Annotated in this window: 82 protein-coding genes, 1 tRNA gene and 1 pseudogene; 36 read left to right on the top strand and 48 right to left on the bottom strand. The window is 72.4% G+C overall.

Translation table 11 applies throughout. The features are described 5' to 3' along the window. Positions 1-888: 888 nt before the first annotated feature. The 10 genes from HLB15_RS01505 to HLB15_RS01465 form a co-directional block, all read right to left on the bottom strand. Positions 889-1,461 (bottom strand): hypothetical protein, encoded by a 573-nt coding sequence (locus tag HLB15_RS01505; protein WP_171102969.1) that lies wholly within the window; start codon positions 1,459-1,461, stop codon positions 889-891. 449 nt (positions 1,462-1,910) lie between these two features. Next, positions 1,911-2,855, bottom strand: coding sequence for an IS3 family transposase (locus HLB15_RS01500; RefSeq protein WP_171102967.1), 945 nt, complete (start codon positions 2,853-2,855; stop codon positions 1,911-1,913). A gap of 48 nt (positions 2,856-2,903) precedes the next feature. Next, complete coding sequence (locus HLB15_RS23910; RefSeq protein ID WP_229784975.1) at positions 2,904-3,560, bottom strand: transposase; 657 nt, start codon at positions 3,558-3,560, stop codon at positions 2,904-2,906. 9 nt (positions 3,561-3,569) lie between these two features. Then, positions 3,570-3,986 (bottom strand): IS110 family transposase, encoded by a 417-nt coding sequence (locus tag HLB15_RS23905; protein ID WP_229784973.1) that lies wholly within the window; start codon positions 3,984-3,986, stop codon positions 3,570-3,572. A 193-nt stretch (positions 3,987-4,179) separates the two neighbouring features. After that, positions 4,180-4,485, bottom strand: coding sequence for a transposase (locus HLB15_RS01490; protein WP_171102965.1), 306 nt, complete (start codon positions 4,483-4,485; stop codon positions 4,180-4,182). 67 nt (positions 4,486-4,552) lie between these two features. Then, positions 4,553-5,830: a site-specific integrase gene (locus HLB15_RS01485; RefSeq protein ID WP_171102963.1), complete on the bottom strand. Its 1,278-nt coding sequence runs from the start codon at positions 5,828-5,830 to the stop codon at positions 4,553-4,555. A 245-nt stretch (positions 5,831-6,075) separates the two neighbouring features. Beyond that, entirely contained in the window at positions 6,076-7,161 is a 1,086-nt protein-coding gene (gene ychF, locus HLB15_RS01480; RefSeq protein WP_171102961.1) for a redox-regulated ATPase YchF, read from the bottom strand. A gap of 21 nt (positions 7,162-7,182) precedes the next feature. Beyond that, positions 7,183-7,962, bottom strand: a complete 780-nt coding sequence (locus HLB15_RS01475) for a DinB family protein (protein ID WP_171102958.1) — start codon at positions 7,960-7,962, stop codon at positions 7,183-7,185. Between the two features lie 48 nt (positions 7,963-8,010). Further along, positions 8,011-9,603: a hypothetical protein gene (locus HLB15_RS01470; RefSeq protein WP_171102957.1), complete on the bottom strand. Its 1,593-nt coding sequence runs from the start codon at positions 9,601-9,603 to the stop codon at positions 8,011-8,013. Further along, a complete protein-coding gene (locus tag HLB15_RS01465) occupies positions 9,585-10,412 on the bottom strand; it encodes an ABC transporter ATP-binding protein (protein ID WP_171102955.1) in 828 nt (275 codons plus the stop codon). The genes HLB15_RS01470 and HLB15_RS01465 overlap by 19 nt, the downstream gene beginning before the upstream one ends. A 189-nt stretch (positions 10,413-10,601) precedes the next feature. Between HLB15_RS01465 and rmuC the strand changes: the two genes are divergently transcribed. Beyond that, the gene (gene rmuC, locus HLB15_RS01460; protein WP_171102953.1) at positions 10,602-12,101 is read left to right on the top strand and encodes a DNA recombination protein RmuC; all 1,500 of its coding nucleotides are present in this window, start codon (positions 10,602-10,604) and stop codon (positions 12,099-12,101) included. A gap of 53 nt (positions 12,102-12,154) precedes the next feature. Here the strand turns inward: rmuC and HLB15_RS01455 are convergent, their stop codons facing one another. Further along, entirely contained in the window at positions 12,155-13,192 is a 1,038-nt protein-coding gene (locus tag HLB15_RS01455; RefSeq protein WP_171102951.1) for a 4-hydroxy-3-methylbut-2-enyl diphosphate reductase, read from the bottom strand. A 64-nt stretch (positions 13,193-13,256) separates the two neighbouring features. Here HLB15_RS01455 and xseA point away from each other — a divergent pair, with 64 nt between their 5' ends. Beyond that, positions 13,257-14,522 (top strand): exodeoxyribonuclease VII large subunit, encoded by a 1,266-nt coding sequence (xseA, locus tag HLB15_RS01450; RefSeq protein ID WP_171102949.1) that lies wholly within the window; start codon positions 13,257-13,259, stop codon positions 14,520-14,522. Positions 14,523-14,562: 40 nt separating this feature from the next. Further along, on the top strand, positions 14,563-15,705 hold the full coding sequence (locus HLB15_RS01445; RefSeq protein ID WP_171102947.1) for an epoxide hydrolase family protein: 1,143 nt from the start codon (positions 14,563-14,565) through the stop codon (positions 15,703-15,705). Positions 15,706-15,732: 27 nt separating this feature from the next. Here the strand turns inward: HLB15_RS01445 and HLB15_RS01440 are convergent, their stop codons facing one another. Then, complete coding sequence (locus HLB15_RS01440; protein WP_171102945.1) at positions 15,733-16,482, bottom strand: class I SAM-dependent methyltransferase; 750 nt, start codon at positions 16,480-16,482, stop codon at positions 15,733-15,735. Between the two features lie 75 nt (positions 16,483-16,557). Here HLB15_RS01440 and HLB15_RS01435 point away from each other — a divergent pair, with 75 nt between their 5' ends. Further along, on the top strand, positions 16,558-17,460 hold the full coding sequence (locus tag HLB15_RS01435) for an RNA polymerase sigma-70 factor (RefSeq protein ID WP_171102943.1): 903 nt from the start codon (positions 16,558-16,560) through the stop codon (positions 17,458-17,460). A gap of 32 nt (positions 17,461-17,492) precedes the next feature. After that, entirely contained in the window at positions 17,493-18,104 is a 612-nt protein-coding gene (locus HLB15_RS24680) for an HAD family hydrolase (RefSeq protein ID WP_171102941.1), read from the top strand. 3 nt (positions 18,105-18,107) lie between these two features. On the opposite strand, the gene HLB15_RS01425 is transcribed toward HLB15_RS24680, so the two are convergent. After that, complete coding sequence (locus HLB15_RS01425) at positions 18,108-19,727, bottom strand: ABC-F family ATP-binding cassette domain-containing protein (protein WP_171102940.1); 1,620 nt, start codon at positions 19,725-19,727, stop codon at positions 18,108-18,110. Positions 19,728-19,864: 137 nt separating this feature from the next. On the opposite strand from HLB15_RS01425, the gene HLB15_RS01420 reads away from it, so the two are divergent. From HLB15_RS01420 to HLB15_RS01405, 4 genes are all read left to right on the top strand, one after another. Beyond that, positions 19,865-20,122, top strand: a complete 258-nt coding sequence (locus tag HLB15_RS01420; protein ID WP_171102938.1) for an exodeoxyribonuclease VII small subunit — start codon at positions 19,865-19,867, stop codon at positions 20,120-20,122. Further along, positions 20,119-21,057, top strand: a complete 939-nt coding sequence (locus tag HLB15_RS01415; protein WP_171102935.1) for a carbohydrate kinase family protein — start codon at positions 20,119-20,121, stop codon at positions 21,055-21,057. Before HLB15_RS01420 ends, HLB15_RS01415 begins: the two co-directional genes overlap by 4 nt. Beyond that, entirely contained in the window at positions 21,054-21,743 is a 690-nt protein-coding gene (locus tag HLB15_RS01410) for a carbonic anhydrase (RefSeq protein ID WP_283243282.1), read from the top strand. The genes HLB15_RS01415 and HLB15_RS01410 overlap by 4 nt, the downstream gene beginning before the upstream one ends. Before the next feature lie 88 nt (positions 21,744-21,831). Continuing rightward, positions 21,832-23,274: a class II fumarate hydratase gene (locus HLB15_RS01405; protein WP_171102933.1), complete on the top strand. Its 1,443-nt coding sequence runs from the start codon at positions 21,832-21,834 to the stop codon at positions 23,272-23,274. Between the two features lie 80 nt (positions 23,275-23,354). Here HLB15_RS01405 and HLB15_RS01400 read toward each other — a convergent pair whose 3' ends face one another. After that, a complete protein-coding gene (locus HLB15_RS01400) occupies positions 23,355-24,116 on the bottom strand; it encodes a GOLPH3/VPS74 family protein (protein WP_171102931.1) in 762 nt (253 codons plus the stop codon). Positions 24,117-24,482: 366 nt separating this feature from the next. Next, complete coding sequence (phoH2, locus tag HLB15_RS01395) at positions 24,483-25,742, bottom strand: RNA 5'-3' helicase PhoH2 (RefSeq protein WP_229784982.1); 1,260 nt, start codon at positions 25,740-25,742, stop codon at positions 24,483-24,485. Positions 25,743-26,246: 504 nt separating this feature from the next. Between phoH2 and HLB15_RS01390 the strand changes: the two genes are divergently transcribed. Next, on the top strand, positions 26,247-26,825 hold the full coding sequence (locus HLB15_RS01390) for a DUF1697 domain-containing protein (RefSeq protein WP_171102928.1): 579 nt from the start codon (positions 26,247-26,249) through the stop codon (positions 26,823-26,825). A 119-nt stretch (positions 26,826-26,944) separates the two neighbouring features. Next, positions 26,945-28,222 (top strand): Na+/H+ antiporter NhaA, encoded by a 1,278-nt coding sequence (nhaA, locus tag HLB15_RS01385; RefSeq protein ID WP_171102926.1) that lies wholly within the window; start codon positions 26,945-26,947, stop codon positions 28,220-28,222. 147 nt (positions 28,223-28,369) lie between these two features. Here nhaA and HLB15_RS01380 read toward each other — a convergent pair whose 3' ends face one another. From HLB15_RS01380 to HLB15_RS01360, 5 genes are all read right to left on the bottom strand, one after another. Next, positions 28,370-29,542 carry an acetyl-CoA C-acyltransferase gene (locus HLB15_RS01380; RefSeq protein ID WP_171102989.1) on the bottom strand — a complete coding sequence of 391 codons (1,173 nt, stop codon included), beginning with the start codon at positions 29,540-29,542 and terminating at the stop codon, positions 28,370-28,372. A 138-nt stretch (positions 29,543-29,680) separates the two neighbouring features. Further along, on the bottom strand, positions 29,681-30,331 hold the full coding sequence (locus tag HLB15_RS01375; protein ID WP_171102924.1) for a CoA transferase subunit B: 651 nt from the start codon (positions 30,329-30,331) through the stop codon (positions 29,681-29,683). A gap of 3 nt (positions 30,332-30,334) precedes the next feature. Then, positions 30,335-31,141, bottom strand: a complete 807-nt coding sequence (locus HLB15_RS01370; protein ID WP_171102922.1) for a CoA transferase subunit A — start codon at positions 31,139-31,141, stop codon at positions 30,335-30,337. A gap of 67 nt (positions 31,142-31,208) precedes the next feature. Continuing rightward, on the bottom strand, positions 31,209-31,973 hold the full coding sequence (locus HLB15_RS01365; protein WP_171102920.1) for a 3-hydroxybutyrate dehydrogenase: 765 nt from the start codon (positions 31,971-31,973) through the stop codon (positions 31,209-31,211). After that, positions 31,970-33,331, bottom strand: coding sequence for an MFS transporter (locus HLB15_RS01360; protein WP_171102917.1), 1,362 nt, complete (start codon positions 33,329-33,331; stop codon positions 31,970-31,972). Before HLB15_RS01360 ends, HLB15_RS01365 begins: the two co-directional genes overlap by 4 nt. 155 nt (positions 33,332-33,486) lie before the next feature. Between HLB15_RS01360 and HLB15_RS01355 the strand changes: the two genes are divergently transcribed. Further along, positions 33,487-34,413 carry a LysR family transcriptional regulator gene (locus HLB15_RS01355; RefSeq protein ID WP_171102915.1) on the top strand — a complete coding sequence of 309 codons (927 nt, stop codon included), beginning with the start codon at positions 33,487-33,489 and terminating at the stop codon, positions 34,411-34,413. A 3-nt stretch (positions 34,414-34,416) separates the two neighbouring features. Here HLB15_RS01355 and HLB15_RS01350 read toward each other — a convergent pair whose 3' ends face one another. The 8 genes from HLB15_RS01350 to HLB15_RS01315 form a co-directional block, all read right to left on the bottom strand. Further along, complete coding sequence (locus HLB15_RS01350) at positions 34,417-35,355, bottom strand: alpha/beta hydrolase (protein WP_171102913.1); 939 nt, start codon at positions 35,353-35,355, stop codon at positions 34,417-34,419. Beyond that, positions 35,352-35,969, bottom strand: a complete 618-nt coding sequence (locus HLB15_RS01345; protein WP_171102987.1) for a TetR/AcrR family transcriptional regulator — start codon at positions 35,967-35,969, stop codon at positions 35,352-35,354. The genes HLB15_RS01350 and HLB15_RS01345 overlap by 4 nt, the downstream gene beginning before the upstream one ends. Before the next feature lie 86 nt (positions 35,970-36,055). Continuing rightward, positions 36,056-37,651, bottom strand: coding sequence for a class I adenylate-forming enzyme family protein (locus HLB15_RS01340; RefSeq protein ID WP_229784971.1), 1,596 nt, complete (start codon positions 37,649-37,651; stop codon positions 36,056-36,058). Continuing rightward, entirely contained in the window at positions 37,648-38,712 is a 1,065-nt protein-coding gene (locus tag HLB15_RS01335) for a branched-chain amino acid ABC transporter permease (protein WP_171102911.1), read from the bottom strand. Before HLB15_RS01335 ends, HLB15_RS01340 begins: the two co-directional genes overlap by 4 nt. Further along, positions 38,709-39,584, bottom strand: a complete 876-nt coding sequence (locus HLB15_RS01330) for a branched-chain amino acid ABC transporter permease (RefSeq protein WP_171102908.1) — start codon at positions 39,582-39,584, stop codon at positions 38,709-38,711. Before HLB15_RS01330 ends, HLB15_RS01335 begins: the two co-directional genes overlap by 4 nt. After that, complete coding sequence (locus HLB15_RS01325) at positions 39,581-40,339, bottom strand: ABC transporter ATP-binding protein (protein ID WP_171102906.1); 759 nt, start codon at positions 40,337-40,339, stop codon at positions 39,581-39,583. The genes HLB15_RS01330 and HLB15_RS01325 overlap by 4 nt, the downstream gene beginning before the upstream one ends. Then, positions 40,336-41,157, bottom strand: a complete 822-nt coding sequence (locus HLB15_RS01320; protein ID WP_171102904.1) for an ABC transporter ATP-binding protein — start codon at positions 41,155-41,157, stop codon at positions 40,336-40,338. Before HLB15_RS01320 ends, HLB15_RS01325 begins: the two co-directional genes overlap by 4 nt. Continuing rightward, on the bottom strand, positions 41,154-42,356 hold the full coding sequence (locus HLB15_RS01315) for a substrate-binding domain-containing protein (protein ID WP_171102902.1): 1,203 nt from the start codon (positions 42,354-42,356) through the stop codon (positions 41,154-41,156). The genes HLB15_RS01320 and HLB15_RS01315 overlap by 4 nt, the downstream gene beginning before the upstream one ends. Positions 42,357-42,584: 228 nt before the next feature. Between HLB15_RS01315 and HLB15_RS01310 the strand changes: the two genes are divergently transcribed. Both HLB15_RS01310 and HLB15_RS01305 read left to right on the top strand, forming a co-directional pair. Further along, positions 42,585-43,865 (top strand): extracellular catalytic domain type 1 short-chain-length polyhydroxyalkanoate depolymerase, encoded by a 1,281-nt coding sequence (locus HLB15_RS01310; RefSeq protein WP_171102900.1) that lies wholly within the window; start codon positions 42,585-42,587, stop codon positions 43,863-43,865. Positions 43,866-43,980: 115 nt separating this feature from the next. Further along, positions 43,981-45,282 carry a hypothetical protein gene (locus tag HLB15_RS01305; protein WP_171102898.1) on the top strand — a complete coding sequence of 434 codons (1,302 nt, stop codon included), beginning with the start codon at positions 43,981-43,983 and terminating at the stop codon, positions 45,280-45,282. A gap of 51 nt (positions 45,283-45,333) precedes the next feature. Here the strand turns inward: HLB15_RS01305 and relB are convergent, their stop codons facing one another. Beyond that, positions 45,334-46,881, bottom strand: a complete 1,548-nt coding sequence (relB, locus tag HLB15_RS01300) for a type II toxin-antitoxin system RelB family anti-toxin (protein ID WP_373291042.1) — start codon at positions 46,879-46,881, stop codon at positions 45,334-45,336. 141 nt (positions 46,882-47,022) lie between these two features. Between relB and aceA the strand changes: the two genes are divergently transcribed. The 3 genes from aceA to HLB15_RS01285 all read left to right on the top strand — a co-directional run bounded on the left by aceA (position 47,023) and on the right by HLB15_RS01285 (position 51,948). Then, positions 47,023-48,381 (top strand): isocitrate lyase, encoded by a 1,359-nt coding sequence (aceA, locus tag HLB15_RS01295; protein ID WP_212759361.1) that lies wholly within the window; start codon positions 47,023-47,025, stop codon positions 48,379-48,381. Then, positions 48,381-50,195, top strand: coding sequence for a malate synthase A (gene aceB, locus HLB15_RS01290; RefSeq protein WP_171102894.1), 1,815 nt, complete (start codon positions 48,381-48,383; stop codon positions 50,193-50,195). The genes aceA and aceB overlap by 1 nt, the downstream gene beginning before the upstream one ends. A gap of 268 nt (positions 50,196-50,463) precedes the next feature. Beyond that, positions 50,464-51,948: a M15 family metallopeptidase gene (locus HLB15_RS01285; protein WP_171102892.1), complete on the top strand. Its 1,485-nt coding sequence runs from the start codon at positions 50,464-50,466 to the stop codon at positions 51,946-51,948. A gap of 84 nt (positions 51,949-52,032) precedes the next feature. Here HLB15_RS01285 and HLB15_RS01280 read toward each other — a convergent pair whose 3' ends face one another. From HLB15_RS01280 to HLB15_RS01270, 3 genes are all read right to left on the bottom strand, one after another. Continuing rightward, positions 52,033-52,500, bottom strand: a complete 468-nt coding sequence (locus HLB15_RS01280) for a hypothetical protein (protein WP_171102889.1) — start codon at positions 52,498-52,500, stop codon at positions 52,033-52,035. Next, positions 52,497-54,581, bottom strand: coding sequence for an RHS repeat-associated core domain-containing protein (locus HLB15_RS01275; RefSeq protein WP_171102886.1), 2,085 nt, complete (start codon positions 54,579-54,581; stop codon positions 52,497-52,499). Before HLB15_RS01275 ends, HLB15_RS01280 begins: the two co-directional genes overlap by 4 nt. Positions 54,582-54,783: 202 nt before the next feature. Further along, positions 54,784-55,958, bottom strand: a protein-coding gene (locus HLB15_RS01270) for an IS3 family transposase (RefSeq protein ID WP_229784968.1) whose coding sequence is annotated in 2 segments (ribosomal slippage) — positions 54,784-55,685 and positions 55,685-55,958 — 1,176 coding nt in all. Because the reading frame shifts where the segments join, the coding sequence is not laid out codon by codon here. Positions 55,959-56,027: 69 nt separating this feature from the next. On the opposite strand from HLB15_RS01270, the pseudogene HLB15_RS01265 reads away from it, so the two are divergent. The 4 genes and pseudogenes from HLB15_RS01265 to HLB15_RS24945 all read left to right on the top strand — a co-directional run. Continuing rightward, positions 56,028-56,528, top strand: a pseudogene (locus HLB15_RS01265) (integrase core domain-containing protein); the annotation flags it as partial. A 664-nt stretch (positions 56,529-57,192) separates the two neighbouring features. Beyond that, complete coding sequence (locus tag HLB15_RS24955) at positions 57,193-57,597, top strand: transposase (RefSeq protein ID WP_373291041.1); 405 nt, start codon at positions 57,193-57,195, stop codon at positions 57,595-57,597. A 24-nt stretch (positions 57,598-57,621) separates the two neighbouring features. Further along, entirely contained in the window at positions 57,622-57,903 is a 282-nt protein-coding gene (locus HLB15_RS24950) for a transposase (protein ID WP_373291045.1), read from the top strand. Between the two features lie 19 nt (positions 57,904-57,922). After that, positions 57,923-58,096: a hypothetical protein gene (locus HLB15_RS24945; protein ID WP_376699397.1), complete on the top strand. Its 174-nt coding sequence runs from the start codon at positions 57,923-57,925 to the stop codon at positions 58,094-58,096. Here the strand turns inward: HLB15_RS24945 and HLB15_RS01255 are convergent. The 3 genes from HLB15_RS01255 to argS form a co-directional block, all read right to left on the bottom strand. Next, positions 58,093-58,356: a DUF2798 domain-containing protein gene (locus HLB15_RS01255; protein ID WP_212759360.1), complete on the bottom strand. Its 264-nt coding sequence runs from the start codon at positions 58,354-58,356 to the stop codon at positions 58,093-58,095. The genes HLB15_RS24945 and HLB15_RS01255 overlap by 4 nt on opposite strands. A gap of 181 nt (positions 58,357-58,537) precedes the next feature. After that, the gene (lysA, locus tag HLB15_RS01250) at positions 58,538-59,896 is read right to left on the bottom strand and encodes a diaminopimelate decarboxylase (RefSeq protein ID WP_171102874.1); all 1,359 of its coding nucleotides are present in this window, start codon (positions 59,894-59,896) and stop codon (positions 58,538-58,540) included. After that, the gene (gene argS / locus HLB15_RS01245; protein ID WP_171102873.1) at positions 59,893-61,554 is read right to left on the bottom strand and encodes an arginine--tRNA ligase; all 1,662 of its coding nucleotides are present in this window, start codon (positions 61,552-61,554) and stop codon (positions 59,893-59,895) included. Before argS ends, lysA begins: the two co-directional genes overlap by 4 nt. 316 nt (positions 61,555-61,870) lie before the next feature. Between argS and HLB15_RS01240 the strand changes: the two genes are divergently transcribed. From HLB15_RS01240 to HLB15_RS01225, 4 genes are all read left to right on the top strand, one after another. Next, positions 61,871-61,943, top strand: a tRNA-Arg gene (locus HLB15_RS01240). Between the two features lie 364 nt (positions 61,944-62,307). Next, positions 62,308-62,661, top strand: coding sequence for a cupin domain-containing protein (locus tag HLB15_RS01235; protein ID WP_171102871.1), 354 nt, complete (start codon positions 62,308-62,310; stop codon positions 62,659-62,661). Between the two features lie 26 nt (positions 62,662-62,687). Next, positions 62,688-63,248, top strand: coding sequence for an STM3941 family protein (locus HLB15_RS01230; RefSeq protein ID WP_171102869.1), 561 nt, complete (start codon positions 62,688-62,690; stop codon positions 63,246-63,248). Between the two features lie 58 nt (positions 63,249-63,306). After that, a complete protein-coding gene (locus tag HLB15_RS01225; RefSeq protein WP_171102867.1) occupies positions 63,307-63,969 on the top strand; it encodes a CYTH domain-containing protein in 663 nt (220 codons plus the stop codon). Positions 63,970-63,982: 13 nt separating this feature from the next. Here HLB15_RS01225 and HLB15_RS24675 read toward each other — a convergent pair whose 3' ends face one another. From HLB15_RS24675 to HLB15_RS01210, 3 genes are all read right to left on the bottom strand, one after another. Continuing rightward, positions 63,983-65,257, bottom strand: coding sequence for a M15 family metallopeptidase (locus HLB15_RS24675; protein WP_229784966.1), 1,275 nt, complete (start codon positions 65,255-65,257; stop codon positions 63,983-63,985). Positions 65,258-65,721: 464 nt separating this feature from the next. Continuing rightward, complete coding sequence (locus HLB15_RS01215; protein WP_171102865.1) at positions 65,722-66,771, bottom strand: hemolysin family protein; 1,050 nt, start codon at positions 66,769-66,771, stop codon at positions 65,722-65,724. Continuing rightward, positions 66,768-68,207: a hemolysin family protein gene (locus HLB15_RS01210; protein WP_171102864.1), complete on the bottom strand. Its 1,440-nt coding sequence runs from the start codon at positions 68,205-68,207 to the stop codon at positions 66,768-66,770. The genes HLB15_RS01215 and HLB15_RS01210 overlap by 4 nt, the downstream gene beginning before the upstream one ends. A 197-nt stretch (positions 68,208-68,404) precedes the next feature. Between HLB15_RS01210 and HLB15_RS01205 the strand changes: the two genes are divergently transcribed. The 4 genes from HLB15_RS01205 (at position 68,405) to HLB15_RS01190 (ending at position 75,401) form a co-directional block, all read left to right on the top strand. Beyond that, positions 68,405-69,178 (top strand): response regulator transcription factor, encoded by a 774-nt coding sequence (locus HLB15_RS01205; protein ID WP_212759359.1) that lies wholly within the window; start codon positions 68,405-68,407, stop codon positions 69,176-69,178. Between the two features lie 37 nt (positions 69,179-69,215). Continuing rightward, positions 69,216-70,361: a sensor histidine kinase gene (locus HLB15_RS01200; RefSeq protein ID WP_171102863.1), complete on the top strand. Its 1,146-nt coding sequence runs from the start codon at positions 69,216-69,218 to the stop codon at positions 70,359-70,361. Between the two features lie 425 nt (positions 70,362-70,786). Beyond that, a complete protein-coding gene (locus HLB15_RS01195) occupies positions 70,787-74,605 on the top strand; it encodes a multifunctional oxoglutarate decarboxylase/oxoglutarate dehydrogenase thiamine pyrophosphate-binding subunit/dihydrolipoyllysine-residue succinyltransferase subunit (RefSeq protein WP_417715059.1) in 3,819 nt (1,272 codons plus the stop codon). Between the two features lie 103 nt (positions 74,606-74,708). Next, complete coding sequence (locus HLB15_RS01190) at positions 74,709-75,401, top strand: VOC family protein (protein ID WP_171102861.1); 693 nt, start codon at positions 74,709-74,711, stop codon at positions 75,399-75,401. A 22-nt stretch (positions 75,402-75,423) separates the two neighbouring features. On the opposite strand, the gene HLB15_RS01185 is transcribed toward HLB15_RS01190, so the two are convergent. Continuing rightward, positions 75,424-76,419 carry an aldo/keto reductase gene (locus tag HLB15_RS01185; RefSeq protein ID WP_171102859.1) on the bottom strand — a complete coding sequence of 332 codons (996 nt, stop codon included), beginning with the start codon at positions 76,417-76,419 and terminating at the stop codon, positions 75,424-75,426. A 153-nt stretch (positions 76,420-76,572) separates the two neighbouring features. Here HLB15_RS01185 and HLB15_RS01180 point away from each other — a divergent pair, with 153 nt between their 5' ends. Both HLB15_RS01180 and HLB15_RS01175 read left to right on the top strand, forming a co-directional pair. Then, positions 76,573-77,517: an aldose 1-epimerase family protein gene (locus tag HLB15_RS01180; RefSeq protein ID WP_308424914.1), complete on the top strand. Its 945-nt coding sequence runs from the start codon at positions 76,573-76,575 to the stop codon at positions 77,515-77,517. Between the two features lie 122 nt (positions 77,518-77,639). Beyond that, the gene (locus HLB15_RS01175; RefSeq protein ID WP_212759357.1) at positions 77,640-78,248 is read left to right on the top strand and encodes a GDSL-type esterase/lipase family protein; all 609 of its coding nucleotides are present in this window, start codon (positions 77,640-77,642) and stop codon (positions 78,246-78,248) included. Between the two features lie 167 nt (positions 78,249-78,415). Here HLB15_RS01175 and HLB15_RS01170 read toward each other — a convergent pair whose 3' ends face one another. Genes HLB15_RS01170 through HLB15_RS01160 form a run of 3 tightly spaced genes read right to left on the bottom strand, consistent with a single transcriptional unit; the run spans position 78,416 to position 80,786 of the window. Further along, the gene (locus tag HLB15_RS01170) at positions 78,416-79,213 is read right to left on the bottom strand and encodes a DUF4097 family beta strand repeat-containing protein (protein ID WP_171102857.1); all 798 of its coding nucleotides are present in this window, start codon (positions 79,211-79,213) and stop codon (positions 78,416-78,418) included. Next, positions 79,210-79,920 (bottom strand): PadR family transcriptional regulator, encoded by a 711-nt coding sequence (locus HLB15_RS01165; protein ID WP_171102855.1) that lies wholly within the window; start codon positions 79,918-79,920, stop codon positions 79,210-79,212. Before HLB15_RS01165 ends, HLB15_RS01170 begins: the two co-directional genes overlap by 4 nt. Next, positions 79,920-80,786, bottom strand: coding sequence for a DUF4097 family beta strand repeat-containing protein (locus HLB15_RS01160; RefSeq protein ID WP_171102853.1), 867 nt, complete (start codon positions 80,784-80,786; stop codon positions 79,920-79,922). Before HLB15_RS01160 ends, HLB15_RS01165 begins: the two co-directional genes overlap by 1 nt. Positions 80,787-80,953: 167 nt before the next feature. Between HLB15_RS01160 and HLB15_RS24940 the strand changes: the two genes are divergently transcribed. Beyond that, complete coding sequence (locus HLB15_RS24940; RefSeq protein ID WP_156968370.1) at positions 80,954-81,028, top strand: 50S ribosomal protein bL37; 75 nt, start codon at positions 80,954-80,956, stop codon at positions 81,026-81,028. A gap of 103 nt (positions 81,029-81,131) precedes the next feature. Here the strand turns inward: HLB15_RS24940 and rsrA are convergent, their stop codons facing one another. Then, positions 81,132-81,407 (bottom strand): mycothiol system anti-sigma-R factor, encoded by a 276-nt coding sequence (gene rsrA, locus HLB15_RS01155; protein ID WP_171102851.1) that lies wholly within the window; start codon positions 81,405-81,407, stop codon positions 81,132-81,134. Then, a complete protein-coding gene (locus tag HLB15_RS01150) occupies positions 81,404-82,147 on the bottom strand; it encodes a sigma-70 family RNA polymerase sigma factor (RefSeq protein WP_283243283.1) in 744 nt (247 codons plus the stop codon). Before HLB15_RS01150 ends, rsrA begins: the two co-directional genes overlap by 4 nt. Before the next feature lie 317 nt (positions 82,148-82,464). Between HLB15_RS01150 and HLB15_RS01145 the strand changes: the two genes are divergently transcribed. From HLB15_RS01145 to rsgA, 3 genes are read left to right on the top strand one after another with little or no spacing between them, the layout of a single operon-like run. Next, positions 82,465-82,935, top strand: coding sequence for a DoxX family membrane protein (locus HLB15_RS01145; RefSeq protein ID WP_171102849.1), 471 nt, complete (start codon positions 82,465-82,467; stop codon positions 82,933-82,935). A gap of 20 nt (positions 82,936-82,955) precedes the next feature. Next, the gene (aroA, locus tag HLB15_RS01140) at positions 82,956-84,275 is read left to right on the top strand and encodes a 3-phosphoshikimate 1-carboxyvinyltransferase (RefSeq protein ID WP_171102847.1); all 1,320 of its coding nucleotides are present in this window, start codon (positions 82,956-82,958) and stop codon (positions 84,273-84,275) included. A 10-nt stretch (positions 84,276-84,285) separates the two neighbouring features. Next, positions 84,286-85,362: a ribosome small subunit-dependent GTPase A gene (gene rsgA / locus HLB15_RS01135; RefSeq protein ID WP_171102844.1), complete on the top strand. Its 1,077-nt coding sequence runs from the start codon at positions 84,286-84,288 to the stop codon at positions 85,360-85,362. A gap of 10 nt (positions 85,363-85,372) precedes the next feature. Here the strand turns inward: rsgA and HLB15_RS01130 are convergent, their stop codons facing one another. Then, positions 85,373-85,798 carry a VOC family protein gene (locus HLB15_RS01130; RefSeq protein ID WP_171102842.1) on the bottom strand — a complete coding sequence of 142 codons (426 nt, stop codon included), beginning with the start codon at positions 85,796-85,798 and terminating at the stop codon, positions 85,373-85,375. 68 nt (positions 85,799-85,866) lie between these two features. Beyond that, positions 85,867-86,502 (bottom strand): DUF6928 family protein, encoded by a 636-nt coding sequence (locus HLB15_RS01125; RefSeq protein ID WP_171102840.1) that lies wholly within the window; start codon positions 86,500-86,502, stop codon positions 85,867-85,869. A gap of 208 nt (positions 86,503-86,710) precedes the next feature. Here HLB15_RS01125 and HLB15_RS01120 point away from each other — a divergent pair, with 208 nt between their 5' ends. Beyond that, positions 86,711-87,268, top strand: a complete 558-nt coding sequence (locus tag HLB15_RS01120) for a DUF6912 family protein (RefSeq protein WP_171102838.1) — start codon at positions 86,711-86,713, stop codon at positions 87,266-87,268. A gap of 24 nt (positions 87,269-87,292) precedes the next feature. Here HLB15_RS01120 and hisN read toward each other — a convergent pair whose 3' ends face one another. Both hisN and HLB15_RS01110 read right to left on the bottom strand, forming a co-directional pair. After that, on the bottom strand, positions 87,293-88,090 hold the full coding sequence (gene hisN / locus HLB15_RS01115) for a histidinol-phosphatase (protein ID WP_171102970.1): 798 nt from the start codon (positions 88,088-88,090) through the stop codon (positions 87,293-87,295). A gap of 76 nt (positions 88,091-88,166) precedes the next feature. After that, on the bottom strand, positions 88,167-88,959 hold a 793-nt coding region (locus tag HLB15_RS01110), incomplete at its 5' end, for a CpaE/TadZ family protein (RefSeq protein WP_514128293.1).

Genomic DNA, 88,959 nt, shown 5'->3' with positions numbered 1-88,959 from the left:
AACACCGCTATCGCGATCCTGCGCCACGCCGGCTGGGACAACATCGCCCAAGCCCTACGTCATCACGCCAGAGACATCGACCGGCCCATCCACGCACTCCTACAGTCATGACTTTGCCGGGGCCCTGCCCCCACACCGACGCGATCACCACCGCCTGGCACCGCCTCGCGGCTCTACCCGCCGTGACCTGACCAGCCCGACGACTGTTCCCACGAACCGGAACGGAGGCCACCGCACAACCCCCGGCCGGAACCGGCGCACGCAGCGACACGCGCACGGCAACCATGCCCAAGACGCGCCAACCACCAAATCAGACGAACCGCTCAGGCCAGGCTACCCACCAAGTGAATGATCGAGGCTAGCGGTTATGTCGGCTCGAGCTGCGAACGAGTTCGTGCGCCGAAATGACTGATTGCAAGGCCCGCGCGGGTTTACGTTCGTCAGGCGACACCCGACGACCGGCAGCCCTGTGCGCGTTACACCTGTCCGGCCTGGCGCGGCATTTCGGCATATGGAAATCCCAATGTCCCGCTTCACGTGACGGTCCCTGCGGGCCGAGCCGCCGGTGCTGCCCCGCGTAGGACGATGGCAGCACCGGCGGCAGGTTTCTATCCGCAGTTCGACAATTACAGGTATGGGTGCGATCGGGTTTCTCGCACGCGAGTCATCTCGCTTCGTTCTCCAGCCCAGTCGACCGGTTTTGCTTAAACCGGAGAAGTGCAAACACGAAGGCCGCAATCGAGCCAAGGACTGGCACGAAGATGGCCACAGCCAAGAGCAGGAGTCGGCGCACAAGGGGAACATCACCCCAAGTGGCGTATGCAGCGGCCACGATTCCTGTGACCCACACGACAAGCAGAGCCCACTCCGCAGGCGTTATCGCGAACATCAGACGTTCCACCTCGTAACGATCGTCCCGTATCCGTTACAGAGTAGGCCCTGCGTACCGAACTTTGTGGCCTGTAGTGGCGTCGTGAGCGCCCAGTCCGTCTTGCACCACCCAGACGGAGCGTTCGCGCCGGTACGACCTGAGTAACTTGAACTGTCGATCGCCCGGAACGGAACGTAGTTCACGTGCGTGTTCCAGCAGTTTTGGATCGATGTCACCGACGCTCCACTGGTCGTGAACGTCATCCTGGTGTAGATGCGCGTGTAGGCGATGCCAAAGATCGTCCAGTCTTGAGAGACGTACTTGGTGCGCGTGGCGAGGGCCCCTAGGTCACCGGGCGCGGCGACTGGGTCGCCGCCTTCCTCGAATGAGACCTTGACCTCGGGATTTGCAGCAAGGTCGAAATCTGGCGTCAGGAAGTCTTCGTCATTCAGAATCTCAAGCGAACGTGCCTGCTGCTCAGTGCTGAGCCCGTTCCAGAGGGCCTCTTCCTCCGCCGGGAGCTCAAGCGTGACGTCGGAACTAGTAATGCCCAATGTGGTGACCGGCTCATCACCGGTCGCAGTATTCATCGGAGTCATGCTGGTCCCTGCGATTGCTAGGGGCAGCACTGCCTTAAGGATCATGAACTTCAGCAATGTGGGTTCCGTTCGCTGCTCACGTCGCGGCCGGCACCTCGTGTGACCGGCGCGAGCGAGCATACTCACGCATAACTGACATGTGCGACGAAAATCAGCCAGGTTGGTGAACTGGGAGCAGCTCAGAAGCCCGCGCTCGCGGTCACAGGTGCTCTGACCCGGTCCGACTAGCGCGCTGACGGTGCCGGTGAGGGTGGCGAACTGGGGCTCCGCTCGCCTCCTGTCGTTGCCTAGCAGTGCGCGCATCGTGGTGAATGCCGAGCTGTTGGCTGGCGGCAACCAGGTAGGTGACGCTTCGCTGCTGACCGGGAGCAGCCGCTGAGGGCTTGCGTTCGCCTACTTCGCCAACGTGGTGTCAAGCCCTGGGTTTGATGGAGAGTGGGTTAGTTGGTTTCCAGGCTTGCCATGACCGGGTCGGCCGCGGCGTGTGATGCTTCGTACTCGGCCGGTGGGACGTGTCCGAGCTCGCCGTGCAGGCGCCGGTTGTTGTACCAGTCGACGTACTCCACCGTCGCGATCTCGAGGTCGTCCAGACCACGCCAGGGCCCCTTGTTGCGCACGAGCTCGGCTTTGAACAGCGAGTTGAACGCCTCGGCCATCGCGTTGTCATACGAGTCGCCCTTGGACCCGACCGAGGCCACGGCGCCGGCCTCGGCGAGCCGCTGGGTGTAGCGAATCGCTCGATACTGCACTCCACGGTCGGAGTGGTGCGTCAGCCCGGCCAGATCGGCGCCCTCGTGCTGCCGACGCCAGATCGCCATCTGCAGCGCGTCGAGCGCCAGATCCGTATACAACGACGTAGCGACCTGCCACCCGACGATCATCCGGGAGTACACGTCCAGCACGAACGCGGCATACACCCATCCCTGCGAGGTACGGACATAGGTCAGGTCCGCGACCCACAGCTCGTTCGGCCGGCTCGCGGTGAAGTCGCGTTCGACCAGGTCACCGGGCCTGCCGGTCTCCGCCGCTGGGCGGGTCGTGCGCGGGGCCTTGTCGCGCAGCAGACCGCGCAGCCCGTTGGCGCGCATCAGTCGCTCGACCGTGCACCGCGCCACCCGCTCACTCTGCCCGCCCGACTGCCCGGCCAGCTGCCGGTTCAGCTCGTGCCAGACCTTCCGCACCCCGTAGACGCCGTAGTTCTTCTCGTGCACCTGCTCGATCTTCTCGGTCAGCACCCGATCCCGGGCGGCCCTGGCGGACTCGGGCCGCCTCTTGTGGGCGTAGTAGGTCGACGGCGCGATCTGCGCAGGCGTCCCCTGGAGGGCCTGCAGGACCGGCTGGACGCCGTGGGTGACCTTCTCCTGGTCGACGAACGCGACCTTCATCGTGATGGACGGTCCAGCTCCGCGGTGCTCCTATGTCAACTGAAGCCGTCAGGCGGCTACGTGGAGGCCGGTGACGTCGGTCGGGAACGTCGATGAGGCGGGCGTGGCGTCGGGGTCGGCTGCTGGTTCGTCGGCGCGCATGGCGGCGAAGACGCGGTCGGAGATGCGCCGGCGCAGCAGGCGCAGTGCCTCGGTGCGGGTCTTGCCAGTGGAGATGAGCTTGTCGTAGTAGGCGACGCCCTCGGCGCCGAGCCTGAGCTGAGTGACCGCGGCCATGTGTAGGGCGGTGTTGATGCGGCGATTGCCACCGCGTGAAAGGCGGACTCGGACCTTGTTCCCCGACCAGACCGGGATCGGAGCGGTGCCGTTGAAGCGGGCGAACGCGTCTTTGGACTTGAACCGCCGAGCACCAGCGGTCTCACCGATGATGGCGGCTGCGCCCAGGACCCCAAGCCCGGGCACCTGGAGCAGGCGCGGGTGATCGGCACGGACGAGCTTGGTCAGGCGGCCCTCGATCTCGTTGATCCGCCTGGTCAGCGACCGGATGTCCTCCAGCAGGTCGCGCGCGATCTCGGCCACCGCGCCCGCGTGGACCTCGAGCTGGGCAAGCAGCTCGTCCAGCAGCTTGTAGCGGCGCAGTGCCCGGGACGGGATACGCAGGTCAGGGTCGATCTCGTGCAGGAACCAGCGGACCTTGGACTGCATCGCGGTGCGTCACGCGACCAGGCTGCGCCGGTGGTCGGACAGCAGCTTGATCTCACGCGCGGGCCCAGGCAACTCGGCCGTGGGCAGGCCGTCCTCGCGCAGCGCGACGCGCGCGACAGCCTCGGCATCGATCGGGTCGGACTTGCCCGGCTCACGCCCCGAGCGACGCATACCCGCCATCAGCCGGGTATGGACCCGGACGACCTGGTGCCCTGCATCAAGCAGATCCGCCTCCAGACGACGGGTCAGGTGCCGGCAGTCCTCGACCGCGACACGCACGTGCTCGAACTGCTCGAGCCAGCTCATGATCTTCCGGTGCCCGGCAGCACGGGCCTCGACCGTGAGTACGTCGATCCTCTTGCCGACCTCGTCGACCGCGACGAGAGTGTGCCAGTTCTTGTGGGCGTCGATGCCGACGACCGTCATCCCAGACCTCCTGATCTCTTCAACCACAGGCCGGCACTGCTGGGGGAGGCCGGGCACGCCTCAGTTGGGCAGGACGAGCAAGCAGGCTCCTATCAGGCCACGGCCCCGAACAGCAGTGCAGCCCGGTGGAGCGGCACATCGGGGAAAGGCCACTGGGGCAGCGAAGAAACGAGCCAACTCCGCCGGACCAGGATCAGTCTGGTACTGACGCGAAGAAACTCGCTGCGGACTTCAAGATCTGGTTCGCCCTGCGTAGCTCACGGTTCTCCCGCTCCAGCTCCGCGACCCGGGACGCCTCGGCCGTCGTCGGCCCCGGACGCAGGCCCTCGTCCCGCTCCGCACGCGCCACCCAGGTCCGCAACGCCTCGGGATGCACACCGAGCTGGTCCGCGATCCGCTTCACCGCCCCGACACGCGCCGCAGGGTCCTGCCGCGCCTCCAGGGCCATCCTCGTGGCCCGCTCACGCAACTCGTCGGGGTACTTCCGTGGTGCAACCATGCTCCCAATCCTTCCGGGTCTTCGATGTCTCCATCAAACCCGGGGCGAGACACCCAGTGCGTGACACTCAGCCCGAAGCCTGTGTCCCGGTCTTGGTGTCGGCTTGCGGGGTCCGCAGCGCCCGACGTTCGGCCAGATCGTCCTTGAACGCGGCCCCGAGCTTCTCGGCGATCGTGTGCCGCCGTTCCTCGTCCCCGAGGTGCTGATAGTGCAGGACGGCGGTCGGGTTGCTGTGCCCAGCAATCGACATCAGCTCTGCCAGTGTCGCGCCGGACCGGGCGGCCCACGTCAGCGCGGTGTGCCGCAGGTCGTGGAAGTGCAGCTCGTCCAGCCCGACGGCCTTTCGGACGACGGACCACTTGCGCTGGATGATCTGGCGGTGCATCACTCCCCCACGCGCCGCCCGGAAGACGATCCCGTCCGATCCGGGTTCGGAGAACTTCTCCAGGTGCTCCCGCAGGATGGGGACCACGAAGGACGGGATCGCGATCTCTCGGTAGGACGCATCCGTCTTCGGCTCACCGATCTCCTTGAACTTGCCTCGCTCCCGATGATCGGCCGCCGTGCCCCGCACGGTGACCGTTGCACGCGACGGATCGTCAAGGTCCAGGTGTCTGCGCTTGAGCGCACGCAGCTCCCCGTTGCGCAGACCCGTGGTCACGGCCAGCGGCACGATGGCCCGGAGGTAGTCCGGCATCAGCTCCGTCATCCGCCACATCTGGTCGGTCGTGACAACGATCGGTTCGTGCACGGCCTTGTACCGCAGCGCGCCCTTGACCTTCGCCGGCGAGACATTCAGCAGCTCGTGGTCCACGGCGTCGTTCAGGATCGACGAGAGGACCTGGTAGGCGGAGAAGGCGGCGCCGCGCCCATCGGACTTCTCCTTGCCGTGCCACTTCCTGCCGCGGGCTTCCTCGGCCAGCACGACGCGCAGCTTCGTGTACCAGTTAGCCACGTCCAGGCGGGTGAGGTCCTTCAACGGGATGTCACCCAGCACGGGCAGGATCCGCTTCTCCAGCGCCGTCTTGTAGCGGTACAGGGTGCCCGGTCGCAGGGTCTTGCCCTCGATCGACCGGTACGCCCACTCGCGGAGCGTCACGGACCGCTGCTCAGCCAGGCGCGCCTCCAGCTCGCGCACCTTCGGGGGCTTCCACTCGCCTCGGTCGATCAGGATGCGCTCGGCGTTGAGCCACGATTCGGCGGCCATCTTGTCGCCGAACGTCTTGGGGTGCCGCTCCAGGTCCGGGCCGGTGTAGCGCGCTCGCCAGCCGGTCACCTTGCCGGTCGTGGCGCTCCTGCGCTTCTCCAGCTCTCCAAAGACTCGCTTGCCCAGTGTGGCTGCCATGGGTGGTCCTCTCCACCCGTCAGGTGTCCCACCCGCTCCCTGTGGGGGAACGGCACACCCGGCACACCCTCAGACGCGAGCACTCACCTGCGGAAACACCTCGGATCCCGTGGGGGAACCATGGGGGAATGGGCGGCCCCTGGAGGCCACTTCTGTCCACCACTGTCCCGAGGGCTCAGAAGCGTTACCGCAGGTCAACCGGCGTCCGGCCTGGTCAGGCGACCAGGCTGAAACCGGGGTGATGCTCAGACGTTGAACCGGAACTCCACCACGTCCCCGTCCTGCATGACGTAGTCCTTGCCCTCGATGCGCGCCTTGCCCGCGGCCTTGGCCGCCGCGACCGACCCCGCCTCGACCAGGTCGTCGTACGAGATGACCTCGGCCTTGATGAAGCCGCGCTCGAAGTCGGTGTGGATCACGCCGGCGGCCTGCGGCGCGGTCCAGCCCTTGCGGATCGTCCAGGCGCGGGCCTCCTTGGGCCCGGCGGTGAGGTAGGTCTGCAGGCCGAGGGTCTCGAAGCCGACCTTGGCGAGCTGGTCCAGGCCGGACTCCTCCTGGCCGGTCTCGGCCAGCATCTCCGCGGCCTCCTCGGGCTCGAGCTCCACGAGCTCGGACTCGAACTTGGCGTCGAGGAAGATCGCCTGCGCCGGGGCGACGACCTTGCGCAGCGCCTCCTGCGAGGCCGTGTCGGCCAGGCCGGCGTCGTCGGTGTTGAAGACGTAGATGAACGGCTTGGCCGTCATGAGCTGGAGGCTGGCGATCTCGGCGAGGTCCAGGCCGGCGTCGGCGGCGCCCTGGTAGAGGGTGACGCCCTCGTTGAGGATGTCCTGCGCCTTCTTCGCGGCCGCGTAGAGCACCGGGTCGCCGCGCTTGATCTTGACCTCCTTCTCCATCCTCGGGAGCGCCTTCTCGAGGGTCTGGAGGTCGGCCAGGATGAGCTCGGTCGAGATCGTCTCGATGTCACCCGGCGCGTCGAGCGAGCCGTCGACGCGCACGACGTCAGGGTCGTCGAAGGCACGGGTCACCTGGCAGATGGCGTCGGCCTCGCGGATGTTCGCGAGGAACTTGTTGCCCAGGCCCTCACCCTCGGACGCGCCCTTGACGATGCCCGCGATGTCGACGAACGACACCGTGGCAGGCAGGATCCGCTGGCTGCCGAAGATCTCGGCCAGCTTGTCCAGCCGCTCGTCGGGCAGCGAGACCACCCCGACGTTGGGCTCGATCGTCGCGAACGGGTAGTTCGCCGCGAGCACCTGGTTGCGGGTCAGGGCGTTGAAGAGGGTGGACTTGCCGACGTTGGGCAGGCCGACGATGCCGATAGTGAGTGCCACGTCGGGCAAGTTTACGGGGAGTCAGGCCGACGCCGCTGCGCCCGCCTCGATGAGGTCCAGGTCCCGCGTCGCGAACTGGTGGTGCTCCCACTCCTCGTCGAGCACCACCCAGACGCACTGCCCCACCGTGAACGGCTCCGACTGGTCCATCCACGGCGGCGGCTCGGCGGCACTTCCCGCCTCCTCGGGCGTCAGCCCGGCGAGGAAGTCACGCACCTCCCGTACGCGCTCGCGCCGCACCTCCAGCACCTCCGCGTACGACGGCGTCGCGTCCGGGTCGGTGCCGATCATCCCGGGCGCGTCCGCCGCGAACTGGCTGTGCGGCATCCCGGCCGGCCAGAACACGTCTCCGCGCCGCCCCTGCGCGCCCCACCGGAGCCACCCGTCGGTGCAGAGCACCAGGTGGCGCAGGGTCTGCGCGAACGACCACTCCTCGTCGACCGAGACGTCCACCGTGCCGGGCGGCATCGCGGCGACGCGCTCGTACGTCCGCTCCCACATCCGCTCGTAGGCGGCCTGGGCGGCGCGCAGCCCCGCCACCGTGCGGTCCTGGAGCAGCGCGCGCTCCGGGTGCCGCCGGTTCAGCTCCGCCTCCACGAGCGGCTGCACCTCGACGCCGTTGATGCGCAGGCCGGCGATGTATCCGTCGATGTCGGCGCCCGCGAGCTCGACGCCCCGCATGCGCACCCCGTTGAGGCGCGCCTCGCGGAACGACGCACCGCTCAGGTCGACCTGGCGGAGGTCGGCACCCGAGAGGTCCGCTCCGACGATCCTGTCGGCACCGCCGTCGATGTGATCCATGTCATGGACGGTACGCCGAGTCACTGACACTGCCGGGCCACGAGCCCGTCACGGGAACGACTGCACCTGCTGGAGCAGCTCGGGCAGCCGCCGGTCGTACGTCCGCGCGCCGACACGGATGCCGAGGTACAGCATCAGTGCGCCGTACAGGACGCCCGCCACGAGCGTGCCGATACCCCACAGCGGACCCCCGAGGACCACCGCGGCGATGCCGACCCCCAGCACCGGGAGCGACAGGCCCAGGGTGATGACGAAGCCGACGCCCTGCGCCACGATCGTCGCGACGGCCGCGCCCTGCGGGGACTTGAGCGGGCTCTCCCCGGGCTTGGCCACGGGGTAGACCAGACGCGCGGACACCGCGCTCGACACCGCCGTGCTGACCAGCAGGAGCCCGAGCGCCATGCCCAGCAGCGGGAGCAGCAGGTGCCACGAGTCGGCCACCCAGACCGTCCCCACCACGATCGCGGCGGCGACCAGCGGCCCCACCAGCAGCATGGGCAGCGCCCGACCCCAGCGGTCGGACGAGCCGCGCACGCCCGACGCCACGTGCAGGGCGAACGCGGTGTAGTCGTAGCCGATGTCGTTCGAGATGCTGAAGCCGAGGATCCACGCGACGAACGGGCCCGTGGCGAGCAGCATGAAGAAGCTGCCGGTGCTCTGCGAGGAGAAGTAGATGATGACCGGCAGCAGCGGCACGATCGCGATCGAGCCGGAGTAGCGCGGGTCGCGCAACCAGTAGGTCGCCGTGCGCGCGGCGACACCCCACGTCGGCGAGAACCGGACCAGCCCGAAGGCGCCGAGCCCCTTGGCGCGGCCACCCCCGGCGTTGCCGACGGGCGGCTGGACGAGGGCGCGCGCGAGCGCCCTGTCCCACACCAGCCACGCGACCGCGAGCGTCGCCAGGGCGACGACCAGCCGGCCGAGCAGGCCGAGCCAGTCGCCGGCGTACGCGGTGCTCCCGAGCGACCAGGCGGCGCCGAACGGCGTCCAGCCCAGGACGCCCGCGGCCCGCTCGGCGAGCGTCTGCAGCACGCCGCTGGTCGCGCCGGGGTCGATCCCCGTGGTCAGCCAGCTGATCATCGGGCCGATCCCCACCACGAGGACGAGCGCCACGATCATGACCACCTCGCGGTACCGCCGGGACTCCAGCACCGGCGCGAGCACCGTGGTGATCGCGCGGGAGCCGACGACGCAGGTCGCGACGCCGAGCACGGCACCGACCAGGGCGACCAGCAGCACGCCCGGCTGGAGCACCCACGCGAAGCTGGTCCCGAGGGCGAGGAGCACGGTGGCCAGGCCGGGCACCGAGATCAGCCCGGCGACCGCCAGCCCGGTGATCAGCGTGCGCCGCGGGATGGCGAACGTGGTGAACCGGTGCGGGTCGAGCGTGGCGTCGACGCCGAAGGCGAAGATCGGGATCAGCCACCAGCCGACCACGAGGAGCGTGCCCCCGAGCGTGACCGCGAGCCCGGCCCACGCCGGGTCCTGCAGGAACGCCAGGGCCAGCACGCCGCTGACGAGCAGGCCGACGGTGCCCAGGGCGTAGAGCACGGCCAGGATCAGCCCGATGGTCTGCCACACGCTCTTGCGGAACGTGTTGACCATGAGGGTCAGCTTGAGGCTCAGGAACCGCGCAACCACGAGAGCCCCTCCGAGTGCTGGCGCCCGCCGACCAGGTCGACGAAGCGGTCCTCCAGGCTCTGCTCCCCGCGCACCTCGTCCACGGTGCCCGCGGCGAGCACGTGCCCGCCCGCCATGACGGCGACGTGGTCGCACATGCGCTGCACGAGGTCCATGACGTGGCTGGACACGATGACGGTGCCGCCGCCTGCCACGTAGCCCTTGAGGATGTCGCGGATGTTGGCGGCGCTGACCGGGTCGACGGCCTCGAACGGCTCGTCGAGGACCAGCGTGCGCGGCGCGTGGATCATCGCGCAGCCCAGGGCGATCTTCTTGGTCATACCCGCCGAGTAGTCGACGACGAAGGTGTCGGCGTCCGCGGTGAGGTCAAAGGCCTGGAGCAGGTCCGCCGTGCGCTCGACGACCGTCGCCTTGTCCATGCCGCGCAGCATCCCCGCGTAGGTGAGGAGCTGGCGGCCCGTCAGCCGGTCGAACAGCCGCACGCCGTCGGGCAGGATGCCGAGCATCGCCTTGGCCTCGTCCGGGCGCGCCCACAGGTCGACCCCGCGCACGTGCGCCGAGCCGAAGTCCGGGCGCAGCAGCCCCGTCGCCATCGAGAGCATCGTCGTCTTGCCCGCGCCGTTCGGGCCCACAAGGCCGTAGAACGAGCCGGTCGGCACGTCGAGGTCGACTCCGGAGACGGCGATCTTCTGGCCGAACCGCTTCCAGAGGCCGCGCACGCTGAGCGCCGCCTGCGGGTCGTGCGGGGGCGACGGCCGGGCGCCGGGGCCCGCGTCACCACCGGGGGTCGGGTGGGCTGGGGTCGTCATGGCACCCAACCTAGCCGGGGCCGCCGACACGACGGATCCGACGCGGGGATGAGTCCGGGTGAGAACGGGGGTCCACCTGGGGAGGGAGACGCCGCCAGACCACGAGCCGCCCACCGCGAACCGCACGAATCGGACCGTGCGGGGTGTCGTCGCGCCGGTGTGTCAGTGGCGCATGGCAGCCTGTCGCCCATGGACATCGCCGCAACGATTCTGCTGGTCTTCGGCGCCCTCGTCGTGGGCGCGCTGCTGGGCTGGCTCGGTCACGCGCAGCGCATGGCACCCGCCCTGCGCGAGAACGACCTCGAGACGGCGCGCCTGCGCGCCCGGGCCGAGTCGGCCGCGCAGCAGATCGAGGCCGCTCAGGAGCGCGCCGCCGAGCAGGTCGCCGAGGCGCGGGAGCGCGCGGCGGAGCAGATCGCGGCGGCCCGTACCGAGCAGGAGAACGCGCGGCGGCAGTTCCAGGCGCTGGCCGGGGACGCGCTGGACGCCAACAGCAAGCGGTTCCTCGAGCTGGCGGAGGAGCGGCTCAAGCGGTCGGCGTCGGCGGGCGAGCAGGCCCTCGCCCAGCGCGAGGCGGCCGTGAAGTCGCTCGTGGACCCGCTGACCAAGGCCGTCGAGCTCGTGCGCGCCGAGGTCCTCCAGGCCGAGAAGGCCCGCATCGAGGGCCAGGGCGCCCTGGTCGAGCAGATGCGCAACGTCGCGGAGGTGTCGGCCGAGCTGCGCAACGGCACGGCCGACCTGGTCACCGCACTGCGCTCGTCGCAGACGCGCGGCGCGTGGGGCGAGCTGCAGCTCCGCAAGGTCGTCGAGTCGGCCGGGATGCTCCACCGCGTCGACTTCACCGAGCAGGAGCAGGTGAGCACCGAGGAGGGTGTCCTCCGCCCCGACATGGTGGTGCACCTCGCGGGCGGCAAGCGCGTCGTGGTCGACTCGAAGGTGGCGTTCCTCGGGTTCCTCGAGGCGCAGCAGTCGGACGACCCCGCCTACCGCGAGCAGCGGCTCGACGCGCACGTGCGCCACATGCGCAAGCACGTGGACGACCTGGCCGGCAAGAAGTACTGGAACCAGTTCGAGCCGGCGCCCGAGTTCGTCGTCATGTTCGTGCCGGCCGAGGCGTTCCTGTCCGCGGCGCTCGAGCGCGCGCCCGAGCTGCTGGAGTACGCGGCCCAGCGCAACGTCATCATCGCGACGCCCACCACGATGCTCGCCCTGCTGCGTACCGTCGCGTACGCCTGGCGGCAGGAGGCGCTGGCCGAGAACGCGCAGAAGGTGCTCAGCGTGGGCAAGGAGCTCTACGCGCGCCTGGTCACGATGACCGGCCACGTCACGCGCACCGGCCGCGCGCTGGAGACGGCGACGAAGAGCTACAACCAGATGATCGGGTCGCTCGAGCGCAACGTGCTCACATCGGCCCGGCGCATGGTGGAGCTGGACGTCGTCGACGAGCGGGACGCCGTCGACGAGCTCAAGGGCATCGAGGAGGTGCCGCGCCCCATCACGAAGCCCGAGCTGCTCGCGGCGGACGAGGGCGGCGTCGTCGCGATCGACCGGGCGCAGGAGGCCGAGGGCATCCTCGTCCAGGAGCTGGAGGTGACCGCGCTCGCGGTGACCGACAAGCGGGCGCTGGAGGCGGCGGAGAAGGCGGCGTCCGAGGGCGCGGCCTCCCCCGCCGTCGACCAGGCGGGCTGACCAGACGGGCTGACCAGGCGGCCGGACCGGACCGGACCAGCCGGACCTGGCCGTCAGGCCAGCGGGAGCTCCTTGCGGGCCTCGCGGCGCGGGCGCTTGGGCTCGTTGCCCGCCGCCTTGAGGCCGGCGCGCAGCTCGCGGGGCAGCGAGAACATGAGGTCCTCGGTCGCGGTGCGCACCTCCTCGACGGCGCCGAAACCGTGGCCGGCGAGGTGGGCGACGACGTCCTGCACCAGGATCTCCGGGACGGACGCGCCGGAGGTGACGCCGACCGTGGTCGCGCCCTCGAGCCACTCGTCCTTGATCTCGGCCTTGCGGTCCACGCGGTACGCCGAGCGGGCACCCGCCTGCAGAGCCACCTCGACGAGGCGCACCGAGTTGGACGAGTTCGCGGAGCCGACCACGATCACGACGTCGCACTCGGGCGCGAGCTTCTTCACGGCCACCTGACGGTTCTGGGTGGCGTAGCAGATGTCGTCGCTCGGCGGGTCCTGCAGCGACGGGAAGCGCTCGCGCAGGCGGCGCACGGTCTCCATCGTCTCGTCGACGGACAGCGTGGTCTGCGAGATCCACACGACCTTGGCCGGGTCGCGGACCACGACCTTGTCCACCTCGTCGGGCGAGTTGACGACCTGCACGTGCTCGGGCGCCTCGCCCGCCGTGCCCTCGACCTCCTCGTGGCCGTCGTGGCCGATGAGGAGGATGTCGTAGTCGTCGTTCGCGAACCGCACGGCCTCCTTGTGCACCTTGGTGACCAGGGGGCAGGTCGCGTCGATGGTCTCGAGGCTGCGCGCCTGCGCCGAGGCGCGCACAGCGGGCGAGACACCGTGCGCGGAGAACACCAGCCGCGCGCCCTCCGGCACCTCGTCGGTCTCGTTGACGAAGATCGCTCCGCGCTCGCGCAGCGTCTCCACCACGTGCTTGTTGTGGACGATCTCCTTGCGGACGTACACGGGGGTGCCGTAGGTCTCCAGGGCCTTCTCGACGGCAACCACCGCACGGTCCACGCCGGCGCAGTAGCCGCGGGGGGCGGCCAGCAGGACGCGCTTGGTTGTGGTCTCAGCAGGTCGCTCAGGGCTCGTGACGCTCACACCCGCAAGTCTAGGGGCGGTGTGCGGAGGCCTTGTGTCGGTGGTGGGTGGCAGGGTTGGACACGTGACGGAACCAACCCTTCGGCCCTCTCCCACCGAGCTGCCCGCCAAGGCGCTCGACACCACGCCCACCAGTCCCTGGCCCGTGCGCGTGCTCTCCGAGAAGATCCGGGGCTACATCGACCGGATGCCGCCGGTGTGGGTCGAGGGGCAGGTGGTCCAGTTCAACCACCGGCCGGGTTCCGGCATGCAGTGGCTCACGCTCCGGGACACCGACGCCGACGCGTCCCTGCCCGTCACGATCTTCTCGCGCGTGCTCGCGATGCTGCCCCAGGAGCCGTCCGAGGGCGACCACGTCGTCGTGCACGCCAAGCCGGTGTTCTGGACCAAGCGCGGCACGCTGCAGATGCAGGCGAACGAGATCCGGGCGGTCGGCGTCGGCGAGCTCCTCGCGCGCATCGAGGCGCTGAAGAAGGTGCTGGCGGCCGAGGGCGTGTTCGACGTGTCGCGCAAGCGCCCGCTGCCCTTTCTCCCCGCGGTCGTCGGCCTGGTCTGCGGGCGCGAGTCCAAGGCGGAGCACGACGTCGTGGTCAACGCCCGGGCCCGCTGGCCGCAGGTGCGGTTCGAGATCCGTGAGGTCGCCGTGCAAGGTGTGAACGCGGTGCGCGAGGTGTCCGCGGCGATCGCCGAGCTGGACCGCGACCCGTCGGTCGACGTCATCGTGGTGGCCCGCGGCGGCGGCTCGGTCGAGGACCTGCTGCCGTTCAGCAACGAGTCGCTCGTGCGCGCCGTCGCCCAGGCCCGCACGCCGCTGGTCAGCGCGATCGGCCACGAGACCGACGCGCCGCTGCTCGACCTCGTCGCCGACTACCGCGCGTCGACCCCGACCGACGCGGCCAAGCGGATCGTGCCCGACGTCTCGGAGGAGCGCCTCCGCCTGTCCCAGGCCCGCGCCCGGATGCGCGGGGCGGTGACGGCCCTGCTGGACCGCGAGCAGCGTGGCCTCGACGGCGTCCGGTCCCGGCCGGTGCTCGCCGCGCCGCACACGATGCTCGAGGCCCGCGAGCGCGACATCGGTCAGGCGCTGCGGCACAGCAGGCACGCGCTCACCGCGCTGCTGCTGCACGCGGGCGGCGAGATCGGCCGGCTCGAGGCCCAGGTCAGGGCGCTGTCGCCCGCGTCGACGCTCGAGCGGGGCTACGCCGTGGTGCAGCGCGCGGACGGCCAGGTGGTGCGCGCACCGGCCGACGTGGCCGCAGGTGACGACGTCCGCGTCCGCCTGGCGGAGGGTGGGCTCGACGCGACGGTCACCACGATCCGCCAGGGGTAGCGGACAGGACCTGACCTCTACCCGGAGGACAGTGGGTGTCATGACAGCGAACAGCGCCCTCGTCCCGTTCCGCATCGACGTCCCGCAGGCCGACCTCGACGACCTGCGCGACCGCCTCGCGCGCACTCGTCGTCCGCACCCGGTGCCGGGCCGGGACGACCGCACGGACTTCAGCCGCGGCATCCCGCAGCCCTACCTCGACGAGCTCGCCGCGTACTGGCGCGACGGGTTCGACTGGCGCGAGCAGGAGGCCCGCCTGAACGCGTACGAGCAGGTCACCACGGTTGTGGACGGTCAGACGTTCCACGTGGTGCACGTCCGCTCGGCCGACCCGGACGCCACGCCGCTGCTGCTCTGCCACGGCTGGCCCGGGTCGTTCGTCGAGTACCAGCGGCTGATCCCGCTGCTCACCGACGCCTTCCACCTCGTCATCCCGTCGCTGCCCGGGTTCGGCTTCTCGACGCCGCTGTCGGGCACGGGCTGGGAGGTCGGCCGGACCACCGCCGCGTACGCCGAGATCATGACGCGGCTGGGCTACGAGCGGTTCGCCGCGCACGGCACCGACATCGGCGCGGGCGTCGCCGGCCGGCTCGCGGCGCTGTACCCGGACCGGCTCGTCGGGAGCCACACCGGAGGCGACGGCGGGATGCTCGCCCTCGTCGGCGAGAAGTTCCCCGCCCCCGAGGGGCTGACGGAGGAGGAGCTGGCCCAGCTCGCCGAGGTCCGCGCAGAGCAGCAGGCGGACCGCGGCTACTTCGACGTGCAGAACCACCGGCCCGAGACGATCGGCGCCGCGCTCGTCGACTCCCCCGTCGCCCAGCTCGCCTGGATCGTCGAGAAGTTCCAGACCTGGACCAACCCGGCGCACGCGACGCCCGACGAGGCCGTGGACCGCGACCAGCTCCTGACGAACGTCAGCCTCTACTGGTTCACGCGCAGCGGCGCCTCGAGCGCCCAGTTCTACTGGGAGGCCGAGCACTCCGGGCTGGACTGGGTCGCGCCGTCGGGCGTGCCGGTGGGCTGGGTGCTGTTCGACACGCACCCGCTCGCACGCAAGGTGCTCGACCCGTCGGGCGCCATCGGCCACTGGACCGAGCACACCGAGGGCGGCCACTTCCCGGCCATGGAGGAGCCGGAGCTCCTCGCGGCGGACCTCCGCGACTTCTTCGGCCCGCTCACCTGACGGCCGCGCCGGCGGCGGTCCGGGCCCTCAGACCCGCCGGGCCACGAACACCCACTCCAGACCCGGCCGGTCGGGCGCGTCGAGCACGTCCTCGACCTCGAACCCTGCGGCCGCGAGCGACGCCTCGACCTCGTCCCGCTCGCGGAACCGCAGGGTCGAGGTCGAGGTGACCACGGCGCCGTCGGGCATGAGGCCGGGCGGGAACCGGTAGGTGCCCTGAAAGGTGACGTACGGCAGGTCGACCTCGAGCAGGTCGTTCCAGGTCTCCACCTCGCCGATGCCGGGGATCTCGCGGCGCAGCGTCTGGTTCTCGCGCGTCCAGCCGAGCCAGGCCTGCCGGGCCGGGACGCGCGTCTCGACGACGAGGCGGCCGCCCGGGCGGAGCGCCCCGTGGACCGCCGTGAGCGCATCCGCCCAGTCGTCGTCACCGAGGAAGACCTGGGCGACGTTGCCCGTCATCGTCGCGAGGTCGACCGCGAGCCCGAGCCCGCCCACGACGTCGGCGCCGCCCTCGACCCAGGTCACCGCCTCGGCGCCGGGCTTGCCGCGGGCCACCTCGAGCGAGGCGGGGGCCGGGTCGACGCCCGTCACGTCGAGCCCGCGGCCGGCGAGCTGCAGGGCCAGCACACCGGTGCCGCAGCCGACGTCGACCGCGCTGCGCGCGCCGAACCGCTCGGCGAGGCCGGTGTACAGGTCGAGGTCGCTGCGGTCGTCGTCGAAGGCGTCGTAGAGCCGGGCCAGGCGGGGGTCGACGAAGATCGGGTCGGGTGCCGTCATGACACCATGGTCACCTGTCGCCCGGCCGCGTCCCAGCGATTTCGCCACGCCGCGCCGGTCCTGAGGAGAAGCACGATGACTGGTGACGTGGCCACGCTCGACGACGCCGCGGAGGAGTTCGGCACCGCCCGCAGGCGGCTGTTCGGCATCGCGTACCGCATGCTCGGCTCGGCGGCCGAGGCGGAGGACGTCGTGCAGGAGACGTGGGTGCGCTGGCAGACGACCGACCGCACGGTGGTCCGCAACCCGCAGGCGTTCCTCACCACGACGGCGACCCGGCTCGCGATCAACGTGCTGCAGAGCGCGCGGTCCCGCCGGGAGGCGTATGTCGGGCCGTGGCTGCCGGAGCCGGTCGACACGAGCGCGGACCCGACGCTCGGCGCCGAGCGGGCCGAGGCCCTCGACGTCGCGGTGCTGGTGCTGCTGGAGCGGCTGACGCCCACCGAGCGGGCCGCCTACGTGCTGCGCGAGGCGTTCGACTACGGCTACGCGGAGATCGCCCGGATCGTCGGCACCACGCCGGCCGCGGCCCGGCAGCTCGTCAGCCGCGCCCGGAAGGACCTCGCGTCCGGCCGGCGCAACACCGTGCGCACCGCCGACCGCCGGGCCCTCCTGGAGGCGTTCCTCGCCGCGGCGCGGGCCGGCGACGTCGCGGCGCTGGAGCGGCTGTTCGCGGACGACGTCGTCTCCCGCTCCGACAGCGACGGGCGGGCCAAGCACGTCGCCCGGGTCGCCGTCCGGGGCCGCACGAAGGTCGCGCGGCTGCTCTCGGCGTTCGCGGACGAGTTCTGGGCGGGCGTCACCACGCGACCGGTCGTCGCCAACGGCACCGAGGCGGTCGGCATGGTGCGCGACGGCGAGCTGGTCGGCGTGCTCTCCGTCACGGCCTCCGACGACGGCGTGCACGAGCTGGCGTGGCAGCTCAACCCGGAGAAGCTGGCCGGGTACCGGCAGGCGCTGCAGGACCCGCCGGCGTGACCCGCCGCTGACGCACCGGCTACGGTGCCCGCGTGACCATCCGACACGTCCTCTTCGACGCCGACGGCGTGCTCCAGCAGGTCCGCGGCGGCTTCTTCACCTCGGCCGAGCCGCTCCTGGGCGAGCGCACCCGCGAGATCCTCACGGTCGCGTCCGAGCGCGAGCGGCCGCTGCTCACGGGCGACGGCGACTTCCTCGCCGTCCTCGGTGACGTGCTGCGCGACTACGGCGTCGGCGTGGCGCCCGCCGAGCTGTTCGCGGCCGTGTGGCAGAACCTCGACGCCTCGGAGGCCTCGCTGGACCTGGTGCGCGGGCTGCGTGCCGCCGGGTACGGGGTGCACCTGGGCACGAACCAGGCGCGGGAGCGCGCGGCGTACATGCGCTCGGCCCTCCCGTACGACGAGCTGTTCGACGTCACGCTCTACTCGTGCGACCTGGGGGTGGCGAAGCCGGATGCCGAGTTCTTCCGGACGGCCGCGGCGAAGATCGGCGCGGAGCCGGGCGCGATCCTGTTCGTCGACGACCACTCGCCCAACGTCGAGAGCGCGCGGTCGGTCGGGATGGTCGCGGTGGACTGGCGGCTCGCGCACGGCCACGACACCCTGCTGCGGCTGCTCGCCGAGCAGGGTGTCGCACCGGCCTGACGGCTACCGCTCGCGTTCGACCCGCCGCTCGTCCCACACGGGCTCGGGCGTCTCGCGGACCACGCCGTCGGACCCGAAGACGAGGAACCGGTCGAAGGAGCGCGCGAACCAGCGGTCGTGGGTCACGGCGAGGACCGTGCCGTCGAACGCCTCGAGCCCCTCCTGGAGCGCCTCGGCCGACTCGAGGTCGAGGTTGTCGGTCGGCTCGTCGAGCAGCAGCGCCGTGCAGCCGGCGAGCTCGAGCAGCAGGATCTGGAACCGGGCCTGCTGCCCGCCCGAGAGGCGGTCGAAGGGCCGCTCGGCGGCCGCGCTCAGCTCGTAGCGCCGCAGCCGTGCCATCGCCTTGCCGATGTCCTGCGCGTGGTCCTCCCACAGGATGTCCAGCAGCGTGCGGCCGAACAGCTCGGGGTGCGCGTGCGTCTGCGCGAAGTGGCCGGGCACCACCCGCGCGCCGAGCTTCCAGGCCCCGGTGTGGGCGACGTCGCCGCCCGCGAGGAGCCGCAGGAAGTGCGACTTGCCGGAGCCGTTGGAGCCGAGCACCGCGACCCGCTCGCCGTAGAAGACCTCGAGGTCGAACGGCTTCATGAGCCCGGTCAGCTCGAGCCCCTCGCACGTGACGGCACGCAGCCCGGTGCGGCCGCCGCGCAGGCGCATCGTGATGTCCTGCTCGCGCGGCGGCTCGGGCGGCGGTCCGACCTCCTCGAACTTCCGCAGGCGGGTCTGCGCCGCCCGGTAGCGCGAGGCCATGTCGGGACTGTTCGCGGCCTGCTGGCGCAGCGTGAGCACGAGCTTCTTGAGCTGGGCGTGCTTCTCGTCCCAGCGCCGGCGCAGCTCCTCGAACCGCGCGAACCGCTCGCGGCGTGCCTCGTGGAACGTCGCGAACCCACCGCCGTGCACCCACGCGTCCGCACCGGCGGGCCCGGGCTCGAGCGAGACGATGCGGTCGGCGGCGCGGGCCAGGAGCTCGCGGTCGTGCGAGACGAACAGGACGGTCTTGCGCGTCGCGCGCAGCTGTTCCTCGAGCCAGCGCTTGCCCGGCACGTCGAGGTAGTTGTCGGGCTCGTCGAGCAGCAGCACCTCGTCGGTGCCCCGCAGCAGCGCCTCCAGCACCAGCCGCTTCTGCTCGCCGCCGGACAGCGTGCGCACCTCGCGGTGCTGCGCGCGCTCGTACGGCACGCCGAGGGCTGCCATGGTGCACACGTCCCACAGCGTCTCGGCCTCGTACCCGCGCACCTCCGCCCAGTCGGCGAGCGCCTGCGCGTACGCCATCTGGGCTGCCTCGTCGTCGACCGTGAGGATGGCGTGCTCGGCCTCGTCGACCGCGCGCGCGGCATCGCGCAGCTGCGGGTGGGACACGGAGACGAGCAGGTCGCGGACGGTCGACTCGTCGCGCACCGACCCGACGAACTGCCGCATGACGCCGAGACCGCCGCTGACGTTCACCGACCCGCCGTGCGGCGTGAGCTCGCCCGTGACGAGCCGCAGCAGCGTGGTCTTGCCGGCACCGTTCGGGCCGACGAGCGCGGTGGCGCTGCCCTCGGCCACGCGGAACGAGACGTCCCCCAGGAGGGTCCGCCCGTCCGGCAGGTGGTATTCGAGGTGCGCTGCTTCGAGGTGGCCCATGGGGCACATCGTCCGACGGCGGGGCCGTGCTGGCCAAGCTGATTCCCGGTTCGGTCGCGCACCGGTGTCGAACCTGTGGACGGCCGTGCACGGATGTCGGCGTCGTGCTGTTGACTGTCCCTGTGAGTACAGACGCTGTGACTGGTACCGATCCGACGAAGGACGCCCCCGACGTCGCGACGCTGAGCTACGAGCAGGCGCGCGACGAGCTCGTGCAGGTGGTCGGCCGCCTGGAGGCCGGCGGCGAGCCGCTCGAGGCGTCGCTCGCGCTCTGGGAGCGTGGCGAGGCCCTGGCGGCGCGCTGCCAGGAGTGGCTGGACGGCGCGCGCGAGCGCCTGGCGGCAGCGCAGCAGGCGTCGGCCGTCTCGACCGATTCGCCGGAGGAGGCGCGATGACCGGGCACGTGCTCGCCGTGGGCGAGGCCCTCGTGGACCAGGTGCGGCGGCCGGACGGCTCCACCGCGGACCACCCGGGCGGCAGCATCGCGAACGTGGCGCTCACGCTGGGCCGGCTGGGCCGCCGGGTGCGGCTGGCGACGTGGCTGGGCCGGGACGAGCGGGGCGACCTGGTGCGCGGCTGGCTCGCCGAGTCGGACGTGCGGCTGGTCGACGGCAGCGACGGCGCCGAGCGCACGAGCGTGGCGGCGGCGACCCTGGACGAGAACGGGTCGGCCACCTACGACTTCGACCTCACGTGGCAGGTCCCCGACGCGGCGCGCCCCGAGGACGGCGGATCGGGCGACGACGGTCCCACCCTCGCGGTCCACACCGGGTCCATCGCCGCCATGCTCGAGCCGGGCGCGGGTCAGGTGCGCGGGCTCCTGGAGTCGGCACGGTCCAGCGCGACCACGACGTACGACCCCAACGCCCGCCCGGCGATCATGGGCGACGCCGCGGAGGTGCGCCCCCGGGTCGAGGAGCTGGTGGCGCTGTCCGACGTCGTCAAGGTGAGCGACGAGGACCTGGAGTGGCTCTACCCGGGCACCGACCCGGTGGAGGTCGCGCGGCGGTGGCAGGCGGGCACGCCGGCGCTCGTCGTCGTGACGCTGGGCGGCAAGGGTGCCGTGGCGGTCTCGGCCGGCGGCGAGGTCGAGGTGCAGGCCCCGCGCGTCGAGGTGGTCGACACCGTGGGCGCCGGCGACTCGTTCATGGGCGCGCTGATCGACGGTCTGTGGGAGCACGACCTGCTGGGTGCCGCCCGGCGCGACGCGCTGCGCAGCGTCGATGCCGCCACCGTGCGTACGCTGCTGGAAGGTTGTGTCGCGGTGGCTGCCGTCACCGTGTCCCGGGCGGGCGCCAACCCGCCGCGACGCGAGGAGATCAGCGCATGAACCCTGTCCCGATGCCGGAGCGGCTCAGCCCACGGGACGCCTGGGCGCTGCTGCGCTCGGGCAACGACCGGTTCGTCGCCGACGCCCCCGCGCACCCGTCGCAGGGCGCCGACCGCCGCCGCGAGCTGCAGGCGGCGCAGCACCCGCACACGGTGATCTTCGGCTGCTCGGACTCCCGCGTGGCCGCCGAGATCATCTTCGACCAGGGCCTGGGCGACATGTTCGTGGTCCGCACGGCCGGGCACGTCGTGGACACCACCGTGATCGGCTCGATCGAGTACGGCGTGGACATCCTGGGCGCGTCGCTCGTCGTCGTGCTCGGGCACGACTCGTGCGGGGCGGTCGCCGCCGCCGCGCACACCCTGTCGACGGGCGAGCAGCCCGAGGGGTTCGTGCGCGCCGTCGTCGACCGGGTCATCCCGTCGATAGCGAGCATCACGTCGGGCGACCCGGCGGCGGCCATGGGGCTGCTCTCAGACCAGGACCTCCTGCGCCGCGAGCACGTCAAGCACACGGTGGGGATGCTGCACGGCTACTCGGCCGGCCTGAAGCAGGCCGTCGAGGAGGGCCGGTGCGCCGTGGTCGGTCTGGAGTACGACCTCGCGGTCGGCAACGCCCGCCTGGTGAACGTGATCGGTGACATCGGCGAGGTACCGGGCACGGAGGCGCCCCTGTCCGTGCGGTGAGGGTCGCGCGGCACGGCGGGCACCGTGGGGTGACACGACTCACGCCCCACGGTGCGTCGCCGGTGCCCGGCTGCGGCACGATAGACCCATGACTGCTGACACCGTCGTCTCGTCGGGCTCCGCCGAGTCCGGCGACACCACCGCCTACCGCATCGAGCACGACACCATGGGCGAGGTCCGCGTGCCCGCGGACGCCCTCTACCGCGCCCAGACGCAGCGTGCCGTCGAGAACTTCCCCATCTCCGGCACCCCGATCGAGCGCGCCCACATCGAGGCCCTCGCGCGCGTCAAGAAGGCCGCCGCGACGGCGAACGCGGAGCTCGGTGTGCTCGACCAGGACATCGCGGACGCCATCGTCGCCGCCGCGGACGAGGTCGCCTCCGGCGCGCACGACGCGCACTTCCCGATCGACGTCTACCAGACCGGCTCGGGCACGTCGTCGAACATGAACACCAACGAGGTGCTCGCCACGCTGGCCACCCGGTCGCTCGGCAAGGACGTGCACCCGAACGACCACGTCAACGCGTCGCAGTCGTCCAACGACGTGTTCCCGACGTCGGTGCACGTCGCCGCGACGTCGGGCGTCGTGGGCGACCTGGTGCCCGCCCTGACGCACCTCGCCGAGGCCCTGCAGGCCAAGGCCGACGAGTACGCGACGGTCGTCAAGTCCGGCCGCACGCACCTCATGGACGCCACCCCGGTCACGCTGGGCCAGGAGTTCGGTGGCTACGCGGCCGCCGTCCGCTACGGCGTCGAGCGCCTCCAGGCCGCCCTGCCGCGTGTCGCCGAGGTGCCGCTGGGTGGCACCGCCGTCGGTACGGGCATCAACACGCCCGCCGGGTTCCCGCAGCGCGTCATCGCGCTGCTCGCGCAGGACACCGGCCTGCCGCTGACGGAGGCCCGGGACCACTTCGAGGCGCAGTCGGCCCGCGACGGCCTTGTCGAGCTGTCCGGCGCGCTGCGCACCATCGCCGTCTCCGTGACGAAGATCTGCAACGACCTGCGCTGGATGGGCTCCGGGCCGAACACCGGCCTCGCCGAGATCGCGCTGCCCGACCTGCAGCCGGGCTCGTCGATCATGCCGGGCAAGGTCAACCCCGTGATCCCCGAGGCCGTGCTCATGGTGTGCGCGCGGGTGATCGGCAACGACGCCACGGTGGCGTGGGCCGGCGCGTCCGGCACGTTCGAGCTCAACGTGCAGATCCCGGTCATCGCGCAGGGTGTGCTGGAGTCGATCCGCCTGCTGTCGAACTCGGCACGCGTGCTCGCGGACAAGACCGTCAGCGGCATCACCGCGAACGTGGACCGCGCCCGCGCGCTGGCCGAGTCCTCGCCGTCGATCGTCACGCCGCTCAACCGCGTGATCGGCTACGAGTCGGCCGCGAAGGTCGCCAAGCACGCGGTCAAGGAGGGCATCACGGTGCGCCAGGCCGTGATCGACCTCGGCTTCGTCGAGCGCGGCAAGGTCACCGAGGAGCAGCTCGACACGGCCCTCGACGTGCTGTCGATGACGCGCCCGCCGCAGGCCTGACCCGCCGCGCCGCGCACGACGAAGCGCCCGCCCGCTCCCCCGGCGTACCGGGGCGAGCGGGCAGGCGCTCCGTCGTGGGCTCAGACCGCGGGGGTCTCGGTGGGCGCGGCCTCGGCGGAGGCCGCCTCGCCCTCCTTGCCCGCCTGGAGGATCAGGGCGGTGGCGACGGCGGCACCGACCGTCGCGACGGTCGCGACCGTGGCGGCGACGGCGATCTGGGTCGCGAGGGTGGCGACGCCCCACTCGCTGCCCGCGATCTCCTCGGCGCGCTCGCGCGCGGCCTTGCGGTGCTCCTTGCCGACGACGCCGCCGATGAGGCCCGAGCCGTACAGCAGCGAGATGAGCGTCGCGGTGCGCTCGTCGGGCTCCGCGCCCTCGACCAGCACCTTGGTCAGCGTCTCGCGCAGGGCCGTCTCGTGGCTCGAGTCGGCGGCGGGCCAGCGCGTGATCGGCAGCATGCGGAAGAGCTTCTGCTCCTCCTTCTCCAGGATGCCGCGCTCGACCAGCGCCGCGAGGAGGTTCTCCTCGGCGTCCTTCGAGATGGCCTCGATGATCTTGCGGGCCGGGGCGTCGGGCGTGGCGAGGATCGTCTGCAGCGCGGCGTCGAGGGCGATGTGGCCGGTCGGCGTGTTGTCGGTGACCAGGATCATCGCGTCCCCGGCCTTCTCGCGCTCCTCGCGCGACGCGCCGGCCTGCGGGCCGCCCCGCGTCAGCGTCTTGTTCGCGGAGGCGAGGTCGGCCAGGAGGGCGCCGGCGAGGCGGACACCCAGGTTGTCGACGGTGGCGAGCTTGCCCGTCTCGTCGTCGACGGCGAGCAGGAGGAAGTCTTCGGCAATGAGCATGCCCCGATGCTATATGCGGCGCTATATCCGACAAGAACGATAGACGCCGAATTGAGACGCGGCGGACTCCCTATGGTTAGCCTTACCTAAGTCTGCTACTCTCGTGCCGCACGCGGAGCGAGGGAGCCGCAGGACTGCGGGGCTGGGGGGTTCCGTCCGACGACACACCTCCCGCGTGCGGCGGTACCACGAGGCGCCGGGAGCTCACGAGCCCCCGGCGCCTCGTCGCCGCACCGGCCTGTGGCTGCCACCGAGACCACTGCGATCTGGTGTTCGCGCTGAGATCTGGCTGTGCACTGCCAGATCTCAGCGCGAACACCAGATCTCAGCGGGGGCGCTGCGGGCAGCGCCGGGCAGCGCGGCGCCTCACACGTCCAGCCGCTCCAGCATGTCCGTGACCAGCGCCGCCACCGGCGAGCGCTCCGAGCGGGTCAGGGTCACGTGCGCGAACAGCGGGTGCCCCTTGAGCGCCTCGATGACGGCCGCGACGCCGTCGTGCCGCCCGACCCGCAGGTTGTCCCGCTGCGCGACGTCGTGCGTGAGCACCACCCGCGAGCTCTGCCCCACGCGGGACAGCACCGTGAGCAGCACGTTGCGCTCGAGCGACTGCGCCTCGTCGACGATGACGAACGAGTCGTGCAGCGACCGCCCGCGGATGTGCGTGAGCGGCAGCACCTCGAGCATGTCGCGCGCGATGACCTCCTCGACCACGGCCGGCGAGACCAGGGCGCCGAGCGTGTCGTAGACGGCCTGCGACCAGGGGTTCATCTTCTCGGACTCGTTGCCGGGCAGGTAGCCGAGGTCCTGGCCGCCCACGGCGTACAGGGGGCGGAAGACGACCACCTTGCGGTGCTGCTGCCGCTCGAGCACGGCCTCGAGACCCGCGCACAGCGCGAGCGCCGACTTGCCGGTGCCCGCGCGCCCGCCGAGCGAGACGATGCCGATCTCCTCGTCGAGCAGCAGGTCGATGGCGACGCGCTGCTCGGCCGAGCGCCCGTGCACGCCGAACACCTCCTGGTCACCGCGCACCAGCCGCACGCGCTTGTCCGCCGTCACCCGGCCGAGCGCCGACCCGCCGGGCGAGTGCACGACCATGCCGGTGTGCACGAGGAGCGGTTCCGCCGCCTCGACCGTCGCAGGGTCGAGCGCCGTGATCTCGATCGACTCGTTCTCCCACAGCGAGCTCATCTGCTCGTCGGAGAGGTCGATCTCGCGCATGCCCGTCCAGCCCGAGTCGACGGCGAGCTCGGCCCGGTACTCCTCGGCCTGCAGCCCCACCGCCGACGCCTTGACGCGCATCGGCAGGTCCTTGGAGACCACCGTGACGCTGTTGCCCTCGGCCGCGAGGTTGGCGGCCACGGCGAGGATCCGCGTGTCGTTGTCACCCAGGCGGAACCCGGCGGGCAGCACGGTCGGGTCCACGTGGTTGAGCTCCACGCGCAGCGTGCCGCCGGCGTCGCCGACGGGGACAGGGGAGTCGAGCCGGCCGTGCCGCACCCGCAGCTCGTCCAGCATCCGCAGGGCGCTGCGGGCGAAGTACCCGAGCTCGGCGTGGTGGCGCTTGGCCTCCAGCTCCGTGATCACCACGATGGGGAGGACGACGTCGTGCTCCGCGAACCGCAGCATGGCCCTCGGGTCACTCAACAGCACTGACGTGTCGATGACGAAGGTCCTGCGTTCGTCACCGGCCGCGCCGGCGGCGGCGTCGGCACTCTGGTCAGACGGACGGGTGGTGGGTGCGGAATGGCTCACTGCGGTCTCCCCTCCGGCGCCTGGACGCCGTGACAACCTCGTCGTTACCTGGCGGGCACCGCCTGCCGGCGGGTCCGACCCGGGCGAACCGGGGCGGGTGGATGGACCGGGTGACCGACTCGGTGCGCCGCGGCGTGGCGCAGAGCCGGGACCGGCCCTTCTCCACGGAGCGAGCACTCCATAGGTTGGCCTCCCGAAGGGACGACTGGGTGCCGTCCCTGAAGGGGAAACTACGCGCACTGTCATCGACTGGCCAGGGTTATCTCCCGGCGGGTCGCAAGTTGTCACGAAGTGTTCACACAGTGGCAATGACTTCATTGTTGCGTCAAGGGACGGCAAAACTCGCAGAGAGGGGGCACCTCCCGGCAGGATGGCCGTATGGCTCATCTCGCGATCCTGCTGCGCGCCGTCAACCTCGGGCCGGGCCTGCGCGTCACGTCGGCCGAGCTGCGCGACGCCGCGCACGACGTCGGCCTCGACGGCGCCCGGACCCTCCTCAACAGCGGCAACCTCGTGGCCGGCTCCTCCTCGCTCGGCCCCGACGAGTCCGCCCGCCGCGTCGCCGACCGGCTCACCGAGCGGCTCGGGCAGCCCGTCGCCGCCGTCGGCCTCGGGGCGGACCGGCTCGACGCCGTCGTCGCGGACAACCCGTTCCGCGCCGCCGCACGCGACGACCCCGCCCGGCTCCAGGTGCACGTCCCCCTCGGCGAGCTCGACGAGGCCGGCGTGGCCCGGCTCGACCTGGCCAACGCGGGCCGGGAGCTGCTGGCGACGGCGCAGGGCGTGCTCTACGTGCACTACGTCGACGGCATCGGCCGGTCGCGGCTCACGTCGGCCGTCATCGACCGGGCGGTCGGCGCGCCCACCACGGCCCGGAACTGGAACACGGTCAGCAAGCTGCACGCGGCCCTCACGGAGCTCGGCACAGGGCTCGGCACAGGGCTCGGCGAGGCCTGACCCCGGGCGCGACCCCGCGCCGGGTTTAGGGTGTGACCCAGGGAGTGCCGGGAAGTCTGGTCGGCGTGGACCGGGTCGACCGGTCCTGATCGAACGACCCCGCAGCCGAGAGGACCACCTTGACCGGTTCCACCCCTGCCCCCACCACCGTCCAGCGCCTCACGGCCTGGGTGTCCCGCGAGACCACCGGGGGCGCGCTCCTCATCGGTGCCGCGTTCCTCGCCCTGATCTGGGCCAACTCACCCTGGCGCGAGGCCTACCAGACGCTGTCGGCGACGACCGTGGGCCCGGCCGAGATCGGCACCCTGCCGGTCCACCTCGACCTGTCGCTGGCGACCTGGGCGGCCGACGGGCTGCTCGCGATCTTCTTCTTCGTGGTCGGTGTCGAGCTCAAGCAGGAGTTCGTCGCCGGGAGCCTGCGCAACCCGCGTGAGGCCGGCGTGCCGATGATCGCGGCGGTCGGCGGCATGGCGGTGCCTGCGATCGTCTACGTCGGTGCGCTGTTCCTGCTCGGCGACACGGGCGCGCTGCACGGGTGGGCGATCCCCACCGCGACGGACATCGCGTTCGCCGTCGGCGTCCTGGCGATCTTCGGCCGCGGCCTGCCCGTCGCCATCCGGACCTTCCTGCTCACGCTCGCCGTCGTCGACGACCTGCTCGCGATCGTCGTCATCGCCGTCTTCTACACGAGCGCGATCCACTGGTGGTCGCTGCTCGGCACGCTGGTCTGCGTCGGGCTGTTCGCGTGGCACGTGCGCTCCCGCCGCCCGCGGTGGTTCGTGCTGCTGCCCCTGGCCGTCGTGGCCTGGGCCCTCATGCACGCGTCCGGCATCCACGCGACCATCGCGGGCGTGCTGCTCGGCTTCGCCGTCCCCGCGGTCGCCCGGCACGGTGAGGCGACCTCGCGCACCACGCAGTACGAGCACCGGCTCCGCCCGCTCTCCTCGGGCGTCGCCCTGCCCGTGTTCGCCTTCTTCGCGGCGGGCGTCACGCTCGTCGAGGGCGACGGCCCGCTCGCGGTGATCGGCCAGCCGGTCGTCGCGGCCATCACCGGCGGCCTGGTGCTCGGCAAGCTGGTCGGCGTGCTCGGTACGACGGCGCTCGTCACCCGCCTCACGCCGCTGCGCCTGCCCGACGCCATCGGCGTGCGCGACCTGCTCCCCGTCGGGCTCCTGGCCGGCATCGGCTTCACGGTGTCGCTGCTCATCAGCGAGCTGTCGTTCGGCGACTCGGAGCACACCGACGGCGCCAAGATCGCCATCCTCGGCGGGTCGGTGCTCGCCGCGATCCTCGGCGCCGTCTCGCTGCGCTGGGACGCCCGCAAGGCCCGCACGGCCGACATGAACCTGGACGGCCGCGAGGACGAGTCCCGCGACCTCATCGGCGACGAGCGCTGACCCACCCGCCGAGGTAGTCACGTGGCGAGGTAGTCACAGGGCGAGGTAGTCACCTAGGCGACTACCTCGCCAGACGACTACCTCGCCACGTGACTACCTCGCCAACTGACTACCTCGCCAACTGACTACCTCGGCGGGAGGGGGCGGTCAGAGCTCCAGGAGGAGCGCCTCGCCCTGGCCGCCGCCGCCGCACAGGCCGACGGCCGCGCGGCCACCGCCGCGCCGGGCCAGCTCGTGCGCCGCGTGCACCGCGATGCGCGCGCCGGACGCCCCCACCGGGTGCCCGAGCGCGATGCCGCCGCCGTGCACGTTGACGCGGTCCAGCGGCACGCCGAGCTCCTTCGCGGACACGCCGACCACGACCGCGAACGCCTCGTTGATCTCCACGAGGTCGAGGTCGGAGGCCGACCAGCCCTGCCGCTCCAGCGCCCGGGCGATGGCCCGCGCGGGCTGGGAGTGCAGCGAGTTGTCCGGGCCGGCCACCTGGCCGTGCGCGCGCACGGTCGCCAGCACCGGTACGCCCGCCGCCTCGGCCCGCCCCCGCGTGGTGAGCACGAGCGCCGAGGCACCGTCGGAGATCTGGGACGAGTTGCCCGCCGTCAGCGTGCCGTCCTTCCGGAACGCCGGGCGCAGCCGCGCGAGCGACTCCGCCGTCGTGTCCGGGCGCACGCCCTCGTCGGTGCGTACCTCGACGGGCTCACCGCGGCGCTGCGGCACCGACACCGGTGCGAGCTCCGCCTCGAAGTACCCGTCCTTGGCCGCCGCGGCCGCTCGCTGGTGCGAGGCCGCCGCGATCGCGTCCTGCTCCTCGCGCGAGACGAACACGTCGCCCGTGTTGTGCTCCTCGGTCGAGATGCCCATCGACACGTCGTCGAACGCGTCGGTCAGGGCGTCGTGCGCCACGGAGTCCAGCAGCTCGGCCGAGCCGTAGCCGAACCCGCCGCGCGCGCCCGGCAGCAGGTGCGGGGCGTTCGTCATCGACTCCTGACCACCCACCAGCACCACCGACGCCTCGGCGGTGCGCAGCAAGCGCGCGCCGTCGATGATCGCCGTCAGGCCGGACAGGCACACCTTGTTCACCGTCACGGCGTGCACGTCCCAGGACACGCCCGCCGCCACCGCCGTCTGCCGCGCGGGGTTCTGCCCCGCGCCCGCCTGGATCACCTGGCCGAACACCACGGTGTCCACGTCCGCCGCGAGCGCTCCTGCACCCTCCAGCGCCTTGCGGGCCGCCACGGCGCCCAGCTCGACGGCGCTCAGCGCCGCCAGCGACCCCTTCAGCCGTCCCTGCGGCGTCCGTGCCGCCGAGACGATCACCACGTCGTCGGCGCTGTGTGTCGCGCCCGAACCCGTGGCGCTCCGGCCGGTGCTCGTGGCACCGGTCGGAGCAGCAAATGCGTCACTCATGAGACCTCCTTCGGCCGTTCTTCCCAGCGTATCCGCCGTCCTGAGCCCGAGTCAGCCCACGGGCTCGACGAGCTCCACGGCGAGCTCCGGCTCGGTCTTCTCGACGACCTCCTCGGCCGTCACCCCGGGGGCGAGCTCGCGCAGCACCAGGCCGGACGGCGTCACGTCGAGCACCGCGAGGTCGGTGATGATCCGGTTCACCACGCCCTTGCCGGTCAGGGGCAGGGAGCACTCGCGCAGGATCTTCGGCGACCCGTCGCGCGCCACGTGCTCCATGAGGACGATGACCCGGCCGGCACCGTGCACCAGGTCCATGGCGCCGCCCATGCCCTTGACCATCTTGCCGGGGATCATCCAGTTGGCCAGGTCGCCCGTGGCCGAGACCTGCATGCCACCGAGGATCGCCGCGTCGATCTTGCCGCCGCGGATCATGCCGAACGACGTGGCCGAGTCGAAGATCGACGAGCCGGGCAGCAGCGTCACCGTCTCCTTGCCCGCGTTGATGAGGTCGGGGTCGACGGCGTCCTCCGCGGGGTACGGGCCCACGCCGAGGATGCCGTTCTCCGACTGCAGCACCAGGTGCCTGCCCTCGGGCACGTAGTTCGGCACGAGCGTGGGCAGCCCGATGCCCAGGTTCACGTACATGCCGTCCGCCAGCTCGCGCGCGGCGCGCGCGGCCATCTCCTGTCGCGTCAGTGCCATGGTTCAGGCCCCCTTCGTCCCGGCCGACGACGACGGCGCCTGCGCCACGGTCCGCCGCTCGATCCGCTTCTCGATGTCGGTGCCGACGTGCACCACGCGGTGCACGTACACGCCCGGCAGGTGCACGGTGTCGGGGTCGATCTCCCCCGGCTCGACGAGCTCCTCGACCTGGGCGATGCACACGCGCCCCGCCATCGCGGCGAGCGGCGAGAAGTTGCGCGCCGACTTGTTGAACACGAGGTTGCCGTGCCGGTCACCGCGCAGGGCGTGCACGAGCGCGAAGTCGGTGGTGATGGCCTCCTCGAGCACGTACTCGCCGCCGTCGCCGAACGTGCGCACCTCCTTGGGCGGCGAGGCGACGGCGACGCCGCCCGAGCCGTCGTACCGGCGCGGCAGGCCGCCGTCGGCGACCTGGGTGCCGACGCCCGTGCGCGTGAAGAAGGCCGCGATGCCCGCGCCGCCGGCGCGCAGCTTCTCGGCGAGCGTCCCCTGGGGCGTGAGCTCGAGCTCGAGCTCACCGGAGAGGAACTGGCGCTCGAACTCCTTGTTCTCGCCGACGTACGAGCTGGTCATCTTCGCGATCCGGTGGGCGCCCAGCAGCACGCCGAGGCCCCAGTCGTCGACACCGCAGTTGTTGCTCACCACCGACAGGTCGGTGGTGCCCTGCTCGAGCAGGGCCTCGATCAGCGCGATCGGGTTGCCGCACAGCCCGAAGCCGCCCACGGCGAGCGAGGCGCCGTCGGGGATGTCGGCCACCGCCTCGGCCGCGCTCGCGACCACCTTGTCGAACCCGGTGCGTGCTCCAGTCATCCTTGACTCCTTCGTCGGTCCCGGCAGGTCGTGCCCTGTGCCAGTGTCACACCCCGGGCGCCCCGGGTCATCGTGCGCTCCAGCCGCCGTCGATGGTCCAGGACGCGCCGGACACCATCGCCGCGTCCGGGCCGGTGAGCCAGCCCACCAGCGCGGCCACCTCGTGCGGTTCCACCAGCCGCTTCACCGCGGACTCGGCGAGCATGACCCGGGCCAGCACCTCGGCCTCCGGGATGCCGTGCACGCGCGCCTGCTCGGCCATCTGCTTCTCCACGAGCGGTGTGCGCACGTACCCCGGGTTGACGCACACGCTGGTGACGCCGTGCTCGCCGCCCTCGAGCGCCGTCACCTTGGACAGTCCCTCGAGCCCGTGCTTGGCCGACACGTATGCCGACTTGAACGGCGACGCCACCAGCCCGTGCACCGACGAGATGTTGACCACCCGCCCCCAGCCCCGCTCGTACATGCCGGGCAGCACGGCGCGCACCAGCAGGAACGGCGCCTCCAGCATGATCCGGTGCACGAGGCGGAAGTCGTCGGGCACGAAGTCCTGGAGCGGGCTCACCCGCTGGATGCCCGCGTTGTTCACGAGCACGTCCGTGTCGAGCCGCAGGTCGTCGAGCGCCCGCGTGTCGGACAGGTCCACGACCCACGCCTCGCCGCCCACGTCCTCGGCCACCGCGTGCGCGCCGTCGCCGTCGCGGTCCGCGACCACCACGTGCGCGCCCCGGGCGGCCAGCTCGCGCGCGCAGGCCGCGCCGATGCCGCTCGCTCCGCCCGTGACCAGCGCCCGGCGCCCCGCGAGGGACGCGCTCGTCTCCTGCCCGCTCATGCCCTGCCTCCCGCCGTCGTCTGCTCGCGCGCCTGGTCCTCGGCGTCCAGCGCGTGCAGCGACGCGCCCTTGGTCTCCCGCAGCGCGAGCGCCGCGACGAGGGTGATGAGGGCGGCCACGGCCATGTAGACGGCGGTGGGCCACCACGAGCCGGTGTCCTTGAGCCAGGTGGTGGCGAGGATCGGCGCGAGCGAGCCCGCGACGATCGAGGTCACCTGGTAGCTGATCGAGACCCCGGAGTAGCGCATCCGGGTCGGGAACATCTCGGCCATGATCGCGGGCTGCACCGCGTACATGAGGGCGTGGAAGAGCAGCCCGGCCGCCAGGACACCGAGGATGACCCAGGAGTTCTTCGTGTCCATCGCCGGGAAGGCGAACCAGCACCAGGTCGCGCCGAGCACGGCGCCCGCGACGTAGAGCGGCTTGCGGCCGACCCGGTCGGCGAGCCGGCCCACGACGAGGATCACGACGAAGTGGAAGGCGTGCGCCGTGGCGACCACGCCGAGGATGCGCGTGGTGTCCATGCCGAGCGCGGTGCCGAGGTAGACGATCGAGAAGCTGACCACCAGGTAGTACAGGATGTTCTCGGCGAACCGCAGGCCCATGCCGGTGAGCACGCCGCGCGGGTAACGCCGGACCACCTCGAGCACGCCGTAGCCCGCGGCGCCCTCGTCGATCTCGGCCTTCGCCTCCTCGTAGATGGGCGCGTCGGAGACCCGGGTGCGCACGTAGTAGCCCACGACGATGACGACGGCGGACAGCCAGAACGCGACGCGCCAGCCCCAGGCGAGGAACGCGGCGTCGGTCAGCAGGCCGGACATGGCGTAGAGCACGACGGTCGCCAGCAGGTTGCCCACCGGGACGCCGGCCTGCGGCCACGCGGTCCAGCGCGCCCGCTCGTCGTCGCGGCTGTGCTCGGCCACGAGCAGCACGGCGCCGCCCCACTCCCCGCCCAGCGCGACCCCCTGCACGAAGCGCAGGACGACGAGGAGCGCCGGCGCGACGAAGCCCACCTGCTGGAACGTCGGCAGGCAGCCCATGAGCACCGTCGCGGCGCCGATCAGCAGGATGGTGAGCTGCAGGGTGTGCTTGCGGCCGAGCTTGTCGCCCAGGTGGCCGAAGATCACGCCGCCGAGCGGTCGCGCGACGAACCCGACGGCGTAGGTCACGAACGCCGCGATGATCGCGTCGTAGGCGTTGCCCGTCTCGGGCATGAGCACCTTGTTGAACACGAGCGCCGCGGCGGTCGCGTAGAGGAAGAAGTCGTACCACTCGACGACGGTGCCGGCCATCGAGGCGGCGACGATGCGCCGGATCAGCGACCGGTCCGCCGGTGCGGGGGTCTGTGGGGCAGACATGCTGCGGCTCCTAGGTGTCGACTCTGACACGAGGGCGGCGAGCGGCTCGCCGCCGTGGACAGCCCGAGTGTTCCCGGCAGCGGGTGTGCGCAGCAATGACGAGATGGGCAGACCCGATGTGCACGGATGCACACGTGGCTTGGTACGGTCGCCGCATGCCCGCCCGCACCGACCCGCCCGGCCAGGTGGCCGACCAGCTCCTGGTGCTCCTCGAGGTGGCCCGCACCGGGCGCTGGACGACGGCGGCGCAGGCCCTCGGCGTCAACCACACGACCGTGGCCCGCAACATCGCGGCGCTCGAGCGCGCGCTCGGCGGCAAGCTCCTGGTGCGTGGTGCGGACGGGTGGGAGCTGACGGCCCTCGGCCGCCGCGCTGCCCGCGCGGGCGAGGCCGTGTCGGAGGCGGTGGCGCGCCTCGTCGCGGGCGACGCCGAGGCTGACCCGGTCGCCGGCGTCGTGCGCATGACGGCGACCGACGGGTTCAGCGCGTACGTCGCCTCCCCCGCCATCGCGCGCCTGCGCCGCGACCACCCGGAGCTGTCCGTCGAGCTCGTCACCGTCACGCGCGTGGCGACGCACCACCGCTCGGGGGTGGACATCGACGTCGTCGTCGGGGAGCCGAAGGTGCAGCAGGCGAAGGCCCTGCGGCTGGGCGAGTACGTGCTGGGCATGTACGGCGCGCGCGACTACCTGGAGCGGCAGGGCACGCCGACGAGCGTCGCCGAGCTGTCCCGGCACGGGCTCGTCTACTTCGTCGACTCGATGCTGCAGGTCAACGACCTGGACGTGCCGCGGCGCCTCGTCCCGGGCATGCAGGACGCGCTGGCCTCGACGAACGTCTTCGTGCACGTCGAGGCCACGCGCGCGGGCGCGGGGCTGGGGTTCCTGCCCTGCTTCATGGCCGACCGCCACCCGGACCTCGTGCGCCTCCTGCCCGACGAGGTCACCGAGCGGCTGCCGTACTGGGCCGTGGTCCGCGGCGAGTCGTGGCGGCGGCCCGCCGTCGCCGCCGTGGTGCAGGCCCTGCGCGAGGAGATGGGCAGGCGGCGCGACCAGATGCTCGGGGTGGGGGACGCAGGCTGAGGCTCAGCCGGTCACAGCCGCCGCGACCGCCGAGACGCCCGGCTCGGCCATGATGATCGTGTAGTGGTTCACGTCCGGCACGTCACGGGCCGCCAGCCGCGGCAGGTGGCGCTCCCACGCGGCGACGGCGTCGGCCGGGTACATGCCGCCCGGCTGGTCGAGCAGGCCGCGCGGCGCACGCAGGAAGGTGACCGGCAGGTCGTTCTCGGCGGCCCAGGCGAGCGCCGCGGGCAGCGCCTCGCCCCGGGCCGAGTCGACCGAGTCGGCGGCCACGGCGTCGGCCGACGTCGCCGGGCGACCCTCCGCGGTGAGGTCGTAGTCGACGTACTGCTCCACCACGGGGCTCCACCGCGCGAAGGCCGGGTGGGCCCGCCAGAACTCCCGGTACGCCTGCGGCCCGGCGAACGTCTGCCCCAGCCGCTCCAGGGCGGGCCCGAGCAGGGCGCCCACCAGCTCCTCGGGCGTCGCGTCGGCGGGCACGCCCGGCGGCAGCGGGATGGGCAGACCGCCGTCCACGAGCACGAGCCGGGCCACGAGACCCGGGTGCCGGTGCGTCAGCACCAGGGAGACGAACCCGCCCATCGAGTGCCCCACCACGACGGCGGGCCCGCCCGCGAGCGCACGGACCACCGCGGCGACGTCGTCGGCGTGCGCGGCCATGCCGTACGGGCCGGGCAGGTGGTTGCTGCGGCCGCGCCCGCGCAGGTCGGGGGCGACCACGCGCCGCCCCGCCAGCGCGGCGACGACGGCGGGCCACGCGCGGTGCGAGGCCGTGATGCCGTGCACCAGCACGACGGAGGGCAGCGGCGCGCCGTCCGGACCTGTCGCGAGCGGCCCCACGGGCTCCCAGACGCCGACGCGCAGCGTCCCCCCGGCGACCGGCACGTCGTGCGTCGCGTACGTGTGCGATCCGGCGGCCTCCACCTGGTCGACGACGCTCACGGGCCCACCTCCCCCTCGTGGCCGCCGGGCGCCAGCGCCCGCTCGATGAACCGCATGGCCTGCTCGAACACCTCGGGTGGCACGGCGGACGTCGGGCCGCCGGGCGCGACGTCCGGCCCCCACAGCACCCAGCGCATGCCGACGATCTCGCCGATGCCCATGAGCGCCCAGGCCGCGACCTCCGGGTCGATGTCGCCGACCTCCCCCGCCTGCTGCGCCTTCGCGAGCCCCTCGCGGTAACCCTCGACGATGCGCGTGTAGTGCAGGCGCAGCGCGCCGGGCGACACGAACTCCGCCTGCCGCACGATCCGGTACAGCGCCGGGTGCCGGGCAGTGAACTCGAAGAACGCGCGGAAGCCCGCGCGCTCCGCCTCGATGCGGGTGCCCGCCTGCGAGGACGCCTCGATCATCGCGTGCCGCACGCGCCGGTTGAGGTCCTCGACCACCTCGTCGAACACCTCGATCTTCGACGCGAAGTAGAGGTAGAACGTGCCCTGGCCGACCCCGGCCGCCTCGGTGATCTTGACGATCGAGGCGTCGTGGAAGCCGAGCTCGGCGAACACCTGCTCGGCGGCGGCGAGGATCCGCGCGCGGGTGCGCTCGCCCTTGGTCATCCGGGCGGGGCCGCCGGGCTGCTGCTCGGGCTGCTGCTCGGGCTGCTGCTCGGACTGCTCGGTCTCACCGGGCTGGGACGTGATGCTCACCGGGTCTCCTTGAGGCGTGCGTCGAGAGGGCGTGCGTGCTGGTCGGTTCCGGGGCCGCTGTCGGGTCCGCCCGCCCGCGGGGCGAGCGCCGAGCGCACCACCTTGTCCAGGGACGAGCGGGGCAGGTCCGGGACGAGCTCGAAGTGCCGCGGCACCTTGTACCCCGCCAGCTCACGGCGGCAGAACTCCGCCAGGTCCTCGGCGTCCGTGAGCCGGCCGCCGCGCGGCACCACGAAGGCGTGGCCCACCTCGCCCCAGCGCTCGTCCGGCACGCCGACGACGGCGGCGTCCGCCACCGCGGGGTGCCGCCGCAGCACGGCCTCGACCTCCGCGGGCGTGACGTTCTCGCCCCCGCTGATGAACACGTCCTTGAGCCGGTCGACCACCCGGTAGTACCCGTCGGCGTCGCGCTCCACGAGGTCGCCGGTGCGCAGCCAGCCGCGCGCGAAGGTCGCCGCCGTCGCCTCGGGCTCGCGGAAGTAGCCGGCGAACACGCTCGGCCCGCGCACCAGCAGCTCACCGGTCGCCGGGCCGTCGAGGTGCTCGCCCGTCACCGGGTCGGCCACCGCGACCTCGACGTGCGGGTAGGGCACCCCGGCGGAGCCGACGCGGTCGCGCGCCGCGTCGTCGGGCAGGCACAGGACGTTGGGGCCCGCCTCGGTGAGGCCGTAGCCCTGCGTGAGCGCCACGCCCCGGCGGTGCCACGCGCGCAGCAGCGGCTCGGGCATCGGCGCGCCGCCGACCACCGCGTGCCGCAGCGAGCCCAGGTCGGCCTCCGCGAAGCCCGGGTGCTCGGCGAGCAGCAGGTAGGTGGTGGGCACGCCCATCATCGTGGTGACCCGCCGGTCGGCGACCAGGCGCAGCACCCGCTCGGGCTCGAACGTGCGCTCCAGCACCACCGTCGCGCCCGTCCACCAGGCCAGCAGCGGCTGGATGTTCCAGCCGCCCACGTGGTACTGCGGCAGCACGGACAGCACCACGTCGACGCTGGTCAGCTCGACAGTGCGGGACAGGGACAGGTTGGTCCAGAAGCAGCTCGCGTGCGTGAGCAGCGCGCCGCGCGAGCGGCCGCCCGTGCCGGACGTGAAGACGAGCAGCAGCGGGTCGTCGTCGCGCACCGCGCGCTGCGGCGGCGGCTGGTCGGTGAGGCGTCGGCGCGTGGGGGCGGGCACGCGCGCCTCGACGCCGTGCGGGCCGAGCGCCGTGCGCGACGGCGCGACCGGCAGCCGCTCGAGCGCCGCCTCCGCGAGCGTGCCGCACTCCTGGTCGACCAGCACGAGCGCCGGGTCGGCCTGCTCGAGCTGCGCCGCGAGCTCGTGCGGGGACAGCCGCCACGACAGCGGCGCGAGCACCAGCCCCGCCTTGGCGCACGCGAAGAACAGGACGACCTGGTCGGAGCTGTTGCCCGTCACGGTCGCGACGCGGTCGCCCACGCCGTACCCGGCGGCACGGAACCGGGCGGCGAGCGCCGTCGCGCGGTCCTCGAGCGCGCGGTAGGTCAGGGTGACGCCGCGGTCGTCCACGGCCACGCGGCCGGGCGTGGCGAGCGCACGGTCGCGCGGCCACCGGCCGAGGGTGTGCAGGTCGCTCATGCCGCCACCTTCCCGGGCACCCGCCCCCGGCGCGCGGCGAGGCGCTCCGCGGCGCCGGCGAGCCCGCCGGGCAGGAAGAGCACGACGAGCACGAAGCACGTGCCGAGCAGGAACATCGGCTCGGACAGCGGGACCCGCAGCACGGCGGGCAGCCCCGCGACGGCCGCCGAGTGCGCGAGCTCGCCCAGGCGCTGGTCCAGCAGCGTGTACAGCACGGCCCCGACGACGGCGCCCCACCGCGAGCCGACGCCGCCGAGCACGACCATGACGAGCAGCGTGAGCGTGAAGTCGGCGGTCGACGTCGTGGGCGACGCCCCCGACTGCAGCAGGAGGTAGGCCATGCCGACCACCGTGGCCAGCGACGCGGCGAGCACGAACACGACGAGCTTGGTGAGGTAGGGCCGCCCGCCGATGATCCGGACGCGCACCTCGTTCTCCCGCACGGCCGCGGCCATGTGCCCGGCCCGGCTGCGCTCGATCCAGAGCACCACGAGATGGACGGCGACGAGCACCGCGAGCGCGAGCCAGTACAGGTGGCGCGTGTTGACGACGCCGACGAGGGCGTCGGGCACGCCGTCGGTCGCGAGCGCCAGGCCCTCCTCGCCGCCGGTGAGGTCGCCCTGGTCACGCCGCACGAGCACGTTGCCCGCCTGGGCGAACGCGAGCGTCACCATGGCGAACGAGATGCCGGCGACCCGCAGCGAGACGGCGCCGACGACGAACGCGAGCGCGATGCCGCCGACGAGCACGAGCGCGGCCGCGGGCAGCAGCGGGACGTCGGTGCGGTCGAGCACGATCGCCAGCCCGTAGATGCCGGCCGCGAAGTAGAGCGCGTGGCCGAAGCTCATGAGCCCCGCCAGCCCGAACAGCAGGTGGTAGGACAGCGCGAGCGCCGCGGTGAGGAAGCAGAGCGCGAGCAGCTGCAGCGAGCCGGGCTCGTACGTGTAGCCGGGCAGCACGCCCGGCAGCGGGATCGCCAGCAGGGGCAGGCAGGCGAGGAGCACCAGCAGGCCGGCCGCCGGGAGCCCGAGGGTGAGCAGACGCGTGCGGACGTGGCTCATGCGGGCCTCCCCATCAGTCCGGACGGGCGCACGAGCAGGACGAGCGCCAGGAGCAGGACGACGATCAGGTCGCCGGTGTTGTCGAGGTAGAAGTTGGCGAGCTGCTGCAGCACGGCCACGACGACGGACGCCACGGCGGCGCCGGTCAACGATCCCATGCCGCCGATCACCGTGACGATGAAGGCGAAGATGAGCAGGCTCGCCCCCAGGTGCGGGGACACGTAGTTGAGCGACTGCGTGGCGAGCACGCCGCCCAGCCCGGCCGCCGCGCCGCCGACGGCGAACACGAGCGTGAACGCGCGCCGCACGTCGATGCCGAGCGCCGTCACCATGGCGCGGTTCTCGACGCCGGCGCGGATGATCAGGCCGTACCGCGTGTACCGCAGGAACGCGACGATGCCGCAGAGCACCGCCGCGGCCGCGAGCACGTTGAGGAACGCGGTGTTGGGCACGCGGGCGCCGAGCACCTCGGTGGTCGAGCCGAGCCAGGCGGTACGCGTCACGGGGCGGGGGTTGGGGCCCCAGATCCCCTCGAACAGCGCGACCGTCGCGAGCGAGAGACCGACGGTGACGAGCACCTGCTCGATGTGCCGCTGGTACAGAGGCCGGATCAGACCGAGCTCGGTGGCCGCCGCGGCGGCGGCGCCGGTCAGCGCGCCGACCGCGAGGCCGAGCAGCAGCCCGCCCCAGGTGCCCGCGCCGACCGCGTTGCCCGCGGCGAGCCCGACGAACGCGCCGAGCGTGAGGAACGAGCCGTGCGCGAAGTTCAGCACGCCCATGAGCCCGTAGATCAGCGACAGGCCCGACGCGACGAGGAAGTACAGCCCGCCGAGCCCCAGGCCGGTGGCGAGCAGGAGGACGAGGGTGCTCATCGGGCGGCCTCCGGCTCGGCGGTCTCGTCCGCGGGCCGCTCCGCGTGCACCCCGAGCAGCCGCTGGACCCGGTCGGCGTCGTCGAGGAGCTCGCGCGCCGGGCCGGTATGCACCACGCGGCCCGCGTCGATGACGACGACGCGCTCGGCGAGCCGCTCGACGACCTGCAGGTTCTGCTCCACGAGGAGGATGGGCACGGTCTGCGCCGCGGCGGCGAGCGCCTCGGCGACCTCGCCCACGATGCGGGGCGCCAGGCCCTTGGTCGGCTCGTCGACGAGCAGGATCCTGTTGTCGTTGAGCAGCGCCCGGGCCAGCGACACCATCTGCTGCTGGCCGCCCGACAGCGTGCCGGCACGCTGCTGCGCGCGGGCGACGAGGTCGGGGAACAGGGCGTCGACGAGCGCGCGCCGCTCCGGCGTCGCGCCACCGGAGCCGCCCCGGTCGGCCAGGCGCAGGTTCTCCGCGACGGTCAGGCCCGCGAACACCTCGCGGTCCTCCGGCACGTAGCCGACGCCGCGGCGCACGATGCGGTCGGTGCGCTCGGCGTCCACGCGGACGCCGTCGAGCTCCACCTCGCCGGAGCGCTCGATCAGGCCGAGCACCGCGCGGAGCGTCGAGGTCTTGCCGACGCCGTTGCGGCCGAGCACCGCCGTGACGCCCGACGCCGGGACGTCGAACGTCACGCCGTGCACCACCTCCTGGCCGGCGATGCGCGCGGTGAGGTCGCGCACCCGCAGCACCGGTGTCCCGCTCATGCCGCGCTCCCTGCCGTCGTCCCTGCCGTCGTCCCTGCTCTCGAGCCGGCCGTCGTGCCGGCCGTCGTGCCCAGGTACGCCGACTGGACCGTGTCGTCCGCCATGACCTTCTCGGGGACGTCGCACGTCAGCAGCTCGCCGTGGTGCAGCACCGCCACGCGGTCGGCCAGCCCGAGCACGACGTCCATGTGGTGCTCGACCATGAGCACGGTGCGCCCGGACGCGCCGATGGACCGGATGACCTCGACGAGCCCCGCGACGTCGCCCGTGGCCACACCGGCCATCGGCTCGTCGAGCAGCACCACGGACGAGTCCATGGCGAGCAGCACCGCGATCTCGAGCTTGCGCTTGTCGCCGTGCGAGAGGTCGCCCGCCGCGGCGTCGGCCCGGTGGGTCAGGCCTACCGTGGCCAGGTGCTGCGCCGCCTCGGCCGACGCGTCGTCGCCGCGCCGGGGGAAGCGGAGCACCGAGAGGCTGCCGCCGCGGCGGCGCTGGGTGGCGAGCCGCACGTTCTCCGCGACCGTGAGCCGCGGGAACAGGCTGGACGTCTGGAAGGTCCGGCCCAGCCCGGCACGGGCGCGCACGGCGACCGACGCCGATGTCACGTCTCGGCCGTCCAGCAGCACGCGGCCGCTCGTGGGCCGGTAGATGCCGCTCACCAGGTTGAACAGGGTCGTCTTCCCCGCGCCGTTCGGCCCGATGACACCGACGAGCTCGCCGCGCGCCACCCGCAGGTCGATCCCCGAGAGGATCCGCGCCCCGCCGATCGTCAGCCCGAGCCCTTCGGTCTCCAGGACCGGCTCGCCACCCGCCGTCACTCCGCCGCCTCCGCGGGCGCGACGGCCTCGCCGTCGATGGTCTCGACGAGCTCGGGCGTCCACGTGCCGTCGTCCTCGACCAGGCGCGCCTGGTACATCGGCTGGATCAGCGCGTGGTCGGAGGCGCGCACCGTCGTCGGACCCTTGGGACCCTCGAAGGTGTAGCCCTCGAGCGCGTCGACCATGGCCTCGACGTCTCCGGCACCCTCCTCGATCGCGTGCACCATGAGCTGCGCCGCCACGAACCCGTCCGGCGTGAACAGGTCGGGCGTGCCGCCCTGCTCCTCGACGGCGGCGAGCATCGCGGCCTCGGTCTCGGTGCCGGCCGCGCCCGGGAAGTAGTGGTTGAGGAAGCTGACCTTCGTGGCGGCCTCGCCGTAGGCACCGTAGGTGGACACGTCGCCCAGGCCCGTGACGACGGTGGTCTCGTCGAGCACGCCCTGCTGGTCGAGGCCCTGCCACATCGCGCCGGTCGTCGCACCGGCCCAGGCGACGAAGACCATGTCGGCCTGCGCGTCGAGCACCTTCTTGGCGAACGGCGTGAACTCGGTGGCGTCCTCGGGCACGAGCACGGAGGAGACCTCGGCACCCTGCGCGCCGAGCACGCCGTCGACGGCGGCGAGGTTGCCCTGGCCGAACGCGTTGTCCTGGGCGAACACGACGACCTTCGCGCCGTCGGGCTCGACGAACGTGCCGGCCGCGGCGACGTCCTGCAGCGACTGCCTGCCGCTGCGGAAGGTGTAGCGGTTGATGCCGGTGAGCGCGTCGACGGCGGCGGGGCCGGACACGTACAGCACCTTGTTCTGATCGGCCTGCTCGGCGAGCGGCAGCGCGACGCCGGACACCACGGTGCCGCCGAGGATCTGGTAGCCCTTGCCGATGAGGTCCTTGGCCTGCGAGACGGCCTTCTCGGGGTCGCCCGCGTCGTCGTGATAGGTGACGTTGAGCGGGCGGCCCGCGATCTCGCCCGTGCCGCCGGTCGCGTGGTCGAGACCCGCCTCGAACCCGTCCTTGTACGCCTCGCCGTATGCGGCGAGGGGCCCGGACTCGGAGTAGACGATGCCGATGTCGATCGGTGCGGCGTCCTCGCCGTCGCCGCCGCTGCCGCCGGTGGTCGCGCCGGTCGGCGCGCACGCCGCGAGCGCCAGGCCCGTCACCGCCGCCGCGGCGACAGCCATGAGGGACTTCCTCGTCCGCATGACACTGCCCTTCTTCGGGTGGTCGTCACCTCCTCCGGTTCGGCGACGCCGCCAAACCTGAGAGGCGATTCAGGTTGCGGGAATAGTGGACGAGCCGGGCGGTTCATGTCAACCCACCCGCCTGCCCACACCATTGACAGGTGATTCAGGTCGCACCTAATGTCCCCAGTTGTCCGGCTGTCGGCGCAACGGTGCGCGGGGCAGCACGACCTCACCGTGGAGGTTCGCATGACACACCCGTCCCCGTCCGTGGCCCGTCGCACGCCCCGGCGCAGGCCACTGCGCCGCGGCCTGGCCCTCGCCGCTGCCGTCGCCCTGACCCTCGTACCGACCGCCGCCGTCGCGGCACCCCACGCCGACCCGCCGGCCGCGCAGGCGGCCGCGGGCGCCTGGACGTCCCGCACCGCCGGCGGCATGACGACGCAGCTCTACGTACCGACGTCCGAGCCGGCGCTGCCCGCCGGGCGTGCGCTGATGATCTCGCTGCACGGCTGCGTGCAGACCGCCGCCGACCTGCGCACCGGCGGCAACTGGGCGGCGACGGCCGACGCGCACGGCATGGTCGTGGCGGCGCCCGCCGCGCCGGACGGTGGTGTCCTGCTCGGGTGCTGGGACTACTACGACACCGGCCACTCGCGGGCCAACCCGGCGCGGCACGACGACAACCTGCTCCAGCTCGTCGACGACCTGCTGGGCGACGCGTCGCTCGGCCTCGACCCGAACCAGGTCTACCTCACGGGCCTGTCGTCGGGCGGCGGCGAGACCATGGTCATGGGCTGCCTCGCCCCCGACGTGTTCGCGGGCATCGGCATCGACGCGGGGCCGACGGTCGGGACGACGTCCGCGCAGATCTCGTACGTGGCGACCACGCAGGCGCAGGCCACCAGCACGTGCCGGAGCTTCGCCTCCACCGGCTCGCCCGGCTTCGCGACCCAGCTCACGTCCGTGGTCCACGGGTCGTCGGACGTCACCGTGGCACCCGGGTACAACGCGCTGAACGCCCAGGTCATGGCCGGGATCTACGGCGCCTCCAGCCAGTCGTCGTTCTCGCTGGCCGGGCTGCCCGGCACGAACACCGCAGGGTCGGGCACGCTGTGGTCCGACGCGGACGGGCCGCGGGTCTCGCTCGTCACGAACACGAACGTGGGTCACGCCTGGCCGGCCGGCGGCGGGCCCGGCGGCTCGTACATCACGGCGAGCTCGATCGACTACCCGGCGTACGTCACCGACTTCTTCCTCGACCACAACCGCCGCGTCGACCGGTCCGGCGAGCCCACCGACCCCACGGACCCGACGGATCCCACCGACCCGACCGACCCCGAGGCGTACTGCGGGGCCGCGACCAACGCGCAGCACCAGGCGGCGGGCCGGGCCACGTCGTACGGCATCGACCCGTACAACCCGTACTACGCCGTCGGCTCGCTCGACTACCTGGGCCAGGGGAACGCGACGGTGACCACCCTGCGAGAGACCTCCGAGGGGGTGTACGAGCGGGTCACGGGCTGCTGAGCCGACTTTCGGTGCCGCAGCGCGCCCCCCGTGCCACGATCGAGGGACGAGGCCTCCCGGCCAGGGCACCGCGGCAACGCCGCCGCGGGCCGCCGCACGGACACCAGGAGTGATCATGCGTCGTCCACCCGTCCCTCCGACGGCGGCCGTCCGGGCGGCGGCCGCCGTCGTGGCAGGCGCGCTGCTCGCGTCACTGGCCGCGCACACCGCCGCCGCGGCGCCCGGCGACCCGGCGACCGGCTGGGACTCCCGCCCGGAGGAGGCGCACCGCGAGGTCGCTGTCTCCGACACCGGGCGGGTCGTCGTCGACGCGAGCTCCGAGGCCGGGTACGAGCACGTGAACTACCTGGAGGTCGGCGAGCAGGGCGAGTGGGTGCGCACGCCCGACACCAGCGGCCACCTCACCCACCTGGCCGCCGGGCCCGAGGACTACGCCGTGTCCGTCTGGCACGACGCGGACGGGCCGGCCCGCTACCGCGTGCTCGACGGCGCGGACTGGAGCGAGCCCGCCACGTTCCACGACGGGCCGGTGCACGCGAGCGACCTGGTGTCCAACGCGGACGGCGACGTGGCCGTGCTCCTGCGGCTGCACCACGACGGCGGAACCCTGCTCGCCCGGCTGCCGCGCGGCGGCACCTGGACGGTGCAGGAGGTCCCCGGCGTCGCCACCGACCTGCCCGCCGCGGTCGCACTCAACGACGCGGGCAAGACCACGGTGGTCTGGGCCGCACCCTCCGGTGTGCGGTCCACCGTGCTGCGCTCGGTGGTCCGCGAGGACAGCACGCAGTGGTCGGCGCCGCAGACGGTCGGGGTGGTGAACGACCCGGCCCCGAACCTGTCGATGGTCACCGACGGGGAGGGCCGCGAGACCGTCGTGGGCGGCAACCTCCTCTGGCGCCAGCCCAGCACCAGCAAGCCGCTCGCGTACCGGATGCGCACGAGCACGCGCGCACAGCTCACCGCGGGCCACTCCGCGACCCGCGTCGTCTGGCCCGCGGGCGTCCAGGACCGGTACGAGGTCCGCAGCGTCCTGTTCGACGACGAGACCCAGCGCCCGCAGACCACCCTCTGGTCCCACCCGATGCGCGAGTGCGCGTACGAGTTCGGGCTCAACTCGCTCGTGCTCGGCGTCGGGATGGTGCCAGGCGGGCGGACGTACCTCGCCGTCGCCGTCCGGCGGGGCATCGACACCGACGGCACCTGCCCGGACGTCGCGCGGTTCCTCGCCGTCGACCGGCGCGACCGGGTGCTCGGCGACCAGCCGCTGGGATCCTTCACCGTCGGCAAGGAGCTGCAGGTGGCCGCGGGGGCGGCCGGGCCGGTCGCCGTGGAGTTCAAGAACTGGGACGACGACGCCGACCCGCTCGGCGAGGACCAGCCCGACGGGCTCTACTCGCTGGAGTTCTTCCACCGGTAGCGGTCAGCCCGTCGGAGCCTGCCACACTCAGCCCGTCGGAGCGTGCCGCACTCAGCCCGTCGGAGCGTGCCGCTCCAGGAACTTGTAGACCTCCGTGGTCTCCACACCCGGGTACGCGCCCGAGGGCATCGCGGCGAGCATCGACGCGTGCGGGCGGGCCGACGGCCAGGCGTAGTCGGCCCACGTGGCCGACAGCTCGTCCGGCGGCCGCCGGCAGCACGACTCGTCGGGGCAGCGCGAGGCGAGCCGCTGCGTCGTCTCGCGGCCGGAGAACCACTTGACGTGCGCGAACGGCACGCCGACCGACACGGAGAACGCGCCGTCCGAGGTGTACTCCACGCGGGACGTGCACCAGTAGGTGCCCGCAGGCGTGTCGGTGTACTGGGCGTACGGGTTGAACCGGTCCTCGACGTCGAACACCCGCCGGGCCGTCCACTTCTTGCACACGTGCTGGCCCTCGACGGCCCCGAGCGGGTCGGCGGGGAACCGCACGCCGTCGTTCTCGTACGCCTTGTGCAGGATCCCGGACTCGTGCACCTTCATGAAGTGCACCGGGATACCCAGGTGCCGCGTCGCGAGGTTGGTGAACCGGTGCGCCGCCGTCTCGAACGACACCCCGAAGGCGTCACGCAGGTCCTCGATCGCGATCGCCCGCTCGTCCTTGGCGTCGCGCAGGAACTTCACGCCCGGCTTCTCCGGCACCATGAGCGCGGCGGCCAGGTAGTTGGCCTCGACGCGCTGGCGCAGGAACTCGCCGTAGTGCGCGGGCTCGGTGTGGTCCAGCACGTGCGAGGCCAGCGCCTGCAGCAGCGCCGAGCGCGTGTTGGACCGGCCCCGGAACCCCTGGGACGGCAGGTAGACGCGGCGGTAGCGGGTGTCGATGACCGACCGCGTCGAGTGCGGCAGGTCGCTCACGTAGTGCAGCGTGAACCCCAGGTGCGCGGCGATCTCCGCGGCCATCCGCTGGGGCAGCGGACCCGAGGTGTGCCCGACGTCGGCCAGCAGCCCCTTGGCCACCTGCTCGAGCTCGGGGAGGTAGTTGTCCCGCGCGCGCATGTCGTCCCGCAGCTCCGCGTTGGCGCGCCGCGCCTCCTCCGGGGTCGCGGCGCGCTCGGTGTGGAGGCGCTCGAGCTCGCGGTGCAGCGCCAGGATCGTCGTCAGCGCGTCCTGCGGCAGCGACTTGCCGATCCGCACGCCCTCGATGCCGAGCGACGCGAACAACGGCCCCCGCTGCACGCGCTCGAGCTCGATCTCCAGGGCGTCCCGCTCCGACGGCGGCTCGGCCGAGAGCAGGTCGTCCACGCTCGCGCCGAGCGCCCGCGCGATGGCCTGCAGCTGCGAGAACTTGGGCTCGCGCTTGCCGTTCTCGAGCGTGCTGACCTGCGACGGAGCCCGGTCGATGGCCGTGGCCAGCTCCTCGAGCGTCATCCCTCTGCTCGTGCGCAGGTGACGGATCCGGCGGCCGATCGTCAGCGCGTCGGGCTCCGCCTCGGACGCCGGCACCGGACCGTTTCGACCGCTCTGCGCAGGACGCGAGGAAGTCGTGTTTCGCACGGTTCTGCCTCCGCTATCGATTCGAGCCATGACCGAGGGTGACATACGCAACAGCTTCCGATCAACAGAAGAACAGCGATTCTTCTGTCCGGATTCGCTTGTGAAGGGGCTTCGCAGAGGCCGAAGGTCGTACTACGTCACCGGCAGACGCGGTGACCACGTTCCGTCCCGAGGAGGAGAACCGCCATGAGCGCACCCACGATCGACCCCACGTCCGAGGCGACCACGTCCGCGACGACCGCGGTGCCGGCGGCGACCTCCGTCCGCGCCGGCGACCAGGTGCAGACCGCCGACGAGCTGCGGCAGACCTGGGAGTCCGACCCGCGCTGGGCCGGCATCGAGCGCACCTACACGGCCGAGGACGTCGTCGCGCTGCGCGGCTCGGTCGGTGAGGAGTGCACGCTCGCCCGGCGCGGCGCCGAGCGCCTCTGGCGGCAGCTGCACGAGGAGGACTACATCAACGCCCTCGGCGCGCTGACCGGCAACCAGGCCGTGCAGCAGGTCAAGGCCGGGCTGCAGGCCATCTACCTGTCCGGCTGGCAGGTGGCGGGCGACGCGAACCTCGCGGGCCAGACCTACCCGGACCAGTCGCTGTACCCGGCCAACTCGGTGCCGGCCGTGGTCCGCCGCATCAACAACGCGCTGCTGCGCGCCGACCAGATCGACGTCGCCGAGAACGGCGCCCCGACCCGCGACTGGCTCGCCCCGATCGTGGCTGACGCCGAGGCCGGGTTCGGCGGCCCGCTCAACGCCTACGAGCTCATGAAGTCGATGATCCAGTCCGGCGCGGCCGGCGTGCACTGGGAGGACCAGCTCGCGTCGGAGAAGAAGTGCGGCCACCTGGGCGGCAAGGTGCTCGTCCCGACCCAGCAGCACATCCGCACCCTCAACGCCGCGCGCCTGGCCGCCGACGTCGCCGACGTCCCGTCGGTCGTGATCGCCCGCACCGACGCCGAGGCCGCGACCCTCATCACGTCCGACGTCGACGAGCGCGACCGCCCCTTCATCACCGGCGAGCGCACGAGCGAGGGCTTCTACAAGGTGGTCAACGGCATCGAGCCGTGCATCGCCCGCGCCAAGGCCTACGCGCCGCACTCCGACCTCATCTGGATGGAGACCGGCACGCCGGACCTCGAGCTCGCGCGCAAGTTCGCCGAGGCTGTCAAGGCCGACCACCCGGACCAGATGCTGGCGTACAACTGTTCGCCGTCGTTCAACTGGAAGAAGCACCTGGACGACGACACGATCGCGAAGTTCCAGCGTGAGCTGGGCGCCATGGGCTTCACGTTCCAGTTCATCACCCTGGCCGGCTTCCACGCCCTCAACTACTCGATGTTCGACCTGGCCCACGGCTACGCCCGCGAGCAGATGTCGGCCTACGTGAAGCTGCAGGAGCTCGAGTTCGCCGCCGAGGAGCGCGGCTACACCGCCACGCGCCACCAGCGCGAGGTCGGCACCGGCTACTTCGACCGCGTCGCGACCGCGCTCAACCCGGACTCCGCGACCACCGCCCTGACCGGCTCGACCGAGGAGGCGCAGTTCTGATGACCGCCACCATCGACTCCCCCGCCGACACCCGCACGCACGAGCCGACCCACGGCAGCCCGTTCGACGCCGAGGCCGGGCTGGCCGGGCTCGGCACGCCCCCGGCGCGCAGCGCCGCACCCCGCACCCTGCGGGGCGGCGGGGTCGGCGCCTCCGCCACCGGTGCCCGCCGCGGTGTCATCACGGTGACCGGCGCCGTGGGCCCGCGGTACGACGAGATCCTCACCCCCGAGGCGCTCGGGTTCCTCGCCATGCTGCACGACCGGTTCGACGCCGCCCGCGACGAGCTCATCGCCCAGCGCCAGCTCCGGCGCCAGGACATCGCGGACGGGACCGACCCGGACTTCCGGGCCTCGACCCGCCCGGTGCGCGACGACCCGGACTGGCGCGTGGCCGGCTCGCGCAACGCGCCCGGTCTCGAGGACCGGCGCGTCGAGATCACGGGGCCGACCGACCCGAAGATGACCATCAACGCGCTCAACTCGGGCGCCCGGTGCTGGCTCGCCGACGCCGAGGACGCCTCGAGCCCCACGTGGCCCAACGTGGTCGAGGGCCAGCTCGCGCTGCACGACGCCATCCGCGGCACGCTCACCTTCACCAGCGAGGCCGGCAAGGAGTACCGGCTGCGGTCGGCCGACATCGCGGACCTGCCCACGATCGTCTTCCGGCCGCGCGGCTGGCACCTCGACGAGGCGCACCTGCGCTACACCGACAAGCACGGCATCACGAGCAACGCCCTGGGCAGCCTCGTGGACTTCGGCCTCTACTTCTTCCACAACGCGGCCGAGCTCATCGCCCGCGGCCGGGGACCGTACTTCTACCTGCCCAAGCTCGAGGGCTACCGCGAGGCGCGGCTGTGGAACGAGGTCTTCGAGGCGGCGCAGGACGCGCTCGGCATCCCCCGCGGCACGATCCGCGCGACGGTGCTCATCGAGACGCTGCCCGCCGCGTTCGAGATGGAGGAGATCCTCTACGAGCTGCGCGACCACTGCGCCGGCCTCAACGCGGGCCGCTGGGACTACCTGTTCTCGGTGATCAAGTGCTTCCGCACGCGCGGCGCGTCGTACGTGCTGCCCGACCGCGGCCAGGTCACCATGACGGCCCCGTTCATGCGCGCCTACACCGAGCTGCTCGTGGCCACGTGCCACCGGCGCGGGGCGCACGCCATCGGCGGCATGAGCGCGTTCATCCCGGACCGACGCAACCCCGAGGTGACCGAGCGTGCGTTCGAGCAGGTGCGGGCCGACAAGAAGCGCGAGGCCACGGACGGGTTCGACGGCACCTGGGTGGCCCACCCCGACCTCATCCCGGTCGCCCGGGCCGAGTTCGACGCGGTGCTGGGCGACGCGCCGAACCAGGTCTCGCGGCAGCGCGACGACGTGGTGGTGTGCCAGCACGACCTGCTCGACATCGCGTCGGCCCGCCGCGGCGGCGCCACCGTGACATCGGCCGGCCTGCGCTCGAACGTGTCGGTCGCGGTCCGCTACCTGGACGCGTGGCTGCGCGGCACGGGCGCCGCGGCGCTCGACAACCTCATGGAGGACGCCGCGACCGCCGAGATCTCGCGGTCCCAGGTGTGGCAGTGGATCGCCTCGGGCACCGTGACCGACGACGACGGGCAGCCCGTGACCCGGGAGCGCGTCGAGGCGGTGCTGGCCGACGTCGTCGACTCGCTGCCGGACGAGCCGGGCAACCGGATCGAGGACGCCGCGGCGGTGTTCCGGCGGGTCGCGCTGCGGGACGACTTCCCGCCGTTCCTCACCGGCCCCGCCTACCTGGGCCACCTGGTGGACTCGCCGGTGGACCGTCCGTAACGGGCCGTCCGTAACGGACGCACCCCCAGCCGGGCCGCCCCGCCGAACGGCGGGGCGGCCCTCCATCCGTCCGGCACCGCGCCCGCCGCCGTTCTCTCTCCGCGCCCCGCCACCCCTGGGGTCGTGCGGCGCGGTGCCGGACGCTCCACTGCCAGGCCCGCGGGGCGAAACGCGGCGCTTGCGCGTTTCGCCCGGATCGTTACCCTGGCGTTCTCCCGACCGGCGGCAGCGGAGCCGCCGTCGTCGCAGGTACCAGGGGGCAACAGCAGTGACAGACACGCACAGCAGCACGCAGGAGCACGAGCCGGACGAGCTCGACGACGTCACGGCAGGGCCGCGGCGCGGCAGGCGCCCGGGCCGCGCGGCCTGGACCGGAGCTCTCGCCCTGGCCGTGACCGGCGGGGTGCTCGCCGGCGCCTCGGCGAGCGCGCCCGTCCCGCAGGCGGACGGCGCGACGCCGGAGCCGGTGGCGACCGGCCGGACGGCGACCTGCGACCTCGACGCCGTCGCCGTGGGCGCCGCGCACCACGACGTGACGGCCGACCAGGTGGGCGCGGTGCTCGACCGGGCCGAGGCGGTGCTGCGGCGCCGCCCCAACCCCGGCATCGCCCAGGCCGCCGCGGAGCTCGGCATGCTGTGGACCACCTACCAGGCGCAGGAGCAGGTGCTCGCCGCGGCGGGACCGCCGCGGGCCGTCGAGCGTGCGGCAGGCGCCTCCGGCGGAGCGGCGGTGGACAGGGTGACCTTCGACCAGGTGGCCGTCGCCGCGATGCGGCTGGCGAACCTGCTCGACCCGACCTCGCCCTCCGCCCTCGTAGAGCTCCGGACGGACTCCGGCTCGTCGCTGCGCGACAGCCTGCTCCGGACGGTCGCGGCCCACGGCGACTCCACCGCGGGCTACGCGAACGGGCGGATCCCCGCCGACGTGCTGTGCCCGCTGGACTTCGCGTCCGGCCACCTGCTGCGCTGCGACGCCGCCGAGCGGTTGACCGCGCTGAGCGCCGCGTTCGAGGACCGGTTCGGCTATCCGCTCCCGCTGACCGACTCGTACCGGTCGCTCGCCACGCAGCTGACCGTGCGGGAGACCAAGCCGCACCTGGCGGCGCTCCCCGGCACGTCGAACCACGGGTGGGGCCTCGCCGTCGACCTGGGCGACCCGGTCGCCGGCGGCGCCTCCGCGGAGTACGTGTGGCTGCGCCTGCACGGGCCCGACTACGGCTGGGACAACCCGTCGTGGGCGCGGCTCGGCGGCGACCGGCCGGAGCCGTGGCACTTCGAGTTCTTCGCGGCGGGCTCGATCCCGAACCGCGCCGTCGACCCGGCCGACGTCGGCACGTGGGTGGACGGGTCGGGGCCGCGGACGGCGGCGGGACCGGCGACGGCGGACGGCCCGGCGGGCGCGGCGGGACCGGTGTCTGCCGCGCGCGGGGACGTCTCCGGGGGTCGATCCGCGGGCACGGCCGGAGGCGACACGGCGAGCGGCTCGCCCGGCGGTTCGTCCGGTGGGTCCGGCACCGCGCCCGCCGACGGCGCCGACCGGCCGGCCGACGAGAAGCCGCAGGCCCCGGCACCGAGCGAGCCGCCCGCCGCGCAGGAGCCCGAGGCACCGTCGGTCGGCGGCGTCGTGGGCGGCGTCGTGGAGGGCACGGTCGGTGCGGTGACCGAGACGCTGACCGGCACGGTCGACGGCGTCGGTGGCCTGGTGGGCGGGTTGCTGGGCGCCGGCGGCACGGCCGGCGCCCCGCGCGACTAGCTTGCCCTCGGCGGTGGGGTATCCCGAATCAAATCGCCCAAGGATTGCAGGACGTCATCAATCGGTTTGACGGAGAACGCGCCGTCAGCGCCGATCCTCGGGCGGTTCACCACTATCTACCGGATCCGATCGCGTCGAGCCGATCACTTCCCGGATGAGACGGATTCTCCGCAGATGCTCTTCACGCACCAGAAATGGCTCACCCGCAACGCGAATTACGTGACCCGAATCCGGGTCAACTTGATCGAGTTCGGGTTTTTCATTCATCAACGTGGTGTAGCCGGCGCGGAATTCTCTCCGCTTTTTCACCTGGACCCAGATCGCAAGCCAATTCAAGAATGCCGCATCCAGCAAGATGGCGATCACGATCGCCGTCAGGAACCAGGAGCCGCCATATCCCGCCCCACGGACCAACATACCGCCTACCAGAATGACCAGGAGAACGAGGCCGATTCCCACTCCCCAGACAATCCACCCCAGGAGAGCGAAAGCCGAACGCCCGCGAACCAAGAGCCTGCGTTCCCTTGGACTCCACTCCTTGTCGCCGTTCACCAGTCGTATCCGTATGCCCGTGAACCGAAGCCTAGCGCTGTACCACCAACCGATAGATTGAGCGAGTGAAAGTCGAGATTGGCTCCCGCATTTGCGATGTTATCGACCGCGCTAGTACTCGAAGTAGCGCGTAGCGCCATCCGGCCCGCCAAAGCAGCGGACCCAAGGCCGCCAAGGCCAAGCGCGGTGCCGACAGCAGAAAGACCACAACTCACGTCAACGTCGGCGGTGCAGTCGATGGCTGTCGCGAGTGCGCCGATTCCCACTCCCACCGCACCTACCACTAGCAAGGGCACGCCTGCGACCGCGGTGAGTCCAAGTAGTCCGGCGCCGAGCGCAACAGCACCCACAGCCGTCCCCAAGATCCCCAGGCCGGCCGCGATGTTCTGGCCACCCCACCAATCCGAGTCGTTGTTTGCCCAGTCCTTGGTCTGAGACCAGAACGACTCCTTCTTGTGCTCGGCCTCGGCCGCCGCGTTCTCCCGGGCTCGCTGCTCAGCCGCCGCACGCGCACGCGCTTCTGCTGCTTCCGCCGCTCGTGCCCGTTCCGTCGCCGAGGGCACCGGCGGCTCATATGTCGTTCCGGGCTGGGACCACGAGCCAGCGCCTCCGTTGTTCCAGTCGCCCGTGTAGCCCGTGTTGTTCGCCGCGACCTGCCACCCGCCCGAACCGGGCTCACCCGCCGTCGGCGCCGTGTACGCGCCGTCGATCAGCGGCCCTAGCAGCAAACCCGTTGGGTCTGAGAACGTCATCGGGTTGTTGTTCGCGTAGGCGTAGGCGTTCCATTGCTGCGGATCAGTCAGATCCATCACAGGATCGACGCTGATGAACGACCCCAACAGCGCGTCATACAGCCGCGCGCCCACCGCGGTGAGCCCTGTCGCATCCTCGGTCTTGTCCAGGAACCCGCGATCGCCCACCCAGGAACCGTTGGCGCCATCCCCGCCGACAGGCAGGCCCGCAGCACTGTCACGCGGCGCCCCGAAAGGGTCCGTGTACCGGCGCACGACCTGGTTGGACACGTTCCCGACCTGGATGATGCCAGTACCGTGCGGGTCGTTGAAGATCGACGTCACCGTGTTGGCCAGGTTCCCGGTGCGGATCGCGACGGTCTGCCCGGCGAACGTGTAGTACCGCTTCGCGGTAACCGCGCCCGTGTCGCCGTCCAGGGTGATCTCCTGGCCCGGCAGGTACACCGTTGTGTCGCCATCCTGGGTCCGCGCCAAGCGATCCCCGTCAGCCGAGTAGACATACTCGTCCGACTCGTCCTGCGAGACCGAGCCGTTCCCATCCTCGTCAGAGGCGATACTCGCCAGTTCGCCCTCTGCGTCCCAGGTCAGCGTCTGAGCGGAGATTCCAGCAACCGTGCGACCGGTCATGTTCCCCGCACTGTCGTAGGTAAACGAGGACTGGCCGAGAGTGGCCCCGGCGTCGTTCTTGGCGGTCACCGACGTCACTGCGTGCGGCCGGACCGAGGTCGTCCCGGAGGCCGGCTGTTGGTAGGTGCTCGTCGCGTCACCACCCGCCGCAGCCGTGCGGTGCAGGACGCTGGTCTCCCGGTTGCCGAGCACGTCGTAAGAGTACGACTTCCAGTACGGGTCGCCGCCCCCGAGCCCTGCCACGGTCCGGTTCGCCGTGGCGCAGTCTCCGCTCTGCGGGGTCCAGGCGTTGGTCAGCCGGCGTGCCCAGTCGTAGGTGAAGCACTGCTGGTCGGAGGGCAGTCCGCCCAGGGCAGGGTCCGGCGTGTCCTTGGCTGACAGCACATTGCCGGCGTCGTCATAGCTGTAGGTGGCATGCTGCAGTTCGTGCAGGTCATCGCCGATGTTCCCCGTCTCCAGCGTTGTGGTCACGCCCTCCAGCCTGCGTGTACCCACCCCGTAGTACATCGCCTGCTGGTAGGTGTGGGTGTTGCCCATGTTCAACGAGGACACCTCACCGGTCGGAAGATAGTCGGCGCGGACGACGTAGCTGCCCCACCCGAATCCGCCGGTCAGCCCGTCCTGGGCGTTGGTCGCGGAGTAGAAGGTGGTCAGGGTCTCCTGCCCAAGGCCGCCTGCGGCCGGGACTGACTGGGTCCGCACCCGCCCGTCTTCCGTATAGGTGAACGCCGTGGTGTAGTCACCGGCCAGGCTTCCCAGACTGCTGGGGATCGTGACCGTCTGGCCCGTCGGCTGGTACCGATCGGTGTAGCCAGTGACGCTGGTCGTGTACGCCGCGCCGTCGACAGTGCGCGACGTCGAGGGGGACTGCCCCAGGAACGGTTGACACGTCTTCTTTGGTGGGTCAGGCCGCGAGGGCCAGGGTCCGGTCAGCGTAGACGGTCTCGAACTCGATCGGCGTCATACGACCCAGACGACGTTGCCGGCGACGGCGGTGGTAGGTCCGCTCGATCCAGGTCACGATCGCCAACCGCAGTTGCTCACGGGTGGCCCAGGGTCGCCTGTTCAGGACGTTCTTCTGCAGCAGGGAGAAGAACGATTCCATCGCCGCGTTGTCTCCGCAGGCGCCGACTCGGCCCATCGATCCGGTGATCTGGTGGGCTTTGAGGGCACGGCGCAGCTTCTTGGACCGGAACTGCGACCCGCGGTCCGAGTGCAGCACCGTGCCAACAGTTTCCCCGGTCGCGGGGATGACATCGCGCCTGGTCACAGCATGGTTCAGCGCGTCCACGGCCAGGCGGGCCTTCATCCGCGAGTCGATCGAGTAGCCCACGATCCGCCCGGAGTACACGTCCTTGATCGCGCAGAGGTAGAGCTTGCCCTCACTCGTGGGGTGCTCGGTGATATCGGTGAGCCACAACCGGTTCGGCTCGGTCGCGGTGAACACGCGTTGCACGAGGTCGTCGTGCACGGGCGGGCCGGCCTTGCGCCCGGTGCCCTTCTTGCGGTGGATCACCGAGACGATCCCGACCTGCCGGCACAACGCGTGCACCGTGTTCTCGCTCACGACATGCCCGGCGTCTTTCAGGTCATCGCTGATGAGGCGGTAGCCGAACTCCGGATCATCGATGTGGATGTCGTGGGCGGCGTTGATCAGGTGGGCCTGACGCCACTGGGCATCGGTGACCGGGCACGCGCGCCACTTGTAGTAGCCCTGACGGGAGAAGCCCAGTACCCGGCAGGTCACCGCGACGGGCAGACCGTCAGCGGCAAGCTCTTGGACCAGCGGGTAGGTCATTTTGGGGAGATCTCTTTGGCGAAGTACGCCGCCGCCCTGCGCAGGATCTCGTTCTCCTGCTCCAGCAACCGGGTGCGCTTACGCAGCTCACGCAGCTCTTCGGACTCCTTGGCCGTGACGCCGGGACGGTCCCCGTCCTCGACCTGCGCGGCCTTTAACCAGCGGCGCAGGCACGACTCGGTGATCCCGAAGTCCTTGGCGACCTGGGCGATCGGCGTCTGTCCCTGACGGGCGACCGCGATCACGTCGCGACGAAACTCGGGTGGGTAAGGCTTGGGCACAACGACATCCTTCCAGCACCGACCTCAGGCCGGTACAGATCAGATGTCAACCGTTCCTGGGGCAGTCCCGGGTTCGTCTACGTCGCGTTCGTCGTGGACGTCTTCGCCCAGCGCATCGTGGGCTGGCACGCCGCACGCACCAAGCACACCGACCTGGTCCTGGCCGCGCTGCGGATGGGGACCTGGGCCCGGGCTCACCAGGGCCGCCCGATCACCGGCGGTGTCATCCACCACTCGGATGCCGGGTCCCAGTACGTCAGCGTGCGCTACGTCGAACGACTCGCGCTGGAAGGTCTGACCCCGTCGGTCGGGACCGTCGGCGACGCCTACGACAACGCCCTGATGGAGACGATCGTGGGCCTGTTCAAGGCCGAGTGCATCGACACCACCGTCTTTCACCTCGGCGCGTGGAAGACGCTCGCCGACGTCGAGTTCGCCACCGCCGAGTGGGTCGAGTGGTTCAACAACCGCCGCGTCCATTCCACCCTCGACTACCGCACCCCCGCCGCCGTCGAGGAGATCTACTACGCTCAAGCCCCGGCCGGAGAGCCAGCAACTGTCAACCAGTGAGCTCTCCACCGAACCCGGGGCGGTTCACAGCAGGGCGTTGATCATCGTCTGCAGCAGGTCACGCATCAGGTCCGGGGAGGCCTCCGCCAGAGCCTCGCCAAGCAGACCGGCAGGGTCAACAATATGGGGTGCGGTCATCGTGATGTTTCCGTTCGAGAGTGCTGTGGAAGGTTCACTCGAAGGATCACGCGGTGGCCGCACTACGTCACGTCGAAGACGACGCACCCGGCGACCGCGCTACACCACTATCAGGGACTCAACTGCGTCGTCGCGCGGCTCGCTGAGACCGCCCCCTGGTGCGCCCGCGTCCGAGTCGCGGATCGTCGCTACCGTGAGTCCGAACGTCGCCGCAGTCGTCCTTGCGACCTGTCGCCCACGGTCGATACCGGCCACCCGCGTCTCGGGCGTGCGTACTGGTCCGCTTGCACTCAGGCACGACTCCGCCGCCGTTGAGCAGGCCGCGACCCACGCAGGGTGCGAGACACGGCGACTCCGAGCCAGCACGTCGCTCAGTTCACCGGACATCGGCCGATGCCCCTCCGCCTGGGCGTACAGGACGGCCCTATGACGGTCGCGCACGTCGCCCGATCCGCCAGCATCCGACCGGAGGCCACGGGAGTTGCGGCTGGGGCACTGCCGGACAGCCCTCAGGCATGTCCTGTGAATGGCCTGGTCACAGCGTTGGCAATGTCCGGGTGTGGGTGTTGGGCCTGGTGAGCTGACGGATGCGGCCTGGGCGCGGATCGAGCCGTTGCTGCCTTCGGCGGATGGTCGTCGGGGTGGCAGGTGGCGGGATCACCGGCGAGTGATCAACGGGATCTTGGGGCGGTTGCGGACCGGTGCGCCGTGGCGGGCCGTGGAAGACGCTGCACGAACGTCTGCGGGTCTGGACGAAGGACGGCACCTGGGAGCAGATCCTGGACCGCGTGATTGTCAAGGACGACTCTGTCGGAGTCGTGGGGTGGACGTTCCCGGTCGACTCGACCAACGTCCGGCCCACCACGATGCGGCGGGAGCCCGGAAAAAAGGGCAGCAAGACCGGGTGGATCGAGGGCCTCGCGGTCGCTGATGAACCGCTCGGCAGGTCCCGGGGCTGCCTGACCTCCAAATCCACCTCACGGTCGACGGGCGTGGGTTGCCGATGAGCGTGATCCTCACGCCCGGGCAGGCCGGGGACGACCCCCAGCTGCTGCCGCTGCTGGACCAGGTCTCGGTCAAGCGGGACGGGCCCGGCCGGCCTCGTCAGAGGCCGGACCGGGTGCTGGCGGACAAGGCCTACTCCAGCCCGTCTACCGTCGTGCGCTGCGCTAGCGTCGCATCACGCTGGTCAGCCCGGAGAAAAGGACCACGCGGCCCATCGGCTGCGCCGTGGTAACCGCGGCGGGCGCCCGCCGGTGTTCGACGCCGAGGCCTACCCGGGACGCGACATCGTGGAGCGGTGCTTCTACCGGCCCCAGCAGTTCCGTGCTCTGGCCACACGCTTTACCAAACGAGCCGCCTACTTCCGCTCGGTACTGGCCATCGCCACGATCATCCTCCGGCTCCGCGATTCGCCGCACACGGCCTAGGCCGCCTCGTCCGCCCGCGGTGCCTCCGCGGGCGCGGTCTCGGCCCGCGGGCGGAGGATCGCGCCGGCGAGGCCCATGGAGGCGGGCCAGAGGACCATCGTCGCCACGAAGGCGATGGGCCAGGCGATGAGGATCTGCCGCGGCCAGGCGGCGAGCCACTCCAGGGACGGGCCCGTGAAGATCAGGCTCATCACGCCCGACATCGTCGTGGCCATGAGGAAGGTCATGATGACCTGGGTGAGCAGGATGCGCTTGTTCAACGCCGGTTCCTTGTCCGGGACGACGGGCGCAGCCGCTGATCCGGACCGACGCCGCCGCCCCTCGTCGAGGGATGGGACGCCACGGGTTCGCACCGGCGGGCGCGACTTCATCTCGGCAGGACCGAGGGCTGGAATAACCACACCAGCCTGAATCTTTCTGGCCCGACGATTGTACCGGTGGTCAGCCCTGGTCCAGCCCCAGCAGGTCGTCCTCCGTCTCGCGGCGGACGAGCACGCGGGCCGCGCCGTCCGTCACCGCGAGCACCGGCGGACGGGGCAGCATGTTGTAGTTCGACGCCATCGAGCGGCCGTAGGCACCCGTCGCGGCGACCGCGAGCAGGTCGCCCGCGCGCACGTCGCCGGGGAGCTGCACCTCGTGCACGACGATGTCACCGGACTCGCAGTGCTTGCCCACCACCCGCGCGAGGACCGGCTCGGCGGCCGACGTCCGTCCGACGACCTCCGCGTGGTACGCCGCGCCGTACAGGGCGGGACGGATGTTGTCGCTCATGCCGCCGTCCACCGAGACGTAGAGGCGCACGAAGTCGCCGGACTCGCCCGCGACCGTCACGGGCTTGACCGTGCCGACCGTGTAGAGGGTGAGGCCCGCGGGCCCGACGATCGCCCGGCCCGGCTCGATCGAGAACCGCGGCAGGCTGGTGCCGAGCTCCTGGCACACACCCGCGACCGACTGTGCGATGTCCTTGGCCACGCGCTCCGGGTCGAGCGCGACGTCGCCCGGCAGGTACGCGATGCCGTAACCCCCGCCGAGGTCCACCTCGTCGACCAGCACGCCCGACCGCTCGGCCAGGTCGGCACGCAGGCGCAGCACGACGCTCGCCGCGGCCTCGAACCCGTCAGGGTCGAGGATCTGGGAGCCGATGTGGGAGTGGATGCCGAGCAGCCGCAGCTCCGGGCGCTCCAGCACGGCCAGCAGCGCGGTCATCGCGGGGCTCGTCTCCCCGGACGACGTGTTCACCGAGAGCCCGAACTTCTGGTCCTCGTGCGCGGTGGCGATGTACTCGTGGCCGCCCGCGTGCACGCCGGTCGTCACACGCACCATGACCGGCGCGACGACGCCCCGCCCGGCCGCGAGCTGCGCGACCCGCTCGATCTCGACCAGCGAGTCCACGATGATGCGGCCCACGCCGGCGTCGAGGGCACGCAGGATCTCGGCGTCGGACTTGTTGTTGCCGTGCAGGCCGATCTCGGCCCCGGGCACCTGGGCGCGCAGCGCGACGGCGAGCTCGCCGCCCGACGCGGTGTCGACGCGCAGGCCCTCCTCGCGCGCCCACCGCGCGACGGCGACCGTGAGCAGCGCCTTGCCCGCGTAGTACACGTCGACGCCGGTGCCGACGGCGCCGAACGCCGCCTCGAAAGCGGTCCGGTACGCCCGTGCCCGACGGCGGAAGTCCGCCTCGTCGAGCACGTAGGCGGGGGTGCCGTGCTCCGCGGCGAGGTCGCGCACGTCGACGCCTGCGACCGTCAGGGCGCCCGCGGCGCCCCGCTCGACGCCGCTCGACCAGGGCGCGCCCGTCACATCCGCTCCGGCGCGCTCACGCCGAGCAGGTCGAGGCCGTTGGCCAGGACCGTGCGGACGGCGTCGTTGAGCCACAGGCGGGCGCGGTGCGCGTCGGTGACCTCCTCGTCGGGGTACGGCGTGACGCGCAGCTTGGCCTCGTCGTTGTACCAGGCGTGGAAGTCGCCGGCGAGGGCCTCGAGGTAGCGGGCCACGCGGTGCGGCTCGCGCAGTTCGGCGGCCTGCGCCACGATCCGCGGGAACTCGGTGAGGCGGCCGAGCAGCGCCGCCTCGGAGGCGTTCGAGAGCTGGGCCGGGTCGAACCCGTCCGCGCGCCGCACGCCGCGCTCGACGGCCTTGGCCCCGATCTGGACCGTGCGGCTGTGCGCGTACTGGACGTAGAAGACCGGGTTGTCGTTGGACTGCTTGATCATGTCCTCGCCCTGCAGCTCCAGCGGCGTGTCCGCGGGGTAGCGGGACAGGGAGTAGCGCACGGCGTCCCGACCGATCCACTCGACGAGGTCGCGCAGCTCGATGATGTTGCCCGCGCGCTTGGACAGCTTGGCCCCGCCGACGTTGACGAGCTGCCCGATGAGCACCTCGATGTTCGTCTCCGGGTCGTCGCCCGCGCAGGCCGCGATGGCCTTGAGGCGGTTGATGTAGCCGTGGTGGTCGGCGCCGAGCAGGTAGATCTTGCCGGGGAACCCGCGGTCCTTCTTGGACAGGTAGTAGGCGGCGTCGGCGGCGAAGTACGTGGGCTCGCCGTTCGCGCGGATCATCACGCGGTCCTTGTCGTCCGTGAAGTCCGTGGTGCGCAGCCAGACGGCGCCGTCCTGGTCGAAGACGTGGCCCTGCTCGCGCAGGCGCGCGACGGCCTTCTCCACCGCACCGGAGCTGTGCAGGTCCCGCTCGGAGAACCAGACGTCGAAGTGCACGCCGAAGCTCTCCAGCACCTCGCGGATCTCGGCGAGCTGGTGGGCGTACCCGGCCTCGCGCGCGACCGCGACGGCCTCGTCGTGCGGCAGCTCGGGCAGGTCCGGGCGGTCGGCCAGCACCTTGGTGGCCAGCTCCTTGACGTACTCGCCGCGGTAGCCGCCCTCCGGCACCTCGCCGCCCGTCGCACGCGCCAGCACGGACGCGCCGAAGCGGTCCATCTGCGCGCCGGCGTCGTTGATGTAGTACTCGGCCGTGACGTCGGCGCCCGCGGCGCGCAGGATGCGCACCAGCGAGTCGCCCAGCGCGGCCCAGCGGGTGTGCCCGATGTGCAGCGGCCCTGTCGGGTTGGCGCTGATGTACTCGAGGTTGATCACCTGGCCGGCGAGCGAGTCGCCCCGGCCGTACGCCGGGCCTGCCTCGACGATCGTGCGGGCCAGCTCGCCCGCTGCCGCGGCGTCGAGCGTGATGTTGAGGAAGCCCGGGCCCGCGACGTCCACGGACGCGATACCCGGCGTCGCACCGAGGCGCGCTGCCAGGTCCTCGGCGAGCGCGCGCGGCGTCGTGCCCGCCTTCTTCGCGAGCTGGAGGGCCACGTTGGTGGCCCAGTCCCCGTGCTCTCGCTGCCGGGGTCGCTCCACGTGGACCGAGGCCGGGACGGCGTCGGCGGGCAGGGCGAGTGTGCCGTCGGCAACGGCCGCGGCTAGGGCAGCGCTCAGCGCTTCGGAGAGCTCGGTGGGGGTCACGGATCGATTCTATCGGCCGCCTCGGACGGCCCGCCCCGGTTGTCCACAGGCGCCAACCTTTCGCACCGGTGCCACGTCCGCGGTCCGCAGGTCCCGCACCTGGACGGCCACGTCGATACTCGTGGAAGTCGTCGAGGCAAGCCCGCCCTTCCCTGCTCGCCGTTCCGCCGAGGTCGGTAGGTCGGCCCACGCTTGTGACGACCTGCAGCGACGTGACCGACCTCGGCGGTGCACGGTATCGATGCACGAAGGGTGCCGCCCACCTGGTAGTCTCTGTTCGGCCGATACGGGGGCACTGCCTCCCGACCTCGGCCTCGCGCCTGTAGCTCAGTGGATAGAGCGTCTGCCTCCGGAGCAGAAGGTCGGGGGTTCGAATCCCTTCAGGCGCACAGCGCCCCTCACCTGGCATCACGTCCGGTGGGGGGCTTTCTTGTGCCCGCGGGAGACGGCCCGTTCCCCGCCAGGTTCCCCGTCGCGGCGCATCCTCGCAGACACATCGCGACATCTCAGGGAAGATGCCACGGCGAGATCGGTCGCACACACCACCACGGACGCGGCCGTACCGACCGCGACACCCACGGTCAGCGAGGAGACCACCGCGACGACGACGAGAGACGTCCCCGTGCCGACGGACCGGAAAAACCGCTCCACCGCACCTGCACGTGCGATGAGGCGCGCGTCCCGATCCTCTTCTCCGACGGCCGCCATGACCGCCGGAGGGTAGCGGCCCGACCCACCTGCCACACTGCCCCGATGTCGTTCCGCCGGATCTCCCTCGACGGCCGCCTCACGGTGATCGCCGCGCCTCACCCGCCCACCGACGACGGTCTCCCCTCCGACCGGCTCCAGGTCCTGCACTGGCGCGTCGACGAGCCGTTCGCCGACGACGTGACCCACTTCCACCGCGACAGCGACGAGGTGTACGTCGTCCTGGAGGGCGCGGTCGAGCTCGAGGTCGACGGCGTCCCGGTCGTCGTGCCCGCGGGCGAGGCCGTCACGGTCGCCGCCGGTGTCCCCCACGCGCTCGTCGCCGTCCGCCGGCCCGCGCGCGGCCTGACCGTCCGCGGGCCGGCGGGCGACGACAAGGTGGTCACCGGCTTCCGGTAGGTCCGCCTCGCGGCTAGTGTCCCGGTATGCCCGACCAGTCCGTGGACTTCTACCCCTCCCGCGCGCACGTCGTCGTGCTCGCGCTCGGCACGCTCGCCCTGGTCGCCCTGTGCGCGGCCGTGGCGTGGCTCGGCTTCGGCGTCGCGCAGACGAGCGGCTCGCGCGCCGCCCTGGCGGTCGTCTCCCTGGGCGCGATCGGCGTCCTCGTCTTCACCGGCCTCGGCCTGCTCGTGCTCCGGCGCCTGCTGCTGCCGACCTGGCCCGTGCTCACGCTGGACCGCGACGGTCTCGTCGACTGGCTGCCCAACCTCGGCGTCGAGCAGGTGCTCTGGACCGAGGTCACGGGCGTGCGCGAGGCGCGCCTGCTGTTCCGGAGGGTGCTCGCGGTCGACGTCGCCGACCCGCGCGCCGTGGTCACGCGGCAGCGCACGGTCGTGCGGAAGGTCGCGGCGTCGGCGCACGCAGCCCTCGTCGGCACGCCCGTCGTGCTCAAGCCGGGCAGCATCGCGACGAGTCCCGAGCGGCTGTCGGAGGCGTTGTCGCAGTTCACCACGGGCCCCTCCCCCGACGCCGCACCGGTTGCGTAGACTTCTTGCGTCATCCGCGAGCACGCGGCACCGCGCACCGAGCACGGCGAGGGGTCTCATGACCGACGACCGTTACGAACCCGGACCGACCGAACCCGACCGCGGCTACGCCGACTTCGAGTTCGAGCGCCGGTTCTTCGTGCGCGACCTCCCGGCGGAGCTGCGGGACGCGCCCGCCCTCATCGTGCAGAACTACTTCCTCGCCGACGGCGGGTACGCCCTCCGGGTGCGCGTCCAGGCTGGGGACGTCGACGCCGACCTCACCGCCGGCACCGACCCCGCCGAGCTGCTGCGCGCCCACGCCGACGCGATCGACTTCGCGGCCGTGACCGTCAAGGGACCCGCGATCGGTGGCACCCGGTACGAGGCCGAGCGCGAGCTCGACCCCACCGTCGGCGTGGAGCTGGTGCGCCGGGGCGGCGCCCCGGTCGTCAAGGTCCGGTACGCGGCCTGGCTCGGCGCGGACGGCTGGTCGATCGACGTGTTCGGCGGCGCCAACCACCCGCTGGTCGTCGCGGAGTGCGAACGCTCCGGCCCGGTCACGGGCCTGCAGATCCCGGACTTCTGCGTCACGGAGATCACCGACGACCGCCGGTTCTCCAACGAGTCGCTCGCCATGGAGCCCTACAGCGGCTGGGCGACCGACTTCGCTGCGGAGCTCGCGCACGACGGCCCGCGGTTCCGCCAGGACTTCGGCCCCAACACGCACCTGCGGCTCTGACCGCGAGCCGGGCTCAGCCCCGCCACTCGCCCTTCTCGACGACGCCGGACACGAACTCCCAGTGCCACGGCTCGTACTTGCTGCCGCCGAGCTGCGCCCAGGCCGGGTTCTGCCAGCCGTACGTCGGCGCGTTGGCCCACAGCCAGGAGAAGACCTCGCTGCTGCCGGTCTCCTTCGAGCAGAGGTCGATCGCGAGGCCCCAGCCGTGCATGGACGTCCCCGGCGAGGCCGCGTAGTAGCCGCGGGACACCTTGAGCTCGTACTGCGTGTCGATGTCGCGGTAGCTCGCCACCAGGCACAGGTCGCGCCCGAACGACGCACGGAACGCCTCGTTGAGCGCGGACAGCGACAGCGCGGCGTCCGGCCGCAGGAACTCGCCGCCCTGCCAGAGCTCGCACAGCGAGTGGTCCGCCAGCGCACCGTTGGTGCCCTCGACCGGGGCGTCGACGTCGCAGTCCGGCAGCGGGCTGCGCTCGACCGACCGGCTGGCCGCCGACTCGGGCCGCGTCATCGCCTCGGCGCGCACGACGGCGCTCGACGTCTCGGGGCGCTCGACCGGCTGCGTCACGAGGTCCAGGACGTTCGGCCCGGTGCGGGGCGCCTCGACGTCGAACGGGGACTGACCCGACGGCTGCAGGCCCTGCGCGAACGGCGCCGCGATCGTGGCGCACGCGAGGGTACCGATCACGGTCGCCCGCGAGATGATCCGGTGGCCCGCCGGGACCGACGACGCCGGCCGGCTCTGCCGCGGTACGGCGCCCGTCACGAGGGTCTCGAACGGCTCGGCGGGGGCCGGGTCCGGCGTCGCGACCCGGCCGACGGCGGGGGCGACCACCACGGGCGACGCCACCACGAGCGGCAGTGCGGGCCGGGAGATCTGCTGCGACGAGACCTGCTGCGGGGCGTGCGGCGCCGGGACGGGCTGTGGGGCGTAGGCCACGCGGGTGCGCGTGCTCCTGAGCGGTACGTAGCCGGGCTCTCCGGAGGAGGGCTCCGCGTGGCGCGTCCGGATGAAGGCGGACTCCGTGACGCCCGGCGCGGCACCGGGCTCGGTGACACCGGGCTCCGTGACGCGCAGCGCGGCACGGCGGGCCTCGACGCCGGGACGCCCGGCCCACGGGTTCGTCACCGGGGCGGGGTTGACGGCGGGCGCCAGGTTCCTCGTCGGCCTCGGGGACGCGACAGGAACGTCGGCGAAGGCCGGTCGCGGCACGGCCGGCACCGGGGCCGACGGGTGCCCGGCGGGAAGCTGGACGGCCGGCGGACGTGGCACGGGGTTGTGGTTCACCGGGGACACCTCATGGCCCCGGGCCCGGAGCGCCTGGGCCCTCTGCTCCGCCTCGCGCCGGGCGCGGCGTGTCATGAGCGCAGGCTGGGTGCTCGTCACAGCCGTGGACTCCACTGGCCCTCCGTCATCGTGTCCGCGGCCCCTCGCGGTGAACAGGTCGCACGTGACATTAACCCCCTCCGGCCTCGCTGCCAAGCCCCGGGTGACGACTGTGCGCGACGCCTGCGTGACGGTTTCCCTACCTGCGCTCCACCGACCCCTGCCCTGAACCACTCCGGGGTCAAGTCCCTGTGCATGCAGCGCCCACCTGCCTCCCTGACTTCGGCAGCCTGTCCGTCCCGCACCCCGATGTTCGGTCCGTTGTCGTGAGATCGGTCCGCCGAACGACCGATCTCACGACAACGGACCGAACACACAGCGGCCGGCGGACCGAGGAGCCGAAGTCAGCGCACCCACAGCACGGCTCAGCGCCGCTGCATGGCGTCGCGGACCTCGCCGACCAGCTCCTCGAGGATGTCCTCCAGGAACACGACGCCGAGCACCTCGCCGTCCGTGCCCTCGACCCGGGCCAGGTGCGCGCCGGAGCGCTGCATGACGCGCAGCGCGTCCTCGACCTCGGCGTCGGGCCGCACGGCGGCGAGCGCCCGGACGCGCCACGACGCGACGGGCTCGAACCGGGCCCGTCCGGTCGCGTACAGCACGTCCTTGAGGTGGAGGTACCCCACGAGCTCCTGCTCCCCCTCGGGCGTGCGCGTCACGACGGGGAACCGGCTGAAGCCGTGCTTGGACACGAGCCGCTCGACCTCGTCGGGCGTGCAGGTCTCGTCGACGGCCACGAGGTCGCTCACGCGGACCATGACGTCGCCCGCCGTGCGGTTGGAGAACTCGATGGCACCGGTGAGCAGGCCCTGCTCGTCGTGCAGCACGCCCTCGGCCTGGGAGTGCTCCACGATGGACTGCACCTCCTCCGCGGTGAACGCGGAGGCGACCTCGTCCTTCGGCTCGACGCCCGCGAGGCGGACGGCGTGGTTGGCGATCCAGTTGAGGGCCGCGATGACGGGGCGCAGCGCCCGGCCGAGCAGCACGAGCGGCGGGCCGAACCACATGACCGCACGGTCGGGTCCGGCGACGGCGAGGTTCTTCGGCACCATCTCGCCGAGGACCACGTGGAGGTAGACGACGAGCGACAGCGCGACGACCAGCGCGATGGGGTGCGTGAGGTCCTCGCTGACGCCGAGGGCGTGCAGGGGCCCCTCGAGCAGGTGGGCGAGCGCGGGCTCCGCCACGATGCCGAGGCCCGTGGAGCACACGGTCACGCCGAGCTGCGCGCACGCCAGCATGAGCGACACGTGCTCCATGGCCCACAGCACGGTGACGGCGCGCCGGTCGCCCGCCTGGGCGAGCGGCTCGATGGCGCTGCGCCGCGCCGAGATGACGGCGAACTCGGCGCCGACGAAGAAGGCGTTCCCGGCGAGCAGCACGAGGCCGACGACGAGGGCGGTGGTCGTGCTCATCGGTGTGCGCCCTTCTCGGTCTGCGGGCGCGCTGCCGCGCCGTCCGGGTCCTGCGGAGGCTGCGGGCGGACGCGGACGCGCTCCACGCGCCGGCCGTCCATCGCCTCCACGCGCAGCACGACGCGCGCGGTGGGGACTCCGACGGTGACCTCGTCGCCGACGGCGGGCATGCGCCCGAGCTCCGCCATGACGAGCCCGCCGAGCGTCTCGTAGGCGGCACCCTCCGGCACCTCGATGCCTGCGACCTCGACCAGCTCGTCGGGGCGCAGCACGCCGGGCACGATCCAGGACCCGTCGGCGGCGCGCGCGGCACCGGCCCTGCGGGGGTCGTGCTCGTCCGCGACGTCGCCCACGAGCTCCTCGACGACGTCCTCCAGCGTGACGACGCCGGAGGTGCCGCCGTACTCGTCGACCACGACGGCCATCTGCATGCCGAGCTCGCGCAGCTCGACGAGCAGGGGGCCGAGCCGCACCGTCTCGGGCACGCGCGGCGCCTCGACCATGAGCGCGGCGGCGGGCACCTCGGCGCGGCGGTCGTGGGGCACGCCCACGGCGCGCCGCAGGTGCACGAGGCCGACGACGTCGTCCCTGTCCTCGCCGATCACGGGGAACCGGGAGTGGCCGGTGCGCCGGGCGAGCGCGACGACGTCGTCGGCGGTGGCGTCCCGCTCGATGACGGACATGCGCAGCCGGTCGGTCATGACGTCGCGTGCGCTGAGCGTGTCGAGCTCGATCGAGTTGGTCAGCAGCGTCGCCACGGACTCCTCGAGCGTGCCCTCCTCGGCCGAGCGGCGCACGAGCGAGGCGAGCTCCGAGGCGGACCGCGCACCGGACAGCTCCTCGCGCGGCTCGACGCCCAGCCGGCGCAGCAGCGCGTTCGCCGAGCCGTTGAGCACGGCGATGAGCGGCTTGAACGTGACGGTGAAGACGCGCTGCACCGGCACGACGATCCGCGCGGTAGCCAGCGGGGCCGACAGCGCGAAGTTCTTCGGGATCAGCTCGCCGCACACCATGGAGAAGGCGTTGACCAGCACGAGCGCCAGCGCGCCCGCGAGGCCCGAGGAGACGGCGGTCGGCACCGACGTGCCGCCGAACGCGGCGGACAGCAGGGAGTTGAGGGCTGGCTGGGCCGTGTAGCCGAGGAGGATGGTGGTCAGCGTGATGCCGACCTGGGCGGAGCTCAGCTCCGTGGAGAGGTGCCGCAGCGCGGTCCGCACGCTGCGGTCGCGCATGCCGTGCCCGAGGGAGGGCCGGGCGGCGTGCGGGGCTGGGTGCGAGGGGTCGGCCGGCCGGCCGGGTCTGTCCCCCTCCGCGTCGTCGGAGTCGCCGATCACGGCGGGGTCGATGGTGACGAGGGAGAACTCCCCCGCCACGAAGACAGCAGTACCTGCTGTGAGGATGACGCCGACGGCGACCATGATCCAGTCGCCGGTCATCGCGCACTCCGGAAGGCGCACGGGGGGTGCTGGATCTTCCCGGGTTCTCGGTCGGGATATCGCTCGATCATCGTGGGGACGATCGTAGCGGGCACCACCCGGTCGCCACCCCTCGAGCACGACCAAGGAGCCGACCGGAAGCCGACTCCCAGGCTCGTCTCAGTGTCTTGTCAGGCAAGTACGGGCATGATTGACCTATGTCATCTGGTATCCCCCAGGCGCCTGGGGCCCCGCAGCAGCCCGGTGCGGCGTCGGCCGCAGCCTCGGCCGGCCAGCAGAGCGCGACCGTGCTCGTGGTCGAGGACGAGCCGACGATCGCGACGGCGATCGCGCAGCGGCTGTCCGCCGAGGGCTGGCGCGTCGAGGTGGCCCGCGACGGGCTGTCCGGCGTCGAGGCGTCCTCCCGGCTGCGGCCGGACGTCGTCGTGCTCGACGTCATGCTGCCCGGCATCGACGGCCTCGAGGTGACCCGCCGCATCCAGGCGGAGCACCCCACGCCGATCCTCATGCTCACGGCGCGTGACGACGAGACGGACATGCTGGTCGGCCTCGGGGTCGGCGCCGACGACTACATGACCAAGCCGTTCTCGATGCGCGAGCTCGTCGCCCGCATCAAGGCCCTGCTGCGGCGTGTCGACCGCGCGGCGCAGGCCGCGGCGACCAGCCCGGCGGACCCGCCCATGACGATGGGCGACGTGACGGTGGACCGCGCGCAGCGCCGCGTCTACCGCGCGGGCGAGGAGGTGCACCTCACGCCCACCGAGTTCGAGCTCCTCGTGATGCTCGCGGGCTCCCCCAAGACCGTGCTCACGCGCGAGCGCCTGCTCGCCGAGGTCTGGGACTGGGCGGACGCCAGCGGCACCCGCACCGTCGACTCGCACATCAAGGCACTGCGCCGCAAGCTCGGCCCGGACCTCATCCGCACGGTGCACGGCGTGGGCTACGCGTTCGAGCCGCCCGCCGGCTCGTGACCCGTCCCGTCGTCCACGGAGCCCTGGTGACGGTGCGATGATCCGGCCCCACGTGCCACGGCCCCGCGTGCCCGACGTCCGGCCGCTGGACCCGCTGAGCTCGCTCAAGATCAAGCTCGGCGTACTCGTGGCCGCAACCGTCACCGCCGCCGTCCTCATCACGTGGCTCGGCCTCCAGGCGTCCCTGGGGCCGAGCCGGACGTTCCCGCTCGCGATCATCCTGTCGCTGCTGGTCACCCAGGTCCTGGCGCGCGGCATGACGTCGCCGCTGCGGGAGATCACCGAGGCGGTCCAGGCGATGGCCGACGGCGACTACACCCGCCGCGTGCGCGCCACGAGCCGGGACGAGGTGGGGCAGCTCGCCCACGCGTTCAACCGGATGGCCGAGGACCTCGCGTCGGTCGAGCAGACCCGGCGCGACCTCATCGCCAACGTGTCGCACGAGCTGCGCACGCCCGTCGCGGCGCTGCAGGCCCAGCTCGAGAACATGGTCGACGGCGTCGTGCAGCCCACGCCCGCCGCGCTCGAGCAGGCGCACGCGCAGACGGAACGGCTCACCCGCCTGGTCACGTACCTGCTGGACCTGTCGCGGATCGAGGCGGGCGCGTCGGCGCTCAACGTGAGCACCATCGCGGTGGGCGACTTCCTGGAGCACTGCGCCGAGGACCTGTCGATGGTCGACGCGGCGAAGGACCTGCACTACGTCGTCGACGTGACGCCGGAGGACCTCACGATCGAGGGCGACGCCGAGCGCCTGCACCAGGTGGTCACCAACCTGCTGCAGAACGCGATCCGGCACTCGCCGGCGGGCGGTGTCGTGCGGCTGGACGCCTACCCCGTCGACGGGAGCGAGAGCGCCGACGTCGTGCTCGAGGTGAGCGACGAGGGGCCCGGCATCGCCGAGGAGGACAGGGAGCGGATCTTCCAGCGCTTCGTGCGCGGCACCGGGTCGACGGGCGAGACGCGGGGCCGCGGCGCCCCGGGCGACGGCGGCGACACCGCGGGCAGCACCGTCGGCTCGAGCGGCGGGACGGGCATCGGCCTGGCGATCGTCCGCTGGGCGGTCGAGCTGCACGGCGGGTACGTCGAGGTGGTGGACTCCGAGCGGGGCGCGACGATGCGCGTCACGCTTCCGGCCCGCGCCCATCCGGCCGCCGGGGTCACGACGACGCGCTCGGTCTGACGCCCGGCCTGCCGGTGTGACGGATCAGGCGCTGAGACGCGCGCTCAGGGCCCCGCAACGCGCTGATCTGCGCCGGGACCGCCGGGGGAACCCAGCAGCCTAGGGCGGCGACGCGCCGGTGCGTGAGACGGAGTTCCGTGATTTCGGTCACACTCGCAAAGGACGCCCGCCCTGCAACAAATTCGCGTAACGCGGCGTTGGCCACTTCGAGGGTCAATGTTGCCCGGATTTTGCTCCCAGGACGGGAAGCATGACGAAGCGCCTCCTTTGGTGCCCTGGGGCACGTTCGGGCCCTCTGGCGCACCCCCACCGGAAGGGCGAAAGGGCCTAGGCTTGGAGTGTCCGAAAACCATTCGGGCTGTGCGCGCCGCGACCAGACGTGGCGTGCCACGAACGCAACTGTGGTGAAGGTGGGCGATCCGCGCGTGTCCCCTAAGGCTGGTTCAGAGTCGATCAGCGTGGCGAGCTCGTCATTCGGAGCCAACGAGTGGCTTGTGGACGAGCTCTACCAGCAGTACCTGAAGGACAAGAACGCGGTGGACCCCGCGTGGTGGGACTTCTTCGCCGACTACACCCCCGGCGAGAACGGTTCCGCCAAGGAGGGGGCCACGACCGACGGCGCCGCGGCGCAGGCGCCGAAGGCCGGCACCGCGTCCGAGGCGCCGAAGACCGACGCTCCGGCGCAGGCCGCGCCCGCCCAGGAGGCTCCCGCGCAGAAGGCCGCACCGGCGACGGACGGCACCGCCGCCTCGGAGGCCGGTCAGCCCGCGCGCGAGAAGGTGCTGCCCGCCGACCCCAAGATCAACCCGGCGAACCCGATCGCGACGCCGCCCACCACGCACTACACCGAGACGTTCGAGCGTCCCGTCGCGCACCCGGACGCGGTGGACGACGTCCAGAAGCTGCGCGGCCCCGCCGCGCGCGTCGTGACCAACATGGAGTCCTCGCTCGAGGTCCCGACGGCCACGTCCGTGCGCGCCGTGCCGGCCAAGCTGATGGTCGACAACCGCATCGTCATCAACAACCATCTCAAGCGCGGCCGCGGCGGCAAGATCTCGTTCACGCACCTCATCGGCTTCGCGCTGGTCGAGGCGCTGGCCGACATGCCGGTCATGAACGCGCACTACGAGCTGGTCGACGGCAAGCCCGGCGTGAACCAGCCCGCGCACGTGGGCTTCGGCCTCGCGATCGACCTGGCCAAGCCGGACGGATCGCGCCAGCTCCTGGTGCCGAGCATCAAGAAGGCCGAGGAGCTCGACTTCGCCGAGTTCTGGGCCGCGTACGAGGAGCTCGTCCGCAAGGCCCGCGGCGGCAAGCTCGGCGTCCCGGACTTCCAGGGCACCACGATCTCGCTGACCAACCCCGGCGGCATCGGCACGGTGCACTCCGTGCCGCGCCTCATGCAGGGTCAGGGCACGATCGTCGGCGTCGGCGCCATGGACTACCCGGCCGAGTTCGCCGGTGCGTCCGAGGAGCAGCTCGCCCGCATGGGCGTCTCGAAGGTCATGACGCTCACGTCGACCTACGACCACCGCATCATCCAGGGCGCGCAGTCCGGCGAGTTCCTCAAGATCATCGCCGAGAAGCTGCTCGGTCTGGACGGCTTCTACGACCGCGTCTTCGCGGCCCTGCGCGTCCCGTACGAGCCCGTCCGCTGGGTGCGCGACAACACGGTCGACGCCGACGTCGAGGCCGCGAAGCCGGCCAAGATCGCCGAGGTCGTCCAGGCGTACCGCTCGCGCGGCCACCTCATGGCCGACACCGACCCGCTCGCCTACCGCCAGCGCAAGCACCCGGACCTCGACATCCAGAACCACGGCCTGACGCTGTGGGACCTGGACCGCACCTTCCCGACGGCCGGGTTCGGCACCAAGCCCAAGGCCACGCTGCGCGAGATCCTCGGTCTGCTGCGCGACTCGTACTGCCGCACCATCGGCATCGAGTACATGCACATCGCCGACCCGGCGCAGCGCAAGTGGCTCCAGGAGCGCCTGGAGGCCGGCTACGCCAAGACGCCGCGCGAGGACCAGCTGCGCATCCTGCGCCGCCTCAACTCCGCCGAGGCGTTCGAGACGTTCCTGCAGACCAAGTTCGTCGGTCAGAAGCGCTTCTCGCTCGAGGGCGGCGAGTCCCTCATCCCGCTGCTCGACGCGATCCTGTCGAAGGCGGCGGAGAACGGGCTCGACGAGGTCGGCATCGGCATGGCCCACCGCGGTCGGCTCAACGTGCTGGCCAACATCGCGGGCAAGAGCTACGGCCAGATCTTCCGCGAGTTCGAGGGCCAGCTCGACCCGAAGAGCGTCCAGGGCTCCGGCGACGTGAAGTACCACCTCGGCACGGAGGGCACGTTCACCTCCGAGTCGGGCGCGACGACCCGCGTCTACCTCGCGGCCAACCCGTCGCACCTCGAGGCGGTCGACCCGGTGCTCGAGGGCATCGTCCGCGCCAAGCAGGACCGCATCGACCTCGGCGGCGACGGCTTCTCCGTGCTGCCGATCCTGGTGCACGGGGACGCGGCCTTCGCGGGCCAGGGCGTCGTGCCCGAGGTGCTCAACCTGTCGCAGCTGCGCGGCTACCGTACCGGCGGCACGATCCACGTCGTCGTCAACAACCAGGTCGGCTTCACCACGGGCCCGACGTCGTCCCGCTCGACGACGTACGCGACCGACGTGGCCAAGGGCTACCAGGTGCCGGTCATGCACGTGAACGGCGACGACCCCGAGGCCGTCGTGCGCACCGCCGAGCTCGCCTTCGCGTTCCGCGAGCAGTTCGGCCAGGACGTCATCATCGACCTCATCTGCTACCGCCGCCGCGGGCACAACGAGGGCGACGACCCGTCGATGACGCAGCCGCTCATGTACAACCTCATCGAGACCAAGCGCTCGGTGCGCAAGCTCTACACCGAGAACCTGGTCGCCCGCGGTGACATCACCGTGGAGGAGGCCGAGCACGCGCTGCAGGACTACCAGGCGCAGCTCGAGCGGGTGTTCAGCGAGACCAAGTCGGGCTTCGCGCCCGAGCCCAGCACCGAGCACCTCGCCGGTCTGGAGCGTCCGGAGTCCCAGCGCGAGGACGCCGGCACGATGGTCGGCTGGCAGACGGCGATCTCCCACGACGTGCTGCAGCGGGTCGGCGACGTGCACACCACGCCGCCGGAGGGCTTCACGGTGCACCCGAAGCTCGCCCAGCTGCTGGAGAAGCGCCAGCTCATGTCGAAGGACGGCGGCATCGACTGGGGCTTCGGCGAACTGGTGGCCTTCGGCTCCCTGCTCGTCGAGGGCACCCCGGTGCGCCTCGCCGGCCAGGACTCGCGCCGCGGCACCTTCGTCCAGCGCCACGCCGTGCTGCACGACCGGGAGACCGGCGCCGAGTGGACCCCGCTGCTGTACCTGTCGAGCGACCAGGCCAAGTTCTGGGTCTACGACTCGTCGCTGTCGGAGTACGCGGCCCTCGGCTTCGAGTACGGCTACTCCGTGGAGCGCCCGGACGCCCTGGTGCTCTGGGAGGCGCAGTTCGGCGACTTCGTCAACGGCGCCCAGACGGTGATCGACGAGTTCATCTCGTCCGCCGAGCAGAAGTGGGGCCAGTCCTCCTCGCTCGTCATGCTGCTGCCGCACGGCTACGAGGGCCAGGGGCCCGACCACTCGTCGGCCCGCATCGAGCGGTTCCTGCAGCTCTGCGCGGAGAACAACCTGACGGTCGCGCAGCCGTCGACCCCGGCGTCGTACTTCCACCTGCTGCGCCGCCAGGCGTACGCGCGGCCGCGTCGCCCGCTCGTGGTGTTCACGCCGAAGCAGCTGCTGCGCCTCAAGGCCGCCGCGTCCGCGGTGGAGGACTTCACCGCCGGCACGTTCCGCGAGGTGCTCCCGGACCCGACGGCGGACCCCGCCAAGGTCAACCGGGTCATCCTGTGCACGGGCCGCGTGTACTACGACCTCCTCGCCGAGCGCACCAAGCGCGGTGACGAGGGCGTGGCGATCGTCCGGCTCGAGCAGCTCTACCCGTTCCCGGAGGAGCAGATCCGCGCCGAGCTCGCCAGGTACGGCGACGCCGAGGTGGTCTGGGTGCAGGACGAGCCGCAGAACCAGGGCGCGTGGAGCTACATCCACATGGCGCTCCCGATGGACATCCCGTACGTCAACGTGGTGTCCCGTCCGGCGTCGGCCTCGACCGCCGCGGGGACGGCGAAGCTGCACCAGGCCCAGCAGAAGACGCTCCTGGAGCAGGCTTTCACGCGCGGCTGACGCCGCACGCACGCGACGGAGGCGGGCACCCCGGAAGGGGGTGCCCGCCTCCGTCGTCGCACGACGACCCCGCACGCACGGCCGCCCGCCGTAGGGTGGTGCGATGGCAGACGCTCAGTTCAAGGACCTGGTCATCGACGCCTCCGACGGCGCGACCCTCGCGGCCTTCTGGTCGGCGGCCCTCGGGCTGCGGTCGAGCCCCGCAGGCGACTCGGCCACCACCTTCGTGCTCGAGGACGACGACCCGCGGCACACGGTGTGGATCAACACGGTCCCCGAGCCGCGCACGGTCAAGCAGCGCGTGCACCTCGACCTGCACGCCACCGTGGAAGAGCTCGAGGCACTGGGCGCGACGGCGGAGACCGCACGCGAGAACTGGGTCGTCATGCGCGACCCCGAGGGCGGCGAGCTGTGCGCCTTCCCCGACCGCGCCGCGGAGGCGGGCGTCTACCGCCCGTACGCGCTGGTCGTCGACTCCGCCGACGCCGCGGCCGCGGCCGCCTGGTGGGGCCGGTGCCTCGGACTGGAGCCGCGGGAGATCGAGGACAGGGGCTGGTACCGGATCGGCCCGGGTGGCTCGCTGCCGTTCCAGATGCTGTTCATCCCGGTGCCCGAGCCCAAGACGGTCAAGAACCGCATCCACTGGGACGTCGTCGGCGACACGGGCACGCTGCTCGACGTCGGCGCCACGCTCGTGACGCCGCACGAGGACTCAGCCGACCCGCACGTCTTCTGGGACGTGCTGGCCGACCCGGAGGGCAACGAGTTCTGCGTGTTCGCCCCGGACGAGGCCTGAGGCCTCGCCCGGGACGGGCACGTCACCACTTGTCGTGGACGTGCTCCTTGATCAGCTCGTCGTAGATCTCGCGCACGCCCGACATGAACAGCGGGCCGAGCGTGTCGGCGTCGCCCGCCGCGGCGTTGGCGCGGGCCTGCTCGGTGTTGCGCGCCCCCGGGATCACCGAGGAGACGCCCGGCCGCTGCCAGGCCCAGGCGATCGCGGCCTGCGCGGGGGTCAGGGCCTCACCCACGACCTGCGAGGCGAGCTCCGAGAACCGCGCGGCGGCCTCGAGGCCCACCTCGTAGGGCACGCCGGAGAACGTCTCGCCGACGTCGAACGCGGCGCCCTCGCGGTTGAAGTTCCGGTGGTCGTTCTCGGCGAACACCGTGTCCTTGGTGTACCGGCCGGAGAGCAGGCCCGAGGCCAGCGGCACGCGCGCGATGATGCCGACCCCGGCAGCCGACGCGGCGGGCAGCACCTCGTCGAGCGGCTTGAGCCGGAAGGCGTTGAGGATGATCTGCACGGTGGCGACGTGCGGGCGCGCGATGGCCTCGAGCGCCTCGGAGGTCTTCTCGACGCTGACGCCGTAGGCGGCGATCGCGCCGTCGGCCACGAGCTGGTCGAGCGCGTCGTAGACGGCGTCGCTCGAGTAGACGGCGCTGGGCGGGCAGTGCAGCTGGACGAGGTCGAGGCGGTCGACACCGAGGTTGCGCCGCGAGCGGTCGGTCCACTGCCGGAAGTTGTCCAGCACGTAGTTCTCCGGCACCTGGTCGACCCGTCGGCCCATCTTGGTGGCGACGGTCAGCCCGGCGTCGGCGTGGTCCTTGAGGAACGACCCGATGATCTGCTCGCTGCGCCCGTCCCCGTAGACGTCCGCGGTGTCGTAGAAGGTCACACCGGCCTCGAGGGACGCCTCCAGCACCGCGCGGGCGTCGTCCTCGCTGACGTCGCCCCAGTCCGCGCCGAGCTGCCAGGTCCCCAGGCCCACAGCCGATACGAGCCGACCCGTCCGTCCGAGCACCTGCTGTTCCATCGTTCCTCCTGCTGTCAGCGGGCCGGGTGGCCCGTGCGGACCCGGCGTCGGGCCCCTGGTGTAGCGGGGTCGTGCGGGCATGACAATTCCCGACCCTTTAGTCTGCCGTCCCACGCTACGTGCCGCAGACGGAAATTGCCCTACGGTTACGGTGTGAGTGTGACGACAGAAATTCCTCCCGTCGGTGCGGCAAGGCCCCATCCTTCCGGGGACCAGTACCGCATCGGCCACGGTGAGCACCGCGCCACGGTGACCCAGGTGGGCGCCGCGCTGCGCGAGTACTCGGTCGGCGGGCGCGACGTCGTGGTGCCGTTCGGCGCCGACGAGATCAACCCCGTCTTCAACAGCGCCGTGCTCCTGCCCTGGCCGAACCGGCTGGCGGACGGATCCTACGAGTACGGCGGGGTCACGCACCAGCTGCCGATCACCGAGCCGGACCGCCGCACGGCGCTGCACGGGCTCGCGGCCTTCGAGCGCTGGTCAGTCGTGGAGCACACCGGCTCCGCCGTGACGCTGGAGCTGGAGCTCGTGGCGCGCCCCGGCTACCCGTTCCAGCTCGTCGCCCAGATCCGGTACAGCCTGTCCGACACGGGGCTCGAGATCACGCTGGAGGTCACCAACGTCGGCGGCGACACCGCGCCCTACGGGTGCGGGTTCCACCCCTGGCTGTCCACGGGCGGCGCGTCGCTCGACGAGTGCACCGTGCGCCTCGACGCCGGCACGCGCGTCACGACGGACGACCGCCTGCTGCCGACCGGCACCGAGCCGGCGTCGGGCACCTACGACCTGCGCGAGCCGCGCAGCGCGGCCGGGCTCGACCTGGACGACGCGTACGTCGACGTCGTGCGGGACGAGGAGGGCCTGTCGTGGGCCCACCTCACGGGTCCGGACGGGCGGACGGCCGCCGTCTGGATGGACGGGTCGCAGGACGTCTGGCAGATCTGCACGGGCGACCACATCCAGCCCGAGCGGCGCCGCATGGGGCTGGCGGCCGAGCCGATGAGCTGCGCCGCCGACGCCTTCCGCACCGGCGAGCGGCTGGTGCACCTCGCGCCGGGTGACCGGCACGCGGTCCGGTGGGGCATGACGCTGCTCTGACCTGATGCTGCTCAGCGGCGTCGGCGCGTTGTCACCGGTCCGCCCCGGTCGGTGCACCACAATTGCCCACATCGGGGAACCGGCCGTCCGCCAGGCTGCCGGGACAAGGCAAGGAGAGTCCGTTGCAGGATCGCGAGGTGCGCATCTGCGTCGTCGGTGACGAGCTGGCCACAGGTGTCGGCGACGCCCGTGCGCTCGGCTGGACCGGGCGCGTGGTCGCGCGCACCCATTTCTCCCGGCCCGCGATGCTCTTCACCCTCGCGGTGCCCGGCGAGACGAGCACGCAGCTCGGCGCACGCTGGGAGGCGGAGACCGCCACGCGGTTCGGCCCGGACTCCGAGGTCGAGAACCGGCTCGTGGTCGCCCTCGGGCGGCACGACGTCACCTCGGGCCTCACGGTGGCCCGCTCGCGCCTGAACCTCGCCAACATCCTCGACGTCGCCGACGCGAACCGGACTGCCGCCTTCGTGGTCGGTCCGCCGCCCGGGCGGCCCGAGGAGGGCGAGCGGATCGCCGAGCTCTCCGACGCGTTCGCCGACGTGGCCAGCCGCCGCCGGGTGCCGTACGTGGACACGTACACGCCGCTCGCGCAGCACGAGCAGTGGCTCGCGGACATGGCGCAGGGCGGGGGCGTGTACCCGGGCCAGGCGGGCTACGGCCTCATGGCGTGGCTGGTCCTCCACACGGGCTGGCACGCCTGGCTGGGCCTCCCCCAGGACGAGGTAGCCTGACCCTCCCTCCCCCGCCGAGGTAGTCACGTGGCGAAGTAGTCGTTCAGCCGTATACACGCAGGCAGCGAGGTAGTCGTCCGGTTCGCGCCGGTGACTACCTCGCCACATGACTACCTCGCCACGTGACTACCTCGCCACGTGACTACCTCGGCGGGGATGGGGGTGGGTCAGGATCGGGTGACCGTGGCGGTGCCCGAGACCGTGTTCGTCGAGACGTACGCCGCGGCGCCCGGCTCCGCGTGGTCGACGACGACGGTGCGCTGCGCGCTCGACGCCACCTGCGTGCCGTCCACGACGACCTTGCCCGTGACGCTGCGCGCACGGAGGTTGACGGGCGAGCCGGCGTCGAGCCGCACGGACGCGGCGCCGGAGACCGTCTTGACGTTGACCAGCGGCGTGGTGCCGACCGCCGCGACGTCGACCGCGCCGGACACGGTCTGCGCCGAGACCCGGCCCAGCGCGCCCTCGATCGACACGGTGCCCGAGACGGTGGTCGCCGACGCGTCGCCCGAGTGCTCCGCGACCGCGATCGCGCCGGTGCCGGACTTGGTCGTGACCGACCCGGTGGTGCCGGTGACCGTGATCGCACCGCCCGCGGTCTTGACGTTGACGCCCGCCTGCGCGCCGGTCACGACGACCTCGGCGCCGACGGTCGCGACGTCCACGACGGACATGGCGGGCACGGTGATGCGCACGACCGCGCTGTCCTGGTCCTTGAGGCCGCGGAAGCGGTCGACGAAGCCCTCGAGGCCGGGGAAGTCGTAGGCGACGCGGAGCGTGCCGTGCTCGGCGAGCACCTGCAGCGGCCGCGAGGAGACCTCGACCACCTCGACGACGGCGCCGGACGTGCGGGCAGGGTCGGCCACGATCTCCGCGCGGCCGTTGGTCAGGCGGACGGTCAGGGTCGTGGCGCTGCCGACCTCGATGGTCTGGGGGGCGGCCACGCTCCAGGACTCGGTGGTCATCGCTGTGCTCCGTTTCGGTGGGGAGATTCGGGGGCTGGTTCGGGAACAGGGGCAGGGTGGTCGGGTCGGTCGGTCGGGCCGGTGTGCGGCAGCGTCCCGCGGATCGCGGTCCGGGCCGAGTCGAGCACGGTGCGCAGCGTCTCGACGGTCAGCGCCGTCACCGTACCTGCGGCGTCGGCCTCCCGCAGGTCCGCCAGCACGTCGTTGCGGAAGCGCTGCAGCACCGCCTCGGCGTCGTGCCGCAGGGTGTTCGACCGGGTGCGTCGGGGGTCGGGTGCGGCGTCCGGCGCAGGCCGCGGCCGGGACCGCGCCTCCTGCGCGGCAGCGGCCAGCTCGGCGCGGAGGCCGCGCATGGTGTCGCGGATGTCGGCGCGCACCTCGTCGGCCAGGCTGCGCACCGTCTCCGCGACGGAGCGCTCGAGCCGCCGCACATCGTCCGTGCGCGTCTCGACCTCGGCGCGTCCGGCCGGCGTCAGCTCGTAGCTGGCCTTGCGCCCGGCGCCCGCACCGTCGGGGACGGTCCGGCGGACCAGCCCCTCCTCCTCGAGGCGGGCCAGGCGCGGGTAGATCGTGCCGGCGCTGGGCCGGTAGGTGCCGCCGAAGCGCTGCGTGAGCTCGGTGATGAGCTCGTAGCCGTGACGCGGGCCGTCCAGGAGCAGCACCAGGAGGTACAGGCGCAGCTCGCCGTGCGCGAAGACGGGAGGCACTAGACCTCCCCCAGCGGTGCGGTGACGTCCTCCGCGGCGGCTGCGGGGTCAGGTGCGTCGTCCGGGACGGACCCGATCACCGTGACGTCGCCCGACACGCCCGTGACGCGGAGCTGCGTGACGCCCCGCGTCCCGGCCCGCCCCGCGCCGCTGACGCGCGCCGCCCCGCCTCCGGTGACCTGGAGGCCGCCCACCGTGACGCGCCCGCTCGCGCTCTGCACGGACGCCTCGACGGCGCGGTCGTCGGGCACGCGCAGCAGCGCATCGCCCGAGACGGTGTTGATCCGCACCTGCCGCGGCTGGGTCGCCAGGTCGAACGTGACGCCCCCGGAGACGGAGGTCGACGTGACGACGTCCGCCGAGCCGCTCACCACGACGTCGGCCGAGACGGTGTTGCTCGTGACGTCGCCGGCGTGGCCGCGCACCGCGACCTCGCCCGACACGGTGTTGATGCGGAGCTCGCCCGCGGTACGGGAGACGAGGAGCGACCCGGTGACGGTCGAGACCGACGCGCCCGCCGTCGTACCGGCGAGCAGGCCCTCGCCGCGGACGGTGCCGAGCCGGACCGTGGTCCCCGCGGGCACGGCGACGTGGATGTCTGCCCGGGCCTTGCCGCCGAAGTCGACGAACCGTTTGACGAACGAGCCCCAGCCCGACAGGCCGCTCTCGTGCTCGATGACGAGGCGGCCGTCCACGAGGCGCACCTCGAGGGACCGGCCCTCGACGGAGTGCACCTCGACGCGGACCGCCGGGTCGTCGTGGGCCACGATGTCGAGCCTCCCGTCGACGACGTGCGCGTCGACGCTGGTCACGCCGTCGAGCTCCAGGGTCTGCGGACCGGTGACGGTCCAGCTGTCCGTGCTCATGGCTACCTCCGCTGCCGGGTCGGAGACACGATATATCGCGTCCGTGGCAGACACGATATATCGCGTTCCGGCCCGGGGCAACCCCCGTGTCCGCTCTGATGCCGGACGGAGCCGCGATCTGTGGGATCATGGCGTGCATCCAGTCCGTCACCTGTCAGGAGACATCCATGAGCAAGCGCGGTCGCAAGCGCCGTAGCCGCAAGGGCTCTGCCGCCAACCACGGCAAGCGTCCCAACGCCTGAGCCACCGCCCGCAGGGCACACGAAAGGGCCGGCCCCCTACCGGGGTCCCGGCCCTTCGTCATGCCCACGAGGTCTCGGCGCCCGCCGTCGGCGGGTGCGGCACCTACCGGACGACCGACATCACCGTCAGCTGCTGGTGGATGCGCACCCGGAGCGTCTCCGGCGCCCGCTCCGTGCACGAGCGGCGCACGAGCTGCTTCACCAGGTCCTCGACGCTCAGCTCGGACAGGCACGGCGAGCAGTGCGCCACGTGCGCGCGCATCCGCTGCTCGTCCTCCGGCGTCATCTCCGAGTCGAGGTACTCGTAGAGGTGCTTGAGCACGTGGTCGCACTCGGAGTCCCCCGCTGTGTCGTGGGGGATGGGTTCGACGTTGTTCACTGCGCACCTCCGGGCGCCTGGCTGACGAGTCCTCGCTGGGCCGCGTAGTCGGCGAGGAGCTCGCGCAGCTGCCGACGTCCGCGGTGGAGCCGGGACATCACGGTCCCGATGGGAGTTCCCATGATCTCTGCGATCTCCTTGTAGGGGAAGCCCTCGACGTCGGCGTAGTAGACGACCATCCGACGGTCCTCCGGGAGCTCGGCGAGCGCCCGCTTCACATCGCTGTCCGGCAGCCGGTCCAGCGCCTCGGCCTCGGCCGAGCGCAGGCCCGTCGACGTGTGCGACGCCGCGCGCGCGATCTGCCAGTCCTCGACGTCCTCCGCCTGGGACTGCTGCGGCTCGCGCTGCTTCTTCCGGTAGCTGTTGATGAAGGTGTTGGTGAGGATCCGGTACAGCCAGGCCTTCAGGTTCGTGCCCGGCCGGTACTGGTGGAAGGCGGCGAACGCCTTGGCGAACGTCTCCTGCACCAGGTCCTCGGCGTCGGCGGGGTTGCGCGTCATGCGCAGCGCCGCCGAGTAGAGCTGGTCGAGGTACTGCAGCGCGTCGCGCTCGAAGCGGACCGCGCGGGCGGCGGCGTCCTCCTCCGCGGGCGAACGCTCCGTGCTCTCCTCGTCGGCGCCCGAGGCCTCCGGCGTGCCCTGTGCCGCGTCGACCTCGCTCGCGACGGCGTCGGGGCGCACCTCGACGTCGGCCCCGGCGTCGCCGGTGCCCTGGTTCTGCTCGCGGGAAGTGTCGGTCATCGTCTTCGAGCCTAGCCGGGTCGGCCAGCCCGTGTTCGCCAGGGCCACGGACAGGCCGTCCGCGACACCCTTCGCGCCTGCTTCCTCACCCACGCGCAACAGGTGCGCGGGGACCGCCCCGAACTGCACGGGGGCCTGCGTGTCCACGTTCGTACCGGTCGGCGTGCCTGCCACCGTGTCGATCACCCTGTTCCTCACCGCATCCTTCTCGAGGCAACGCTCCACGACCCCTTCAACCCCGCGCCCCGGCGCGGAATTCCCGGGTGAGAGCCCGGCACGCTGCTGCGACAGGGGCCCGGATCTGCGATGGTGGGTGCATGCTGCTCCGACACATCGCGCGTCCCCTCCTGGCCTCGTCGTTCATCTACGACGGCGTGCAGGCCGCCCGGAAGCCGAGCGAGCACGTGGCCGCCGCCCGGACCGGTTCGGCCCTCGCCACGAAGGCGCTCGGCGCCGAGCCCCTCAGCGAGAAGCAGGTCGCCACGCTCGTGCGCGCGCACGGGGTCGCGACGGCCGCGGCGGGCACCCTGCTCGCGCTCGGCAAGGCGCCGCGCGCGTCCGCCGTCGCGCTGGCGCTGCTCACGCTGCCGCTCGCCGTCGTCAACCAGCCCTTCACCGCGCCGTCGCCGGAGCGCCCGGCCCGCACCGAGCGGTTCCTGCGCAACGTCGCGTCCGTGGGCGCGGCGCTCATCGCGGGCGCCGACCTCGAGGGCCGCCCCGGCATCTCGTGGCGCGTGCAGCAGGCACGTGCCGCCCGCGCGGAGGCGAAGGCCGCCGCGGCGGGCTGACCTCGCGATAATCTCGGCACATGACCTCATCGACCACCGCGCCCGCACCGACCTGGGAGGCGCCGCTCGCCGGCGCACCGCTGGACGCGACGGTCGAGATACCCGGCAGCAAGTCGCTCACCAACCGGCTGCTCGTGCTCGCGGCGCTCGCCGACGCGCCGGGCACCCTCCGCGGCGCGCTGCGCAGCCGCGACGCCGACCTCATGATCGGCGCCCTGCGCGCGCTCGGCGCCGGCATCGAGGAGGGGGCCGAGCCGAGCACCCTGCACGTGACGCCGGGCCCCGTCACCGGCGACGCCGACATCGACACGGGGCTCGCCGGCACGGTCATGCGGTTCCTGCCGCCCGTCGCCGCCCTGGCCGACGGCCCCGTCCGGTTCGACGGCGACCCGGCGGCACGGGTGCGACCGATGCTGCCCGTGCTCGCCGCCCTGCACGCCCTGGGTGTCGCGGTGCACGACCCGGGGTCGGACGACCCGGCGGCGCTGCCCACGTCCCTCCCGTTCACCGTCGAGGGCCGCGGTCGCGTGCCCGGCGGTGCCGTCGACGTCGACGCGTCGGAGTCCTCGCAGTTCGTCTCCGGCCTGCTGCTCGCCGCCGCCCGGTTCGAGCGCGGCCTGACCCTGCGCCACATCGGCGCCACGCTGCCCAGCCTGCCGCACATCGAGATGACGGTGGCGACGCTGCGTGACGTCGGCGTCGAGGTGGACGACTCGCGCGACGGGATGTGGACCGTCGCCCCCGGCCCGATCGCCGGCCGGGACGTGCGCGTCGAGCCCGACCTGTCGAACGCCGCGCCGTTCCTGGCCGCCGCGCTGATCGCGGGCGGGACGGTCCGCGTGCCCGGCTGGCCGACGCTCACCACCCAGCCCGGCGCGATGGTGCCGGAGCTGCTCGAGCGCATGGGCGGCTCGAGCTCGCTCGCCGGCGGGGTGCTCGAGGTCACGGGGACGGGCGAGGTGCACGGCATCGACGTCGACCTGCACGCGGCGGGCGAGCTCGCGCCGACCTTCGCCGCGCTCGCCGCCCTGGCGGACTCGCCCTCGCGGCTGCGCGGCATCGCGCACCTGCGCGGGCACGAGACCGACCGGCTGGCGGCTCTGGCCCGCGAGATCACGCGCCTCGGCGGACAGGCGGAGGAGACGCGCGACGGCCTGGTCATCACGCCGCGGCCGCTGCACGCCGACACCGTGCAAACGTACGAGGACCACCGCATGGCGACGTCGGCGGCCCTGCTCGGCCTGCGCGTGCCCGGCCTGCGGGTCGAGAACGTCGGCACGACGGCCAAGACCCTGCCGGGGTTCACCGGCATGTGGCTGGACATGCTGGGCCTGGGGTGAGGGCCGCCTGATGGGCCGGCGTGACGTCCGCGACGAGTCGGACTTCCGCTCCCGCCCCTCCAAGAAGGGCTCCCGGCCGCGCACCAAGCAGCGCCCGCAGCACTCCGACGCCGTCACCGGGCTCGTCACCGGGGTGGACCGCGGCCGGTACACGCTGCTGGTGGGAGGCGCCGACGGCACCGTGGTCACCGCGATGAAGGCACGCGAACTCACCCGGACGCGCGTGGTCGTGGGCGACCGCGTCGACGTCGTGGGCGACACGTCCGGCGCGGAGGGCACGCTCGGCCGCATCGTGCGGATCCAGGACCGCACCTCGGTGCTGCGGCGCACGGCCGACGACACGGACCCGTACGAGCGGATCGTCGTCGCGAACGCCGACCAGCTCGTCGTCGTCACGGCCCTGGCCCAGCCCGAACCACGCACGGGCATGATCGACCGCTGTGTCGTGGCCGCGTACGACGCCGGGATGTCCGTGCTGCTGTGCCTCACGAAGGCCGACCTCGCCTCCCCCGACGCGCTGCGTGCGCTCTACGAGCCGCTCGGGGTGGAGGTAGTGGTCACCCGGCGCGCCCCCACCGACGACGGAGCCGACGGCGCCCTGACGCTCGCTCCCGACTCGGTCGAGGAGGTCCGCGACCGGCTGCGCGGGCTCGTGTCGGTCCTCGTGGGGCACTCGGGCGTGGGCAAGTCGACGCTCATCAACGCCCTGGTCCCCGAGGCCGGCCGCGCGACGGGCGTCGTCAACGACGTGACCGGGCGCGGCCGGCACACCTCGACGTCGGCGGTGGCGCTGGAGCTGCCCGTCGGCCCGGACCGGGACGACCACGACGGCTGGGTGATCGACACCCCGGGCGTGCGGTCGTTCGGGCTCGCGCACGTCGAGGTCGCGCACCTCCTGCACGCGTTCGAGGACCTCGACGAGGTCGCGCAGGAGTGCCCGCGCGGCTGCACACACCTCGCCGACGCGCCCGACTGTGCCCTCGACGAGTGGATCGAGGCGTCCCCCGCCGCCGAGCGTCCGGCCCGTGCGGCACGCCTCGGCTCGTTCCGCCGTCTCCTCACGTCCCGCACGGGGGCGGACGCGTGACGGCGGGCCGCTACGGCTCCAGGAACATCCAGCGGTGCCCCTCGACGTCCTCCGCGCGGTAGAGGCGGCCGTACGGCTGCTCCTCGATGTCCGACAGGAGCCCGGCGCCCGCGGCCTTGGCCCGGGCGTAGTGCGCCTCGACGTCGGCGACGTGGACGAGCACGCCGTCGATGACCCAGGGCGTGGAGAGCCAGGCGTCCGCCGCCGTGCAGTGCGTGCGGTGCAGCGCGGGCCCCTCGTAGGACGCCAGCTCGGAGATCATGACGCGACCGCCGCCCGCGGCGTCGAGCGCGCCGTGGGACAGGTGACCGTCCTCGTCCAGCCACCGCTCGGCCTCGGTGAAGCCGAACGTCTCGATGAGCCAGTCCATGGCGGCGACGCCGTCCTGGTAGGACAGCATGGGGACCACTGCGGGCACAGGCACGGGTACGGGCATGTCACACCTCCTCGTTCTCGAACAACTGTACGAGCACTTGGAGGCCTCTGTCGAGCGGGGTCCCGGAGTCAGTCGAGGATCTCGAAGCCGAAGAGCTCGACCGCCCACGGGTCGAGCCGGCCGGCGGCCGGGGCGCCGTCGTCGCCGAGCACCTCGAAGCCGAAGAACTCGCGCACCGCGAGCTCCCCGAGCTCGAGCGGGTTGAACGGGACCGCGAAGCCCTCTGTCGCCCGTGCCGTGCGCTCGCCCGCCCAGAAGGGCTCCTCGAAGGCCAGCGGCTCGCCCGTGTCCTCGAGCACGCCGTCCTCGCCCGACAGGCTCAGCGACCGCACCAGCACACCGTCGCGCCACACCGCGTAGGCGCACCAGTGCACGACGTCGTGCATGGCGTGCAGGTAGAGCGTGCGGCCGACGCTCGCCGCGACGAGGTGCGCGGGGAGCTGCGACGGCCGGTCGAGCATGAGCGCCTGGTCGCACAGCACGTCGACCTCCGGCGTCGAGAGCGCGCACGCCCGGCTCTGCGGCGGGAACATCGCGTCGCCGAGCTCCCACGGCTCCTCGCCGTCGGGCCGGATGCGGGCGGGCGGCCACAGCAGGCCCAGCAGGTCGGCAGCACCCGCCTCGTCGGCGAACTCCGTCGCGTCGGAGAGCCCCGTCGCCACGTCACCGTCCGTGTACACCAGCATCGCCGTCCTGGCCGCCATCCTCGTCCTGCCCTCCGCTCGTGGTTCCCGCACCGCCCCGCCACGCCGTCCCGGCGCCGCACCCGGCCAGACGAGGGTACGGGTACTCTGCGTCGTCGCCACCGCACTCGCAGGTCATGACGTCGCGCGCCCGGGCGGGCGCACCTGTGGCCGACGACCCTGGCCTCGCAGGACGCCTCGGGGCACGTTTCGACGGCAGACTGTGCACATGCGCATCTACGTGCCCGCCACGCTCGACGAGCTCGACGCCGTCACCCACGCCCCCGACGCCGCACGCTGGACGGTGGCCCCGCGCCGCGCCCACGCCGTGACCGCCGAGCTGGAGCAGGCGCTGCCCGAGGAGGACGCCGAGGGGCTCGAGTACGTCGCCCTGCTCAACGCGGCGGACGACTCGCTCGCCCTCGTCGCCGGGCGGCCCGCCGCGCCGCACCAGCGCGTGGTCGTCACGGTCGAGGTGCCCGACGCGGCCGTCGCGCCGCTGGGTGACCCGGCCCCGGGCGACGACGACGAGCCGGTCGCCTCCGAGGTGCAGGTCACCCGCACCGTCGACGACGTGGCGATCGTGTGCGTGCACGTCGACGAGGCGGAGGCCGCCGCCGACATCGCGGACGTGCTCGCCGCCGCCGACGAGGAGAGCGACAGCGAGGACGTCGCCGAGGTCGGCGAGGAGTCCGACACCGCGCTCGACGACGCGCTGCAGCGGGTCACCGACCGCGACCTGCTCTGGTACGACTGGAGCGAGCTGCGGGACGTGCCCCGCGCCTGACCTCCCGGCCCGGCCCGAGCGGGGTCAGGCCTGCGGCGTGCCGAGGTAGCGCAGCGCGACGTCGTGCAGCGCGCCGTTGGTGGCCACCGCGTTGCCGCCCCAGGGGCCCGGCGCTCCCTCGAGCGACGTGAACCGGCCGCCCGCCTCGGTCACGATCGGCACGAGGGCCGCCATGTCGTAGACCTCGAGCTCGGGCTCCGCGGCGATGTCGACGGCGCCGTCGGCCACGAGCATGTACGACCAGAAGTCGCCGTAGCCGCGGGTGCGGGCGCAGGCGCGCGTGAGGTCGAGGAACCCGTCGAGCGAGCCGCGCTCCTCCCAGCCGCCGATCGAGGCGTAGCTGAACGACGCGTCGTGCACGTCGGAGATCCCGGAGACGGACATGCGCGTCGCGGACGCGAGGGACTTGCCGGTCCAGGCGCCCGAGCCCTTGGCGGCCCACCAGCGCCGCCCGAGCGCGGGGGCGCTGACCAGGCCGACGACGACCTCCTCGCCGTCGGCCAGGGCGATGAGCGTGGCCCAGACGGGTACGCCGCGGACGAAGTTCTTGGTGCCGTCGATCGGGTCGACGATCCACCGCCGCGCGCCGTTGCCGGCCGAGCCGTACTCCTCCCCCACGATCGCGTCGCGCGTGCGCGCCCGGGCGAGCTGGTTGCGGATGAAGTCCTCCGCCGCGCGGTCGGCGTCCGACACGGGCGTCAGGTCCGGCTTGGTCTCGACCTTGAGGTCCAGCGCCCGGTACCGCGACATGGTGATGGAGTCGACCTGGTCGGCGATCACGTGCGCCAGGCGGAGGTCGTCGGCGTAGTTGTCCTTCGTCATGGCGGCCACGGGCACAACCTAGCGCCGGATGGCACCTTCCGGCCGTCGCAGCGCGCCGGACGGACAAATTCTCCGCTCACGCGGGCACCCCGGCGGGCACCGGCACCGCCGCGCGGACGCGTGCGGCCAGGGCCTGGAACGCGGCGCGCGCCGGGGAGGCCGGTGCGCACTCGGCGAGCACACGGCCGCTCAGGAGCGCGGCGTCGAGCGCGGCGGGGTCGTCCGGCACGAGGTGCACGTCCTGGACACCGGCGTACCGGGCGAGCGCGTCCTGCACCTGCGTGCCCGCGTGGCGCCCGGCCACGGCGTCGCGCACGCGGTTGACGACCACGACGCGGGCCGCGGGCACCGGGACCGAGGCGTCCCGCAGGTCCTCGAGCCCGCGGACGAGCCGTTGCACGCCCACCGGGTCGGCGCCGCCCACCACCACCACGACGTCGGCGGCCTGCAGCGCGCACAGCGTCGCGCCGTTGCGCTGGGGCGCGCGCGTGTCGTACATGATCAGCTCGTCGGCCTCCAGCACGGGGCCGCAGTCCACGACCATCCACGCCGCGAGCTCGCGGCAGCGGTCCAGCACGACGTCGAGCGCCGCCGGCGGCAGCTCGGGCCACCTCGCCGCGCGCGTGATGCCCGTGAGCACGCGCACGCCGGGCAGGACGACCGGGCTGTGCCGCGCGAGCGTCACGAGGTCGAGCACGCCCTGCCCCGCCGCGCGCGCGGCGGCGGCGAGGCCCGGCGCGTCGTCGAGCAGGCCGAGCCGCGACGTCACGGACGAGGCGTAGGTGTCGGCGTCGACCAGCACCGCCGTGTCGGCGTCGTGGGGACGGACGGCGGGGCGCTGCCTGCGCAGGAGCGACCGGCGTGCGGGC

The organism is Promicromonospora citrea, from assembly GCF_013004695.1.
In the GTDB taxonomy this organism is placed as follows: Bacteria; Actinomycetota; Actinomycetes; order Actinomycetales; family Cellulomonadaceae; genus Promicromonospora; species Promicromonospora citrea.
The sequence above is the reverse complement of the archived record's forward strand: the minus strand, read 5'-3'. Positions and strand labels throughout refer to the sequence as shown.

Excerpts from the sequence above, each read along its gene's own strand:
- HLB15_RS01505 (WP_171102969.1), bottom strand. The coding sequence starts at position 1,461 with ATGAATACTGCGACCGGTGATGAGCCGGTCACCACATTGGGCATTACT.
- HLB15_RS01500 (WP_171102967.1), bottom strand. The coding sequence starts at position 2,855 with ATGAAGGTCGCGTTCGTCGACCAGGAGAAGGTCACCCACGGCGTCCAG.
- HLB15_RS23910 (WP_229784975.1), bottom strand. The coding sequence starts at position 3,560 with ATGCAGTCCAAGGTCCGCTGGTTCCTGCACGAGATCGACCCTGACCTG.
- HLB15_RS23905 (WP_229784973.1), bottom strand. The coding sequence starts at position 3,986 with ATGACGGTCGTCGGCATCGACGCCCACAAGAACTGGCACACTCTCGTC.
- HLB15_RS01490 (WP_171102965.1), bottom strand. The coding sequence starts at position 4,485 with ATGGTTGCACCACGGAAGTACCCCGACGAGTTGCGTGAGCGGGCCACG.
- HLB15_RS01485 (WP_171102963.1), bottom strand. The coding sequence starts at position 5,830 with ATGGCAGCCACACTGGGCAAGCGAGTCTTTGGAGAGCTGGAGAAGCGC.
- HLB15_RS01475 (WP_171102958.1), bottom strand. The coding sequence starts at position 7,962 with ATGGATCACATCGACGGCGGTGCCGACAGGATCGTCGGAGCGGACCTC.
- HLB15_RS01465 (WP_171102955.1), bottom strand. The coding sequence starts at position 10,412 with ATGACGACCCCAGCCCACCCGACCCCCGGTGGTGACGCGGGCCCCGGC.
- rmuC (WP_171102953.1), top strand. The coding sequence starts at position 10,602 with ATGGACATCGCCGCAACGATTCTGCTGGTCTTCGGCGCCCTCGTCGTG.
- HLB15_RS01445 (WP_171102947.1), top strand. The coding sequence starts at position 14,563 with ATGACAGCGAACAGCGCCCTCGTCCCGTTCCGCATCGACGTCCCGCAG.
- HLB15_RS01440 (WP_171102945.1), bottom strand. The coding sequence starts at position 16,482 with ATGACGGCACCCGACCCGATCTTCGTCGACCCCCGCCTGGCCCGGCTC.
- HLB15_RS01435 (WP_171102943.1), top strand. The coding sequence starts at position 16,558 with ATGACTGGTGACGTGGCCACGCTCGACGACGCCGCGGAGGAGTTCGGC.
- HLB15_RS01425 (WP_171102940.1), bottom strand. The coding sequence starts at position 19,727 with ATGGGCCACCTCGAAGCAGCGCACCTCGAATACCACCTGCCGGACGGG.
- HLB15_RS01415 (WP_171102935.1), top strand. The coding sequence starts at position 20,119 with ATGACCGGGCACGTGCTCGCCGTGGGCGAGGCCCTCGTGGACCAGGTG.
- HLB15_RS01410 (WP_283243282.1), top strand. The coding sequence starts at position 21,054 with ATGAACCCTGTCCCGATGCCGGAGCGGCTCAGCCCACGGGACGCCTGG.
- HLB15_RS01405 (WP_171102933.1), top strand. The coding sequence starts at position 21,832 with ATGACTGCTGACACCGTCGTCTCGTCGGGCTCCGCCGAGTCCGGCGAC.
- HLB15_RS01400 (WP_171102931.1), bottom strand. The coding sequence starts at position 24,116 with ATGCTCATTGCCGAAGACTTCCTCCTGCTCGCCGTCGACGACGAGACG.
- phoH2 (WP_229784982.1), bottom strand. The coding sequence starts at position 25,742 with ATGCTGCGGTTCGCGGAGCACGACGTCGTCCTCCCCATCGTGGTGATC.
- HLB15_RS01390 (WP_171102928.1), top strand. The coding sequence starts at position 26,247 with ATGGCTCATCTCGCGATCCTGCTGCGCGCCGTCAACCTCGGGCCGGGC.
- HLB15_RS01375 (WP_171102924.1), bottom strand. The coding sequence starts at position 30,331 with ATGGCACTGACGCGACAGGAGATGGCCGCGCGCGCCGCGCGCGAGCTG.
- HLB15_RS01370 (WP_171102922.1), bottom strand. The coding sequence starts at position 31,141 with ATGACTGGAGCACGCACCGGGTTCGACAAGGTGGTCGCGAGCGCGGCC.
- HLB15_RS01365 (WP_171102920.1), bottom strand. The coding sequence starts at position 31,973 with ATGAGCGGGCAGGAGACGAGCGCGTCCCTCGCGGGGCGCCGGGCGCTG.
- HLB15_RS01360 (WP_171102917.1), bottom strand. The coding sequence starts at position 33,331 with ATGTCTGCCCCACAGACCCCCGCACCGGCGGACCGGTCGCTGATCCGG.
- HLB15_RS01355 (WP_171102915.1), top strand. The coding sequence starts at position 33,487 with ATGCCCGCCCGCACCGACCCGCCCGGCCAGGTGGCCGACCAGCTCCTG.
- HLB15_RS01345 (WP_171102987.1), bottom strand. The coding sequence starts at position 35,969 with ATGACCAAGGGCGAGCGCACCCGCGCGCGGATCCTCGCCGCCGCCGAG.
- HLB15_RS01340 (WP_229784971.1), bottom strand. The coding sequence starts at position 37,651 with ATGAGCGACCTGCACACCCTCGGCCGGTGGCCGCGCGACCGTGCGCTC.
- HLB15_RS01335 (WP_171102911.1), bottom strand. The coding sequence starts at position 38,712 with ATGAGCCACGTCCGCACGCGTCTGCTCACCCTCGGGCTCCCGGCGGCC.
- HLB15_RS01330 (WP_171102908.1), bottom strand. The coding sequence starts at position 39,584 with ATGAGCACCCTCGTCCTCCTGCTCGCCACCGGCCTGGGGCTCGGCGGG.
- HLB15_RS01325 (WP_171102906.1), bottom strand. The coding sequence starts at position 40,339 with ATGAGCGGGACACCGGTGCTGCGGGTGCGCGACCTCACCGCGCGCATC.
- HLB15_RS01315 (WP_171102902.1), bottom strand. The coding sequence starts at position 42,356 with ATGCGGACGAGGAAGTCCCTCATGGCTGTCGCCGCGGCGGCGGTGACG.
- HLB15_RS01310 (WP_171102900.1), top strand. The coding sequence starts at position 42,585 with ATGACACACCCGTCCCCGTCCGTGGCCCGTCGCACGCCCCGGCGCAGG.
- HLB15_RS01305 (WP_171102898.1), top strand. The coding sequence starts at position 43,981 with ATGCGTCGTCCACCCGTCCCTCCGACGGCGGCCGTCCGGGCGGCGGCC.
- relB (WP_373291042.1), bottom strand. The coding sequence starts at position 46,881 with ATGTCACCCTCGGTCATGGCTCGAATCGATAGCGGAGGCAGAACCGTG.
- aceA (WP_212759361.1), top strand. The coding sequence starts at position 47,023 with ATGAGCGCACCCACGATCGACCCCACGTCCGAGGCGACCACGTCCGCG.
- aceB (WP_171102894.1), top strand. The coding sequence starts at position 48,381 with ATGACCGCCACCATCGACTCCCCCGCCGACACCCGCACGCACGAGCCG.
- HLB15_RS24955 (WP_373291041.1), top strand. The coding sequence starts at position 57,193 with ATGGCCTGGTCACAGCGTTGGCAATGTCCGGGTGTGGGTGTTGGGCCT.
- HLB15_RS01235 (WP_171102871.1), top strand. The coding sequence starts at position 62,308 with ATGTCGTTCCGCCGGATCTCCCTCGACGGCCGCCTCACGGTGATCGCC.
- HLB15_RS01230 (WP_171102869.1), top strand. The coding sequence starts at position 62,688 with ATGCCCGACCAGTCCGTGGACTTCTACCCCTCCCGCGCGCACGTCGTC.
- HLB15_RS01225 (WP_171102867.1), top strand. The coding sequence starts at position 63,307 with ATGACCGACGACCGTTACGAACCCGGACCGACCGAACCCGACCGCGGC.
- HLB15_RS01215 (WP_171102865.1), bottom strand. The coding sequence starts at position 66,771 with ATGAGCACGACCACCGCCCTCGTCGTCGGCCTCGTGCTGCTCGCCGGG.
- HLB15_RS01210 (WP_171102864.1), bottom strand. The coding sequence starts at position 68,207 with ATGACCGGCGACTGGATCATGGTCGCCGTCGGCGTCATCCTCACAGCA.
- HLB15_RS01205 (WP_212759359.1), top strand. The coding sequence starts at position 68,405 with ATGTCATCTGGTATCCCCCAGGCGCCTGGGGCCCCGCAGCAGCCCGGT.
- HLB15_RS01200 (WP_171102863.1), top strand. The coding sequence starts at position 69,216 with ATGATCCGGCCCCACGTGCCACGGCCCCGCGTGCCCGACGTCCGGCCG.
- HLB15_RS01190 (WP_171102861.1), top strand. The coding sequence starts at position 74,709 with ATGGCAGACGCTCAGTTCAAGGACCTGGTCATCGACGCCTCCGACGGC.
- HLB15_RS01185 (WP_171102859.1), bottom strand. The coding sequence starts at position 76,419 with ATGGAACAGCAGGTGCTCGGACGGACGGGTCGGCTCGTATCGGCTGTG.
- HLB15_RS01170 (WP_171102857.1), bottom strand. The coding sequence starts at position 79,213 with ATGACCACCGAGTCCTGGAGCGTGGCCGCCCCCCAGACCATCGAGGTC.
- HLB15_RS01160 (WP_171102853.1), bottom strand. The coding sequence starts at position 80,786 with ATGAGCACGGACAGCTGGACCGTCACCGGTCCGCAGACCCTGGAGCTC.
- HLB15_RS01150 (WP_283243283.1), bottom strand. The coding sequence starts at position 82,147 with ATGACCGACACTTCCCGCGAGCAGAACCAGGGCACCGGCGACGCCGGG.
- HLB15_RS01145 (WP_171102849.1), top strand. The coding sequence starts at position 82,465 with ATGCTGCTCCGACACATCGCGCGTCCCCTCCTGGCCTCGTCGTTCATC.
- aroA (WP_171102847.1), top strand. The coding sequence starts at position 82,956 with ATGACCTCATCGACCACCGCGCCCGCACCGACCTGGGAGGCGCCGCTC.
- rsgA (WP_171102844.1), top strand. The coding sequence starts at position 84,286 with ATGGGCCGGCGTGACGTCCGCGACGAGTCGGACTTCCGCTCCCGCCCC.
- HLB15_RS01130 (WP_171102842.1), bottom strand. The coding sequence starts at position 85,798 with ATGCCCGTACCCGTGCCTGTGCCCGCAGTGGTCCCCATGCTGTCCTAC.
- HLB15_RS01125 (WP_171102840.1), bottom strand. The coding sequence starts at position 86,502 with ATGGCGGCCAGGACGGCGATGCTGGTGTACACGGACGGTGACGTGGCG.
- HLB15_RS01120 (WP_171102838.1), top strand. The coding sequence starts at position 86,711 with ATGCGCATCTACGTGCCCGCCACGCTCGACGAGCTCGACGCCGTCACC.
- hisN (WP_171102970.1), bottom strand. The coding sequence starts at position 88,090 with ATGACGAAGGACAACTACGCCGACGACCTCCGCCTGGCGCACGTGATC.